Annotated in this window: 110 protein-coding genes and 2 riboswitches (2 of these 112 cut by a window edge); of the genes, 82 read left to right on the top strand and 28 right to left on the bottom strand. The window is 52.8% G+C overall.

The window, feature by feature from the left end:
• From DNH61_RS06275 to DNH61_RS06220, 12 genes are all read left to right on the top strand, one after another.
• Positions 1-906 carry the 3' portion of a quinone oxidoreductase family protein gene (locus DNH61_RS06275; protein WP_111145811.1) on the top strand. It extends 60 nt beyond the left edge of the window, so only the last 906 of its 966 coding nucleotides appear in the window; the start codon falls outside the window, past its left edge; its stop codon occupies positions 904-906.
• 49 nt (positions 907-955) lie between these two features.
• Positions 956-1369, top strand: coding sequence for a GNAT family N-acetyltransferase (locus tag DNH61_RS06270; RefSeq protein ID WP_111145810.1), 414 nt, complete (start codon positions 956-958; stop codon positions 1367-1369).
• Positions 1370-1623: 254 nt separating this feature from the next.
• Positions 1624-3084 carry a citrate/2-methylcitrate synthase gene (locus tag DNH61_RS06265; RefSeq protein WP_111145809.1) on the top strand — a complete coding sequence of 487 codons (1461 nt, stop codon included), beginning with the start codon at positions 1624-1626 and terminating at the stop codon, positions 3082-3084.
• 37 nt (positions 3085-3121) lie between these two features.
• Positions 3122-4777, top strand: coding sequence for an amino acid adenylation domain-containing protein (locus DNH61_RS06260; RefSeq protein WP_111145808.1), 1656 nt, complete (start codon positions 3122-3124; stop codon positions 4775-4777).
• Positions 4774-7518 carry an aconitate hydratase AcnA gene (acnA, locus tag DNH61_RS06255; RefSeq protein WP_111145807.1) on the top strand — a complete coding sequence of 915 codons (2745 nt, stop codon included), beginning with the start codon at positions 4774-4776 and terminating at the stop codon, positions 7516-7518. Before DNH61_RS06260 ends, acnA begins: the two co-directional genes overlap by 4 nt.
• 5 nt (positions 7519-7523) lie before the next feature.
• Complete coding sequence (locus DNH61_RS06250; protein WP_111145806.1) at positions 7524-8963, top strand: DUF6025 family protein; 1440 nt, start codon at positions 7524-7526, stop codon at positions 8961-8963.
• 63 nt (positions 8964-9026) lie between these two features.
• The gene (locus tag DNH61_RS06245; RefSeq protein WP_111145805.1) at positions 9027-10058 is read left to right on the top strand and encodes a mandelate racemase/muconate lactonizing enzyme family protein; all 1032 of its coding nucleotides are present in this window, start codon (positions 9027-9029) and stop codon (positions 10056-10058) included.
• Entirely contained in the window at positions 10051-11403 is a 1353-nt protein-coding gene (locus tag DNH61_RS06240; RefSeq protein ID WP_111145804.1) for an LLM class flavin-dependent oxidoreductase, read from the top strand. The genes DNH61_RS06245 and DNH61_RS06240 overlap by 8 nt, the downstream gene beginning before the upstream one ends.
• A gap of 6 nt (positions 11404-11409) precedes the next feature.
• The gene (locus tag DNH61_RS06235) at positions 11410-12624 is read left to right on the top strand and encodes an ATP-grasp domain-containing protein (RefSeq protein ID WP_111145803.1); all 1215 of its coding nucleotides are present in this window, start codon (positions 11410-11412) and stop codon (positions 12622-12624) included.
• A gap of 1 nt (position 12625) precedes the next feature.
• Complete coding sequence (locus tag DNH61_RS06230; protein WP_111145802.1) at positions 12626-13873, top strand: ATP-grasp domain-containing protein; 1248 nt, start codon at positions 12626-12628, stop codon at positions 13871-13873.
• Positions 13842-15128, top strand: coding sequence for an MFS transporter (locus DNH61_RS06225; protein WP_111145801.1), 1287 nt, complete (start codon positions 13842-13844; stop codon positions 15126-15128). Before DNH61_RS06230 ends, DNH61_RS06225 begins: the two co-directional genes overlap by 32 nt.
• Positions 15129-15194: 66 nt before the next feature.
• Positions 15195-16124 (top strand): quinone oxidoreductase family protein, encoded by a 930-nt coding sequence (locus DNH61_RS06220; protein ID WP_425452223.1) that lies wholly within the window; start codon positions 15195-15197, stop codon positions 16122-16124.
• 76 nt (positions 16125-16200) lie between these two features.
• Here DNH61_RS06220 and DNH61_RS06215 read toward each other — a convergent pair whose 3' ends face one another.
• Positions 16201-18555 carry an MMPL family transporter gene (locus DNH61_RS06215; RefSeq protein ID WP_111145799.1) on the bottom strand — a complete coding sequence of 785 codons (2355 nt, stop codon included), beginning with the start codon at positions 18553-18555 and terminating at the stop codon, positions 16201-16203.
• Positions 18556-18587: 32 nt separating this feature from the next.
• Positions 18588-19202 carry a TetR/AcrR family transcriptional regulator gene (locus DNH61_RS06210; protein WP_111145798.1) on the bottom strand — a complete coding sequence of 205 codons (615 nt, stop codon included), beginning with the start codon at positions 19200-19202 and terminating at the stop codon, positions 18588-18590.
• A 358-nt stretch (positions 19203-19560) separates the two neighbouring features.
• Here DNH61_RS06210 and DNH61_RS06205 point away from each other — a divergent pair, with 358 nt between their 5' ends.
• The gene (locus DNH61_RS06205; protein WP_111145797.1) at positions 19561-20271 is read left to right on the top strand and encodes a C40 family peptidase; all 711 of its coding nucleotides are present in this window, start codon (positions 19561-19563) and stop codon (positions 20269-20271) included.
• A 155-nt stretch (positions 20272-20426) separates the two neighbouring features.
• Here DNH61_RS06205 and DNH61_RS06200 read toward each other — a convergent pair whose 3' ends face one another.
• The 7 genes from DNH61_RS06200 to DNH61_RS06165 form a co-directional block, all read right to left on the bottom strand.
• Positions 20427-21527 carry a metallophosphoesterase gene (locus tag DNH61_RS06200; protein WP_111145796.1) on the bottom strand — a complete coding sequence of 367 codons (1101 nt, stop codon included), beginning with the start codon at positions 21525-21527 and terminating at the stop codon, positions 20427-20429.
• Positions 21528-21682: 155 nt separating this feature from the next.
• Complete coding sequence (locus DNH61_RS06195) at positions 21683-24031, bottom strand: histidine kinase (RefSeq protein ID WP_111145795.1); 2349 nt, start codon at positions 24029-24031, stop codon at positions 21683-21685.
• A 68-nt stretch (positions 24032-24099) separates the two neighbouring features.
• Positions 24100-24672 (bottom strand): potassium-transporting ATPase subunit KdpC, encoded by a 573-nt coding sequence (gene kdpC / locus DNH61_RS06190; protein ID WP_111145794.1) that lies wholly within the window; start codon positions 24670-24672, stop codon positions 24100-24102.
• Between the two features lie 20 nt (positions 24673-24692).
• Entirely contained in the window at positions 24693-26720 is a 2028-nt protein-coding gene (gene kdpB / locus DNH61_RS06185) for a potassium-transporting ATPase subunit KdpB (RefSeq protein WP_111145793.1), read from the bottom strand.
• Between the two features lie 22 nt (positions 26721-26742).
• Entirely contained in the window at positions 26743-28419 is a 1677-nt protein-coding gene (gene kdpA / locus DNH61_RS06180; RefSeq protein WP_111145792.1) for a potassium-transporting ATPase subunit KdpA, read from the bottom strand.
• 24 nt (positions 28420-28443) lie between these two features.
• Positions 28444-28524, bottom strand: coding sequence for a K(+)-transporting ATPase subunit F (kdpF, locus tag DNH61_RS27210; RefSeq protein ID WP_111145791.1), 81 nt, complete (start codon positions 28522-28524; stop codon positions 28444-28446).
• 91 nt (positions 28525-28615) lie between these two features.
• Positions 28616-29056, bottom strand: a complete 441-nt coding sequence (locus DNH61_RS06165) for a hypothetical protein (protein WP_111145789.1) — start codon at positions 29054-29056, stop codon at positions 28616-28618.
• 79 nt (positions 29057-29135) lie between these two features.
• Positions 29136-29302: riboswitch (cyclic di-AMP (ydaO/yuaA leader) on the bottom strand.
• Positions 29303-29354: 52 nt separating this feature from the next.
• Positions 29355-29536, bottom strand: a riboswitch (cyclic di-AMP (ydaO/yuaA leader).
• A gap of 310 nt (positions 29537-29846) precedes the next feature.
• Between DNH61_RS06165 and DNH61_RS06160 the strand changes: the two genes are divergently transcribed.
• The gene (locus DNH61_RS06160; RefSeq protein WP_111145788.1) at positions 29847-31811 is read left to right on the top strand and encodes an ATP-binding protein; all 1965 of its coding nucleotides are present in this window, start codon (positions 29847-29849) and stop codon (positions 31809-31811) included.
• Positions 31812-31814: 3 nt separating this feature from the next.
• Positions 31815-32516 carry a response regulator gene (locus DNH61_RS06155; RefSeq protein WP_111145787.1) on the top strand — a complete coding sequence of 234 codons (702 nt, stop codon included), beginning with the start codon at positions 31815-31817 and terminating at the stop codon, positions 32514-32516.
• Between the two features lie 209 nt (positions 32517-32725).
• Here the strand turns inward: DNH61_RS06155 and DNH61_RS06150 are convergent, their stop codons facing one another.
• Positions 32726-33577 carry a methyl-accepting chemotaxis protein gene (locus DNH61_RS06150; protein WP_111145786.1) on the bottom strand — a complete coding sequence of 284 codons (852 nt, stop codon included), beginning with the start codon at positions 33575-33577 and terminating at the stop codon, positions 32726-32728.
• A 259-nt stretch (positions 33578-33836) separates the two neighbouring features.
• Here DNH61_RS06150 and DNH61_RS06145 point away from each other — a divergent pair, with 259 nt between their 5' ends.
• The 4 genes from DNH61_RS06145 (at position 33837) to DNH61_RS06135 (ending at position 36743) form a co-directional block, all read left to right on the top strand.
• On the top strand, positions 33837-34718 hold the full coding sequence (locus DNH61_RS06145) for a helix-turn-helix transcriptional regulator (RefSeq protein WP_111145785.1): 882 nt from the start codon (positions 33837-33839) through the stop codon (positions 34716-34718).
• Positions 34719-34759: 41 nt separating this feature from the next.
• Positions 34760-34882: a hypothetical protein gene (locus DNH61_RS26960; RefSeq protein WP_281272371.1), complete on the top strand. Its 123-nt coding sequence runs from the start codon at positions 34760-34762 to the stop codon at positions 34880-34882.
• 202 nt (positions 34883-35084) lie between these two features.
• Positions 35085-35996 carry a mechanosensitive ion channel family protein gene (locus DNH61_RS06140; RefSeq protein WP_245947967.1) on the top strand — a complete coding sequence of 304 codons (912 nt, stop codon included), beginning with the start codon at positions 35085-35087 and terminating at the stop codon, positions 35994-35996.
• Between the two features lie 108 nt (positions 35997-36104).
• Complete coding sequence (locus DNH61_RS06135; RefSeq protein ID WP_111145784.1) at positions 36105-36743, top strand: TVP38/TMEM64 family protein; 639 nt, start codon at positions 36105-36107, stop codon at positions 36741-36743.
• A 511-nt stretch (positions 36744-37254) separates the two neighbouring features.
• Here the strand turns inward: DNH61_RS06135 and DNH61_RS06130 are convergent.
• Complete coding sequence (locus tag DNH61_RS06130) at positions 37255-38106, bottom strand: MurR/RpiR family transcriptional regulator (protein WP_111145783.1); 852 nt, start codon at positions 38104-38106, stop codon at positions 37255-37257.
• A 151-nt stretch (positions 38107-38257) separates the two neighbouring features.
• On the opposite strand from DNH61_RS06130, the gene gnd reads away from it, so the two are divergent.
• The 24 genes from gnd to DNH61_RS06010 all read left to right on the top strand — a co-directional run bounded on the left by gnd (position 38258) and on the right by DNH61_RS06010 (position 64092).
• The gene (gene gnd / locus DNH61_RS06125; protein ID WP_111145782.1) at positions 38258-39157 is read left to right on the top strand and encodes a phosphogluconate dehydrogenase (NAD(+)-dependent, decarboxylating); all 900 of its coding nucleotides are present in this window, start codon (positions 38258-38260) and stop codon (positions 39155-39157) included.
• A gap of 35 nt (positions 39158-39192) precedes the next feature.
• A complete protein-coding gene (locus DNH61_RS06120) occupies positions 39193-40536 on the top strand; it encodes a GntP family permease (protein WP_111145781.1) in 1344 nt (447 codons plus the stop codon).
• 109 nt (positions 40537-40645) lie between these two features.
• The gene (gntK, locus tag DNH61_RS06115; RefSeq protein ID WP_111145780.1) at positions 40646-42196 is read left to right on the top strand and encodes a gluconokinase; all 1551 of its coding nucleotides are present in this window, start codon (positions 40646-40648) and stop codon (positions 42194-42196) included.
• A gap of 440 nt (positions 42197-42636) precedes the next feature.
• A complete protein-coding gene (locus DNH61_RS06110) occupies positions 42637-43896 on the top strand; it encodes a peptidase S8 (RefSeq protein WP_111145779.1) in 1260 nt (419 codons plus the stop codon).
• A gap of 231 nt (positions 43897-44127) precedes the next feature.
• Positions 44128-45045, top strand: coding sequence for a branched-chain-amino-acid transaminase (gene ilvE, locus DNH61_RS06105; protein WP_220036924.1), 918 nt, complete (start codon positions 44128-44130; stop codon positions 45043-45045).
• Positions 45038-46963, top strand: coding sequence for a putative PEP-binding protein (locus DNH61_RS06100; protein WP_111145777.1), 1926 nt, complete (start codon positions 45038-45040; stop codon positions 46961-46963). The genes ilvE and DNH61_RS06100 overlap by 8 nt, the downstream gene beginning before the upstream one ends.
• A 77-nt stretch (positions 46964-47040) precedes the next feature.
• Positions 47041-48549, top strand: coding sequence for an L-lactate permease (locus DNH61_RS06095; RefSeq protein ID WP_111145776.1), 1509 nt, complete (start codon positions 47041-47043; stop codon positions 48547-48549).
• Between the two features lie 198 nt (positions 48550-48747).
• On the top strand, positions 48748-50535 hold the full coding sequence (locus tag DNH61_RS06090) for a sensor histidine kinase (RefSeq protein ID WP_342771377.1): 1788 nt from the start codon (positions 48748-48750) through the stop codon (positions 50533-50535).
• Positions 50532-51368, top strand: coding sequence for a response regulator transcription factor (locus DNH61_RS06085; protein ID WP_111145775.1), 837 nt, complete (start codon positions 50532-50534; stop codon positions 51366-51368). The genes DNH61_RS06090 and DNH61_RS06085 overlap by 4 nt, the downstream gene beginning before the upstream one ends.
• Positions 51369-51549: 181 nt before the next feature.
• Complete coding sequence (locus tag DNH61_RS06080) at positions 51550-52899, top strand: extracellular solute-binding protein (RefSeq protein WP_111145774.1); 1350 nt, start codon at positions 51550-51552, stop codon at positions 52897-52899.
• A 100-nt stretch (positions 52900-52999) separates the two neighbouring features.
• Positions 53000-53881, top strand: a complete 882-nt coding sequence (locus DNH61_RS06075; RefSeq protein WP_111145773.1) for a carbohydrate ABC transporter permease — start codon at positions 53000-53002, stop codon at positions 53879-53881.
• A 19-nt stretch (positions 53882-53900) separates the two neighbouring features.
• On the top strand, positions 53901-54785 hold the full coding sequence (locus DNH61_RS06070; RefSeq protein ID WP_111145772.1) for a carbohydrate ABC transporter permease: 885 nt from the start codon (positions 53901-53903) through the stop codon (positions 54783-54785).
• A 362-nt stretch (positions 54786-55147) separates the two neighbouring features.
• The gene (locus DNH61_RS06065; protein WP_111145771.1) at positions 55148-55654 is read left to right on the top strand and encodes a hypothetical protein; all 507 of its coding nucleotides are present in this window, start codon (positions 55148-55150) and stop codon (positions 55652-55654) included.
• A gap of 149 nt (positions 55655-55803) precedes the next feature.
• Positions 55804-56427: a polysaccharide deacetylase family protein gene (locus DNH61_RS06060; protein ID WP_111145770.1), complete on the top strand. Its 624-nt coding sequence runs from the start codon at positions 55804-55806 to the stop codon at positions 56425-56427.
• Between the two features lie 590 nt (positions 56428-57017).
• A complete protein-coding gene (locus tag DNH61_RS06055; RefSeq protein ID WP_146240955.1) occupies positions 57018-57569 on the top strand; it encodes a hypothetical protein in 552 nt (183 codons plus the stop codon).
• 81 nt (positions 57570-57650) lie between these two features.
• The gene (locus DNH61_RS06050) at positions 57651-58667 is read left to right on the top strand and encodes a DUF4303 domain-containing protein (protein ID WP_111145768.1); all 1017 of its coding nucleotides are present in this window, start codon (positions 57651-57653) and stop codon (positions 58665-58667) included.
• A 22-nt stretch (positions 58668-58689) separates the two neighbouring features.
• A complete protein-coding gene (locus DNH61_RS06045) occupies positions 58690-59475 on the top strand; it encodes an imm11 family protein (RefSeq protein WP_111145767.1) in 786 nt (261 codons plus the stop codon).
• A gap of 59 nt (positions 59476-59534) precedes the next feature.
• Positions 59535-59966, top strand: a complete 432-nt coding sequence (locus DNH61_RS06040) for a hypothetical protein (RefSeq protein ID WP_111145766.1) — start codon at positions 59535-59537, stop codon at positions 59964-59966.
• Positions 59967-60043: 77 nt separating this feature from the next.
• Complete coding sequence (locus tag DNH61_RS06035) at positions 60044-60517, top strand: hypothetical protein (protein WP_111145765.1); 474 nt, start codon at positions 60044-60046, stop codon at positions 60515-60517.
• Between the two features lie 88 nt (positions 60518-60605).
• Positions 60606-60839 (top strand): hypothetical protein, encoded by a 234-nt coding sequence (locus tag DNH61_RS06030; protein WP_111145764.1) that lies wholly within the window; start codon positions 60606-60608, stop codon positions 60837-60839.
• A gap of 89 nt (positions 60840-60928) precedes the next feature.
• A complete protein-coding gene (locus DNH61_RS06025) occupies positions 60929-61636 on the top strand; it encodes a response regulator transcription factor (RefSeq protein ID WP_111145763.1) in 708 nt (235 codons plus the stop codon).
• Entirely contained in the window at positions 61626-63002 is a 1377-nt protein-coding gene (locus DNH61_RS06020; RefSeq protein ID WP_111145762.1) for a sensor histidine kinase, read from the top strand. Before DNH61_RS06025 ends, DNH61_RS06020 begins: the two co-directional genes overlap by 11 nt.
• 170 nt (positions 63003-63172) lie before the next feature.
• Entirely contained in the window at positions 63173-63640 is a 468-nt protein-coding gene (locus DNH61_RS06015; RefSeq protein ID WP_111145761.1) for a heme-degrading domain-containing protein, read from the top strand.
• Positions 63641-63672: 32 nt separating this feature from the next.
• Entirely contained in the window at positions 63673-64092 is a 420-nt protein-coding gene (locus DNH61_RS06010; RefSeq protein WP_111145760.1) for a hypothetical protein, read from the top strand.
• 6 nt (positions 64093-64098) lie between these two features.
• On the opposite strand, the gene DNH61_RS06005 is transcribed toward DNH61_RS06010, so the two are convergent.
• On the bottom strand, positions 64099-64695 hold the full coding sequence (locus DNH61_RS06005) for a class I SAM-dependent methyltransferase (RefSeq protein WP_111145759.1): 597 nt from the start codon (positions 64693-64695) through the stop codon (positions 64099-64101).
• A gap of 2 nt (positions 64696-64697) precedes the next feature.
• Positions 64698-65651, bottom strand: a complete 954-nt coding sequence (locus tag DNH61_RS06000; RefSeq protein WP_245947964.1) for a LysR family transcriptional regulator — start codon at positions 65649-65651, stop codon at positions 64698-64700.
• A 62-nt stretch (positions 65652-65713) separates the two neighbouring features.
• Here DNH61_RS06000 and DNH61_RS05995 point away from each other — a divergent pair, with 62 nt between their 5' ends.
• Together DNH61_RS05995 and hisC are read left to right on the top strand one after the other, a co-directional pair.
• Positions 65714-66394 carry an HAD family hydrolase gene (locus DNH61_RS05995; protein WP_181438596.1) on the top strand — a complete coding sequence of 227 codons (681 nt, stop codon included), beginning with the start codon at positions 65714-65716 and terminating at the stop codon, positions 66392-66394.
• 3 nt (positions 66395-66397) lie between these two features.
• Positions 66398-67504, top strand: a complete 1107-nt coding sequence (gene hisC / locus DNH61_RS05990; RefSeq protein WP_111145757.1) for a histidinol-phosphate transaminase — start codon at positions 66398-66400, stop codon at positions 67502-67504.
• A gap of 19 nt (positions 67505-67523) precedes the next feature.
• Here hisC and DNH61_RS05985 read toward each other — a convergent pair whose 3' ends face one another.
• Entirely contained in the window at positions 67524-68042 is a 519-nt protein-coding gene (locus DNH61_RS05985; RefSeq protein ID WP_111145756.1) for a hypothetical protein, read from the bottom strand.
• A gap of 166 nt (positions 68043-68208) precedes the next feature.
• On the opposite strand from DNH61_RS05985, the gene DNH61_RS05980 reads away from it, so the two are divergent.
• The gene (locus tag DNH61_RS05980; RefSeq protein ID WP_111145755.1) at positions 68209-69192 is read left to right on the top strand and encodes a Gfo/Idh/MocA family protein; all 984 of its coding nucleotides are present in this window, start codon (positions 68209-68211) and stop codon (positions 69190-69192) included.
• A gap of 44 nt (positions 69193-69236) precedes the next feature.
• On the opposite strand, the gene DNH61_RS05975 is transcribed toward DNH61_RS05980, so the two are convergent.
• The 5 genes from DNH61_RS05975 to DNH61_RS26250 form a co-directional block, all read right to left on the bottom strand.
• Positions 69237-69629, bottom strand: a complete 393-nt coding sequence (locus tag DNH61_RS05975) for a hypothetical protein (RefSeq protein WP_111145754.1) — start codon at positions 69627-69629, stop codon at positions 69237-69239.
• A gap of 90 nt (positions 69630-69719) precedes the next feature.
• Positions 69720-70637, bottom strand: coding sequence for an ABC transporter ATP-binding protein (locus tag DNH61_RS05970; RefSeq protein ID WP_111145753.1), 918 nt, complete (start codon positions 70635-70637; stop codon positions 69720-69722).
• Positions 70638-70639: 2 nt separating this feature from the next.
• Positions 70640-71326 carry an ABC transporter permease gene (locus DNH61_RS05965; protein WP_111145752.1) on the bottom strand — a complete coding sequence of 229 codons (687 nt, stop codon included), beginning with the start codon at positions 71324-71326 and terminating at the stop codon, positions 70640-70642.
• Positions 71327-71350: 24 nt separating this feature from the next.
• Positions 71351-71584 (bottom strand): response regulator transcription factor, encoded by a 234-nt coding sequence (locus tag DNH61_RS05960; protein ID WP_111145889.1) that lies wholly within the window; start codon positions 71582-71584, stop codon positions 71351-71353.
• Between the two features lie 10 nt (positions 71585-71594).
• Entirely contained in the window at positions 71595-71756 is a 162-nt protein-coding gene (locus DNH61_RS26250; protein WP_181438595.1) for a hypothetical protein, read from the bottom strand.
• 331 nt (positions 71757-72087) lie between these two features.
• On the opposite strand from DNH61_RS26250, the gene DNH61_RS05955 reads away from it, so the two are divergent.
• The 9 genes from DNH61_RS05955 to DNH61_RS05915 all read left to right on the top strand — a co-directional run bounded on the left by DNH61_RS05955 (position 72088) and on the right by DNH61_RS05915 (position 81129).
• Positions 72088-72294, top strand: a complete 207-nt coding sequence (locus DNH61_RS05955) for a hypothetical protein (protein ID WP_111145751.1) — start codon at positions 72088-72090, stop codon at positions 72292-72294.
• Positions 72295-72405: 111 nt separating this feature from the next.
• Positions 72406-73107, top strand: a complete 702-nt coding sequence (locus tag DNH61_RS05950) for an ATP-binding cassette domain-containing protein (protein WP_111145750.1) — start codon at positions 72406-72408, stop codon at positions 73105-73107.
• Positions 73104-74444, top strand: a complete 1341-nt coding sequence (locus DNH61_RS05945; protein ID WP_111145749.1) for a hypothetical protein — start codon at positions 73104-73106, stop codon at positions 74442-74444. The genes DNH61_RS05950 and DNH61_RS05945 overlap by 4 nt, the downstream gene beginning before the upstream one ends.
• Positions 74445-74688: 244 nt before the next feature.
• Positions 74689-75396 (top strand): response regulator transcription factor, encoded by a 708-nt coding sequence (locus DNH61_RS05940; protein WP_111145748.1) that lies wholly within the window; start codon positions 74689-74691, stop codon positions 75394-75396.
• The gene (locus DNH61_RS05935; protein ID WP_111145747.1) at positions 75386-76645 is read left to right on the top strand and encodes a sensor histidine kinase; all 1260 of its coding nucleotides are present in this window, start codon (positions 75386-75388) and stop codon (positions 76643-76645) included. Before DNH61_RS05940 ends, DNH61_RS05935 begins: the two co-directional genes overlap by 11 nt.
• 233 nt (positions 76646-76878) lie before the next feature.
• The gene (locus tag DNH61_RS05930) at positions 76879-78075 is read left to right on the top strand and encodes a polysaccharide deacetylase family protein (protein ID WP_181438594.1); all 1197 of its coding nucleotides are present in this window, start codon (positions 76879-76881) and stop codon (positions 78073-78075) included.
• A 62-nt stretch (positions 78076-78137) separates the two neighbouring features.
• The gene (locus tag DNH61_RS05925) at positions 78138-78830 is read left to right on the top strand and encodes a hypothetical protein (protein WP_111145745.1); all 693 of its coding nucleotides are present in this window, start codon (positions 78138-78140) and stop codon (positions 78828-78830) included.
• On the top strand, positions 78823-80526 hold the full coding sequence (locus tag DNH61_RS05920; protein ID WP_111145744.1) for a GMC family oxidoreductase N-terminal domain-containing protein: 1704 nt from the start codon (positions 78823-78825) through the stop codon (positions 80524-80526). Before DNH61_RS05925 ends, DNH61_RS05920 begins: the two co-directional genes overlap by 8 nt.
• Before the next feature lie 72 nt (positions 80527-80598).
• Complete coding sequence (locus tag DNH61_RS05915; protein ID WP_111145743.1) at positions 80599-81129, top strand: DUF3231 family protein; 531 nt, start codon at positions 80599-80601, stop codon at positions 81127-81129.
• Positions 81130-81209: 80 nt separating this feature from the next.
• On the opposite strand, the gene DNH61_RS05910 is transcribed toward DNH61_RS05915, so the two are convergent.
• Entirely contained in the window at positions 81210-83315 is a 2106-nt protein-coding gene (locus tag DNH61_RS05910) for a glycoside hydrolase family 52 protein (RefSeq protein WP_111145742.1), read from the bottom strand.
• A 92-nt stretch (positions 83316-83407) separates the two neighbouring features.
• Here DNH61_RS05910 and DNH61_RS05905 point away from each other — a divergent pair, with 92 nt between their 5' ends.
• The 8 genes from DNH61_RS05905 (at position 83408) to DNH61_RS05870 (ending at position 91555) form a co-directional block, all read left to right on the top strand.
• Positions 83408-84427 (top strand): AraC family transcriptional regulator, encoded by a 1020-nt coding sequence (locus DNH61_RS05905; protein ID WP_245947963.1) that lies wholly within the window; start codon positions 83408-83410, stop codon positions 84425-84427.
• 64 nt (positions 84428-84491) lie between these two features.
• The gene (locus tag DNH61_RS05900) at positions 84492-85373 is read left to right on the top strand and encodes a TetR/AcrR family transcriptional regulator (protein WP_111145741.1); all 882 of its coding nucleotides are present in this window, start codon (positions 84492-84494) and stop codon (positions 85371-85373) included.
• Between the two features lie 231 nt (positions 85374-85604).
• Positions 85605-86837: a cytochrome P450 gene (locus DNH61_RS05895; RefSeq protein ID WP_111145740.1), complete on the top strand. Its 1233-nt coding sequence runs from the start codon at positions 85605-85607 to the stop codon at positions 86835-86837.
• Positions 86838-86970: 133 nt separating this feature from the next.
• On the top strand, positions 86971-87381 hold the full coding sequence (locus tag DNH61_RS05890; protein ID WP_111145739.1) for a DUF6157 family protein: 411 nt from the start codon (positions 86971-86973) through the stop codon (positions 87379-87381).
• Positions 87382-87436: 55 nt separating this feature from the next.
• Positions 87437-87898 carry a DUF6985 domain-containing protein gene (locus DNH61_RS05885; protein ID WP_111145738.1) on the top strand — a complete coding sequence of 154 codons (462 nt, stop codon included), beginning with the start codon at positions 87437-87439 and terminating at the stop codon, positions 87896-87898.
• Between the two features lie 621 nt (positions 87899-88519).
• Positions 88520-89152, top strand: a complete 633-nt coding sequence (locus DNH61_RS05880) for a LysE family translocator (RefSeq protein ID WP_111145737.1) — start codon at positions 88520-88522, stop codon at positions 89150-89152.
• A 104-nt stretch (positions 89153-89256) separates the two neighbouring features.
• Positions 89257-90162, top strand: a complete 906-nt coding sequence (locus DNH61_RS05875) for a DMT family transporter (protein WP_111145736.1) — start codon at positions 89257-89259, stop codon at positions 90160-90162.
• Between the two features lie 259 nt (positions 90163-90421).
• A complete protein-coding gene (locus DNH61_RS05870; protein WP_111145735.1) occupies positions 90422-91555 on the top strand; it encodes an ArsR/SmtB family transcription factor in 1134 nt (377 codons plus the stop codon).
• Between the two features lie 28 nt (positions 91556-91583).
• On the opposite strand, the gene DNH61_RS05865 is transcribed toward DNH61_RS05870, so the two are convergent.
• From DNH61_RS05865 to DNH61_RS05855, 3 genes are all read right to left on the bottom strand, one after another.
• Positions 91584-92183: a spore coat protein gene (locus DNH61_RS05865; RefSeq protein ID WP_111145734.1), complete on the bottom strand. Its 600-nt coding sequence runs from the start codon at positions 92181-92183 to the stop codon at positions 91584-91586.
• 161 nt (positions 92184-92344) lie between these two features.
• Positions 92345-92449, bottom strand: coding sequence for a MetS family NSS transporter small subunit (locus tag DNH61_RS05860; RefSeq protein WP_111145733.1), 105 nt, complete (start codon positions 92447-92449; stop codon positions 92345-92347).
• 1 nt (position 92450) lies between these two features.
• Positions 92451-93995: a sodium-dependent transporter gene (locus tag DNH61_RS05855; RefSeq protein ID WP_111145732.1), complete on the bottom strand. Its 1545-nt coding sequence runs from the start codon at positions 93993-93995 to the stop codon at positions 92451-92453.
• A gap of 528 nt (positions 93996-94523) precedes the next feature.
• On the opposite strand from DNH61_RS05855, the gene DNH61_RS05845 reads away from it, so the two are divergent.
• From DNH61_RS05845 to DNH61_RS05795, 11 genes are all read left to right on the top strand, one after another.
• A complete protein-coding gene (locus DNH61_RS05845; RefSeq protein ID WP_111145730.1) occupies positions 94524-95120 on the top strand; it encodes an RNA polymerase sigma factor in 597 nt (198 codons plus the stop codon).
• A complete protein-coding gene (locus DNH61_RS05840; RefSeq protein ID WP_111145729.1) occupies positions 95117-95575 on the top strand; it encodes a zf-HC2 domain-containing protein in 459 nt (152 codons plus the stop codon). The genes DNH61_RS05845 and DNH61_RS05840 overlap by 4 nt, the downstream gene beginning before the upstream one ends.
• A gap of 42 nt (positions 95576-95617) precedes the next feature.
• Positions 95618-95899, top strand: coding sequence for a hypothetical protein (locus DNH61_RS05835; RefSeq protein ID WP_111145728.1), 282 nt, complete (start codon positions 95618-95620; stop codon positions 95897-95899).
• The gene (locus tag DNH61_RS05830) at positions 95896-96195 is read left to right on the top strand and encodes a hypothetical protein (RefSeq protein WP_111145727.1); all 300 of its coding nucleotides are present in this window, start codon (positions 95896-95898) and stop codon (positions 96193-96195) included. Before DNH61_RS05835 ends, DNH61_RS05830 begins: the two co-directional genes overlap by 4 nt.
• Positions 96192-96899, top strand: coding sequence for an ATP-binding cassette domain-containing protein (locus DNH61_RS05825; protein ID WP_111145726.1), 708 nt, complete (start codon positions 96192-96194; stop codon positions 96897-96899). Before DNH61_RS05830 ends, DNH61_RS05825 begins: the two co-directional genes overlap by 4 nt.
• Entirely contained in the window at positions 96887-97651 is a 765-nt protein-coding gene (locus DNH61_RS05820) for an ABC transporter permease (protein WP_111145725.1), read from the top strand. The genes DNH61_RS05825 and DNH61_RS05820 overlap by 13 nt, the downstream gene beginning before the upstream one ends.
• An 84-nt stretch (positions 97652-97735) precedes the next feature.
• The gene (locus DNH61_RS05815; RefSeq protein ID WP_111145724.1) at positions 97736-98038 is read left to right on the top strand and encodes an MFS transporter; all 303 of its coding nucleotides are present in this window, start codon (positions 97736-97738) and stop codon (positions 98036-98038) included.
• Positions 98039-98052: 14 nt separating this feature from the next.
• Positions 98053-98283, top strand: coding sequence for an MFS transporter (locus tag DNH61_RS05810; protein WP_146240954.1), 231 nt, complete (start codon positions 98053-98055; stop codon positions 98281-98283).
• A gap of 100 nt (positions 98284-98383) precedes the next feature.
• Complete coding sequence (copZ, locus tag DNH61_RS05805; protein WP_111145722.1) at positions 98384-98584, top strand: copper chaperone CopZ; 201 nt, start codon at positions 98384-98386, stop codon at positions 98582-98584.
• Between the two features lie 41 nt (positions 98585-98625).
• Entirely contained in the window at positions 98626-101082 is a 2457-nt protein-coding gene (locus tag DNH61_RS05800; protein ID WP_281272370.1) for a heavy metal translocating P-type ATPase, read from the top strand.
• A 20-nt stretch (positions 101083-101102) separates the two neighbouring features.
• Complete coding sequence (locus tag DNH61_RS05795) at positions 101103-101702, top strand: short chain dehydrogenase (RefSeq protein ID WP_111145721.1); 600 nt, start codon at positions 101103-101105, stop codon at positions 101700-101702.
• 596 nt (positions 101703-102298) lie between these two features.
• On the opposite strand, the gene DNH61_RS05790 is transcribed toward DNH61_RS05795, so the two are convergent.
• Positions 102299-103834 (bottom strand): alpha/beta hydrolase family protein, encoded by a 1536-nt coding sequence (locus tag DNH61_RS05790; protein WP_111145720.1) that lies wholly within the window; start codon positions 103832-103834, stop codon positions 102299-102301.
• A 192-nt stretch (positions 103835-104026) separates the two neighbouring features.
• On the opposite strand from DNH61_RS05790, the gene DNH61_RS26710 reads away from it, so the two are divergent.
• On the top strand, positions 104027-104821 hold the full coding sequence (locus DNH61_RS26710) for a GNAT family N-acetyltransferase (protein ID WP_245947962.1): 795 nt from the start codon (positions 104027-104029) through the stop codon (positions 104819-104821).
• 24 nt (positions 104822-104845) lie between these two features.
• On the opposite strand, the gene DNH61_RS05780 is transcribed toward DNH61_RS26710, so the two are convergent.
• Together DNH61_RS05780 and DNH61_RS05775 are read right to left on the bottom strand one after the other, a co-directional pair.
• Positions 104846-105727 carry an alpha/beta fold hydrolase gene (locus DNH61_RS05780; protein WP_245947959.1) on the bottom strand — a complete coding sequence of 294 codons (882 nt, stop codon included), beginning with the start codon at positions 105725-105727 and terminating at the stop codon, positions 104846-104848.
• The gene (locus DNH61_RS05775; RefSeq protein WP_111145719.1) at positions 105720-106517 is read right to left on the bottom strand and encodes a MerR family transcriptional regulator; all 798 of its coding nucleotides are present in this window, start codon (positions 106515-106517) and stop codon (positions 105720-105722) included. The genes DNH61_RS05780 and DNH61_RS05775 overlap by 8 nt, the downstream gene beginning before the upstream one ends.
• 243 nt (positions 106518-106760) lie before the next feature.
• Between DNH61_RS05775 and DNH61_RS05770 the strand changes: the two genes are divergently transcribed.
• The 5 genes from DNH61_RS05770 (at position 106761) to DNH61_RS05750 (ending at position 109982) form a co-directional block, all read left to right on the top strand.
• Positions 106761-107552 carry a helix-turn-helix transcriptional regulator gene (locus DNH61_RS05770; RefSeq protein WP_425452221.1) on the top strand — a complete coding sequence of 264 codons (792 nt, stop codon included), beginning with the start codon at positions 106761-106763 and terminating at the stop codon, positions 107550-107552.
• 150 nt (positions 107553-107702) lie between these two features.
• Positions 107703-108749, top strand: a complete 1047-nt coding sequence (locus tag DNH61_RS05765) for a hypothetical protein (protein ID WP_146240953.1) — start codon at positions 107703-107705, stop codon at positions 108747-108749.
• Between the two features lie 196 nt (positions 108750-108945).
• A complete protein-coding gene (locus DNH61_RS05760) occupies positions 108946-109569 on the top strand; it encodes a sigma-70 RNA polymerase sigma factor region 4 domain-containing protein (RefSeq protein ID WP_146240952.1) in 624 nt (207 codons plus the stop codon).
• Positions 109559-109729, top strand: a complete 171-nt coding sequence (locus DNH61_RS05755) for a YvrJ family protein (protein ID WP_111145716.1) — start codon at positions 109559-109561, stop codon at positions 109727-109729. The genes DNH61_RS05760 and DNH61_RS05755 overlap by 11 nt, the downstream gene beginning before the upstream one ends.
• Position 109730: 1 nt before the next feature.
• Entirely contained in the window at positions 109731-109982 is a 252-nt protein-coding gene (locus tag DNH61_RS05750) for a helix-turn-helix domain-containing protein (RefSeq protein ID WP_111145715.1), read from the top strand.
• 126 nt (positions 109983-110108) lie between these two features.
• On the opposite strand, the gene DNH61_RS05745 is transcribed toward DNH61_RS05750, so the two are convergent.
• The gene (locus DNH61_RS05745; RefSeq protein ID WP_111145714.1) at positions 110109-111614 is read right to left on the bottom strand and encodes an ABC transporter substrate-binding protein; all 1506 of its coding nucleotides are present in this window, start codon (positions 111612-111614) and stop codon (positions 110109-110111) included.
• Positions 111615-111875: 261 nt separating this feature from the next.
• Between DNH61_RS05745 and DNH61_RS05740 the strand changes: the two genes are divergently transcribed.
• A complete protein-coding gene (locus DNH61_RS05740) occupies positions 111876-114053 on the top strand; it encodes an anthranilate synthase component I (RefSeq protein ID WP_111145713.1) in 2178 nt (725 codons plus the stop codon).
• Positions 114054-114470: 417 nt separating this feature from the next.
• Here DNH61_RS05740 and DNH61_RS05730 read toward each other — a convergent pair whose 3' ends face one another.
• Positions 114471-114926, bottom strand: coding sequence for a hypothetical protein (locus DNH61_RS05730; protein ID WP_111145711.1), 456 nt, complete (start codon positions 114924-114926; stop codon positions 114471-114473).
• 170 nt (positions 114927-115096) lie between these two features.
• Here DNH61_RS05730 and pabB point away from each other — a divergent pair, with 170 nt between their 5' ends.
• Positions 115097-115343, top strand: partial view of an aminodeoxychorismate synthase component I gene (pabB, locus tag DNH61_RS05725; protein ID WP_111145710.1) — the start only. 2084 nt of this gene lie beyond the right edge of the window; the window shows 247 of its 2331 coding nt (coding positions 1-247); the start codon lies at positions 115097-115099; its stop codon lies off the right edge, out of view.

Genomic DNA, 115343 nt, shown 5'->3' with positions numbered 1-115343 from the left:
CTCAAGCTGAAGAGCATCCCTGTACCTGCTATAGGGCCGCAAGATGTTCTCATGCAAGTGGAGTATGCGGGAGTCGGGGTATGGGATATATTCGAACGCGAGGGCGGCTACGCGGAGATGCTCGGGCTAAAGCCTGAATTCCCATATGTTCTTGGCTCTGAGGGAGCAGGAAAAGTTGTGGCAGCTGGCGATCATGCTGCCGGCCTGCAGGTCGGAGATAAGGTACACGCTGTTGGTTTTCTTAATCCTAAGGGAGGGTTTTATGCCGAATATGCTGCCGTGGACGCAGGACATGTATCTCTAATTCCTGAAGGCGTGCCGCTAAGAGAAGCGAGTGCAATCCTTGGCGTGGGGCTGACAGCGCTGCGCGGTCTTCAGGATATTTTGCAGCTTCGTGAAGGAGAATCTATATTAATTACAGGTGCTAGCGGTGGGGTCGGGCACTTGGCCGCTCAGCTTGCGGAACGCATGGGAGCACGGGTCTTTGCAGTGGTGTCCGGCGAGGATGGGGCTGCGGTGGTCAGGAGACTTATAGATGGAAGGGTCATAGACGGGCGGAGAGAAGGCTGGGCGGCGGCTGCGAAGCGTTTTGCGCCGCAGGGCTTTGATGCGGCACTGCTGACCTTCGGTGGCGGGCTGGCGGAAGCGGCGGTTCAGCTCGTCCGCAAGGGCGGCCGGATTGCTTATCCAAACGGAATACACTCCGAACCCCAGGCTCAGCGGGATAAACGTATAGACGGATACAATGGTGAGCCTGGACCGGATATTATCCGGCAGCTTGAATCCTTTATCCGGGCAGGCGTAACCGTCCACATAGCTCACACTTTTAAGATGGAAGAGGCCGCGGCAGCACATGCTGCACTTGGGCAGCATTATCCGGGCAAGATCTGCCTTAAGACCGTTTAGGCCATAGATGTGCTGCTAGTATAGTCGTATTGAACTGGGAGGATGAAGCATGTTAACAGATATCGAGATATCCCATAGGGCTCCTGAACCTAAGGAATACAATGCCCTAAGAGTCTCCGCTGGTTTGAGTCCGAAAGACTTGGAGGGAGCCAGGACAGGACTGCAGAATTCGATCTTTGCGGTCGTCTTGAGAGATCCCTCTAAACAACTCATTGCTATGGGAAGAATTGTTGGGGACGGCGGGTGTTTTTATCAAGTAGTAGATATCGCCGTTGATCCAGCCTATCAAGGCAAGGGCTATGGCAAATTGATCATGGCTGAATTAATGGGCTACCTGGATAACACTGCGCCGAAGGATTCCTATGTTAGTTTGATAGCTGATGTCCCGGCAGACGGCTTGTATAAACAATATGGATTCGAGTATACCTCTCCTAAATCTGTGGGTATGTTTAAACGTTACTAATCATACGGGGCAGAACTGTTAATACCACTAATTGTGAATAAAGAAATTGTTTGTACTGCGGCTCAAGTACAGGGATGGACCGATTTATTCCCTGTACTTTTTTATTCTCTTTGGGATATGTCAGTCTTGGTAGTAGTGGTTATTGTGGGTTAAAAAGTTAACAATTGACAGTATATAGGCGGCGGTCGTAATATGAGAATTGGAAGCTATTTACTAATCTGAATTAATCCAATGCAGATGGGGGTTGGTCAATAATGGGTAATGAACAGCTTGTGCTTGAGCATGATAGGAGCCTTCAAAAGCACAGCATACCACCGGTAGAAAGCTTCATAGGTGAAGTATTAGGGCTGGATACTGCCGAAATTACTGATGAACTGGAATACAGATCAATTCTCAACTGGGATTCGCTGGGTCATGTCAATCTTATCTTAGCGCTGGAGAAGCTGCTTGGCATCGTTATAGATGATGAAATGCGGACCCAGCTTACATCCGTACCGTCAATTCGCCGGTTTATTCAGCAGCATAGCAGCGGAGTACAAGCATCTGAAGCTGAACTGCCCCATCCAGCTGATGTTCATGAAACGGCAAGAACGGACAAGATCTTCCGCGGACTGGCGGGTGTGACGTTTGACCGAACCCGGACTACACTGATAGATGGGAAAGCAGGCAGGCTGCAGTACAGAGGATATTCAATTCATGACCTGGTAACCTTCTCTTGCTTTGAAGAAACCGCTTATCTACTGGTGTATGGCACCCTGCCTACCCAGCCTCAACTTGAGACTTTCAAGCATCAACTAGCCGCTTCAAGGTCTTTGCCTCCAGAACTGTATCGCATCATAGAGTCGATCCGTGACGCACAACCCGTTGAAGTACTTCGAACTGCTGTATCTGCGTTAGCTTGTTTCGATGAACATCGTCAGGATGGCACTACTGATGCCATGAACATGCGGATCATTCGCTTGATAGCTCAAATACCTACCATTATTGCTGCCCACCATGCCATTCGGAATAGAACACCAATCACGATTCCACATTCGACGCTGCCTCACGCAGCAAACTTCCTCTATATGCTTCAAGGAGAACTACCAACGGAGCAAGCAGCCCGGATTGTCGATAAGGTATTCATTCTTCATGCGGATCACGGGTCTAATGCATCGGCCTTTACAGCCAGGGTTGTGGCCGGTACCAAGTCGGACCTCTACGCAGCCGTGACAGCGGCAGTATCCGCTTTTGCAGGTTCCCTTCACGGAGGTGCAATTGAGAGCGTTATGACGATGGTACTCGAAATCGGCCATCCGGACCGTGCTGAAGAATATATAAGGCGCCTTCAGGAGCAGAAACAGCCGGTAATGGGGTTTGGACACCGCGTTTATCAAACAGAGGACCCGCGCGCCCGTCATCTCAAGCAGGCGGCGTATCAACTTAGCCTTGAACTTCAAAAGCCCGTCTATTATGAAATCCTCGAAGCTGTTGTTAAGGCAATGAAACCCTACATGGCAAAAGGCATGGATGTTAATGTTGATTTTTATGCCAGCGTCATTTACTACTTGTTAGGCTTGCCTAAGGATTTATTCATCCCTGTATTTGCAGCGGGAAGGATGCCTGGCTGGATTGCGCAGATTCAAGAACAGTATGACAACAATATACTGATACGACCGCTGCTTCAATACGTCGGGGAAGAGGACCGGCCTTACATAGCTATAGGTCAGCGCTGATTACGCGACTATAATTACAATAGGAGGTTTGCCGGCGATGCAAACAAAGTTTCCTTCTGCAACTCCCCGCCTTGAAGATGGTTTCGACGGCGGAATAGAACGGCTGCATCATGGTTTTCTTCGAAGTGTTCGTCAGCATCCTGCCAACCTAGCACTTACTGTGCGAGAGCAGGAGTGGACATACCAGATGCTGGATGACACAGCACGGCGCTGGGCTGCTGTTCTATCGCAGCAGACAGGAGGGCAAGATAAGCGGACGGGTATTTTCTCTTATCGAAGTGAAGCTTCCTATGTCGGTGTACTGGCAAGTCTGTATGCGGGTCATACCTTTGTACCGCTAAACCCTACCTTTCCAGCTGCTAGGACCAAGATGATGATTGAACGGGCCGAACTGGATGCCCTTATTGTGGACAAGGCTTCACTGAAACCCCTAAGAGAACTGCTGCGGCTGGGAGCGACTTTGCCTCGCTTGGTACTCTTGACGGATGCGGATTCAGAAGAACTGCTGGAAGTGCCAGCTGACGTTGCCGACAGATCAGCCTTGATGCAGACTGAACCCTTGAATGAACTTCCAGTAGTTCCGGCTGATTCGGCTGCATACCTTCTATTTACTTCAGGGAGCACGGGGGTGCCTAAGGGGGTTCCGATTACACATCGTAACGTCACCCACTTCTTGACAGTAACCCAGGACCGATATCAGATTACCTCTTCAGACCGGTTGACACAAACCTTCGACCAGACGTTTGATCTCTCCGTATTCGACTTGTTTATGGCATGGTCCAACGGAGCGGCCGTATGCTCCATCCAGCCAATCGAATTACTATCTCCTATACAGTTCATTCAGAAACAGGGCATTACGGTATGGTTCTCAGTCCCGTCTGTGGCTGCGCTAATCAGGAAGCAGAATTTACTGCATAAGGGATGCATGCCGGGCCTAAGATTGAGCTTGTTCTGCGGGGAAGCCCTGCCGCAGTCTACCGCACAGTTATGGCAGGAGGCAGCACCCGACTCTGTTGTTGAGAATCTTTATGGACCTACAGAATTGACAATAGCCTGCGCTTCTTACCAATGGGACCCGTCCCGCTCGCCTCTTGAATGTGTTAATGGCGTTGTGCCCATCGGCTCATTATTTAACGGGCTTAAGTTTGGCATCTTGGATGAGAGCGGGGATCTTAAGAGTGACTTAGATAAGGGTGGTGAATTATGTGTATCCGGGCCGCAGATGTTCCCGGGATATTGGCGGGACCCGAAGCAGACTGCATTGAAGCAGCTGGAAGCGGTGGATGACGCCGGCATAGTGGTAACCTATTACCGTACAGGCGACAGGGTGAGAATGCTCTCTAACGGCATATTGGCTTACCTTGGCCGTATGGATGATCAGATACAAGTACAAGGATACCGGGTGGAATTAAGCGAGATTGAAGGCGTACTATCCGGGGAGCCGGGTGTCATCCTCTCAGCAGCTGTCGGCTGGCCGCTTGAAGAAGGATCTGCCAAAGGAATATGCGCCTTTATCGTAGGCCGGGAAGTGGACCTGAATGGGCTCGCTGCTGCAGCTGGGCGCAAGCTTCCCTCTTACATGGTACCACGCCGCTTTTACAGCCTGGAGCAGATGCCGTTGAACGCTAATGGAAAGATAGACCGAAAGGCGCTGCTCGCGATTCTGGCTGCCCAAGAGGTGGGAGAACGATGAGCGGGGTGTCGATCTACGATCCCTTGAACATATGCGACACGCTGCAATCAAGCGGGAGAGATTATCTATTCTGGTCTCTCGAGCGACTGCAAGCGCACAACCAATGCCTTAACCTTGAGCGTCAGCCATATTCTACACGCCTGCTCATAGAGATGCTGCTGCGGAGCTGCAGCCAAGGGGTTCTGCCGGTTGAGGAACTGGGGGGCATCATGGGTACCGTTCTCACCGGAAGCGGTGGTCAGACAGTTCCTTTCTTCCCGGCCCGGGTGCTAATGCAGGACTTTACGGCTGTTCCGGCCATTGTGGACATTGCGGCAATGAGGGAAACTGTGAAGCGGCTGGGAGGAGAGCCGGATATCGTTAACCCGGTCATTCCTGTAGATGTGGTCGTGGATCATTCCATTCAGGTACACAAAGCGGGCTGTGCTGAGGCGCTTGATTATAATACAGACAAGGAATATGAGAGCAATATGGAGCGGTATACACTCCTGCGCTGGGCGGAGCGGGCATTGAAAGGAGTCCGTGTTTTTCCTCCGGGCACAGGGATTGTGCATCAGATCAACCTGGAATATCTTGCTTCGGTTGCCCGGACTGATAAGTGGCAAGACATCAGCATAGTCTATCCTGACAGTGTCTGCGGAACAGACAGCCATACTACGATGGTGAATGCACTTGGCATCATGGGTTGGGGTGTTGGTGGTATTGAGGCCGAAGCGGCTATGCTTGGCAGACCGCTGGCCATGACAGCACCGGAGATCATCGGCGTAAAACTTGTCGGTACACCGGCTGCCGGAGTCACGACTACCGATATCGTACTGATGATTACCGAACGGCTGCGGCAGGAAGAAATCGTGGGCTGTTTTATTGAATTCTGCGGTGAGGGAATGGGTCACTTAAGCCTGCCTGACCGGGCGACAATTGCCAATATGGCACCCGAGTATGGCGCGACCCTGGCGTATTTCCCTGTTGATGATGAAGTGGTGCGCTATCTGCGGTCAACAGGCAGGCAGGAGGAAGCAGTAAGGCTGGCTGCGGACTACTACAGAGCACAGGGGCTGTTCCGGCACAAGAGCGATCCAATCCCTTGTTATGAACGGATGATTGAGATTGACTTAGGCCAATCGGCACCTTGCCTGGCTGGGCCTGCCCGCCCTCAGGACCGCATTCTAATCCGGGATCTTCCGAAGTCGTTGAGAGCAGCAGTATGGGCAAAAGACTGCGGTTCTGTGAGCCGTGAATATGCGGGCGCCAGACCTATCGAGGTGGACCTTGATCATGAGATTGCCACCTTAACGGATGGTTCTATTCTCATAGCGGCTATTACTTCGTGTACCAACACTTCTAACCCCTCGGTTATGATAGCGGCCGGCCTGCTGGCCCGTCGTGCGGTTTCACGAGGGCTTCGTGTGCCGGGGTATGTTAAGACGAGTCTGTCGCCGGGATCACGGGTTGTGTCTGACTACTTGCATGCAGCTGGCCTGACTGCGGATCTGGAAAAGCTAGGCTTCCATGTGAGCGGCTATGGATGTATGACTTGTTCAGGCAGCAGCGGACCGGTGGACGAGAAGATAGCCGATGCAGTCAGCAGGGCAGGTCTGGTGACCTGTGCTGTTCTGAGCGGCAACCGCAATTTTGAAGGGCGTATAAACCCCCTTGTTCAAGCGAACTACCTTGCTTCACCGCCGCTGGTTATTGCTTACGCCATCGCCGGCACGGTGGCTGTAGATCTGGATCAGGAACCGCTTGGTTATGACAGGGAAGGATACCCTGTTTACTTGAATGAAATCTGGCCTGCTCAAGATGAAATTTCACGCATAATGCAGGATTCGTTATGTCCGGATGATTATAGGAAGCGCTATGGCGACGGGCTGATTACGGATGCAAGGTGGGCGAGTATTCAAGCGCCTGAAGGCAACCTCTTCCAGTGGCAGGATGGTTCCACCTATATTGCCCGCCCTCCGTTCATGGACGCAATTGCTGAACCGCTTACGGAGGGTGGACCGACAATTGAAGCAAGGGTGTTGGCACTATTGGGAGACAGCATCACAACGGATCATATATCGCCGGGGGGAGCCATTGCTCCCGCTAATCCTGCCGGTCAGTATTTGTCTGAACAGGGGGTACGTCCGGATGCATTCAATGTATTCGGATCAAGAAGAGGCAACCATGAAGTCATGGTAAGAGGGGCGTTCAGCAACATCCATCTCCGCAACCGGCTTGTCCCTGAGACGGAGGGAGGATATTCCCTCTATCAACCTACCGGGGAAATCCTGACGATCTATGAAGCTGCCATGCGCTATAGAGCGGATGGAACACCTCTGCTCATTATCGCCGGCAGGGAATACGGATCGGGCTCTTCGAGGGACTGGGCCTCCAAAGCGCCAGCGCTGCTTGGTGTTAAGGCGGTTATAGCGGAAGGCTTCGAGCGTATACACCGTGCGAATCTGGTACATATGGGGATTTTGCCGCTGGAGTTTCTTCCTGGGCAAGGCTGGGAATCGCTGGGGCTAAGCGGCACTGAGCGGTATGAGTGGGAAAGTATGGCAGCTGTCTATCCTGGACAGGAAATTCTGGTGAAAGCCAGCACTGAGGATGGAAAGGTATTGGCTGCTTTTGCCGTCAAGGTTCGGATTGATACGGAGTCTGAGCTTGACTCTTACCGCGCTGGCGGTATTCTGCCGCTTGTTGTCCGGCAGTTGTTGACCAGATCTCCTGCCTCTCTGCAGGCCATAGAAGGGTGAAACAGATGAATATGCAGATAGCGAAATCTCCGGTTGAACGGGTTATGGATCTAGGTTTGCTTCCAGCAGCAGATATCCAACAATTTGCATCGCGAGAGCGAGCTTTCGACTGGGTCCATGTGGGGAATACCGATTTACCTATTCATGAGGTGCTAAATGCTATTAAACAGTCGGAGGAACTCTTGCCCCCGCGATCGGGTCATATGGGTAACTGGGAAGAGATCACTCTGGGCAGAGCGGGTGTGATGGATTTTAATCACGCCATATGCGCGGAGGGATACGGATATCCGCTCATCTACTCCTTCAACCAGACCGAAGATAGCGAGCTTACCGGGGGCGACTGGGTTTACATGCCTGGTTCGGTTCTAGAACAGGGGGTTCGCAGTGAGCTCAATCTCTATACATGGGATGGAGCTTCGTTTGTGCAGCGGAACCGGATAAGGCCGCTCTTTGTACCTTTTGTATTGACGGAAGCAGACGGCGTGCTGCAGCCAGTCAGCCAGTTACACTGGAGCAGGATGACGGCTGCCGGTCAATTTTCGTTCCGGCTGGAAGGAGCCGCTATATGGGAGCATGGCAAGCTCGTGAAGGACGTTTTGAGGGAGCTGCTTGAGACGGCTGCCGTCCACCCCAATCCAAGACGGGCTTATCAGGATTTAATCAGCCACCAAGTGAGTCTGGACGGGACAATGGTCCGGGCAGAGCTCGAAAGGGAGGGTGCAGCATATCGTTTGGGTGCAACACGTTATGCCGGTACGGATGAACTGGTTGATGCGGTTATGCTTCCCTTCCAGGCTGTTGCAGAGCCGCAGGCATTCTTTGCTAACATTCGGGAGTTACCTGATACTCTTCCCATACTTTCTAACATAATTGCGGGGGTTCTCTCTGCGGTAGTCCACACCCACTACCCGGGAGCTCAGGTGGTCCGTGACCAGATGACCCGGCCCTTTAATCCGCATTTTCACTGGGGAGCCAGAGATATGGCAGGCTATCCGCCAGTCAGGAAGGGTTACTTTGCTGAGAAGTCAACGATTAAAAGTTACCGGCATATCTGCCAAACGATTATACGTAATTTCCATGAAATCGACCCGCTGTATTTCATTCTGATGCCTGCAGCCGTATTCACCCTGTGGCCGGCCGATTGCCATGAAGCGGATCGTTGGTGTATTGGGCAGCTTATCTCCAGTGTGAAGGAAAAAACCGATCAGCTCTCTGGCCGGCCGGATCAGATGATGCCGTGTATCAGTCAGATCGTAGAAGAATGGTTAAGCGGCGCCGAAAGCCAGTGCTCGCACTATTGGCTCAATCGGTTTGGGACGCGGCGGGGTATTCTGAATGAAGGGGATATCCCGAGAAGCAGTCGCCCGGTTGAACCGGATGGCTTCGGCCATCTGACTTTCAGGCAGGCCTGCATGATTGTTGGCGCGCTCAACCAGCTTAGGTAGATGAGTGATGATAGATGCAGCCGGAAGTTTGTTCCCGTGAGGAGCCGGCGATAGGGGGTAGGCATGAAGCTGTCTTATCAATTAATAAGCATGCGTCTAAAGGAACCGTTCATCAGCAATAAGGGGACCCAGACTTCTGTGACCCAAACGCTGGTAAGCTTGCAGTGTGGGGAGTTAACCGGGCTGGGAACGGCAGTATATGCCAAAGAGTATGGCATGACAGCCGATAAGGTGGCCGAAGCTTTAGACCGCTGCTCGGCCGTGATATCGGGTGCTTCCCCATTCGAAGGGGAACGGATTCTCCGGGATATGGAAGCCGTGGCGGGCGACCAGCCAACTGCTATAGCCGCTGTCGATATTGCTGTTCAGGACCTTGTTGCAAAGCTTGCCGGCGAGCCTCTGCATCGGATGTGGGGGCTCGCCGGGCTGCCTCTTCCTCCAACTGCAGTCTCGCTGGGATCACTGCCGGAGGAACAGCTGTTGGCCCGCGCCGAACAATGGCGTGATTGGCCGATCCTCAAGCTGAAAATGACCCGGGATTTCAAACTTGATACGTTGAAACGCCTAAGGGAAACGTACAACGGAAGAATATGGGTCGATGGGAACGGGCTATGGAGTAAGGATGAGGCCGTGCATGCAGCGGAATATATGGCTATGGCGGACGTTGAACTGCTGGAACAGCCGATCCCTTCAGGGTCATTGGAACAACTGCGATATGTTTCAGAGCGTTCGCCGATACCGGTTATAGCTGATGAAGATTGCCGGAGTCCGAGGGATGTCTTGCAATTAGCCGGCTGTGTACAGGGCATTAATATTAAACTGCTAAAATGCGGCGGTTTAACGAGGGCTATGGAGATGGCCCGCATGGCCAAGCACTATGGTCTACGTGTCATGCTTGGATGCAAGACGGAGAGTGTACTGGGGATAACGGCTGTTGCACAGCTCGGAGGATTGGCTGACTATCTGGATGCTGACGGCCATATGGATCTGTTGGATGATCCGTATAAGGGATTAACTGTGGATCGTGGAATGATAATCTTACCGGAGAACCCGGGTCTTGGCGTTGAAAGGAAAGGGGCGGTTGTGTATGAGTAATAGATCACAGCGGTTTATGAAGCTTGGGGCATTCCTGCCGGCACCGGGACATCATATTGCAGCATGGCGGCATCCCGACTCACAACCGGCAGGGGGACTTGACTTTGATTATTACAGGAGCCTGGCTCTGACAGCAGAACGGGGAAAATTCGATATGATCTTCTTGTCAGACGGTGCAGGTATCCGCACGCATTATAAAGACGAAGACGAGCTGAGCCGCTGGGGAAGAATGGTCCATTTTGAACCATTAACACTCCTCTCGGCATTGGCGGTAGTAACCAAGCATATCGGGTTAACAGCCACCGCCTCCACCACCTATAATGAGCCCTTTCACATAGCACGAAAATTCGCTTCACTTGATTACTTAAGCGGTGGCCGCTCCGGCTGGAATGTAGTGACGTCGGTAACGGACTTGGAAGCGCAGAACTTTAACCTGGAGCGACAGCCGACCCATGCCGTCAGGTATGCCAGAGCACGCGAGTTTATGGTGGTGGCTGCGAAGCTGTGGGACAGCTGGGAGGATGATTGTTTCCTGTATGACAAAGCCGCCGGCCGCTTCTTCGAACCAGATAAACTGCATATTCCTTATCATGATGGCGAATTTTTTAAGGTGCGCGGCCCGCTCAATGTCGCCCGGCCCCCGCAAGGCTACCCGGTGATCGTGCAGGCCGGTTCCTCAGAGGACGGCCAAGACTTTGCGGCGCAGTGGGCGGAGGTTGTCTTTACTGCCCAGCAAACCCTGGAGCAGGCACAAGCCTTTTATAGCGGTATTAAAGCACAGTTATCCCGTTATGGACGTCAACCAGATGAACTTGTCGTGATGCCGGGGGTATTCCCAGTCGTAGGCAGGACGAGTATGGAAGCGGAAGAGAAATATGAGCAGCTGCAGGCGCTGGTTGATCCGGCAGTTGGCATGGGGCTGCTGACAGGCCTGTTAGGCGATGTGGATCTGTCGGACTATCCAGTTGACGGTCCGCTGCCGGAACTGCCGGTGACCGAGGGCAGTACCAGCCGGCAACAGCTAGTATACGATCAGGCAAGGCATCAAGGGCTTACCATTCGTGAGTTGTATCTGTCCGTTTCAGGAGCGAGGGGCCACCGCTTTATCCTCGGATCGCCGGAGGAAATAGCCGACCAGCTGGAGGAGTGGTTCATTCACCGGGGAGCTGATGGCTTTAATATCATGCCGCCTTATCTACCGGGAGGACTGGACGACTTTGTCGACCTCGTCGTGCCAGTGCTGCAGAAGAGGGGACTCTTCCGTAACGAATACGAAGGCGGCACGCTCCGCGAGAATCTGGGTTTGAAGCGGCCGGTTAATCAGCATTTACTAGTTAAAGGGTGAGATCCAATGAGTATCCTGATTTTAAATAGAGGAGCTTCTTACCCCTATGATCAATGGCTGAAGGAGCTTCAGGAGGAGCTGCTCATTCTAACTACGCCTAAGAGGGCGAAGGAATGTACAAGGTACTCCGTAGTGAAAACCTTCGACAACTATGAAATGAACGGAGCTGTAGAGCTGGAAGCTATTGCGCTTTATCGTGAACATCATTTTCATACCCTGCTGGCGACTTCGGAGTTTGATATTTTGAGAGCTGCCAAAATAAGAGATTACCTAGGGATAAGTGGTCAAACGTATGAGAGTGCATTGGCCTTCCGGAACAAGATGGTGATGAAGCGGCTATTGCGCGAGGCTGGCGTAGAGGTTCCAGCTTGTTTAGTTGTAGAAACGGCTACAGACATTCGCAGATTTGTAGATACACATGGATTCCCCATTGTATGCAAGCCAGTGGATGGTTCGGGTTCTGTAGATACTTGTATAATTCGCAGTGATGAGGACCTTGTGAATTATATCCGTAACGGGATAGCACCGAACACCGAAGTGGAATCATTCATAGAAGGCGATATGTATCACGTGGATGGCCTGGTAATTAAAGGGCAGCTGATATTTAGCTGGCCGTCTAAATATATGAACGGGTGCTTGGCTTATCAGGAAGGCAATTATAACGGTAGTTATCTGCTTGCGCCTGATGATCCCATGACACCGCGGCTGAAAGACTTCACCGCTCAAGTCATCGAGGCGCTGCCTACACCGCTGCATACCTCTTTCCACGCCGAAATATTCGTAACGCCTGACGATCGTCTGGTATTTTGCGAGATTGCAAGCCGCACTGGAGGAGGTCTAATCCAGCAAGCGGTCAAGCAAGGCTTCGGAGTGGATTTGACACGACTTAGCATTCAAGCCCAGTGCGGCATGAAGATTGATATGGCCGAAGCTGCTCCGCATTCTGACACCATGGTTCCAAGTGGGTTCGTTCTGATTCCGCCAGGCAAAGGAATAGTGAGATATATACCCGAAGAATGCACACTGGATGGGATAACCCTGTACAAGGTCAGTGCCCGGCCGGGCCAAACGTTTAACGGTACGGAATCTAGCGTCGATACAGTGGTGTCTATGCTCATTAAAGGGGAAACTGTGCAGGAGGTTCAAGCCCGCATCGTACGTGCGGCTGAATGGTTCAAAGCACATGTATCAATGGAAGCAATTGAGATGATGGGGGTTTAGCATGAGAACAGTCATAATTAACAGATCATCTGCCAAGAGGGTTCAATTCCACAAGTGGCTTGAGGGGATTGAAGGAGAATTCATCCTGGTAACGAAGGATGCCTATTCGAACGATTTTGACAGCTTTTTCTCCTCGGTCATCGGATTTAAGGACTTTGCCGACAATGACTATATTTATTCTTACATAATTGATCTGAATAAGACCAAGGAAATCGATTATATCATCGCTTTGAACGAATTTGATTTGCTGAAGGCTGCCTATTTGAGGGAGTATCTCGGTATCGAAGGACAGAACAGCGAGAGCGCGATGGCTTTTCGCGATAAGGTCATGATGAAGGATCGGTTGGCATCGGTCGTCCAAACCCCCACGTATCAGAGGATTAACCATGCTCTTGATCTCATAGACTTTAAGCAAAAGCACGGGTTACCGCTTGTTGTCAAGCCGGTCGACGGGGCTGGTTCAGTCGGCGTGGAAATTATAAGGGATGAGAACGACTACAGGGAATTGCTGGAGAAGGGAATAGGATCCAACCTGGAGGTTGAGACGTTCGTATTAGGGGAGATGTACCATGTGGACGGCCTGTATCGAGACGGCGAGCTGCTGCTTAGCCATCCCTCCAGGTATATACATGGTTGTCTGGCATTCCAGGACAGCAAGTTTCTCGGTTCGGTCATGCTGGAGACAGACAATGAATTGACCGCGCGTTTAAATGAGGCCGTTCATCGGGTTCTGGATGCCATGCCTACTCCCGGGCACACGATCTCCTTCCATGCGGAGTTCTTCCACACTGAGCAGAATGAACTGGTTCTATGTGAAATCGCCAGCCGCGTTGGAGGAGGCATGATTGCTGAAGCCATGTTGGCTGCGACGGGGGTTGATATTCTCGGCGAGTCAGCCAGAGGGCAGTGCGGAGCGCCGCCAAGCTTTCAGAATGCAAGTGTAAACCAGCTGGCCGGCTGGATTCTGATTCCTCCGAAGAATGGAACACTGCGGGCCCTGGACCTGTCTTACCCGTATGACTGGGTAGTTGACTATTACACCAAGGAAGAATATATCGGCAAGACGTTTGACAAGGCGAGCTCCAGCGTGGATGCCTATATATCCTTGTTAGTGACGGGGGAATCCGAACAGCAGATTGAGGAGAGATTCCATATTATTAACAAGTGGTTTGAAGACCATACCAAGTGGGAGTTTGATCAAGACAAGGAGGGATGCGATGGGCTTCTCTCAGCTGCATCCCAACATTAAGCTGCGTGTTGCGACCATTTTCTTCAATACCTTGACCTCCAACATGGTCTTTCCTTTTATGACCATATATTTTGCCAATACGATTGGCTTGACTTATACAAGTCTGGTTGTGTCCATCGCCATTATTGTTAATTTTATCGCAGGAATACTCGGCGGGTACTACGCTGACCGGTTGGGAAGGAAGAAGGTTATGCTGGTCGCCGACGGCGCCAAATTTCTCACATTTCTCCTGATGGCCCTATCTAATTCACCGTGGACATTCCTTCCTGTTCTGACGTTAATCGGCTTTCTTCTTAACAGTGTGTGTACAGGCGTCTACGGTCCCGCCTCAGAGGCGATGCTGTTGGATGATACGAAGCCCGAGCAGCGGAGGTACATGTACAGTCTCATCTACTGGTCGTCTAACCTGTCTATTGCGATAGGTGGAACCGTTGGGGCGCTGATGTTCGAAGACTATCTCTTCACCCTTTTTGTCTGTCTGGTTGCTTCGGCGCTGTTCTCTCTTGGCATAACCTATTACCTGCTGACAGAGACATACGAGCTTAGCGCGGCAGAACAGCAGAACAGCAGGAAGGACGGCTTCAGGAGTTTGCTGCGGAATTACAGGACAGTGGTTCGGGACAGGGTCTTTATGGTATTCGTCATCTCGGGCATGCTGCTGTTCTCGCTTGAGCGGCACCTGACTAATTATATCGGCATCCGGCTTGAAAGTGATATCCAGCAGGCGGTACTGCAGCCTTTCGGCTGGACGGTAAGCGGGATTGAGCTGCTCGGATATTTAAGAACGGAAAATACAATCTGTGTCATCTTGCTTTCAATAGTGGCAACCAAATTCTTAAAGGGAAGCACGCAGAAGAGCGAGCAAAATCTCCTGTTTATCGGGTTCCTTCTGTTCCTGTTCGGGTATGGCATGCTGGCGACCAGCGTGACACCTTGGGTATTATTCACCTTCATGGTCGTTGCAGTGATCGGAGAGGTTATATTTGTGCCTATTCATGAGTCCTATCTGGGGGATCTTGCCCCTAACCATCTGAGAAGCTCCTATCTAGCGCTTAACAAGACGGCTTTTAAAGGATCTGCACTGGTCGGATCGGCGGGGATCTATATTGGCAGTGTCTTCTCAAGTACAGTATTCAGCATCTTTGTCTGGGTAAGTGGTATCATAGGTTTTGGATTATTCTATGCGGTCATGCCTCAAATTTACCAATTAAGAAAAGCAAGCGGCAGTGCAGCCGAAACCCCGATAGCGGGCTGAATACAGCAGAGGAGGAGTTGGCTTGTGAAAGCAGTTGTGGTTAAACAGTTCGGCGGTACGGAGCATATGGAATATCAAGATGTGGAAATACCGGATATTGGACCGAATCAGGTTCTTATCCGGGTAGAAGGAACGAGTGTTAATTTCGCCGATATTAAATCCAGATATGGGAAAAAGGGCGGCAAGCTTCCCTTTATTCCGGGAATTGATGCGGCGGGTGTAGTTGAGCGGGTGGGTGACAATGTCACGAAGATAAGGCCGGGACAGCGGGTGATCGCCTTCCCATCAGGTGGCTCCTATGCCGAGTACGTTGCTGCCAATGAGAATCTAACCTTTGTTATTCCAGATTCACTGGATGTCAGAACGGCAGCCGCTTGTCCGATTGTTTCCTTTACATCACATCGGCTATTAGCTCATGTAGCCAGACTGGAGCCTGGGGAGACAGTTGTCATCCACGCTGCGGCAGGCGGTGTCGGCACGACGGCTATCCAGATTGCCAAGTTGATGGGAGCAGGGAAGGTCATTGGTACAGTGGGCAGTGTGAACAAGAAAGAAGCAGCCCTGGAAGCGGGAGCGGATCATGTTGTCAGCTATGAAGAAGAAGATTTCGCAGCCCGTATCAACGAATGGACCGGCGGCAGAGGGGCGAATGTTATTCTGGACTCGATAGCCGGCAGCGTTTCCGAGCGAAGCTTGGATTGCTTGGCTCCATATGGACGCCTCGCTCACTTCGGGAATTCCAGCGGTCAAGTCGGACATATCCAGACCAAGGATCTTCATTCAAGCTGCCGGTCTGTACTCGGCTTCAGTCTTGGTACGACACGTAAGGAAAGACCCCATGTTCTTCAGGAAACGGCAGAGAAGGTATTTCATTATTTGTCAAGCGGTCAGTTAACGATTAAGATCGGCAGAGAATTTGCGCTGGCTGAAGCGGCGGAAGCCCACGACTGGGTTGAAGGCAGACACAGCACTGGCAAGGTGCTTCTAATGGTTTGATAAAATAAGCGCCGGTAATTCCCTCAGCATGGAGGGGATTACCGGCGCTTCTTAATGTTCGTACGGTCAAAAGAGGCTAGTGCCTGTTCTGCGAGCCTTCCTTGGCATTCAGTTCGGCGATCAGCTTATCGCCTTCGACGTCAAGATTAGGCAGCAGGCGGTCCAGCCATCGCGGCAGCCACCAGGCTTTGTCGCCGAATAGCGCCATTACGGCCGGAACGAGTGCCATGCGGACGAAGAAGGCATCGATCAGGATGCCGAACGCAAGGGCGAAGCCGATCTGCTTGATCATGATGTCATGCGTGAAGATGAAGCCTGCAAATACGGAGACCATAATGATAGCGGCCGCGACGACGACACGGCTGGCCTGGTCGTAGCCATGGATGACGCTGTCTTTGCCGTGATAGCCATGAACATAGGATTCACGCATGGAAGAAACAAGGAAGACCTGATAATCCATCGCCAATCCATACAAGATACCCGTAACCATGATCGGGATGAAGCTGAGCAGCGGGCCGCCGGTGTCGAAGCCGAACAGCTCATTGAACCAGCCCCATTGGAAGACGGCGGTGGTCAATCCGAATGTCGCAAGGATACTGAGCAAAAAGCCAAGCGTTGCCTTGATAGGAACGATAATCGACCGGAACACAAGCAGGAGAATGATCAGCGAGAGCAGTACGATGATCCCGATGTAAATCGGGAACACTTCTGCCAGCTTCGCCGAGATATCGATATTGATGGCGGTGAAGCCGGTAACGCCTAATGTCACGTTATGACTCTGCGCAATATCTGAGTCTGCCGCACGAAGCTGCTGAACCAGATCTCTGGTCTCGGCATCGGTCGGTCCCGTCTTCGGGATCAGGCTCAGAATGGCAATATCTCCCGCCTCGTTTACGCCAAGGGGCGACACGACAGATACATTGTCCACCTTCTGAATATCCTGCATGATGCCTGCCAAAGTCTGGGGTGCAATCTTCCCATCCGTACCTGCCGGTTCAGCGACAATCAGAAGCGGGCCGTTGAACCCTTCCCCGAAGCCATCGGAGATCGCGTCATAGCTCTGCCGCTGGGTTGTGTCCAGATTGGCGGACGCGCCGGAAGGCATGCCAAGCTCCATTTCGGCAACAGGGACTGCAGCTGCGCCAAGAATGGCGATAACCGCAACGATGACAAGCCAGCGAAGCTTGACGATGCCTTTTACCCAGCGGTCTGCAAAGCCGTGCTGCTTATCCGCAGACTTGGTGCGGCTCTTCTCGCGCGCTCTTCGGGAGACGATGCGTTCACCCACCATACCGAGCAGTGCAGGGAGCAGGGTAAGGGCCACGAGCACGTTAAGCAGCACGGTAAATGAGGCTACAAGCGCCATCATGCTCAGGAACGAGATTCCGATGACGAGCAGTCCGCACAGTGCAATGATGACAGTGAGTCCGGCAAAGAACACGGCGCTTCCTGCTGTGCCGACCGCCCGGCTGGCTGCTTCCTTAGCGCTTAGCCCCTGGTCGAAAATAAGTCGGCGCTGGCGATTCACGATAAAGAGCGCGTAATCAATGCCGACAGCCAGTCCGACCATCAGGGCCAGTACAGGCGTTACGGAAGTCATCGTGACAACGCTGGACAGGGCGAAGGCCCCGCCGACACCGATGCCGACGCCGAACAGCGCGACCACAATCGGAAGGCCGGCTGCAATCAGCGAGCCAAGTGTCATAATGAGGACAATTGCCGCGATCACGAGGCCATAGATTTCGTTCGTACCGATCGGAATTCCAGGCTTTTTCAGGGAATCGCTCGGCAGAACAGTAATGCCCGTACCATTCTCCGCCTCCGTAACCGCCTCAATGACCGAATCTGCGACACCATCCGGCAGTGACGTTTGCTGCACGGTGAACTGGAACTGGAACAGCGCCACGCTGCCATCCGTTGCAATTAGAACGCCGGGGACAGGCATGCCGTTCACCACTAGCGGCATGTATGGAGGCAGCTCGGCCGGCACAGTTTGAGTGCCATCTGCTAGAGCTGATTGGCCTTCGCCCGCACCAGCCTGTACGTCCAGTGCGGCTTGGCCGCCCAGCGATGCTCCGCCTGCACCAGCAGCGGCAGCCAGCTCGGCTGGATTGATTACGTAGTCGAGCTCGTAGACTTTGGTGACCGCCTCGGTCATTTTGGCGATCCGTTCAGGGGTATCGAGCCGCTGGCCTTCAGGCACCGTAAATACGACACTGCCCTGCCCGCCGGAAGCTTCAGGGAGTTCCTGCTCGAGTTTGTCCAGCACCTTTTGCGCCTCTGTGCCTTCAATCTTCATCTCAGAGCTGACATTCACTCCGTTGACAGCGAGCAGCGCGATGACAGCGCCGAGAATGACAATCCAGCCGGCAATGAAGAGCCATGGTCTGGAGTAGGCGCTTTTCCCAAGTTTGTACAGAAAGGTCGACATAACAGTGATCGTTCTCCTTTAGTCTGGTTAGTTTAGAAGCCGCTCCGCAAATAGCCGAACGTCATATCCAGGTACTGATCGAATGTAGCGGCGCCTGGCGATTCAACAGGTGAATCGCCAGGAAGCAGGACGTTGAGGCTGCCGTCAATGACCGGCAGGATTGCCCCATATACAGCCCCAATTAGAATGTGGCTGTAGCCTTCGGGATAACGGCTCTGGAACAAGCTGTCCAGTGTCTTGTGGCCCTCAATCTGGAGACGGCGGAACACGCTCAGAACAAAGGGCTCCAGTGTCGGGTAGCGCTTGGACAGCGCCAGCAGATCGCGCATTCTGCGAAACATATCTGCCGTAAACTGCGCCTTCATAAGCTGGTACAGTACGTTAATCGGAGTGGCGTCTTCAGGCAGGTCAGACAGCAGCGATTCCGCTTCTTCATCATGATGATGCGGGTACAAGGCCGTCGCCACTGCTTCCTCCTTGCAGGAGAAGTGATTCGCAAAGGTTCTTCTGGAATATCCCGCCCGCTGCACGACATCCTCGACAATAAAGCCATCCAGGCCCCGTTCCATAGCGAGCTCAAAGGCCGCTTCAGACAGGGCATGACCAGTCGCCTCCCGCTTGAAATCACGCAAGCTTTGTTTATTCATCTTACTCACCTCCGTTTGCCGGGCCGAACAGGATTAAAGTCACGCTTCATCTTAACACTTAACTGCCCAATGTGCAATTATGCTCTAAGTGCAATATTACCTTTTGTGCAAAACAGCAGATGATTAGGCGGGAAAGGGCAGTCCATGTATCAGAAAGGCCTGTAGATAAGCTTTATACAGTTACACTTTGAAGATGAGGCAAGAGATTCCTTTCCAAACATTAAACAACTCTCATGAGATTCTCATATAGCGTTATAAATCCCGTCCCCCCAGGCTTTGCTTTCTCCGTGGAATATATTAGGCTGTTTCAAATCTGCTATAGTGGGCTGGTGAAACGACATACTAGGAGGTAACAACATTGCAACCGGGAAAATTGAAACGGAGAATCATCACTGCCAGCCTATGCGCGGCAATTAGTATAACAGCCTTCGGCTTAGGACAAGCCCCGCAGGCATCGGCCGCCGCCTCCTATGGAACCAAAGTGACTACGGGGGTGAATCTTCGGACAGAACCCAGCCTGAGCGGAGACAGAATACAAATGCTGAAGCAGGGAGAAACTATCCAGGTCATCTCAAAGGTGAATGCCTATTGGCTCAAAGTGAAAACACAGCAGGGCCTAACGGGATATATATCAGCAGACGCCGAATATACGAATTACAGCGGCAGCACAACGTCCGTCAGCAGCTCATCCAAGGCTGACCGGGTCATCGAGCTTGCCATGAGCTACAGAGGCCGGATCAGCTATGATTTCGGCACCCGGAACCAAGACCGTCTCATCTTCGACTGCTCCTCGTTTACCCAGTTTATATACGGCAAAGCCGGCGTGGATTTGAAATGGGGAACGAAAGACCAGAAGCGTCAGGGCTCTGCCGTAAGCAAGAAGAATCTGCGCAAAGGCGATCTCGTATTTTTCGATACCAATAATAACGGCAGCATCAATCACGTCGGCATCTATATGGGCAGCGGGAAATTTATTCATAATGCTCCCTCCGCGGATGGACTCGCTATCAATGAGATTAACACTGGCTGGTGGTCGAAGCATTACGTCAGTGCCCGCAGGGTGCTGTAGCTCCGATACGGACAGAATGATCTGATAGCAGAGGTTTAATCGAATCGAGGCTAAACTAGACAGCGAAAAACCCGGTTTGGAAAAGGGGGCAACCCCCATTTCCAACTCCGGGTTTCTTTTTAATTTGGGGGCTCTAGACGAAACGGATTACTCCGCTACTCAAACTGGATTTGAATATGTGCGATTTCTGAGCGTGTGCCGATCCGGATCGGCGGGCCCCAGAAGCCAAAGCCGGATGTCACGACCGAGTGCATCTGCCCTTTTTGCAGGTAACCCCAGTCATTCTCGTAGATCGCATCGGTAATCAGGCTGCCGGGGAACAGCTGGCCGCGGTGGGTATGGCCGGATACCATCAGATCAATGCCTTCCTGCTCCGCAATATCAAGATCGTAGGGCTGATGATCGAGCAGAATGACAGGCTTGTCAGGGTCAACACCATCCATAAGTGCGTTCAGAGGCAGTCTGTCCGGATCAATCCGGTCCTTGCGCCCGACAAGTGTCAGCTCTCCCTGAATGCTCAGTGCCTCATCATAGAGCACAGTGATTCCACTCTGCTCCAGCGCTTCGATCAGCTCCTGCATGGTGCCGTCATGCTTGTCATGGTTGCCAAGTGTTGCATATATGCCGTACGGGGCACGAAGGCCTGACAGGGTCTCGCCAATATTCTGATCTAGGAATGGCTGAATGTCATCATCGAACAGGTCGCCCGGCAGCAGGATGAGGTCGGGGTTCAGCGCATTCACTTCCTTCACCAGGCGCTCTGCATGACCTTTGCCGGACAGCAGGCCAAAATGCGTATCCGCCGCCATGACAATATTCAGCGTATCAAGGGAAGATGCTCCTTTGTCCATCTTAATGTCGTAAGTTCGGACAACAGGGCTGAACGCGTTGTAGGTGCCGTGCGCCATTAAGGACAGAATTAGGATCAGAGTCAGTGCGCCTGCCCACTTCTGTGTGCCATGCCTCGGGAGCCGGGTGAGCCGCAGCAGAATGACGGTAACATGGGCAAGCGGAACCAGCAGCAGCAGCAAATAAAACAGCGCCATCCAATAAGCGCCGATCATGTTTAGAATGGTGATTCCTGACATGCGGCCGAGAATGAAGGATGTTGCGGCGAATACGACGACGATGGTATAGAGAATCTTGAAACGTCGGGTGGATGAGCTGGGACGAAGCCAGCGGTACCCCCGCCAGCCGATATAATAGACGATCCCGCCATAGATCAGCACAGCGGCCAATAGAACGAAGATAAACATGGTGCATTCTCCTGACTTGAAATCATGATGACGTCCGATTTCATAAGTGCTTACGTTGCATCAGCTGGGGGATAGGCGGTTTGCCTCAGCAAGCACATTCATCAGTCGGACAATCATTATTGTAGTTCATTCAGCAGGAGAATGGTACACCGGTTTCAGTTTCTGCCCCTGGCGCCGGCCGGCTGTATGCTGAATTTTGAGACCACCAGCACATCCATATGGCGGCCAGCTCTCAGAAGCTTCTTGATGAGTGCGCCTTTTGTGAGCTGCTCTAGCAATGAGCGGTCCGGCTGCCCGACTACCATCTGAGTGCTGTGGTGCACGTTCGCTTGTTGAATAATGGCCTCATGCAGCCTTCGGGAAGTTTGGCAGTAAGCCAGTTTGAAATGTCCGCCCAAGCGGACGGTGAGCTTTTCCAGTATTTCCGCCCGTTCCTTCTGTTTAATGGTCATTGCTTCACCCACATGGACATAACAAACATGCCACTGTGCTTTTAAGCGGTGGGCAATCCGAAAGCCGCGGCGGATCAGCCTTTCTGCATGATCGCTTAAGGTGACACTGACAAAAATGGCTTCCTCCCTGCGCCAAGGTCCGCGTAAGGAACTGCTGCGCTGCCAGGACTCGAGCCGTTCGTCCACATCATCCGCAATCTCGCGCAGAGCAAGTTCACGGAGCGCAATCAGATTGCCGGTCTTAAAAAAATGACTTAATGCCTGCTCGACCTTTTCAAGGGCATAAATTTTCCCCTCGCGCATACGCTGCTGAAGGGCTTGGGGTGCGACATCAATCAACGCCACTTCATCAGCCATCCGCAGTATAGAGTCAGGCACCGTTTCACGGACTCTAACGCCCGTCAGCTGTTCTACAGCATCATTCAAGCTTTCCAGGTGCTGCACGTTCATGGTGGAGATCACAGAAATTCCTGCCTGCAGGAGACGGGTGACATCTTCGTATCTTTTGGATAATAAACTGCCCGGTACATTGGTGTGCGCCAGCTCATCAACAAGAACGACTTCCGGGTTGCGGGCCAGGATAGCCTCCGTATCCATTTCCTGCAGCTGTGTACCCTTATAGGGGATGAATGCCAGCGGAACCCGTTCCAAATCTCCGATTTGGGCAGCAGTGTCCTTTCGGCCATGAGTCTCTACATACCCCAGTATCACATCGACTCCCTTTTTGAGCAGAATATTGCCTTCCCGGAGCATGGTATACGTTTTGCCGACACCGGGAGCCGCGCCGATGTACACCCGGAATTTTCCCTGTTTGATTTCCTCGATCTTGCGGCCCACTTGGCGGCTGTTCAAACGATGGTAGGCATTTTCATCATTTAAATCCTGCCTTCCCTTTATTTTTGCCTGAAGTATACGCTCCCCATATGCAGCGGCGCGGTCAGCTACGATAAAGACATCCACATTTCTTGTTTGCTTCAAAATATCATGCACGATGGAGCCCTGCAGCCATTCCTGCCATCTAGTCTGTTTGGAGTGGCCGAGAACGATTCGTGTGATATTGTGTCTCAGGGCAAAATCAACGAGAGTCCCTGGCAGTCTTCTCCGCGAGACGAGCGGGCGCTCATGAAATGCTGCGCCAATCTTCTTTGCGAGCTTCAGCATCGAACGTCTGAATTCCTCATGTTCCTGTGAGAGTCTCTGTTTGGGGTTGGTGAAAGTAACGACAGACAGATCTCCACCCAGTCGCTTGGCAACCTGCTGCCCTCTGCGTATATAGATGGACCCGTTCCAGTGATACTGAACCGATACCAGGATATGCTCGGCAATGCCCGCTGACCCGACTAGGCCTTGTTCCTCCCGGTGCTTCTCGAGGCTGCCGTTGACATCCTCGGCAACCAGACGCAGAGTCAGTTCCCGGAGCACGCTAATATCCCCGGGGTTAAACAACGGCTGTACGTCTTCCGTTAGCAGAAGCCCTTCCTCCAGACGCTGCAGGAGGGTCTCCGGGGTAACGTCGATCAGCTGCACCTCATCGGCCAATGCCAATGTATCGGCAGGAACTGTGTTTGCCGCTTCAATCCCGACTAGCCTCCTGGCCAGTTCAGTTACGCCCTGGAGCTCGTACACGTTGATCGTAGCTATGACGCTAATGCCATGATGGAGCAGAAACCGGATATCCTCCAGCCGGGTGGGGCGGGGGGCGCCTCTTCGGTTTTTGTGCGCGAGCCTGTCTGTCAGCACAACATCGGGATCGCGCTTCAGGATAGCCTCCACGTCAAGGTCTTTCTGTTCTCCGTCTTCATTATGCCAGCGGATGCTTGGGATGCGCTCAAGCCCTGACAGCTGAGCCTTCGTCTCTGGACGCTGCATCGTGGAGACAGCACAGGTTACAACATCGATTCCCAGCCGCTTGAGCTCCTGTCCCTCCTGCAGCATGTGATAGGTCTTGCCGGAGCCGGTCAAGGCTCCGATATATATCTTGAGCCGGCCCATTTGCAGCTTGACGATTGATTGTAACAGTTGTTCCGGGGATCTTTGTTTGAAGTCCTGCATAGACACCACCTTATCCGAACAAGGCGATATCCCTGCCTGAACCAGAGAGGCTCAGGCAGGGTAACCCGCTACTTATTCAGAAGCTGCTGAAGCTCCAGATTTAACATGAGCACATTGACCCGGGGTTCGCCGAAGATGCCAAGCTCGCGTCCGGCGGTATGCTCGGCAACGAGCTTCTCCAGCTCGGCTGCTGCAATTCCGGTTCGTTCGCTAATTCTGGGAATCTGTACAAGAGCCCCTTCTGGACTAATGTGCGGATCAAGCCCAGAGCCGGAATTGGTGACCAGGTCGATGGGAAGCTGGTTCAGCGGACTACCGGGGTTGGCCTGCTTCCAGGCCTCTGCCGCTTCCTTGGTTCTGGTGATCAGCTCTTCGTTTGACGGGGCATAGTTGGGCGACCCGGAGCCAGCCGCATCATATTCGATGCTTGATACCCGGCTGTGGAAATACTGCGGCTCGGTAAACGTCTGCCCTACGAGCGCGGAGCCGATCGGCTCATTGTCCTCATTGTAGAGAATGCTGCCGTCTGCCTCGTAAGGCAGAACGGCTTGTGCAATTCCGGTGACGGTCAGATGATATAAAAGAGTGCAGAGCAGCATTAGGACCAGACTTGTTCTGACGGTTATCCATATTGTTCGCATAGCGGCTATATCCTCCTTTTTTACACCCAGTGATGAACGGCCAAATCAATCAGCTTGATTCCAGCGAACGGCACCAGTATGCCGCCGAGACCATAGATCAGAAGGTTCCGGCTGAGCAGCCGGTTCGAGCTCATCGGCTTGTAAGCAACACCCTTGATGGCCAGCGGAATCAGCAGGGGAATGATTACGGCATTAAAGATAAGAGCCGACAGGATAGCCGACACAGGCGAATCCAGCTTCATGATGTTCAGCGCTCCCATTTCCGGAACGGCAAGCATGAACATGGCCGGAATAATGGCGAAGTATTTGGCGATATCATTAGCTATGCTGAAGGTGGTCAAGGCGCCGCGGGTCATCAGCATCTGCTTCCCGATTGCGACGACTTCAATAATCTTGGACGGATCGGAATCAAGGTCCACCATGTTAGCCGCCTCTTTGGCTGCAACGGTTCCGCTGTTCATCGCAATACCGACGTCGGCCTGCGCAAGGGCAGGCGCATCATTGGTCCCGTCACCGGTCATTGCAACCAGCTTTCCTTCCGCCTGCTCACGGCGTATAACGGCAATTTTGTCTTCAGGCTTGCTTTCCGCGATAAAATCATCGACGCCCGCTTCCCGGGCAATCGTCGCAGCGGTGAGCGGATTGTCTCCTGTACACATTATGGTCTTGATACCCATCCTGCGCATCTGCTCAAATCGCTCCCGCATGCCGGGTTTTACGGTGTCCTTTAAATAAATGAGTCCGTAAATGGTATCGTCCACGGCAACGGCAAGCGGGGTTCCGCCTGCGGATGCGATTGCATCGCTATTGGACTCCAGATCCTTGGGGACACTGCCGCCCTGGGACAGTACCCATTTCTTCACCGCATCTACTGCGCCCTTGCGAACTTGTCGCCCATCCTTCAGATTAATCCCGCTCATCCGGGTCTCCGCCCGGAATTCGATGAATTCTCCGCCGTCCGCCAGCTTCTCGTCATAGGAATGGCCAAGCTTCTTGATCAGCTCGAGAACAGAGCGCCCTTCAGGCGTCTCATCCTTCAGGGAAGAGATCGCCGCCCAGCAGGCGGTATCCGAATTTTTATGCCCGGCTGCAGAAATGAATTCACTGGCCATGCGGTTGCCAAAAGTAATGGTGCCCGTCTTATCCAGGATGATTGTGTTAATATCACCGGATGCTTCAACCGCTTTGCCCGACATAGCCAGCACATTGAATTGTGTGACCCGGTCCATGCCGGCAATCCCGATAGCCGATAAAAGCCCGCCAATCGTGGTCGGAATGAGGCAGACCAGCAGGGCGATCAGAATGGGGACCTCCATCTGAATCTGCAGGAAATCCGAATAGAACGGAAGGGTAACGACAACAACCAGGAAAATGATTGTTAAGCTGACCAGCACGGTATTCAATGCAATTTCATTTGGTGTTTTTTGCCGCTCGGCGCCCTCGACCAGAACGATCATCCGGTCAAGGAAGGACTCGCCCTGGTCAGCAGTAATGCGAACCTTGATTTGGTCGCTGACTACCTTGGTGCCCCCGGTTACCGAGCTGAAGTCTCCGCCCGCTTCCTTGATCACGGGAGCCGATTCACCCGTGATGGCCGATTCATCCACGGACGCCAGCCCCTCGATTACCTCCCCGTCTCCGGGAATCATTTCCCCGGCTGGAACGATAACGACATCGCCTTTCTTCAAGTCGCTTGAGGAAACCTGCTTTACACTTCCGTTCACCCATTTTCTCGCGGTAATGTCTTGTTTCGTCTTCTTCAGGGAGTCGGCCTGTGCTTTTCCCCGCCCTTCAGCGAGTGCTTCCGCGAAATTGGCGAACAGCACGGTAAACAGCAGGATCACTGTCGTGGTTATGTTAAACCAGCGGGGAACAGTTCCTCCGAACGCGTCCGGGAATATGCACAGCAGCAAAGTAATCACAAACCCGATCTCCACCACGAACATCACCGGATTCCGGAACATGATTCTAGGGTCCAATTTCACTATGGCTTGCTTTGCTGCTTGGCGGATGGTGTCTCCGCCCAGCATTGTTTTTTTCGTATTCATCGCTAACTCCTCCGTGTACAGCCTAAGGCTTTAAGGTTAGATGCTCGGCGATTGGACCCATTACCAGCGCAGGGAAGAAGGTCAGAGCGCCAACGATAAGGACCACGCCTATGAAGACACCGGCAAATAGACGGTTGTCTGTCCGGAACGTCCCCGCCGATACGGGCACCGCATTCTTCGCAGCCAGAGAAGCAGCCACTGCCAGCAGGGCAACCATTGCAAAATACCGGCCGATATACATGACAATTCCTGTCGAGAGGTTCCAGAACGGTGTATTATCCCCTAAGCCCTCGAAGCCGGAACCGTTATTAGCGGCGGACGATGTGTATTCGTACAACACCTGGGTCAGCCCGTGAAAGCCGGGATTAGAGATGGAATCAGGCTGCAGTGCAAGAGCGATGGCGGAAGGCACGAGAATAAGGACAGGATGGACCAAAAGCGTTGCAGCGATCAGCTTCATCTCTTTTCCTTCGATCTTCTTCCCAAGAAACTCGGGTGTACGGCCGACCATTAAGCCGGATAGGAAGACAGCGATCATCGCGTACATCAGCACATTCAAGAACCCTGCGCCAATGCCGCCGAACACGGTATTCAGCATCATGTTGGCGATCGTCACCATTCCCCCGATGGGGGTCAGCGTATCGTGCATGGTGTTAACTGCACCGGTCTCCGAAGCGGTTGTTACAACCGAGTATAAGGAGGATTGGGCCAAGCCAAACCGAACCTCTTTACCTTCCATAGAGCCTTGGCTGTCTTCGATTCCCAGGCTGTTCAGCAGCGGATTGCCGGCCTGCTCGGCGGAGATGGATACGCCCAGCATCAGCAGGAACAGCATCATCATCGAGACGAACAGCACACGGCCCTGCTTGGGGCTGCCGACCATTTTGCCATAAGCAAACGGAGTCGCCGTTGTAATCAGCATCATGAGCAAAATCTGGATGAGGTTACTGAGCGCATTGGGATTTTCCAGCGGATGGGCGGAATTGACACCGAAGAATCCCCCGCCGTTATTGCCTAGCTCCTTAATGGAGAGGAACGAGGCGACCGGCCCGCGGGCAATCTGCTGCTCCGCTCCCTCGAGCGTGGTGACGACTGCCGCCGGTTCCAGTGTCTGTGGTACTCCGAGACATACAAATGCCAGCGCAGCAATAAACGCTATTGGCAGCAAGGCCCGCGTAATGGAGCGAATCAGATCGACAAAGAAGTTCCCCAGCGGCTTGCCCGCCAGACCCCGTATAAAGGCCATGATTACGGACAATGCGCTTGCAGGCGCTGTGAACATAAGAAACACAATCGCGACCATTTGGGACAGGTAAGAAAGGCCGCTCTCTCCGCTGTAGTGCTGGAGATTGGTGTTGGTCATGAAGCTGATCGCCGTATTGAGGGCCAGAGTGGGCTCCATATTTCCTATATTGCCTGGGTTAAGAGGCAGGAAGGACTGGAACCGGAAGATCAGATAGGTGATCACGATCATGACGGAATTGCTTAATACAAGGGTGAAAGCATACTGCTTCCATGTCTGGTTGTCCCCGCGAATCCCGCCGAGCCGGCAGATTAGCTTCTCAGCGGGAAGAAAGATACGGTCAAGCCCGGTGCGCTCATAATCAAAAGCACGGGCCAGATAATGTCCTGCCGGCCTTGCCAATAACAGGATCAGCAGCAATGTAACGGCTATGGAAATGAAACCTGCTGTTGTCAATGATATTCCCTCCGTGAACCAGAGCTAAAACTTCTCCGGATTTATGAGTGCATAGCATAAATAAACAAACACCAACACAACGACGGCTGCCAGTATCCAGGTCATCGGCGCTCACTGCCTTCCTGAATGACGCTCTCTGACCACAGAGCCAAGCCGAGCATGGCCAGCGTCAATACCGCTATTAGTAAAAGCATGGTTATATCGAGCATATACCATCATCCTTTTCATACGGGTTAGATTGATTGTCGAGCAGGAATGAAACATCATCCGAGCAGGTAAAGAGCACGTGGCTTGCTCCCAGAACTCTGTAAATGGAACGTGGGTTCACCATGCTGGTGATGACAACAATAGGCTTTGAGGTCCAATGCCTGATAACCTGCAGATACCGGCAGGTCAAAGGAAGCGATTCTTCGAATATATAGACGGCTCCGACTGGAATATCCGGGATTTGGAGCTGCCCCGGTTTATTCGTGTCCAGTTCTACAAAGCGGGGAATGCTGAGCCACTCGATCTCCTTCCGCTTGCGTCCGCTGTTTACCAGAACTGCGTAAGGAATGTTCCGCTCCCTCAGTGCCCCCGCAAACTTTTCGGCCAGAAGATTAGGATGAGTAATGAGTACATAGTGACCGTGATCCATCGTTTGTCCTCCTTATAAATCAGGAGGCAACAACAAAGAAGCCTGCAGAAGAGCAACTCTTCAGGCTTCGCCATGAACTGTTGCCTCTCAAGACGCTTACGAGGTTAGCTGTCGGATTCGGGCATGAGAGCCGCCCTACGCCGAAAGGGCACGGATTATGCCCATCGGCGATTCACCCCGGGAACGTATCATGAACGTTCGAGTGGTTCCCCCGTTCCTTGTTTAAGGACTCAGCGTAATTAAACATTCGGATGTCTTGCTTTACTACCGCTTGCATGCGGCTTGACCTGCAGTGCCACTCCTCTCTCCTCTTTGCTTACGGGTACCGCTGCCGGATGGGGACGGTGAGAGTCGCCCTGCCTCCTGGCGGCTGCGGCCGAGGAGGCTTCATCTGTCATACAGAAGCAGTGCTTGCTCTCACACAAGCTGCTCTGTCTGCGATTCCCCGTTTCCCCTTCGGGAATTCAGCGAACAAGTATGAATCTGGGAATTCATTTACGGGATGTATCTTACTCCTGCCAGCCTCCGCATGTAAAATCGCGTATTTCAGATTACAAATCAAAAGAGCCGCTCCCCTGTAATGGCGGCTGACTTGTTCAGTGATATCTCGAGATATCTCTTCAATTCTCTTTATTACTCGGGTTTTTAAGGATTTTTACGGTATTTTTACGCCTGGAAAGCTTTCTTTTATCTCCTTTTTACGGGAAAATATCTTATACAGCCGGCGCTTGCTTTATAATAAATGGGAGCATAAACCGGGTATATCCGCAGGAGCAGGAAGTGATTCACTTTGGCACAAGACAAGGTTATGGTGTGTGTTAGCCCCAGCCCCTATTCCAGAAAGCTGCTTCGGCATGGACACGAGATGGCCGCGGGTTTGAGAAGCGAGTGGATTGCCGTATATGTCGATTCTTCTCATAAAGCCATGAAGTATGGGAAAGAGAAGCAGAAAGAACTGGAACGTAATCTGCGGCTGGCTGAGGAGCTCGGTGCAGAAGTCATATCGGTGACGGGCGAGAGGATTGCCGAGGAGCTCCTGGCTGCTGCACGCGAGCGAAATGTCAAGCATCTCGTGATCGGAAAGCCGAGCCGGTCACGATTAAGTGAATGGCTGCCCAGGACAATTGTAGAGCAGGTCATTCGCAGCAGTGACGGTATCAATGTGTATGTCATTCCCGGGATTGCGGAGAAAACATCACCCAAACGGGAGGGTAAACCGTACCGCACTCCAGGAAATTGGAGACCTTATGCGGCCATAACGGCGCTTATTGCAATTTTAACAATGGTTCTCCGGCCTTTCGGGTTAACGTTTGAACCGGTTAATATAGCCTTAATCTATCTGTTCCCTGTGCTGTTGAGTGCAGTCTATTGGGGAATCAGGCCGGCCTTTTATGCAGCTGGACTCGGCGTACTGGCTTTCGATTTCTTCTTTATTCCGCCATTTCTGAGCTTTACGGTGGCGGATCTGCGGTACCTTGTCTCGTTCGGTGTTTATTTGTCCGTCGCCGGACTGACGGCCAGCCTGGCTGCCCGTCTAAAGCAGCAGCTGGAGTATTCCAAGCAGAGAGAGGCTCATACGGCCTCGCTGTATGCGCTCAGTCGGCAGATCAGCGCCATTACGGATATTCACTCCCTGTTGGATAATGTGTCCTGCCAGATCTCACAGACGGTTGGTGCCCCCATTGCGATGTACTTGCCTGATGAGAAGAACAGACTGGTGCTTACACACGCTTCTACAAAACTCACGGAATGGGAGCAAAGCAGGGAAGAAATCGTTATGGCGGATATGGCCTATGAACAAGGCGAGACGGTCGGGAGAAGTACGGATACCTTAAGAGAGTTCCCTGGCTGCTTCATGCCGCTGAAGACAGAGGAGCGGATCTATGGCGTGCTGGCCGTGAAGCTTGCGCATGGAACGGAGGCTTTTTCCGCGGAGCAGCAGAGGCTTCTGGAAGCGTTGAGCGGACTGGCAGCCAGCGCCATGGCCAGGGTAAAGCTGGCGGAGGAAGCGAAGCTTGCTCATCTGACGGCTGAGTCTGAGAGACTACGTTCTGCGATACTTGATTCGGTATCGCATGAGCTGCGCACACCACTGGCAACCATCATCGGTTCCGTAACAGGACTTATCGAGGGAGAGCGGCTCTTCTCTTCGGAGGATCGGATGGAGCTGCTTGCCACGATCCGGGACGGCGCTCTGCGAATGAATCGGCTCGTCATGAACCTGCTCGGCATGGTGCAGCTTGAGAGCGGCATGCTGCGGCTTCAGAAGAGATGGTGCGATGTGGAAGATATAATTGGCGTTACCTTGTCGCAGGTAAAAGACTACCAGCAGCATAGAGAGCTGTCGGTACATCTGACCGGTCCTCTGCCTCTTATACTGGGGGATGAAATACTGCTGGAGCAGGTGCTGGTGAATGTCGTCAGCAATTCGATTAAATATAGTCCGGATCACAGTAAAATTGTCCTGTCAGCCAACCCCAAGCAAGATGTGCTCGTTATTTCGGTCTCCGATCAAGGGATTGGCATAGCAGAAAGCGAGCAGGACCGGGTTTTTTCCAAGTTTTACCGCTCTGAGACGTCCATGCATGTTCCGGGAACCGGTCTGGGGCTTGCGATATGCAAGGGGATTGTGGAGCTTCACGGCGGGACCATATCGGCTAAACCTAATGGGACCCAGGGAACGGTTATCTCGATTACGCTTCCGCTCCCCGAACAGGCGAGCTTGCATACTATGCCGCAGGAAAAGGAGATGTAACACATGGCTGCACAAGAGAGCGGAGCCCGAATATTAATTGTGGATGATGAACCGCAGATTCGTAAGCTTCTCAAGGTGACCCTTCAGGCTCACCAGTATGAAATTTATGAGGCGGCAAGCGGGGAAGAAGGGGTGCTGCAGGCCTCTTTGGTTCATCCTGACTTAATTGTGCTTGATCTTGGACTGCCAGGTATACCGGGCATGGAGGTGCTCAGCCGTATTCGGGACTGGTCCGCAACACCAGTTATTGTGTTAACGGCCAAAGATCGGGAGGAAGACAAAATTGCTGCTCTGGACAGCGGAGCTGACGATTATGTCACAAAGCCGTTCAGTATGGGGGAGCTGGTAGCCCGAATACGGGTTGCGCTTCGGCATGCGGCCAAGTCGGTGAACGAGCCGGTACTTTTGTTTGGCGAGCTGTCCATTGATCTGGCCCAGCGAATCGTAGAGCTTCGCGGAGAGAGAATCAAGCTGACTCCAACGGAATATGAGCTGCTGAAAATCCTTGCTTCCCATGCCGGGAAGGTCGTAACACAGCGCCAGCTCCTTCAGCAGGTCTGGGGCAGTCATCATAGTGAGACGGACAGTCACTATCTGAGGGTTTACATCGGGCATTTGAGGAAGAAGCTGGGCGAGGACTCGACCAGACCAAAATATCTGGTCACGGAGCCGGGAATCGGCTACCGCTTTCAGGCACGGGATTGACAGTGTGCCGGACAGACAGAATACGAGCGGGTTGGCTTAATCCTGAAGCGGCCAGCTGCAAAAGCTGGTCTCTTCCGTTCTTTATGCGGGAGAGAGGGAGGCGCAGCCGGATCGGCCGCCCCTTCGCTCGAAGAGCTGATCTCCCAAAAAGAACGGCTTGAGGACATGATTGCAGAACGAAAGGTTATGGCCTGATCGATTAGTTCTAGTTATATGGAGGAGGCCAGTTCTTGTGTGGTGACGGTAATTTGTTGATAGGCTTTTTTGAGTTCACTGATCGCTTGCGAGTTAAGCGACAGCTGCTTGGTGACAGTATCCAATTGATTCGTCATCGCCACAATGGAATGAATGACCTCCGCCAGCTGGATGGATATGTTGTCGGAGGATTCCTTACTGGAGCCGGCCATCTTCCTAATCTCGTTCGCAACGACCTCAAAGCTCCGGCCGGTCTCTCCTGCTCTGGCGGCTTCGATGGCCGCATTAAGTCCCAGCAAGTGCGATTGATCGGCAATTTCTCTTACAACAGAAGTGATGGACTGGATGCTGCTGATGCTGTCTCTGACTTTCCCCGATTCTGTGTTTAATGACATCATATTGGATACGAGATGATTGGAGGAAGCCAGGACTTCATCCGTGCTCGCGGTCATTTCCTGAGCCATCGTCATGAGGTCTGTGGTGCTTTGCTGAATCAGTCGTTCACGTTCCGTTATATCCGTAGCTACCTTGACGATGGCTTCTACATGGTCCTGCTGGTATACCGGCATATAACTTGCCTCTAAGGTTACGACTTTCCCGTCCTTGGTTACCCGTACGATCTTATCCTGATAAGCCTTCCCTTGACGCAAACCCGCCCACATGTCTAAGTATGCCTGGCTTGCGGCAAATTCCGGCAAACAAAACTTGCGGTGATGCATGCCGGTCAGTTCCTCAGTCTGATAACCCATCGCTGAAGCGAAATTTTCATTAACCCAGATGACATGTCCCTCGGTATCAAACATAATAATGGCGAGATGATTTTGTATAGCTGTCAGAATTGCCGGTGCATCGATGTTGATGTTCATTGATAGGTATGCGCCCTTTCTGTTCCGATGATTTCTTACCAAGATAGCCGGGTTGCCGTCATGAGTGACTCATCTGCTCAGTTTATAAATTTTACAAAATTATATTTAATATCATTTATCGTCATTGCGGCAGTCTTTTTTTACTGTCCGAACAAAATTAATTTTTACCAGATGGTGAAAAGGGAGTTCAAACAAAGCAAGATTGGTCAAAACTGCCGGCGCTGATTCTGATATTGTTAAGGCAAGGAGGTGAACGGGCATGAGCTGCAGCCCCATTATCCAGCGATCAATTGAGTACATAGAGAAGAATCTGCATGAGGAGTTAACGCTGGAAAGCGTAGCTCAGTTCGCGGGCTTCTCCAAGTTTCACTATCACCGTGTCTTCCACAAGGAGGTTGGCGTTACCGCTTCGGAATATATCCGGTACCGGCGGATCGCTAATGCCGCGAACATGCTGCTGTACACGGATGAGAAGATCCTGGACATCGCGTTCTACTACCGGTTCGAGTCACAGGAATCGTTCACTCGCTCGTTCAAGAAGTACTACCGGCTGCCGCCCGGACAGTACCGCAGAATTATCGGCAAACTAACGATGCAAAGGGAGGAAACAGGAATGAATCAGGAACAGGTATTAAAGGGTTGGAATATGAGCGGGAGCCATCCGGCTAATTACAAGATGGGTGTGGACAGAGAGGTATTTCATAAGGGAAATGCATCCGGCTTCCTGAAGTCGGTAACGGTGCAGTCCGAGGGCGAATTTGCCACGATGATGCAGCAGTTCAAGGCGGACAAATACGCGGGCAAGCGGCTGAAGCTGTCGGGCTTCCTGAAAGCGAAAGCGGTCAACGGCTTTTGCGGCTTCTGGATGCGGGTGGACGACTCGCTCGGCGATGTCCTGCAGTTCGATAATATGAGCGACCGCCCGGTGACCGGGGATCAAGAGTGGAATCAGTATTCCATCGTACTCGACGTCCCGGCAAGCAGCGCGGCTATTTCCTTTGGGGTGCTGCTGTCAGGCAGCGGAACCGTCTGGATTGATGAGCTCAAGTTCGAAGAGGTCGGCAAGGATGTTCCCACCACGAACATCGATTACAAGGGCGAGCTGAGGGAAGAGCCTGTGAATCTGTCTTTTGAGGACTAGCATTGAATAGATAATGGCCTGCTTATAAGGGAGGAGTGGCTATGAATAAGTCCCGTAAACGGGGTCTGATACTGGGCATCGGCGCAGCAGTTATCGCTTCGGTAATGGCAGCCAAGTTTTATATTGTAAATAAGGTGATCAGCATGATCCTGTGGTTTTATTAGGCACTGTGTCTAAGCTGATCTGTGTTTCTTCTACCCGCCAAGCCGGACGGCTTCAGGTTATGATGACCTGGAGCCGTCTTTTGTGCCGTTTCCGCCAAGAATTTCTTTGAGGAGTACAAGACCCTTGTGTTACCTTTATAAGATAAACTTATTGACGGTTGTGCAGGACTGTTGAATTGGATTCCTGGAAGGAAGTGAGCGGGTGTTTTCATGGTTGAACGAAGGTACATGGGATTTTCTACAGAAGCATGTTATTGCGGTAGGGGATAAGCTGCTGGTCATGACCTTGATTGTTGTGCTGACGTGGCTGGCTCTTAAGGTGAGGAAAATCGTGATATCGCGGATATTCATTATTACCCGTCTGGAAGTAAAACAGCGCAATACACTGGAATCCCTGCTGCTGTCGCTGACCAGATATGTATTCGTGATTGTTGCTTTCCTGATGTGTCTGAGTAATATGGGAGTGGAAGTGGGGCCGATTATCGCTGGGGCAGGCGTCATCGGGCTTGCAGTGGGCTTCGGGGCGCAGACGCTGGTGAAGGACTTGATCACAGGCTTCTTCATAATTTTTGAGGATCAGTTCTCGGTCGGGGATTACGTCACGATCAACAACGGGGAGATTAACGGCACGGTTGTGTCTGTCGGACTGCGGGCAACCAAAATCAGAACCTGGGCGCAGCACGTAGTCGTCATTCAGAATTCAGAGATTCGAATCAGCCAGAACTATAACCGTGACAAGATGAGAGCGATCGTGAATGTGTCGGTTCCTTATGAGACAGACCCGGCAGATGTGGAGAAGGCCGTCTATTCAGTCGCCAACCAGATGGTGCTTGCCATGAGACACCTCTTCTTGCTGGATGACAAGGGGGAAGTGATCGAGCCTCCGCAGCTCTACGGTGTAACCGATGTTGAGAATAATGCACTCGGTGTCAAATATACGGTGGTCGCACTTGTGAAGGATGTCCACTACTTTACGGCCTGCAAGGTCATCCGTCAGATGCTGGTCGAGGAGCTGAAGAGCAACGGTGTGCATATCTCCTACCCGCGCAGAGTGGAAATCCGGGATACAGAGGGTGTTCTGTATCCGAAGCCGACCGCCGAATTTACCGCCTGACAGGCAGCACGTTCATGATTTCTCCCTCCTACGGGTTGAAGCGTCTGTGATATGCTGTAATGGGGCAGCCGATGAAGGCAGGCCCGAAGGACGGAGGAGAGCGGAAGCATGATTTTGTCAGGCATAATGTCTTATTTTACAGAGGAACAGCTTAAGGAACTGCTCGAGCAGTTTAGGTCACTTGGGCCGCTGCCCGGCATCCTTCTGACCTTCATGAAATCATTCGTGCCGCCGCTGCCGACCATTGTGATCGTGGGCGTGAATGCCGCTGTGTACGGACTGTGGCTGGGATTCCTGTACTCCTGGATCGGCATGGTCAGCGGCTGTGTTGTAACTTACTATATCGTGCGCAGATTCAGCAGCCACCCTTATCTGGTACGCTGGTCTCGCAAGCCGAAGGTACAGAAGGGTATGGAATGGGTCCGCCGCAACGGATTCAATTACGTCTTCCTGTTCAGCATCTTTCCCGTTGGGCCGTTCGTCATCATTAACGTCGTGGCGGGGCTTGCGCGCATGCGTGCGCGTTCCTATATCATTGCGCTGCTGTTCGGCAAGGGCATTATGGTGTTCTCGGTATCCTTCGTCGGCCATGATGTCGGCGCTTATGTGGAGAATCCGTTCCGGCTGCTGTATGTGGCGCTCTTCATCGCGGCATCGTTCGTCCTGAGCAGAAAAGCGGAGACCTGGTTTGCCCGGAGAAGCGGGGCGGCAGACACGGACACAGGCGGAACTAGAGAAGCGGGCTGAAGCGGCTCCCCTGGGGGCAGCAAAGACCGGGCATATGCTCAAAGACGTTGAAGCGCTTGAGGAGCTGTACAGCATAGATTTGGGTAGTGAACCGGTGAGCAAGTACATGCTGTATCATAGACTGAGAGCGAAATAAGCGCGGATCGAAAAAAAAGCGTCTGAAAAGGAGCAGGAGCTGCTCTTCAGATGCTTTTTGCTTCGTTTGGTCGTATTACGCAACAATAAATTCCTGCGAATCTGCAGGCTTTGCATAGCTAGAGAGCTGCTAATAGTAAAAGCCTGCGAATCTGCATCTATTTCCTCTGACAGTTTGTCTGAAGGACTCCGAACCATCGAAATTCCTGCACTATCGCCGGTATTTAACCCAACTTGAATAATTGCACCGCAAAAGCCTGCACAATCGCAGGTTTTAACGCCTCATGCCCGGTCCTCTTGGCACGAAACCGACTTCCTGAACGCTCGAGCCCGATCCTCGCCTCACCAAACCAAGCAGCCGCTCTTCATATTCCTGTCATATCCGCTTCACCGTAATCGCTTCGCGCATCTTCTTCAAGGACTTCTGCCCTTCGGGTCCCAGCTTGATCAGAATGTTGACGTAGAGCACATCAATAATGGACAGCTGGGCAATCCGCGAGGACAATGCCTCCGACCGGTACTCAGTCTCGCTGGAGACGGTGTAGAGTGGGGTGTCCACGGCCGCGCTGAGCGGCGATTTGGCATGATTGGTGATGGCAATCGTCTTCACGCCGCTGGATTTAACAATATTCAGAATGTGCAGAATATCCTTGGAGGACCCGGAATGCGAAATAAGCACAGCGCAGTCCGCTTCTGTCAGCTGGGATGCGGCCATGAGCTGGAAGTGCGTGTCCGTTACGGCGGATACATTCAGCCCGGTACGGATCAGCTTGTGATAAGCATCCAGCGCAATCACGCTGGAGCCGCCGCTGCCGAAGAAATGCACCGATCTTGAACCGGTGATCATATCGACGGCTTGCTGCAGCCGGGCTTCGTCGAAGACGGTCAGCGTATCTTCGATCGTCTTCATGTTGGCGCGGAACACCTTGGAAGCGATTGTATCCAGGCTGTCGTCTTCCTCCACCGCTTCATGGATATCCTTGACGGGAGCTACAACCTCTGAAGCGAGTGCAATCTTCATGGCCTGGTAGCCTTTATAGCCAATCCGCTGACAGAAGCGGAAGACGGTAGAATCCGCCACCTTCAGATCCTCGGCCAGCTGATTAATAGAGGAATGTATGATCTTGGTCGGATTCTGCAGAATATAATCGGCGATTTTCCGTTCCGTTACACTGAACTTCGGATAATTCGTCCGGACGCTGAGCAAGCATGGCTTGGGATTGTTCATGAGACTGACCTCCTCAGTCAAGGGTTCGTACTTATTATTATACGCTTTTTTCATCAGGGGAAAAATATTTTTTTGTAACCGATTGCAAAAAGAAAATTTTTTCGTATAATGAACCTAGCAAGAAAATTTATTCGAAAGTGAGAATAATCCTATGGAGATCGGTGTAATTGGCTTAGGGAAAATGGGCTATCAGCTTACGCTGAACCTGATGGACCATGAATATGAAGTGACGGCTTATGATGTAAACAGTGAAGCTGTGGAAAAAATTTCGACGGAAGGAGCCCGTCCGGCTGCTTCCCTGGCAGATTTGGTCAGCCAGCTTGACCGTCCGAGAACGGTATGGTTGATGGTTCCGGCAGGCGAAATAATCGAGGCGGTGTTTCGGGAGCTGCTACCGTTGCTGGAGGAAGGCGACCGAGTGATCGATGGAGGCAACTCGCATTACAAGCAGTCCATTGCCCGCAGCGAACAGTGCCGCGAGAAGGGTGTTTACTTCTTTGACTGCGGAACAAGCGGCGGCGTGGATGGCGCCCGCAATGGTGCCTGTGTAATGGTCGGTGGCGATATGGAAGCGTTCAAATCCATCGAACGTGTCTTCAAGGACCTGACGGTCGAGGATGGCTATCTCTATGCCGGCGAGGCAGGCAGCGGCCATTTTCTGAAGATGGTGCACAACGGCATCGAGTACGGCATGATGCAGGCGATCGCCGAAGGCTTCGAGATCCTGGAGAAGAGTCCGTTTGCATATGACTACGAGAAAGTGGCGAAAGTATGGAACAATGGCTCGGTCATCCGTTCCTGGCTGATGGAGCTAACGGAGAATGCCTTTTCCAAGGACGCCAAGCTTGAACAAATCAAGGGTGTTATGCACTCCTCGGGTGAGGGCAAATGGACGGTGGAGACGGCGCTTGACCTGCAGACAGCGGCGCCTGTAATCACGATGTCCCTCTTGATGCGGTACCGCTCCCTGCAGGAGGATACATTCACCGGCAAGGTTGTTGCGGCTCTGCGCAATGAGTTCGGCGGCCATGCGGTTGAGAAGAGTGAGTAAAGGTTTAATACAATAAGGAAAGGGTGGGAACCCGAATGTCTGATCAAATGTTGATATTAATTGCTATGGCGGGTATTTTCCTGCTGTTATTCCTAGTCATCCGCACCAAGCTGCATGCTTTCGTGGCGCTGCTGCTGGTCAGCCTGATCGTCGGCATCGCAGCGGGCATGCCGCTGAATGAGGTGGTCAAATCCATGCAGAGCGGGATGGGCGGCACACTGGGCTTCGTCGCGGTTGTTGTCGGTCTTGGTGCTATGTTCGGCCAGATGCTGGAGGTCTCGGGTGGTGCTGAGCGGCTGGCCCAGACGATGATCAAGAAATTCGGACAGGATAAGGCGCAGTGGTCGCTCGGGGTAACCGGTTTCCTGGTTGCCATTCCGGTATTCTTTGATGTAGGCTTCATTATTCTTGTTCCGATTGTCTATGGATTGGCTAAGAAGACCGGCAAGTCGCTGCTGTATTACGGTATTCCGCTGCTTGCGGGCCTTGCCGTCACTCACAGCTTCATTCCGCCGACACCGGGACCCATTGCGGTAGCTGAGTTAATTGGAGTTGACCTCGGCTGGGTCATTCTTTTCGGTGCAATTGCCGGTATCCCGGCGATGATCATAGCAGGTCCGCTGTTTGCCCGTTATATCTCGAAGAAGCTCCATGTCGTGGTTCCGGCTTACATGAACCTGGAAGATGTGGAGTACGACAAGGAACTGCCGAGCTTCAAGATGGTAACCAGCATCATCATGATTCCGCTGGTGCTTATTTTGCTCAATACGGTATCGGGTGTGCTTCTTGAAGAGGATAACCTGACAAGACAGATTCTGACCTTCCTGGGTCATCCATTTGTTGCACTGACGATCGCTACGATTCTGACCTTTATCTTCCTCGGGACAAGAAGGGGTTATTCTCGTCAAGAGGTTCAAGATATTGCGAACAAGGGCCTTGAGCCAGCGGGTATCATTATCCTGGTAACGGGAGCGGGCGGTGTGTTCAAGCAGATTCTGATTGATTCGGGCGTGGGCGATGTGATCGGGAACATGATGGCGGGTTCGTCTCTTCCGCCGATCCTGCTGGCCTTTCTGATTGCGGCCGCCGTAAGGGTGGCACAAGGTTCAGCCACGGTATCCATGGTCACAGCAGCCGGCCTGATTTCACCGCTGGTCGGCATTCTGGGGCTGGAAGGCCCGGTTCTTGGTTTGATTGTTATTGCGATTGCATCCGGCGCAACTGTATTGTCACATGTCAATGACTCGGGTTTCTGGCTCGTCGGCCGTTATTTCGGCATGAACGTCAAAGACACGCTCAAGTCATGGACCGTCATGGAAACGCTTATCGGTCTTGTCGGCCTTGGCGTTGCGCTCGTATTGGGCATATTCATCACATAACTAAGATTCAGAGGGTGCGTAAGAGGCAAGTCCTTGCCTTTCCCGCATCCTCTTCATGTACAATAATATAGAGGCAGGAGTTTAGAACGTTAGAAGCAGGAGGCTCTACATGACCCATTATATGATAGGTGTTGATATTGGAACGACGAGCACCAAGGCCGTACTCTTCAGCAGAGACGGACAGGCGGTCAGCCGATTTGGTGTGGAATATCCGCTATATACGCCAATGCCGGGAGCGGCGGAGCAGGACCCTGATGAAATCTTCGAGGCTGTGCTTATGGCAATCAGGCAGTGTATGGTAAAGGCCGATATACCAGGCGAGCAGGTAAGCTTCGTCTCCTTCAGTTCTGCGATGCACAGCTTAATCGTGGTGGACGGCGAGGGCACACCGCTTACTCAGTCGATTACGTGGGCGGATAACCGGAGTGCCGAATATACGGAGAAAATCAAGCATGAGCTGGACGGTCATGGGATTTACCAGCGCACAGGCACGCCGATTCATCCGATGTCGCCGCTGTCCAAGCTGGTATGGCTCAAGGCGGAGCAGGCGGAGCTCTTCCAGCCGGGTGTGAAATGCATATCGATTAAGGAATATGTTTTCTTCCGCCTGTTTAATCAATATGTCATTGATTATTCAATTGCCTCGGCAACAGGGCTGTTCAATCTCAGCAGGCTGGACTGGGACCAGGACGTGCTGGATCTGATCGGCATCAGCCGGGATCAGCTGTCTGAGCCCGTTCCGACAACACATAGTGTGAGCGGGTTAAACGAGGAATACGCGAAGGTGACAGGATTGCCGGCGGATACCCCGTTTATCGTGGGCGCAAGCGACGGAGTGCTGTCTAACCTGGGGGTTAACGCGATTGAGCCGGGAACAGTGGCGGTAACAATCGGGACGAGCGGAGCAATTCGTGCTGTGACTAATAAACCGGTAACGGACCCGAAGGGCCGGATTTTCTGCTATGCCCTAACGGACAAACACTGGGTCATCGGCGGGCCGGTTAATAACGGGGGTATGATCTTCCGCTGGCTGCGGGACGAATTGGCTGGTGCAGAGGTAGAGACGGCAAGGCGGCTCGGTCGCGACCCTTATGATATGCTGACCGATATTGCCGCACAGGTGCCGCCTGGGGCAAGCGGTCTTCTGTTCCATCCTTATCTGGCCGGGGAGCGGGCCCCGCTGTGGGATCCGAATGCCAGGGGGTCCTTCTTCGGCCTTGGCATGCATCACAAGAAGGAGCATATGATCCGTTCTGTATTGGAGGGGGTTATTATGAACCTGTACAGTGTGCTGCTCGCGCTGGAAGAACTGATCGGCAGGCCAAACCGGATCCAGGCGACAGGCGGCTTTGCGCGCTCGGTATTCTGGAGACAGATGCTGGCGGACATCTTCGATCAGGAAGTGACGATTCCGGAGAGCTTCGAAAGCTCCTGCCTTGGTGCAGTGGTGCTCGGCTTGTACGGCAGAGGCGAGATCGGCTCGCTGGAGGATGTGAAGCACATGGTTGGCTCGATTCACACCCACCGTCCCGATGAGGCAGCCACAAGTATTTACCGGGAGCTGCTGCCGAGCTTTATCCGTCTTCCCCGCCTGCTGGCTGAGGAATACGAGAAGATCGCCCAGTTTCAGGAGAGGCATAACAGCGTTCGTGCAGACTAATCCTGCCCATATAGTTGACTAATGAAGGGCTGCATAATTATCACCAGTGCAGATTTCGGACCGGCCGGGGAGGGGACCCTGTTCCGGTCCTTTTATTTGCGCTGCTTGGCAGCTGGACTATACGGTATTATGATTATATTTCTAATGAAGAAGAGGCAGTAATTGACAGGAGTCGACGTATAAGTCACTTGCTGTGTAATGGACATGTTATATAAGAATGAGACTAAAGTTATAAATTAGATGATTTACTAAAAAATGCTAGCCAACTATTCAGTTGTGTGCTAGAATTTACTCAACAACATGACAGGTATTATTACGTGATAAGGAAGATATTGAAGGTGGGGGTGGTTGCTAAGTAGAGAGCATGAGACGAGCCTGAACAGTATCTATGGTGTGTCGGCCCTGTCCCTAACAATGAATATGAGAAGGAGTGGGAGTTAATGAAGAAGAAGTCCATGGGAATGCTGCTGTCCGGTATGATGGTATGGTTGTCGGTGTTTTCAGTTCAAGCCTCGGCTGCGGATGAGGCAAGCAGGGCTGCAGCGAAGCAGAAGTTCACCATGCCATATGAAGCAGGCGGCATCATCGTGAAGATGAAGAGCAAATCGCTTAAGGCCGAAGCTCTGATGAGCACGATGGAGGTTGCCAAGACGGAAACCGAAGCACAGCTTGGCCTTACCTACATGAAGCTTAAGAATGCCGCTCAGATGGAGAAGGCACTCGCGCGGCTGAATGCTAACCCGAACGTTGAGTATGCTGAACCAAACTATATCTATACGCTGGAAGAGACGGAGATGGAGGCTGCTGAACCAGCTGATCTGCCAGCTCAAATTGCGGTATCCTACAACGATCCGTATGTCTCCAGCCAATGGGGGTTAAGTGCGATTAAGGCACCGCTGGCTATGGATCTTGTCAGCCCTTCCGCACTTTCGGGTGTTACGATTGCGGTAGTCGATACTGGCGTAGCCAGAACCCACTCTGACCTTGCAGGCAGCATTGTTGCTGGCTATGATTTCGTTAACAGAGACTCAGATGCGAATGATGACCAAGGACACGGAACACATGTCGCAGGTATTGCCGCTGGTATCGGCAACAACCGGATCGGCATCGCAGGCGTGGCATCCGGCGCGAAGATCATGCCTATCAAGGTACTGAATGCCAGCGGCAGCGGCACATCAATGAACATTGTATCGGGTATGCGTTATGCGGCTGACCGCGGTGCGGACGTGCTGAACCTGAGCCTTGGCAGTGCTTCTTCCTGCTCCAGTGCTTACCAGGACGCCATTAACTATGTCCGCGGGAAGGGCGCAGTCGTTGTCGTCGCATCCGGCAATTCCAATACAGCCGTCGGTTCGCCTGCTAACTGCGCAGGTACGATTTCGGTTGGTTCTATCGACAGCAGTCTGACGCGCAGCAGCTTCTCGAACTACGGTTCAACGCTTGATGTAACAGCCCCAGGCGGAGCTATCTACAGCACTTATCTGTCCAACTCCTACAGATCGCTCTCCGGCACGTCGATGGCTGCCCCTCATGTGGCAGGTGTTGCGGCCCTGATGCTCGCGGCTAACTCGTCGTTGACACCTGACCGGGTGGAAGCACTGCTTAGACAATCGGCCACGGATGCTGGAGCATCCGGCTATGATTCCTATTACGGCGCTGGTATTGTCAACGCTCAGCGTGCGGTGCAGCTCGCGGGATAACAGGCTTAACAGACCATGGATTTACAGAGGTACGAGGAAGGGCGCAAACCTGATCTGATCAGGTTTGTGCTCTTTTTTTTGCCATAAAGGCAGAGAATGGAATGGGGTAGGGATAATCCTTTTATGACATAAAATTGTAATTATATTCTTGACTATGTAAAAATATTCAAATACTATGAAGGCAAATCCACTCTAGTGGATTTTCATAGATAAGGGATAGGAGGGAAAGTAGTGAGTACAGTAATCTTTGTCGATGGTGAGTTCAAGAGCAGGGAGGAAGCGGTGGTCAACGTATATGATCACGGTCTGCTGTATGGTGACGGAATCTATGAAGGACTACGATGCTATTCGGGTTATGTCTTCCAGCTGGAAGAGCACCTGGACCGCCTGCTGCGTTCCGCGAAGAGCCTCCGGATCGAGCTGCCTTACACGAAAGAGCAGATCGGCGGGTTCGTAACCGAAACACTTGCGAGGAATGAGCTGATGGATGCGTACATCCGTCTGATCGTGACAAGAGGAGTGGGGCCGATTGGACCTGATCCAAGAGGCTGCAAGAAGCCGGGTCTGATCATTATCGTGGAGAATTTGCCGAATGTGCATGGGTCCGGCAGGAAGGAGGGCGGTATCTCTGCAGCGATTGTACCGACCCGCAGGGATCCCGTCGATGCAACCACGCATGAGATTAAGTCGCTGAATTATATGAACAGCATTATGGCCAAAATCGAAGCGGCTGATTATCAGGCTGACGATGCCATCATGCTGGATGCCCGGGGTTTTATTTCGGAATCGACGATTTGCAACGTGTTTATCTGGACCAGGGGCAAGCTGTTGACCCCCGGAGCCTCGAACGCCATCTTATCAGGGATAACGAGGCAGAATGTATTGGAAATTGCACGCGAGATGAACGTGGAGGTGGAAGAGAGGGATATTACACCGTACGAGCTCATTCATGCGGATGAAGTGTTTCTGACAGGTACGCATGCAGAGATTGTTGGTGTCGTGCGGATTAACAACATGCCTGTATCTAACGGAAAAGTGGGGGATTTTACGAGAGCGGTTATGGAAGCATTCAGCAAGCGCACGGGCTGCCCGGAATACGGGACAGCGGTATATGGACATTCCAAACAAGGAGAGATGACGCATGCTTAAGTTGAATGAGAAGACCCCTTTCTTGACTGAGCTTGACCAATTGGCCCGGCGGACCAAGTCTCCCGAGGATGTATTAATGCACATGAAGGAAGAAGATTTGACGAATCTGCTGTCCGCAAGCTTTGTTCATGTTGATCAGGAGAAGGCTGTTGGCACCGGGGAAAGCATTTTGCCGGGCGATGTTTCTGGCCAGCTGGTCCTCGATAGAGATCTAGGCGAGCTGCTGCTGGCGGAAGCGGACAGACGCGGCACCTCAGTCCCGATTATCTATTCCCGGGAGAATGGGAATCTTGAAGACTTCCATGTGCTGAAAGCTTCCCGAGGCTTCTTCACCAGCCAGAAGGGCCGGACAACCTTCTGCCCGGTTCAGGCGAGCTGTGAAGGCGTACCGACCCTGATTGCAGTAGGCTGTGAATACCGCCGGTCAGATGTTCTGCAACCACGCACCTTCCGGTTTGAAGACGGCAGTGAATTAACGGTAGAGCGTCCTATGCATTCACTTGTTTTTCCGGGCGCAGAGCTTCAAGAAGGCGACCGGGTTTCCATGAGCGGAAGCAGCGGGTTGATCTTCAAGGGAGAATTGGAAGCGAGGCCGTCGGATATTTTCAGCCTGTATGACCTGCTGGCCGAGTGTTACCTGGAGTCGTTAGATACACATGGCCCGGCGGCGGCGAAGCATCAGCTGACGTCCACTGCAATTTATCAGAATAATAGGGGATTTCTGACGACTGTGGCGTCATCTCATGAGTTTCAAGGCTTTCAGCTGCTGAAGAATAAAGCGAGGGAGATAGCTGCTTTAAAGGTATTCTCGACAGCGCACGCAGCTAAGACAATGGCGCTGACCAAGCTGTTTGCCAGTGATATTGCGGTAGTGGATGGTCATATCCATATTGACTTCAAAGAGAGCGAGTACGGGCTTGGTTTGCTGCGGGATGAGCGGATGTGGAACCAGGCGGACGACATTGATTTGATGCGTATTGTGTTTCTTGGAGAGGGTGTAATCGGACCGGGTTATGCCGGGTACAAGGACAGCTATCTTGCAAGGTTTACAGATATGGTCTATGACGTGTTTAAGGTAGGGACTGGCGCGGTTGCTGTAGTGAGACTGCTGTGCATGCCTTATAATATGATTTTCCACAAGACGTTCGATAGTGCGAAATTCTCTGCCAAGTATGGCCTGAATGACAAAGCTGTCGCTGACCGCGTTCAGGTTCTGGCCGGCGAATCCGAAACGTATCATGGCTGCAGAGGCGTGCGCGTGACGGTGCAGCGGGAGGACATATGCGAGCTGTGGTGTGAGGGTGTCATTCAGGCGGCCATGAGGGCATATAATGAAGGTGTTCCTGTGCAGGTTCAGGTTCTGCTGTCGATGGTCACATTCCCTCAGGAAGTAGACATGTTTATAACGACCTTCGAAAAAGTAGTGGCCCGGTATGACGCTCAGGCGGTGGCGCGTGGGATTTCGGTGATGATCGAGACCTCGGGCTCCTACCATCTGGCAGAGGATATTCTGGATCTTTCGGGTGACAGGGTGCAGGTAAGCGGCGTGCTGTTCGGTGGTAACGACTTCACAGCAGCCTGTCTGAACATGAATCGGGCAGACTCGGCCGCCTCCATTATTCCGGAATATATCAAGCTGAATATTATGAGCGCGAGCCCCTTCCAGCACCTCAATGAACAGATCGTCGGCAAAGCCATTGTCCAGACACTGAAACGGACGGTCATTCTGCAGCGCGGGAATAAGCGTGATTATCTGATGGGCCTCGGCGGGGAAGTGGCCGGCTCCTGGGAGTCGGTACAGTGGCTGTCCAGACATGCCGCTCCCCATGGCTTGCACTATGTCTCGACGCCGCCTGACCGGATGTTCTTCTCGTTGATGGCGAGCGCCCAGGCTGCCCTGCACACGGTTTACTGCTGAATGTAAGTGTGAAAAATAGCGCCTTCACCCTGCTGCCGGGGTGAGGGCGCACCATGATTGTAAACAGGAGAGCGATTATGTCAGTTGTTATAGCTTTGCTTCCCATCATCCTGATCTTTATCCTGCTGTTCTTCTTCAAGCTGTCGTCTCTGCGGGTTGGTGTGCTGTCGCTGCTCGCGGCGGTTGCGATTACAGCCTTGTATCCGTACTACCATATTAGGCCTGACCGGCTGGTACATGCCTCCGTGCAAGGCTCCTTAACCGCCTTCGTGGCGGCCTATGTGCTGTTCTTCGGCATCCTGCTGTTTCACCTGATGAACAGTGTGGGCGGTATTCAGACTATAGCCTCCTACATTTCGCAGGTGACCAGGGATCACAGCAATCAAGCGCTGCTCATTACGGCGGGTCTCTCACCGCTTATCGAATCCACAAGCGGGTTCGGCATTGCCTTCATGATGGTGGCGCCGATCTTCCTGTCACTCGGCTTCAGTCCCATGAGGTCAGCGCTGCTGGGGCTTGTCAGTCTGCTTGCGGTTCCGTGGGGAGCACTTGCGACGGGAACGGTTATCGGGGCGGGGCTGGGGGGCATCTCGCTTCATAAGCTTGGCGCCGGAACGGCCCTGCTAAGCATTCCAGTCTTCTTGTACTTCATGGCTGCAGCCGTTGGAATTGCGGGGGGACGCGCAGCATTGAAGAGAAGGTGGAAGGAAGTGCTTCTGTATGCGGCTGTCTTTGCGGCATCCATGCTGCTGCTTAACCAATATGTCAGCGTGGAGCTTGCAGGGGTGCTTAGTTCCCTCCTGACGCTTGCCATCGGCATATCAGTCATGATGGTGCCTGGAGTAGGAGCGAAAACCGGGAAAGCCGCAGCCGAAATGTCCGCAGCTGGTGAGGGTCAGGGGGCGGCCATGGGCGTGCTGAAGGCGGTCAGCCCCTATGTGGCATTGACCGTGCTGATTTTCATATCGCGGCTGTGGACGCCGTTCAAGGAATTCCTTGAGTCGCACGCGGTGATCAGACTGCCGGCGTATTCCTTCTCGATGGCGCTCCTGTATTCTCCGGGCTTCTGGCTGCTTGTCACCTGCTTGTTCACCGTGCTAGTCTTCCGTATTAACGGCGGTGTCTTCCTGAACTGTCTGAGGAAAACACTGAAGCAGTGGGTGCCGTTCACGATATCGACAGCCGCCTTTGTCAGCATGTCGGAGGTCATGGCGGAGGCGGGGATGACGGCACTGCTGGCAGGCGCGGCGGGCGCGCTGTTCGGGAGCAGCTTCCTGCTTGTTTCACCGCTTATTGGCGGGATTGGCGGTTTCCTGACCGGCAGCAACACCGGCTCCAATGCGATGTTCATCAAGCTGCAGATCCAGACCGCGGGACAGGCGGGACTGCCTGCAGACCTTATTGCCTACTCTCAAAATGCAAGCTCATCCCATTCTACTATGGCATGCCCGTCCAGGGTCATGCTCGGCGCATCCTTATGCGGCATCCAGTCAGAGGAGAACCAGCTGCTGAAGACCATCACTTTAATCGCGGCAGGAGCTATTGCGCTTATTGCGTTCATGGTGCTGGCGATATCCCTGATGTAAGCCAGCAGAAGATACGTGCGGGTTAGGCAGATTGGCTTGTCCGATGACATATCCCGCAAAGAGCCCCGGCGAGGCAGAACTCGCCGGGGCTCTTGTTATGGGGCGGCATGAGAATAGGCAGATAGAAATACTTTCTTGCACACACCGCCGCAAAATGTGATTTAATAAAACCACTGATTCTGTTATCAGAGGGGCGAGGTGGGCAAGTTGCGGTACAAGCTTACGAGATTGAATACGCTGCGTAATCAGATGCTGTTCGGATTCCTTGCTGTGATGCTGGTCATTCTGTGCATTGTCGGCCTAATTACCTATGACTCGGTATCGAGGCTGCTCACCAATAACGCGGAGAAGCATATTCAGCAGACTGCCGTTCAGGCGAACGGCCGGCTGGAGGCGATTTTGCAGCAGGTGGATATGCTGACCACTCAGGTTGCAACAGATGTGTTCGTCCAGCAGGTGATGGAGAAGGAAAAGGCTGGCAGCAGGGCGACCTTCGCCGAGCGCCAGGCGCTGCTGCCAAGCGTCAACATTGCGGAAGTCTATGCCAACGGGGTGCATTCCGTTGAGCTGTTCACGACCGATTACGGGCGGCTGTACCCGCTTGACGGCAACAGCCTGGACAGCAAGATAAGCTACCGCTGGATCAATGAAGCGCTGGAGAACAGGGGCAGGCTGGTCTGGATTGGCATTGATCCCTATGATCCCGAGTCGGTGCTGGCCATCCGCAGCGTCCGCCTGATGAACCAATGGTTCTCGCCGGGTGGTTACCTGCTTGTGCGGATGAACCGCGCCGCCTTCGATATCAGTGATTCACCGCGGGAACAGCAGGGACGCGAGACCATGATTGTTGCCGGTTCGGACGGCAAGCTGATTGCCTCGAATGAGAAGGGGCTGACGGGCGAGGCCATTCAGCCCCTGATGGAGGCAGAGGGGCCAGAGGTCGAGCTGTCCAGCAGGCGTTACATGATGGTCAAGCAGGAGTCGTCGGTCACTGGATGGACACTGCTCATTCTGACTCCGATGGGTGAGATTACGATGGGAGTCTCGGTGCTTCAGACGGCGATCCTCGTCTCTGCCGGTATAGGGACCATCCTGTTCATTCTGTTCTCCTTCGCCTTGTCGACGATTATAACCCGGCCTGTCCTGAAGCTGATCAAGACGATGCGAAGCATGCGGTTTGGCGTACTGCAGCAGGCGGCGGAGGTGTCCTCGACGAATGAGATCAACGAGCTGAACCGGACATACAATCAGATGGTGGATAACATGAACGATCTGATCCGCCTTGTGTACCAGAAGGAAATTATGCAGAGCCAGACGGAGCTGAAGGCACTCCAGGCTCAAATTAATCCGCATTTTCTCTTCAATACGCTGGAAGCGCTTTATTGGTCCCTGCTGGAGAAGGATGAAGATGAGCTCGCCGAGTATGTGGTCACGATGTCGGATTTGTTCCGGTATACGATAACAGGCGCAGGCCGGGATGAGTGGGTGACAGTAGGCGATGAGCTGGAGCATATCGAGCGCTATCTGCTCATTATGAAGATGCGGTTTGGCGACCGTCTGACCTGGAGCATCTCATCGGACCCGGAGCTGGCGGGCTTCCGTCTGCCCAAGCTGCTTATTCAGCCAGTTGTGGAGAATGCCATTCTGCATGGGGTAGAGGGTAAAATCAGCCCGGGTACAGTCTCGCTCACCGTCAGCCGGACAGATGAAGGTCTGATGTTCACGGTAGAGGACGACGGGGCGGGCATGGATGAGGATGCGGTCCGCCGCCTGGAGCATTCCCTTGCCAGAGGGGAAAGATATTCCTCGAAGGGTTCGGGTGTAGGCCTTCACAATGTAGCCAACCGGATACGGCTGTATTTTGGCGGGAAGACTGGGGGACCGGGGGCGGCCAGTCATACGAATGGCATTCAGATCAGCAGCCGCCGGGGTGAGGGGACGAGAATTCAGATTACAATACCGGCATTAACGGAGGTGCCCAAGTGAGGTTGAACAGAACGATTCTGATCGTGGATGATGAACCGCGGACCCGGTCGGGACTCAAGAAGCTGCTGGAGTCCTGGGGAGCGGGGCAGTACGAGATCAAGACCGCGGATAACGGCCGGGATGCCCGCCAGCTCATGGAGCAGGAGCCGGTGCACCTGCTGATCACCGATATCCGCATGCCCGAGGTGAGCGGGCTGAATCTGGTAGAAGCGATTAAACAGATGCCGCTCCGGTATAAGCCGGCCGTCATTCTGATCTCCGGCCATGCGGAATTCAGCTATGCCCAGCAGGGCATTCAGCTTGGCGTTGTGAATTATCTCCTGAAACCGATCAGCAGACAAAAGCTGATTGCGGCGGTGGAAGAAGCGTTGGAGCTGGCGGGGCAGCGCAGCCGGATGGACCGGATGGAGAAGCTGGTCGACCCGAAGCTGATGGAGCTGGATAACGGGACCAAGCCGCTCAGTGAGCCGGTGAAGGAAACGATGGCATACATTGAAGCTCATCTTCATCTCTCCTTCGGCCTGCGGGAAGCCGCCGAGCATATCCATCTGAACCCGAGTTATCTCAGCGTGCTGTTCAAGGAACAGACAGGTATGACCTTCAGCGAATATGTAGCCCGGCGCAAGCTGCTGAAGGCGAAGGAGCTGCTGCTGCAGACGAAGCTGCCAGTAGCGGAAATATCAGAGAGGCTTGGCTATCAGACCCCCAAATATTTCAACAAGCTGTTCAAAGACTACGAGGGCCGAAGCCCGGGGCAGTACCGTACCGAGATGGCGGCGCCGGAAGCGGCGGGCAAGACGGAGCGGCAGGACTCGGATTCGGATTTGGATTAAAATTCGGATTTGGATTCGCACACCTAAGAGACGAGATATCCTAAAAATAGTGGAAGTTTACCTAATGGCACCGCCCTTATCCTCTGGGGACAGCGGTGATAGACTTAAGTCAAGAAGGGAACGAAAGCGCATACATCACTAACTTAAGTCCTTCATACATGAATTCAAGGGGGAAAATGGAATGACAAGGAAAGCGCTAACAACATTTACGCTTCTGGCTGTACTGCTTGCAAGTCTGGCGGCCTGCAGCAGCGGCGGCAATGGCGGCAATAATGGCTCATCCAGCCCGGCGGACAACAAGGGTTCCGGCAGCGGCGGCTCCTCGGATGCGGAGAAGGTTACGATCAAGATGATGCACCTGTGGCCGGACGGCAGCAATTCCTCGCAGAACAAGCTGGTGAAGCAGATCATCAAGGAATACGAGGAAGCGAATCCAGGCGTCACGATCAAGACCGAGGTGCTGGAGAATGAGCAGTACAAGAACAAGCTGAAGGTGCTGTCGGCCTCCAACAGTCTTCCGGATGTAGGCTTCACCTGGGCGGCAGGCTTCCTGGAGCCTTATGTGAAGGGCAACCTGTTCGCTCCGCTGGATGACCTGCTGGAAGGGGATCTGAACGGTCAGTTCGTGGCCGGCACAACAGAAGCCTACGCGATTGAAGAAAAGACTTACGCGCTTCCGGTAGAGCTGAACATCGTGCCGGTGTTTTACAACAAGGCGATCTTCGAGAAGCATAACCTCGAGGCGCCGAAGACCTACGAAGAGTTCAAGCATGTAATCAAGACGCTCAGGGAAAACAGCGTAACGCCTGTCGCACTTGGCGCCAAGGATGCCTGGACCGGCTCGTTCTGGTACATGTACCTGGCTGACCGGCTGGGCGGACCGGATCTGCTGGATGAGTCCATTGCGAGCCAGACCTTCCAGGATCCGAAGCTGATCGAAGCGGCGAAGCTGGCGCAGGAGCTTGTGGACTTGGGTGCATTCGTGAAGGGCTTCAACGGCTTGTCCAATGAGGAAGCAAAGTCCGAATTCATGAACGAGCAGGCGGCCATGTATGCAATGGGGACATGGGAGGTGCCGAACTATACGACTGCAGAGGATGTTGACCAGGCTTTCAAGGATAAGATCGGCTTCTTCAAGTTCCCGGTCATGGAAGGCGGCGGAGGGTCGCTGAACAACTGGGTAGGCGGGCCGGGCGTCGGCTTGTTCGTCGCTGAGAATTCGCCGGTGAAGGAGCAAGCGAAGGATTTTGTATCCTTCTTCGTACAGAAGTGGGGGGAGAAGTCTGTGACGGAAGCGGGCATATTCCCGGCTACTAAGGTGGATACCTCCACGATTGACCTGCCTCCAATGTTCATTGATCTGCTGAATGAGCTGAACAACGCAGACAAGGTCACACTATATGTCGATGTCCAGATGAAGCCCGTGGCATCCGAAGAGCACCATAACCAGATTCAGGCCTTGTTCGGCAAGGCGGTTACGCCGGAGGAATTCGCGAAGAAGCACGAAGAAGTGCTGAAGGCCGGCAAATAACAGAATGTTCGACCGGTTCCGGAGGGGGGGGCGTAGCGTCTGCTATGTCCCCTTCCCGGTACACCGGATAGACGGATATGGAGATGGAGGTTAGACCACAATGGACAAGGTGATGTCGAACAAATGGGTGATTGCCCTGTACGTCCTGCCGTCCTTGCTGTTAATCATAGGCATTATATATATTCCGATTGTCCTGACCGGCTACTACGGCATGATGGAATGGGACGGCGTCAGTGCGATGACGTTCATCGGACTTGAGAATTATACAACACTCTTCAACGACGGTGCGTTCTGGAGCAGTGTATCCCACTCGTTCCTGTTCGCTGTTTTGTCGACGCTCAGCCTGGGTGTATATCTGCTGGTCGCGCTTGTGCTGTCAGGCAATATCAAGGGCGCGAACCTGCTGCGGAAAATCTACCTGATCCCGATGCTGCTCTCGTCGGTGGCGATTGCCCAGCTGTGGCTGAAAATTTATCACCCGACTAACGGGATTCTGAACAGTGCGCTTGAGTCGCTCGGCATCCAGGACCCGCCTGCCTGGCTGGCGGAGCCGTCGCTTGTGCTGTACGCCCTGTTCGTTCCGATCCTGTGGCAGTTTGCGGGCTTCTACATTCTGATCTACTACGCGGCGCTCAAGAACATTCCAACGACACTGATCGAGGCGGCCCGGATCGATGGAGCCACGCCTTGGCAGATCGCCTTCAAGATCAAGCTTCCGCTTATTGCCGAGGTGTTCAAGGTGACCATCGTGCTGGCTGTGGTCGGCTCGCTGAAATATTTTGACCTGATCTATGTGATGACAGACGGCGGCCCGAACGGGGCAAGTGAAGTGATGGCCTCCTATATGTACCATAAGGCATTCCGCGGCTTCGACTTTGGCTACGGCAGCGCCATCGGGTTCTTCCTGCTGGTCATCTGTCTGGTGGCGACATGGATTATCCGCAGGATGACGGCATCGAAGGATAATATCCAATATTCGTAGAGGAAAGGAGGAGTTCCATATGAGTACCTTGAACCCGGTGACAACGGTGAAGCAGCCGGCTGTCGGCCGTTCAGCAGCAGGTACCCGCATCGGCTATGGACTGCTGTATCTCGTCCTGCTGATTGCTGCGGTAGCCCAGATTTTGCCGCTGGTCTGGCTGTTCCTGTTCTCGCTGAAGAATAACCAGGAGGTCTTCAATCTGCCTCCATTCTCGCTCCCTGCAAGTCCCAAGTGGGAAAATTACGCGACCGTCTGGCAGCAGGGCAGCATCGGCCGGTATTTCATGAACAGCATCTCGATTACCCTCATCTCGGTCGTATTGACGATTCTGCTGGCGAGTTTCGTCACCTTCGCCATTACCCGGATGCGGTGGAAGCTGTCTGCAGTGGTGCTGGGCCTGTTCATGATCGGGCTGATGATCCCGGTGCACTCGACCCTGATCCCGCTGTTCAGCCTGTTTCAGAAACTCGGGATGACCGATTCCCATTCGAGTATTATTTTATCCTATACCGCCTTCAACCTGCCGATAACGATCATGATCCTGCTGGGCTTCTACTACACGCTGCCCCGCGAGGTGGAGGAGGCGGCCGTAATGGACGGCTGCTCGGTGAACCGCATCTTTTTCCAGATCATCCTGCCGATGACCTCCTCGGTGCTCGTGACCGCGGCGATCATCAACATGATCTACAACTGGAATGAGTTCATCTTCGTGAACACCTTCATCAGCACGGACACGCTGAAGACGCTGACCGTCGGGGTCCAGAACTTCGTCGGCCAGTACACGACAGACTGGGGCGCAATCGGTGCCACGTTGATGATCAGCATCCTGCCGATTCTCATCATGTTCATGGTGCTGAGCAACCGGATCGTAGAAGGAATTGCGGCGGGTTCTGTCAAAGGTTAAGGAGGCAGTACAGCATACAGACCCGCATAGAAACCGTCCTGAAGGCTATTGATGCCCGAAGGGCGGTTTTGTCTGCTGGACTAGCAGATGCAGCTATCCAACCAGGGGTTTGGTAAATTTTTATGGTATTTGACTAAATTCGCTAAATTTCGACACAAAAAGCCTCTATCTCTACATCTTAATTCGATCAATAATTTAATGGTGTAGTTAATATTTCATAGGTAGGGCCACTTCTAAAAAGGATTATCTTATGTTTAATTGGGATGCGGGCAACGTTTCCAAAATGTACATCGAGGGCCGGATGAACAATGGACTTCCGCTAGTATTAAGCAGGGTTTATCAATATGTAACGGGGTGACGGAATGCAACAGAAGCTGGCTATGGGGTCAGTGATTGCAGCTTGCTTGATTCTTTGCTCGGGAATGCTCGGAATGGGTGTCTTATACTGGGCCATGTTCTCGACTATTAATCTCTTTGTTAACCCTATCGGTGCTGTTCTTATTGTGACACTGCTTATCATAGGTATCCGGTATATCAAGCGGGCAGAGGAGGGCAGGGAGGTCTATCTGCTTGGTCTGCAATATTATCTTATTGTCGCGCTCATGTCCATCTCGAATGATATCTATCGGGGGATGATTGCGGCCCTGCGTGACAAACCGCTGTTTCTCGGCTTCTCGGATATGCCGATTATGCCGGATGAATTATATGACTACGTTTCGGTATATTTAATATTTCCGTTCCCGGTGCCCCATGTGCAATGGAAGCTGCTGTTCCTGCTGTCTGTGGCTGCCTTACTGGCGGCAGGCGGCTGGTTCGTTAAGACGATATTAAGAATAAGACGCTCTACGTATGGTTGTTCCAGTCAATAAGCTATGAAACCTCCTTGCAGAGAACCCTCTTGCTACGAAGCACGGGTGTTCTTTGTAAGGGGATTTACCTTGCCTGAGACGATTCTCAGAAGGAATTTCGGCGGGTTCTGTCAAAAGTTAAGAAAACACAGTAGTAGAGGAGTGGAAGGATGAGCAGTGCCGATATCATTCACCAGGTGAATACGGAGCATAAGGCGGTCGCCTTTACGTTCGATGACGGGCCGAATCCGGTCTATACGCCGCAGATTCTGGATATTTTCCGCGAGGTGTCCGGGCAGGCGACGTTCTATATGATCGGGGAGCAGATGCTGAAGCATCCAGAGATTGTGGAGGCTGTAGTGACGGAGCAGCATGAGATCGGCAACCATACGTACTCCCATCCTGCGCTAACACAGCTGAAGCCGGAGGAATATACGGACGAGATCAGCCGGACGGACTTCATCATCAACGAGATGACGGGCAGCAGCCCGGCTACCTTCCGCCCGCCTTACCTGGACTATAATGAAGATATTGGTGCGGTATGCACCCGCTTCGGCTATTCCGTAATAGGGGCATTGAACGGAGAGGCGCGCGATTGGGAAATGCCCGGCGTCAGCCACATTGTGGAGAGCACGCGTCCCCACGCCCGCAGCGGCAGCATGCTGCTGTTCCATGACGGCTTCGACGACCGTTCTCAGACAGTTGAGGCAGTGCGGATATTAGTTGCAGAGCTGGCAGCAGCGGGTTTCCGGTTTGTCACGGTTAGCGAGCTGCTGCGGCTGGGTCAGAGGTAAGAGCAGAATTGTTTGGAGAACGGCAGATAAAGAATTATGACCGTCCCGGCTGACATGGGTGTCAGCTGGGGCGGTTTTATTTTACATATAGGGAATTATCATGGTGGGTTGCGCTCCACTGTTAAGACGAGGGTTCGGAAGAAACAAGCTATAGCTTCCTTCCACTGCAATGGGGAAGCGGGCTTGTCGAACAGAGTAATATGCTAGAGCAATCCACGCACAGACTTCCTCCAGTTTGGCACAGCTCAAATCTAACAGAACTCAGCGACCTTATTTCAACGCATACGGGTCACTTCAGCGGGTAACGGAAGTCAGCGCTGTTATTCGTACCATTTCAAGGGGGTTTTTGCTAATAGGGGGACATTAAAGCCTCTGAGTTCCGTTACAATTAATTAATGACTCTAATCCACTGAATAACGCTCCTCAGTTCCGTTACAACCTGCCTTACAACCTGCCTGTATTAATCTGGCATGCACAATATCTCTTATTTTCTCCCGCCGCCCCCAATTGCGGCCCCTCCACCAAGGTCGGTGCCTGCTGGAACAAAATGGGAGATTTTTGCGTCTGAAGGATTGAAGGGTGGGATTCTAATGGTAAGGAAGAAATCACTTAGGTGGATGGCTGGGCTTCTAATTGTTCTGGTACTGACTGCATGCGGAAGTCCTGAAAAGGAGACGGAGAAGAAGCTTGGCCCGGAGCCTCCTTTACCTGACATTCAGACTGCAGATGGGGTGAACATCAAAGTTCATCAAAGCTCTTACTGCTGGACTAATGGATGCGCGGACTATATAGGACCGTATCACATGCTGAAGGACAGTGAGAAGCAGACGGTTGCGGCGGGAGCTGAACTCAGGGTTTCGTTTGAAGGGAGGCAGCCTGATCAAGTCAGTGTATCCCTGTTCAGTGACGATGAGATTGTAGATGTGAGCATCCAGGACCAAGTCTTCCATGCGCCGGAAGAAGCCGGTGTGTATTACTACTTGCTATCGGCAAGCTGGGTGAATAAACAGAACAGTCAAGTTTCGGACGGCAGCTCCGCTTATGCATTTGCGGTTGAGGTGACGGGGGAGATTCCTAAGCAGGTATCATTTCGCCTGACTTTGCTCGGCAATTGGCCGAGATATACCCCTGCTATTCATTAGTTGGTTTGAACTGTCGATAACCATTATATACCAGAACCCCGCAGTAGGGGTAACCATATTTTGAACTGAAGAGGGGAAGCTATGGGTACGTTGTACGATGTGCATATCGGTCGGCTATTGAATGGAAAGCGGAAGCTTGAAGGGGAAGGCGCCTATCTGGTTTGTGTGCCGGGTCAACAGAGTTATAAGGTAGAGTCCCTGGAAGGTATAACAGGCAAGTACATAAGCGCGAAGGATATCGAAGATTTGCTCTACCAGTATTGCCGGGAATCAATCGAGGAGTTTGTAGAAACCGAACATAATGATGATGTATATACGTTCTCACTTTATACGGACTCTTCAAATGGCAGTTACTTGGTTTGTATTAATAATCTAGAGACGTTGAGGCGTAATGTTGGTGAAACATTCGAAAGCTACCAGCAGCAGTATAAGGAGTCAGGTGATGATTATTACAACCGAACGGAGGAGCAAGTTTACCGTGAGTACAAGTATGCTGAAGGAGATCATGTATTCTGTTATGAGGAATTACCGGGTGAACTGGAGCGAGTTTTACAGGTGTACAGCCGTGTAAGCTATGAACAAACCATTGACGAGGACCTTGGCCAGACGTATGTGTTGGATGCTTCGTTAATTGACAGCCAAGTGTATTTAATTGCGCTTAAAGTATTAGAGAGGCTGCAGACCGACTGGGGGAAATTAAACCGGACGGAAGATTTCATAGCTTATGTCTCTTCTTCGGACGGTGATGGCGGGGATTATTTGACCTTGAGTACATTGATGAGAAAGAGTGTGGTGCAGGATCGTTTGTACCAGGCTGTACCGGAGCTGAGGGAGAAGGATGAAGCGTTCCATAATTTTGTCCATTCCGTTCAAGAGAAGCCATTAGTGGATCAGGTTAAGACATGGCTCGCCGTAATTGAAGGGGGCGAGTTCGGCGATAACAGTATGAGAAGCTTCTCGCGTACTGACTATGATGCATACGAGCAGTTGCTGCTTCTCGGAAAGGCAGCTGTGCCCGCTCTTGAGGCTGGACTTGATCATAGCGAAAGTGAAGATTCACAGGAGCTGATCCGCCAAGTGCTTGAAGATCTTAAATAGACTGTGAAGGCAGGAGAGGCATGTGAGAATATGGAGATTGGACAGTCATGAAAAAAACCGGATGTTAACATTTAGCGATTCTATTCCAGATGAGCATTTGATCTATGGTAACTTCGAAGGAGTAAGTATTAAGAATAGCTGGTCACTGGTGGAGTTAGTTACTTATAAAAAAGGGAAGTATTTAGATTTTCCCTATTTCGGTTCAGGTATACCTGTATTTACTCCCAAATCTTATGAAATACTAGCTAAGTTTGTTGAACATGAGGTTGAATTCCTGCCTTTTAAATATGAGGAACAAGTTTATTACTTGGTTAATGTATTGAATGTAATTGACTGTAAAGATAAGACTCAGTCAGATAGCAAGGGGGCGGTATTTAAGGGGAATCTAGTTCCAAAAGACACCCACATTTTTAAAACGCCCATTGATATGAATTCAAAAGTTTACGCAACAGACCATTTTGTTGAAATAGTTCGCAAGAACAAGTTAAAGGGATTTGATTTCATCGAAGTGTGGAATTCGGATAACAATGAAAATATGGAATCAGTGAGAAAAAGAAGGTACGAAGAAGCTTTGGAGGCAATCAATAGTATGCCTGGTGAACGCTTCTCGTATGAAGAAGCGAGAGATAGAGTGGAGCAGGGCAAAGCTGTGGCAAGCGATAAATGGAAGATGCAGCTTGATAAGGATGGATCGTTGTTATTGGGACAACTGAAAGAGGATGATGGGGAGTATCTCTGGATGGTGCCGCATTTCATTCCTCCGATATTATTAGGCTACCAGTGGCATGAGGTAGATAAGCATAAATAAAAATTATCAGAAACCTGCTGTCCCCCCGATCCGTCTAATATGGAAAGGGGGGATTTTCCATGAGACGCAGCATCTGGGTTATAGCAGTGGTGTTGATTCTACTGCTCACATCCTGCGGCAAGCCGCCGCTGCCGGAAGTGCATACAGCAGACGGCACTAGCATTGACGTCCACTTGGGATCTTACTGCTGGGGGAATACATGTGCAGATTCGGTAGGTCCCGAGGAGATGCTTAAGGACAAGAACAAGCAGACCGCCCCCGCCGGAACAGTAATCACGTTTGCTTTTGGTGGCAAGCAGCCTACCGAAACCGGTATGTCTATGATGCACGATGGTGAGTTAACGAATGTTGCCCTGGTGGACCAGGCGTTTAAGGTGCCAGCTGAACCCGGAGTATACTATTATAGTCTTTTCGCCAAATGGCGAAAGGACTCTGACGGCAAAATCTCGGATGATGCCAGCTACGTCTTCGCAATCGAAGTAAAGGAGTAGCTTGGCTGCTAAACGATTGCCGGATTCGTCTTATTATAGATCGAGAGAAACCGGCAAGAATTACAAGAGGTGACGTCATGAAAAAATGGTGGATACCGATAACCATGATAGCCATTTTCGCTCTATATATGATATTCAGCAGTTCAATCGCGACATCTCCGGCTGAACTGGTGAAGTCGTATGAGGATGAATGGGGGATCAAGCTTCCTGTACCTGATAAGGTAGAAGAGCTGTACAGTTCAGGAGCTAGCTTTCATGGAGATGGAGAATGGATTCATGCGTTGTCGTATGAAGAGCTCGATCTGGAGCAAACAAATTTATATGAATGTACCGATGCCATAATCGGTGAGGTGGAGGGACGAGTGGAGCGGTTTCTCTCCCCCATCATCAGTCGTGAAGGTGAATCAGAAGCGGCGGCGATTGCGGAAAAGGTCAGTCCTGAGACAGGAGATTATTACTACCGGAACTCGAAGAATAGCGACAATGATTATCTGATGGCTCTGTACAAACCGGCTCAGCGAATCGTATATATCTTTGAATGGAATCAGTAACCTGAACAGTCTTCATAACTTCTTCATAACTCCCACATTAGATCTACATGTCACCCGGGTAAGATGTAGATCAAGGAGGTGAGGGACAATGAAGAAGAAAGCATGGATCATTGCGGGTGCCGTGATTATGGTAATGGCTTTCGGCACTGGTGTATATGCGGCAGCAGACGGGGGTGCGGCTTTCAAGGAAATGCTGCCCTTCATGCAGAAGATGCATCCAGATATGACCGAGCAGCAGCTCGAAGAGATGCATAACAAGTGTCACGACAGCGGCATGATGAAGAATATGGGGCAGATGATGAACGGGAATGGCGGTATCTGAATGCAACAGCTGTCGATAAGCAGGCTCTCTTGACAAGGGTGCCTGCTTCCTTTATTCTAGCGCTTAATATACGGACCGGTGGTGGAAGGATGCGGCATTACAAGGTACTGGTAGTCGATGATGAAGAGAATATTCTAAGTGTAGTCCGTGCCTATCTGGAGAAGAGCGGCTATCAGGTGTATGTAGCGGAGACAGGCCAGTCCGCGCTGCAGCTGTTTACCCATATTGAGCCGGACCTTGTTATTCTTGACCTTATGCTGCCCGACACCTCGGGCGAGGATGTGTGCCGGGCGATCCGCAGGGAGTCGAATGTGCCCATTATCATGCTGACAGCCAAGATTCAGGAAGATGATAAGATTAACGGCTTAATGATTGGGGCCGATGATTATATCGCGAAGCCGTTCAGCCCCCGGGAGCTGGTCGCGCGGGTGTTTACTCTCCTGAGAAGATCTAAGGGTGAGGCGGAGCGCAAGGAAGCCGTTATCAAGTTCTCGGGATCTCAGCTGATGATTTATCCGGATACGCATAACGTAACGTTACAGGGCGAGCCGGTCGCCCTAACCCCGATTGAGTTCAAGCTGCTGGTTGCGCTGGCCAGTTACCCGAAGAAGGTGTTCAGCAGACTGGAGCTTGTTAACCAAATCCAGGGGTATTCCTATGAAGGCTATGAACGGACGGTAGATGTGCATATCAAGAACCTCAGACACAAGCTGGGCGATGACCCGAAACAGCCTGTCTATATTGCGACAGTGTTCGGTGTTGGATACCGGATGGCGGTGATGCCGGATGAAGACTAGCGGGATCAGGAAGGAGCTGTTCCGTTCTCATATAGCCGTTGCGCTGGTGTCCCTGGTGATCATTACGATTCTGGTTCATGCAGCGGTATATGTATCCTTCGGCGGATATGTGCGAAGCCAGCAGCAGGCCGAGCTTAGGGTGATTGTAGAGGAGCTGTCAGCGGCCTATACAACCGGGGAAGGATGGTCTTATTCTGTGCTGATGACGGTTGCACACCGGGCCATGCTGCGTAATATGACCGTTCGCATTACAGATACGGATGGACGGATCGTATGGGATACTTCCACCATGGGCGGCCATATGCCGATGATGGATATGCCGGTATCCGAAGAGCAGTCTAGCCCGCTTGGCCAGACAGAACAGGCTGCCATTCTCAAGGACGGCGCGCGGATTGGGACGGTGCAGGTCGGGGAGACAGGCGGGATTTTTCATGAGCAGGAGAGAGCCTTCCTGGTACGGATCAACAGCTGGATATGGATGGCGTTCGCGGTCGTGATGCTGGGGGTGTATGTGTACAGCAAGATGATATCCTCCCGGATCAGCCGTCCGCTGCTGAGGATGAAGGAGACCGCCAACCAGATGACAGCGGGGGATTTGAAGTCGCGTGTGCAGCTGGACGAAGGGCAGTCAGAAATTCGGGAGCTTGGCGATGCTCTGAACGATCTGGCTGATAAGCTTCATAGACAGGAGCAGCTGAGGAAAAATATGACCGCCGATGTGGCCCATGAGCTCCGCACGCCGGTTGCGACGATTCGCAGCCATATCGAGGCGTTCCAGGATGGAATATGGGAGCCATCAGCGGAAAAGCTAGAGGTCTGCCATCAGCAGGCGATGCAGCTGGCCGTATTGATTCAGGATCTGGAGCAGCTGTCCGAGGCGGAAAATCCGGTGCTGAAGCTTCAGAGGGAAGCGCTGAACCTGATTCCGGTCATTCAGGAAGCCCAGCTTGCAGTTCAGAATCTGGCAGACGGAAAGGACATAACCTATACCCCTCCTGAGCAGAGTGTGGTGCATATTGCGGGAGACAGACGGAGGCTGCTGCAGATTTTCGTGAATCTTATAGGAAATGCCTACAAATATACACCTGCTGGAGGGCGCGTAACCATTCACGTTGAGAGCAGGGAAGGATATGTGGAGGTCCATGTCCAGGATACCGGACTTGGGATTCAGGCTGATGAGCTGCCTTATATTTTCGAACGGTTCTACCGGGGAGAGAAGTCCCGAAACCGGAAGCTCGGCGGTGCAGGAATCGGATTAGCGGTGGTTAAGGCGCTGGTGGAGGCACATGAAGGAACCATTGAAGCGGCAAGTGAAATATCCAGCGGTACAATCGTAACCGTAAGGCTGCCAAACCGGGTGACGTGAGCGTCATTCGGGATTTTTTTTAGAATAGAGAATATAGCAAGGTCTGCTCAACTATCGTATAGTAAAAGGAGACAGAATAGGGATGCGAATCCTATAGATTCCAGTTCAGGACACACATTCGATAGTATGCGAATACCCATTTTTCTTAGGAGGAAAGGAAGTGCGGCCAGGTGACGGAGCATCAACTGCTGGAGCAGCTTCAGAGGGAAGAAGAGGAGCTGCGGTTTGAAGATTTTACGAATGAGACGGCCTATCAGACGGGGACGGCTATTATCGATAAGGCGCTGCGTGAGAACAAGTCCATTGTCGTGGATATCCGTAAAGATGGCGAGCTGCTGTTCTACAGCCGGTTGAACGGCACTTCTTCGGGCAATGACGACTGGATTGGCTGGAAGAATAATGTCACGCATCATTTCGGGCGCAGCTCCTATCATACGCATGTTCTGCTCAAGTCGCAGGGATCTACGGTTGAAGCCAGCGGACTTGACCCTGCCACTCATAAGGCGGAAGGCGGCTCTTTTCCTCTTAGATTGAAGGGAAACGATGCGATCCTGGGTACGATTACCGTGTCAGGGCTGCCTGGAGATGAGGATAACGGCATGGTGGTGTCGGTATTACGAGAGCTGCTTGGGAAGTAAGATAAGCAAGGATAGGAAGGAGGAGGGCCCGAATGTTTAAAATCTTGTCGTCCATACTGGCTGCTCTTGTCTTCTCGGGTTATGCTGTATATCTGAATGACGCGGGCGGTGAACCGGGGACCGCTGGTTACTCCGCTTTCTATGAATTCGGCATGGGCTTCGTCCTTTTGTTCTTCTCTTATCTATGTGTAGGAATTCCATTGTCGGTACTGGCAGATCAGTATGTAAGGGGGGCCAGACGGTACCTGAAGACGATCGCTGCTTATTTTGTAGGCGGCATTGTTATAGGGCTCTTGTTTGTAATCGTTAGAGGGTTTCCCGGCGAACCGTCCAGCAGAATGATTCTGATCCTGCAGTTTGGAGCAGCAGGTCTACTGTTTGGTGTTTGCCAGACGGCTCTGAAGATGGTCTTCACTACGTTAGGGAAGAGGATTGCGCAGCGATACAACTAGTCAGGGCTATTTCATTCCTTTAATACAAAGCCAGCCTTTGGATGTGTTCTCATGGAATTGGACAGCCGCAAACCCTATACCGGAAAATAACTGCTCCATCTCTTCCTTGGTTTTGTGCGAGTGCATATGGTAGTTAATCTTGTATACCTCGGCAATAATCATCAAGCAGCCGCCTTTCTGCAAGATCCTATAAGCTTCCTTAACCCCGCCTTCCAGGTCGTCCCAGAAGTAATGGGTCTGGAAGGCCGTTATCGTATCGAAATAGTCGTCAGCAAATGGGGTATCGGTAACGGATGCCTGAAGAATCTTCACTTTCCCTGACTCAACATCTTTTCGGTTCGCTTGGATCGACTCTTTAACGGCTTGCCCGGAATAATCGATCCCGTATATTTTCCCGTGACGGTTCAAGGCAGATAAAGTCCGGATTGCTTTTCCCCCGCCGCACCCGATGTCCAAGATATTCGAATGATCTCCGATATCCAGCTTCTCTAGAGCCCACTTGTTCATACCGCTGTGTGCCGAATTCATAATACTTAACATCAGCGAACCTATGAATCCTTTAGGGTTTTTGGCTTGTTCAATCAACCTGTCCAACATGCTCATTATTATCCCTCTCCTAACTGTGTATGGATTCCCTCCTGCAGCAGTCCGATCAGCTTCCGCGCGGCGGTTGGCAGCGGTTTGCCCTTGACGGTAGCGATGCCGATTGTCCGGGATGGGATGGGCTCGGCGGTTCTCACTTCATACAGTGTGCCTTCACGCAGCTGGGGTTCGATGAACTCCCGGGACAGGAAGGACACACCGAGTCCGATCCTCGCGAATTCGATCAGCAGCTCCACGCTGCCAAGCTCAATCTCCGGCTTAAGCTGAAGTCCATGCTCCTCTGCAATCGCTTCTATGAAATCCCGCGTATTGCTGTTCTGCGACAGCACAATCAATGGATGACCGAATACCTCACGCAGCGGCACAACCTCCTGAGCCAGATGCTTATAACGCTCCCCCACCACAAAACAGTCCTGGATCTCTGCAAGCTTGATCACATCAAACCATTCGGTGTCTACAGGCAGGTGAACGATCCCGCAGTCGGCCTGTCCATCCCGCAGCCAGCGGACAATATCAGGCGTCTTCCCGTGGGACAGCTGGATATGAATCTCCGGATATTCCCGCAGGTAATGCTCCAGATAAGGCAGCAGGAAGAATTTGCAGAGCGTGTCGCTCGTCCCGATCCGTACCTCTCCCCGCTGCATCAGCTTGAACTGCTCGACTGCCTGTTCCCCGGTGGCCATGGCCTCCATTCCTTCGGCTACATGCCGGTACAGCACGTTTCCTTCCGCTGTCAGCTCCACACCCTTGGGCTTACGTATGAACAGTGCGATTCCCAACTGCTCTTCCAGCTGCTTAATGGCATAACTTACACTTGGCTGTGTAATGAACAGCAGCTCTGCCGCCCGGGTCACACTGCCGGTGAGCGCCACCATATAGAATGTCCGGTACAGCTCCAGATTGCCGATCTTCACATAGACCACCTCTATGGATTTCATACATAAGATTGATTTCATTTATCTTGATGATCCTATTATAGTGAATTGCAAGAGCGATGAATAGGAGAGGGGCACAGAGCATGAAGAAACCTAAAGCGGTACTGTTTGATCTTGATGATACCATTATTGACCGCCGGCTAACACTAGGAAAGTATACGCTGCAGCTGGCAGCCGACTATGCTTATGCTCTGACGAGCCTATCTGCCGAACAGCTTGGTGCACGGATCGTTCAGCAGGATGCCAAGGGTTACAAGCCGCGCGACCAATTCATTAACGACCTGATGCGGACAATACCGTGGAGCGCTCCTGTAACCTGCGATGAGCTTCGCAGTCATTGGTTTCAGCATTATCCGATATCCAGTGTCGTGGCAGAAGGCGCGCGAGAGGTAATGGAGCAGTTGGCTTCTGAGCATCTGATGCTCGGGATTGTGACCAATGGAGTGACTGTAATCCAGCACACCAAGATAGACTGGCTCGGTATCCGGTCCATGATGAAGACCGTCATCGTGTCCGAGGAAGCAGGACTGAGGAAGCCTGATCGGGGCATTTTCGCCATAGCCCTTCGGGAGATGAATGTTCAGCCTGAGGAGGTATGGTTTGTCGGTGACCATCCGGTCAATGACATGATCGGGGCGCGGGAAGCGGGGCTGACTCCCGTATGGCTTAGGGGCAAGCATCAATGGCCTGAGGATGTGACCGAACCATCCATACAGATTGATCACTGGCTGGAGCTTCTAAACTTGCTGAGAGGAGAGGGATGAAACATGCAAAAATCTGTCGTTTCGCCGCGCGGGGCGCTGTCGCAGTTAACCCCGTATACACCAGGCAAGCCGATATGGGAGGTACAGCAGGAGCTTGGCCTGGAGCGGGTCATTAAGCTGGCTTCCAATGAAAATCCGCTTGGCCCGTCGCCCAAGGCGCTGGAAGCTGTACAGGCATGGATTGCGGACAGCCACCGCTATCCGGATGCGCATGCGGCTGTGTTGAAGAACACGATTGCCGGGGCGCACAGCTTGCAGCCGGAGAATGTGGCGGCCGGCAACGGTGCCGACGAGCTGATCAAGCTGGTTTCAGAAGCCTATCTGGATGCAGGGGATGAGATTGTTATCCCAAGTCCGACCTTCTCGGAATATGAGTTTGGCGCCAGGCTTATGGGGGCTGGCGTTGTAAGCGTGCCGCTGGGTGAAGGGTTTGAGTACAACGTGCAGAATATCCTGCAGGCCCTCACTCCCCGTACCAAGCTCATCTATCTCTGTTCGCCCAATAACCCGACTGGCACCTGTCTCAGGCGGGATCAACTGGTACAGCTGCTGGAGGCTGTTCCGCCGGGCATACTGATCATCCTCGATGCGGCTTACTCGCATTATGCCGATGAGCCGGACTATACGGATGGGATTGAATTTGTGCAAAAAGGCTGTCCGCTTCTCGTGCTGCAAACCTGCTCCAAGATCTATGGCCTGGCCGGCCTGCGTGTCGGCTATGCGCTTGCGCCCGCAGCCATTGTTGCGGCTGTTGAGCAGGTACGCGAGCCGTTCAACGTGAATGCGCTGGCACAAGCGGCGGCGGCAGCGGCCTTAACCGACAGCGAGCATATCCAGGCATCCCGGGCCTGCGTCGCAAGGGGGCGTGAGCAGCTGTACGGAATCTTCGACCGCTTAGGGCTCAGCTATACCCGAAGCTCAGGCAATTTTATACTGGTCCATGTGGGAGAGCGAGCGGGAGAGGTGTATGAGCGGCTGCTGCATGCGGGCATTATCGTCCGGAGCGGAGTTGGCTGGGGCCTACCGGACTACCTGCGGATTTCGATTGGAACAGAAGAGGAGAACCGGCTGCTCGGCGAGGAGTTGAATACTATTTTGCAGCAGCATTAAAGGTATATTCGTGACACGGTTACTTATACAGCTGTTTCTGGAAGATAACCTGCCCGGACTGGTTTTCAGCGGTAATCTCTGCCGATGTGAAAGGCTGGCTGGAGATGTAATACCACAGCGTATCCAGTTCACCCGGAACGAGTGCGGCCTTCTCTCCGGATACGTCTACACGGGAGATTTGCGGATTCGTGATCAGGCCGTACATGACGTATTGATCCAGCTGCTGTGATTCGCCAGTGCCGTAACTGAAGCCGTTGCTGGATTGATGGGTTGGAATGCTGCCAAATACATGTATTTCATCATCGTTTTTCACATGAAGAAGGGCAAGTCCTGCCGATTGCTTTTGATTTCTATAGAAGGCATAAGTATACGGCTCATTCGTTTCAACGTGAATAAGCTTGACAAAGGAATCATCTCTGCTGCTGATTGCCTGCTCGATCTTCTCCTCAGGTGTACTTGCATCCGGCAAGAGTATGAGGGCTGCAATGATCAGTAAACCAATTACCGCGAGTGCGTAAATCCGGCGTTTACGATTCATGTTCTCCCCCTCCTTGTATACAGTTAATATTACGCTTATAGTCAACACTGCCCAAACTCTTCCATCACCAATTCCCAAATGAATATTGTAAAGATACTTCCCTTATTTTACCCACGCCTACTCTGATATGATAGAGACAGACGCTAGGATAAGAGAGAGGAGCTTGATGATGGAGAAAACAATCAAGTGGGGCATTATGGGACCGGGCGGTATTGCGCGAAGCTTTGCTGCGGACCTGCTGGAGACACCGGGTGCGGAATTGGCAGCGGTTGCATCGAGATCAAAGGAGCGGGCGGATGCCTTCGCGCAGGAATTCGGTGCCGCACGCAGCTATGACAGTTATGAGGCATTCGTGCAGGATGAAGAGGTGGACATCGTTTACATCGGCACCCTGCATCCGGCCCACAAGGAAGGCATGCTGCTCTGCCTGCGCGCAGGCAAGGCGGTGCTGTGCGAGAAGCCCTTTACCATGAATGCGCAGGAGGCGGAGGAAGTGGTACAGGCTGCCCGGGAACATAACACCTTCATCATGGAAGCCATGTGGACGCGCTATCTGCCGGCAATCGTCCAGACCAGGGCCTGGATTGAGGAAGGACGGATCGGAGAGGTGAAGATGGTAACGGCTGAATTCGGTTTCGATATCGGCTGGGCACCGGAGAACAGGCTGCTTAACAAGAAGCTCGGCGGCGGAGCGCTGCTGGACGCAGGCATCTACCCGATCTCCTTCGCTTCCATGATCTTCGGCCAGCAGCCTAGCCGCATAATGAGCAGTGCACACATCGGAGAGACGGGCGTGGATGAACGCTTCACCGCCTTGTTCGAATACGAGGGCGGGCAGACTGCACAGCTTAGCGCCAGCGTAAGACTGCGTACGGCCAATAATGCCTTCATCTACGGAACGGCAGGCTACATCCATGTGCCGAACTTTCTCTTCGCATCCTCTGCTTCGCTTCATACAGATGCGGAAGAGCCGCTCGTATTTACAGATAACCGCAAGCTAAATGGATACATATTCGAAGCTCAGGAAGCCATGCGCTGCCTGCGTGAAGGCCGCAAGGAAAGTGCTGTCATGCCGGCTGCGGAAACCTGCGATATCATGCGGACACTCGACCGGCTGCGTGAGCAGTGGGGACTGGAGTATACCGATTAAGAGCAGGGTGCGGACCGGTGCCAGCCTCGTATTCGATAAGGGAACTATATCTGTCTGTAACGCAAGACACTAAGCGCCAGAATGATGGCTGAGGTTAACCAGCCAGCCGCCTCCATATAAGCTACAATGGCATTGGATTCTAATAAAGTAAGCAGCCCTGCTGCGAACATAGTCCAGCCAACAAGCAGCAGCGCGGAGGCCGCTGTCATGACCGCCAGCAGATCTTTGCTGCGCAGTCTCAGCAGTGTGAACACGGATAGTGCCAGTGTCCCTGCCGAGAAGCCCATGTAGAAGATGAATTCATCATCCTCAACATGAATGGGTATATCTGAAGTAAGCAGCAGACAGAGCAGCAGTTGTGCGGCAAGACTGGCGGCAGCCAGACAACACAAGAGCAGGCGGCCAAGCTGGCTTCTGCGTTCCGGGTTGAGTTGCATAGAGGCCTCCTTATGTCTGATAGCAAGCCGAAAAACATCAAGCTCTCATGTCGCTGGACATGAGAGCTTAGCGGTTCTATTAACAGTAATCTAACGCTGGGCCTGCTCCAGGAAGATATTCTCGAGTGAGGGCTGCTCGATCTCCAGCCCGTATATCTTGACCTGCTGCTCTACCGCAGCGTCCACAATCCGGGGGATATCGTCCTCGCTTTCCACGACCAGCTCTAGGAAAGGCTCTTCACGCTTTACTTCATCCGCGACCTGCTGGATGTGCTCCATCCAGACACTTTCCCTGTTCTTATCGCTGCTCTTATACTTCACCTTTACCTTGAACCGGTTGTTATGGGCTTCGCGGAGCTCCGCAATCGTGCCGAGCTTCTCAATTCGGCCCTGGTGAAGAATGGCGATACGGTCACAGATGCGCTCCACCTCATCGAGGTTATGAGAAGTCATGAACACCGTTGTCCCCTTGGCGGCCAGAGAGCCAATCAGCTCACGGATCTGCAGGGCAGACTCGATATCCAGCGTAGAGGTCGGTTCATCCAGAAACACGAGCTCTGGAGAGCCGATCAGCGCCTGGGCAATGCCCAGCTTCTTCTTCATGCCAAGGGAGAACTGTCCAGCCTTCCGGTCCATATCTTCGCCGAGGCCGACGGCCTCCAGAAGCTCGGACAGCGAATTCTTATGGACAGGTATCCCTTTTACCTGCGAGAAGAACACCATATGCTGCATCGCTGTCATATCATTGTAGTAATTGCTGTTATCCGGCAGCACGCCGATCCGCCGCTTAATGGAATTGATCTGATGATAGGGCGTACCGAGGATTTCAATCTTGCCTGAGGTAGGCGGCAGAATGCCGGTCAGCATATTGATGGTCGTGCTCTTGCCCGCGCCATTGCGCCCCAGGAACCCGAATATTTCCCCGGTCTGCAGACTGAAGCTGATCTGCTTTACGACCTCCTTCGACTTGTACGTCTTCGTCAGCTGATGAACGGCCAGGGCTTCCATCCTCACAGCTCCTTCCTATGGAACAGCATCATCGCGGCAGCAAGTGCCAGCCCGGCTTCCGCAGCCGTAATGAGCAGCAGCACCGGCTGTTCAGCCATGGGGTAGTAGGGAAGCACATAGCGTGCGGCAGCTACCGGAGAAGAGGGGCTGAATGCGCTCCACAGCCCGATAACCGGCATTGCGATTCCCGCCAGAACACTCAGGATGACCGAGTATGTACGATGAGTGACTAGGGTTGAGAGCAGCACGCACAGACTGGCAAGGAAGGCCAGATAAACCCACAGATACAGCAGTTCATGAATGACGAACGTCCGGGTGATGGCGGATACGATAAGGAATGAGATGAATGTTACCGCTGCCCAGAACAGCCAGATCGCCGCGAATTTGCCGATAATGACGGATGTCCGTGACGTCTTCGTAATCAGCAGGCGGATGCGCTGCAGCTCAATATCCCGGTTGACGGCATCATGGGATAAAGTGAAGACGAACAGTGCCCCGAACAGGATAAGCACGAAAGACAGTCCGGCAAGGGCCGTAGACTCCGGATTGTTTGCCTCTTCGGCAAACAGGGTGCTGTTGGACATATACCGCGCGGATAACACTGAAATTCCGGTAATAAACAAGATGATCAGAATGGATTTGATCCCTTTCATGAGTCCGAAGAATTCTCTGATGACAATTCCTTTCATGCCGATTCCCCTTATCCTGCTAAGTTATCGGTCTGTCAATATCTCCTCCATGTCAATCTCTTTATGATAAATCGCTCTAACTACCGCGCCAACGCGCGTGGATACGTTGAACTTATGTGTGATCGAAGCAATGTAATACTCGACCATTCGCCTAGAAATGTTAAGGGTGTCTGCAATTTCCTTGTTTGCCTTCTCCTGTGACACTAATAACAAGATCTCCCGTTCCCTCGAATTCAGGCTATAAGTTTCTCTATCCATCATACAGCACCTATCTGTTCTTCATAGGCTTGAGGACCAGCCTGCCGATGAGACCAACGATTGCCAATCCTGCAAAACTAAACATTAGGGTCTTGTACTCGTAGAAGAAGAAACGGGTTACGAGATAGCCAATGACGCCTATCATACCAATCAGTTCGAACCATTTCCGCATACCATTATCTCCCCTGTCGCCTAGTTTGATCGTTCATGGCCTTAACTATCTCTTTACGTTATCACACCTCCGATTTCACTACCTGAAATGTCTAACCACGTAAGCAATTATTATACTAAAATACATAAATTTCCTTGTCAAGCCGGATCCGGCCTTGTAAAACCGCGTTAAAACGAGCATTCATAAGGGGATTGGGAGGTTTTTTTCTACCATCTCTCTATAGGCTGAACTGCTAGACTTCGTATTTCCGAAATTGACGAGAGTGCTTGGGAATATTTATCATGTGAGTAAGGTAAAGCCAGGGACGCGAATATAAGGGAGGATTATCATAATGAGTGTTATTGCTAAGATTCTCGGTTATATCGCGAAACATGGTTCGAAGGCTTGGAACGTAATCAAGGGTGCACTGGGCTCCGCATGGTCCAGCTTCAAGGCTGCATGGGATCAAGGCTACTGGGCTGCTACGAAATGGCTGCTTGAGAAGTCGGCTTACGTGGACATCATCTATCAAGCTCTGAAGGCTGCATTCGGAGAATAAAAAAAACTTAGCGCAACGTACGCTAAGCACAAAAATGGGCAAGCAGTAAAATCAAAAACGCAGTCCCTGACTTTACCGACTTAATACTAATGATAAGGATTGAAGGATACGATGTCAACTACCGCGCAAGCTGTGCAGCCACTACTGGTCTCCGTCCAGCGGCTGTCCAAGAGCTACGGCAAGAAGCTGGTGCTCGATGCGATTGACTTCGAGATGCCGCAGGCTTCGATCTATGTTCTGACCGGTGCCAATGGAGCGGGTAAGAGCGTATTCCTGCAGTGCTTGCTTCATTATGAGACGATTGATTCAGGCCGGATCGAGATCGATGGGAGGCCCTTATCCGATCGATTGTATCTCCGCCGGAACACGTCATTGATATCCTCGGATCAGCAGCAGTTTATCGACCTGCTTACACCGGGCGAGTATTTTGCTTTCATCACTGATATCTATAATATACCCAGCTCTGCCACCCAGCGAATCAGGGATTGGGCGGAAGATCTCAATGTAAGCAAGGAGCTGGATACCTTAATTGCCAATCTGTCCTTCGGGACGAAGAAGAAAATCCAGGTGCTGGCCTCCATGCTTATTGCTCCCAAGCTGCTCGTATGCGATGAGATCTATGAAGGGCTGGATACCGATGCGGTTGCTTATATGCAGCGGCTGTTCCTGCAGCGCAAGGAGCAGGGGCTCGGAACGCTGCTGACGACGCATATTGCGGGCTACGGTCAGGATATTGCGGAGCGGACCTTCCGGCTGGCCAACCACCAAATTCACCCGGCTGATGAGCCGGAGTTAAGCAGAGGCTGCTTATGAACCTGTCGCTGTTTCGGCGTCTTCTACAGATAGCCTATGATGACCCGCAGGGAAGTATTCTCAAGCAGGCGGTCATTCATTTCATTATTTTTGCCATCACCTTCTCCCTGGTTGTGGCGGGATTCCGCAGCATGGGGATCGAACGGGTGATGGAAATCTACGTGTGGGTGCATTTTGTCATACACCTGATCTTCATTTTCTTCACGGCCGCAATTCTTCACAGCATGGATAAAATGATCGGCTTTATGAGCCATACGCCAGTCACGGCACCGGAAGTGTTTTACAAGGTATATGCAGCCGCGAGCTTTACACTATCTAACGGCGTAGAGTATGCGCTGATTCTGATCATTTTCTTCTCATTTGGAGCTGGACTGTGGGATGTTCTGACCTTCATATTTATATTGGAGGCTATGAGGTTTACAAGGGTATTCCTTGAATTTGTGCTGGCCTGGTTTAAGACGCTTACCAATGTGCGGCTGTATCTGTCAGCGGCTTTCTTCTTCGGCTTGCTGGCCTTCTTGATCTCCGTCAAACAGGGCAGATTTTCCTGGGAGATGCTAGACATGAATATGCTTCTGCAGTACAGCGTGCTGTGCTTGTTCGCAATCGGCATGATAACGGGACCCTATCTGGTCAACCGTCTGCTGATCATTCAGAAGAGAAGCCCCGAGCTGTATCTGTCCCTGACCAGACGGATCGGCAGAGCTTCCGGTGCATCGGCAGCCGCCTGGGGACTGCAGGCGCTCTACAGCATGCAGCTGATGAGAATGCTGCGGGACTCCGCCTATATTGGGCGATATGTACGGCTGTGCATTATCGTTGTGATTTTAACACTCGTAAATGTGATGTTCCTGCAGCAGTACGAGGAGACACCGGCCAGAACGCTGGTGGATCTGTCCTACATGGTGTGTATGGTATCTTATATCACCTACCAACTGGATTATGGGCTGGTCAAGCATTCGCATCTGGCGCAGTTTCCAATCAGAATGCGGCATGTCCAGGGGGCCATCGACTCGCTGCACGGCATGCTCCTGCTGATGTTTGCTCTCTTGATGGGCCTCGTAGAGATTCTGAGCAACCCGGCGACCTCTAGCCAGTGGATGGACGGATTGTCCGCCTTCGGCATCTTCTATTTGCTCAGCATCGGGATTCCCGTACCGGATTCGAAAATAAGCAGTTATCAAAAGCTGGGGCTCTACTTTCAATTCTTCTTCCTGTCTCTCCCCGTTAAGATAGCTTTCCAATATAATGTCTTGAACGATTGGTATATTCAGCTTGCCGTACTGCTGGCTGCGGGGCTGCTGCTCTATGTGCGCAAATACCGCAGGCTCAAGTAGCAGCTGACCATAGTGAAGGGGTGTCCTGTAAGTCATTATGACTTAGGGGTATCCCTTCTTTGCTGTGTGAACAGCAAGAAACCGCTGCTTTAAGCATTTCATAAGAATTTGTATAGACGGCTGTTAAGATTGCTGCGGTATAATCCCTGACGGAGGAAGCCAAAATTATGATTGCTTTATGGCCGGAATCGCTGCATAATGTTTCCATCCTTTATTTGACATAAGCAGGGGAGAAGCAACGTTTATGGCGGAAACAACAATTCTAATGGTAGATGATGAAGCGGAGATTATCCGGCTCATGGAGATTTATTTTAAGAATGAGGGATACAGGCTGCTCCAGGCAGGAGATGGGGTTGAGGCGCTGGAGCTGCTGCAGACGAACAGGGTGGACCTGATCGTGCTGGATGTGATGATGCCGAGAATGGACGGGCTGCAGGCCTGTATGCGGATCAGGGAGAACAATCACATTCCGATTATCATGCTGTCGGCGAAGAGTCAGGATATTGATAAAATATCGGGTCTCAGCATCGGAGCTGACGATTATGTGACGAAGCCGTTCAGTCCGCTGGAGTTAATTGCCCGGATCAAATCGCAGCTTCGCAGGTTCAATCATTTCAGCGGTGGCTCACAGGCGAATGCGAATGAAATTCAGATTGAAGATGTGGCCATTAATATCGCTTCGCACCGGGTGACGGTCGGTGAAGAGGAGATTAAGCTGACGCCCCGCGAGTTCGCGCTGCTCAAGATGCTTGCGGTCAACCGCGGAGTGGTGCTCAGTATGGACCGCATCTATGAAGAGGTCTGGAACGAGCCGTTCATGGATTCGAAGAACAGCGTCATGGTCCATATCCGGAAGCTGCGTGAGAAGCTGGAGAAGAATCCGCAGCAGCCGCGAATAATCAAGACCGTATGGGGCGTTGGCTACAAGGTTGAGGCCGATCATGCGAAATAAGGACTGGCTGTACACGATCAGGTGGCGGATGCTGCTGGTGTTCCTCGGCAGTCTCTCGATCACGGCGGTCGCCGTATACACCGGATACACGCTCAGCGAGCTGATTCTCAGTATGAAGGGACTGAACAAGCCGCTTGCCTGGATCATTAACTCGATTGGCTCCCTACCGGTCATGATTGCCGGAGGAATCGTCTTGTTCCTCGTAAGCTTCTTCTTGCTAAGCCGCCGGCTGGTCCAGGATTTGCGGAAGATTGAGCAGGGCTTGAAGGAGCTGTCGAACGGCAGGTTCGGGTATCAGGTGCCGGTCAAGTCGTATGATGAACTGGGGGCAGTGGCCGACAGCGTCAACCGCATGAGCGGACGGCTCGACCGTTATCTGCAAGGAATCACGCACGGTCTGCAGGAGATCGCAAGCGGCAACTTTGACTATGAGATACCGGTGCGCGACGGCAGCAAGCTGGGTGAGGTAGCGGACAGCATTAACAAGATGAGCAGGCAGCTTCACCGGTCCATCGAAGAGGAGCGCAATGCCGAGCGGACGAAGAATGACCTGATTACCGGTGTCTCGCATGACCTGCGGACGCCGCTCACCTCCATTCTGGGGTTCCTGGAGGTCATTGAAGAGGACCGCTATCAGGATGAGGTGGAGCTGCGGTATTTTATCTCTATTGCCTATGAGAAGTCGCTTGCCCTGAAGAAGCTGATTGACGACTTATTCGAATATACAAGAATTACGAACGGGCTGCCCCTGGAGCTTGGCGAGCTGGATATGGCGGGCTTCCTGCGCCAGCTGGCCGAGGAGTTCGTTCCAAGCCTGGAGAAGGCAGGCATGGTCTGCCGCGTGAATATCCTCGAGGAATATGAATCGGTGAAAATACTGGCCGACGGCGATCTGCTGGTCAGAGCCTACGAGAATCTGATGACCAATGCCATCCGCTATGGGCAGGCCGGCGGGGCTGTGGATATCGGGCTGTATCATGATAGCGGGGAGCTGGTCGTGACGGTGACCAATTACGGGGAACCCATCCCCGAGAAGGATCTGCCGTTCATATTCGACCGGTTCTACCGGGTGGAGCGTTCCAGATCGAAGGAGACGGGGGGCACCGGACTGGGACTTGCCATTACGAAGAGTATTATCGAGGTGCATGGCGGCCGTATTTCGGTTAGAAGCAGCAGAAAGGCGACCACCTTCGAAACCCGGTTTGCGGCGGTTCAAGGGGCTGTCATGACCAAAGAAGAGATTGCCTAGCGGCTGTTCCGTTCTTCGGGCTCCGGGTTTCTCTTGGTTTCAAAAGGATAACGGCACACTGGCAGTTCAAGCCGGTGTGTCTTTTGCGTGTTGATAAGCGCCATAAGGAGCTAGGGGCTAGCTGCCCGTAGTAATTATTCAGCAGTATTTAAGCGGTTGTTAAGGATTAGAGCCTCCGCCTGTTAAGATGCGGCTTCTATAATGGCTGCATGAGGGAAGGGGAGGAAATGACAATGCGCAATCGTTCCTATTGGAATAACTATCAGTGGGCCAGACTGCTTGTCCTGACGGTATTTCTTGCATCGGCCTGCGGAAGGGGAGAAGAGAAGCCGCTGACCATAACGGTGAACGGGAAGGAAGTGTCCCGGGCAGCTGCAGAGGTGGTGAACAACCAGGTGATGGTCCCGCTGGGTTTTCTGGAGGAGCATTTTCAAGTGAAGGCGGGTTGGTCGGAGAGCAGGCAGGAAGCTCCTGTTTACTATTCGGGGAAGGTGGCCGTGCTGATGTATCATCATGTTATGGATAAGCCGAATAAAGATGAGATTATCTCGACCGCTCAGTTCGAGAAGCAGATGGAGCTGCTGAAGACCAATGGATTTCACGTAATTGGGCTCAAGGAATACGCGGCCTTCAAGGTTGAAGGTGCCCCCGTGCCGGATAATGCGGTGCTAATCACCTTTGATGACGGCTATGAGTCCTTCTATAAGAAGGCATTCCCGATCTTGCAAAAATACGGCTACCCGGCCGTCAACTTCATTATCGTTGCAACCGCAGACCATCTGGATATTACCGGTGTCCCCAAGCTGACCTGGGACCAGATGCGCGAGTTGAAGGCTTCAGGGGTGGACTTCATGAGTCACACGTATGCCCTTCATGCTTATGGTTTCGTCAATGAGAAGGGCAAGAAGAAGCCGCTGACGACCGGGCATCTGTATCTGCCGGGCTACGGCCGCCAGGAGACGGATGAGGAGTATGCGGAGCGTGTAACAGAAGATCTTATGCTGGCTGAGAAGCGGCTTCGCGAGGAACTGGGCAACACCATCAGCGCGCTGTCCTTCCCTTATGGTGCTCATCATGAGGAGCTTCTGGCGGTTACTCGTAAGCTCGGCATCCGGCTGTTGTTCACCATACAATCCGGCCTGACCCTCCGTGATGAGCCGGCAGCGATGCGGATCAATGCAGGACGCTCGGTTGTATCGCCGGATGAGGTGATTGAGCGGTTGAAGCGGGCAGGCGGACTGCCGCTGACCATTACCATTGACGGCGTGCAGGAGGAATACTCGGTCGTCAGGATGGGAGCAGGGGATTCCGGTCCGCTCATTCCGCTAAGGGAGTTCTGCCGCAGGCACCAGGTGGAGATCCATTGGAACAAGCAGGCCAAGAAGGTGGAGCTCTTCACTCGGCAGATGGTTACAGAATCCCGAACATAGCTGCAGCTGTCCCTTCATATAATGAATGGATAAGAGGAGACGTATGTGCCCGGGGGGATGTTATGTTCGGGGAAAATCGCAGCATTACGGGGTCAGTACGTTCACAGCGGGGAGCTCTTGCGGACTCTTATACGCGGGCCGTCTTTCGAGCAGCTGCGGACGCTATCCTGCCTCCCGTATGGTACTGCCATCCGCTGTACGGATGGGTACGGATACCGGGGGCAGCGGAATGTACGGCTGATTTATATGTCATCAGCAATCTTGATTTCTCGCAATATATACCGATCGATGCCGAACGTCCGGTTTTGCGCTTATCAACTGCGACAGCCCTGCTTCTGGACCAGGGGACAGAGAAGCTTCTGGCGGTGCACCCGGCACTGGCGGGGCAATCTGGCTTGAGTTTGCAGGGAACCGGGCTCTTCTCTCAGCTTTCCAGGTCGGGCAGGCTGGCTGTGATTGAGCTTCTGGACCGGCTTGAAGTAGATCTTGGCAGCGCTCCACCGCCATTTACGGATAATCCCGGACTAGTCCGAACAATTATGAATTCGCTGAACCAGCTGACCATGTTCGGCTATTACTCGGAATGGCTGGCCTATGGCTGGACCAGGCTTCTGCCGCCGAATGACAGACAGCTGTCCGGATGGCCGCTCAGCTGGCATCTGATCGGGTACCCGGGCCCTGCTTACGGCTACCGGGGTTTGCGCGGCTATATGCTGCCGCCCCAGCTTGCCAGTGCGGAGAATGCCTATGCGTGATCCTGATGTCATTGTCATTGGCGCGGGTGGCGGAGGAGCGGTAATGGCCAAAGAGCTCGGCGAAGCGGGCCTGCAGGTGCTCGTGGTTGAGGCGGGTCCCTGGTACGGCAACAGCAGGTGGCCCGAACCGAATGGGGAGCGCGGCGGGAGCAGCAGTGGTGATCCGGCCGATCTGGATATTAGTCTGCTGAGGAGCCAATACGTTAAGCTGGAAAATGAGATGAACGATCTCATTACAGGCCGCTTCCGGTGGGGACCGGCAGACAGAGGGCGAGCCCCCTGGTTCCGCAACGTGGTGCAGAGGGGTTATATTTGGCAGGCTGCCGGGGTCGGCGGCACAACCCAGACTTATCTGTCCAACTCGCCCCGCGCTTACCCTGCCGCGATCGGGAAGGACTGGCCCATATCTTACCGGGAACTGATTCCCTATTATGAACGGGTGGAAGCAACGCTTCCGGTAGCATTCGCTCCGACTACAGCGAAGGAGGAGCTGTTCTATTACGGGGCAAGCCGGGCTGGTTGGGAGCTGATTCCCACCTTGAATGTGACCCGGCCGGGATTCCGGCCGCAGCCGAATGCAATTTTACCTCCGAACCCGAAGCTCATGGACCCGCGTTATACGCTGGAAGAGCTCTCCCGGATGGAGGGCTGTACGCTTGCCGGACACTGCCTCAACGGCTGTCCGCATGGCCCCTCCGTTGACAAGGCAGCCAAACGGTCGACTCTGGTCAGTTATATTCCGCTGGCTTTGAAGACCGGGAATGTACAGATTATGCCGAATTCGTATGTAATGAAAGTTATAACAGAGAGAACAGGCGGATTGAGGACGGCGGGTGTCATCGTGAGAAATACCTGGAGCGGTGAGCTTCAGGAGATTCGTTCGCGCGTGGTTGTCATGGCAGCCGGTTGTGTGGAATCCCCGCGATTGTGGCTGAACTCAGGACTGCCGGCCAATTCATGGGTGGGCAAAGGGCTGACCAATCACTGTATGGATTGGGTGACGGGAATATTCGACGAGCACGTTCTTGCGCGCATATTGGGAAGTGGAGAGATTAATCCGTTCATCGGGCATACCTCCGGCTGCCGGTTCGATTACCCGGGGCTGGGAACGGTTCAGGTATCCGGCCAAAGTCCGGGCCTGACCTCGTCCATGAGCTACGGCATCAGCCAATCCGGTTATAATCCCTTCCTCCTTGATACGGCACACGGGCTGCCTGGAGTTTCACAGGGACGGATAGCGGGAGCGGCACTGCAGCAGCTGATGATCAGCTACCGTCGGTCGCTCAGCCTAGTTATCTTCACGGATGATGAAGTAGACCCGCGTAACGGGATCGCCGCAGATCCTGTAAACAGGGATGAACATGGGCCAGTCCCTCGGGTAAGCTATGTCCCGACAGCGAGGACTATGCAGAAGAGGGAGCAGCTGATCCGCATAGCTATCGATATTCTAAGGCAGGCCGGCGCGAGGGAAATTATCCGCATTAATTGGCCGGATGCACTGATGATCCATATGCAGAGCACCATGCGGATGGGCCATGTGGTGGACATGAACGGGGAGGCTTATCAGGTGAAGCGTCTGTTTATCGCGGACAACAGCATGCTCTGCAATGGGCTGGGGGGGGCGAATCCGACTCTGACGACACAGGCGCTGGCTGTAAGGACGGCAGAGAAGATACAGGCTGGCTATTTTTCCTGAAGATGGCTTGGTAAAGGAATAATGAGGGAATTAGTAAGCCATAGTAAAGGGAAAAACAGGAGCTGGTAATCAATGAATCTGCTGGAAACCATTAAGGATGCGTTTAAGCCTCTGATGAACGGTGAGAAGCCGCCGCTGCAAGTTGGGGAAGTCATGAACTTGTGGTTCTATCTAACGGCCACTGACCAGACCATGAGGGGTGAAGAGGTTTCGTATAACACGGCGCAGGATCCGGAGCTGAAAGAAGCGGTTAAGGACGTGCTGGATAATGTGCATGGGCCAATCCATAAGGAGCTGCATGATTTTTTGCGGGATGAGGGGGTTGAGCTGCCCGTTACAACGTCCCCCAAGCCGCTGGAGCCATACAAGCTAATCCCTGAAGGGGCCAAGATGACGGATGACGAGATTGCGAATCTGCTTGTATTTAATCTGACGCTTGGCATTCAGTCAGCCTGTCAGGGTCTCGTTCAATCCACCAGGGCAGATGTAGGCATGATGTTCTCCCGTTACCAGATGATGAAGATTACCATGTCCATCAAGATGAAGGATTTAATGGGGCGCAAGGGCTGGCTGCGTGTTCCGCCTCCATACAACAAGCATTAGCGGCCGGAAGTTACACCAGGTTGTTCAAGCAGAACAGAAGTCCCTCCGCAATTAGCGAAGGGACTTCTGGACTTGCAAGGCTATTCCTTCAGCCACAATATGCTGGTGACACCGCGCGGGTAGTACTTGCTCGCCGTAATAACGCCCGCCACAATCTGATCGCTCCAGCTCCAGTAGGAGTGCTCGGGATGGGTGAGCCAGCCGACATGCGCTGCATCCGCCGCGCGACCGGTCTCATCCCACTCGAAGCCGAGAAGCTTCCGGGCGATGAACTGGCAGAGATAGATCTTGCTGAGCCACGAATTATCGCTTGTCGAAGACAGCTTCCAGCCGCCGTCCTGGAACAGGCATACATCCGGCACGACGACGGTCTCATAATGTCTGCGAAGCGCACGGATATATTCGCCGTACGGCCCGTCTTCCTGTAACGCTTCCGGACAACCGGTAACATGAGGGAAAATAAGCCCTTCGATTGCCGGAATGATCTTCGAATCGTTGCCGTTCTCCAGAACGGCCGGAATGTACCCTCCCTCTGTGACATGGGCTGTCAGGGTCGCCGCACATCTGGCAGCCTGTTCAGCAGCCTGTACAGCCAGCTCTTCACGACCATTCTCCCGGAAAATTTTCTCCATCGCCACATAGGATGCCCAGCACTTGCCCGCAAGATAAATATTGTTGCGCGCCTGACCGAGAGAGATATCCAGACTGTCGTAGGTCGTGATCTCCGCTCCGCCCATCGTGCGGCTGCTGTCCAGGCTCATAATGCCAGTGCGCTTCTCAGGGTCCGGATGGTCCCGGTTCAGCATGCTCTCGAAGCACGCTTCGAAGATGCCCAGATTTCGGTTCAGCCATTCGTTATCCTTCGTGTGTTCAACATAAGTGGCTGCTGTTAGCAGCCAATTGACCAGCTGCTCGTGAGTCATATGCGAGAAGCAGTCATCAATGCCGTAGCATTCGTAAGAGGAATGCTGCGGCCGCGAGAACGTGTTGGCGACGCCCATGTCATGCGTGAAGCTGATTCCGCCCGGGTACTCGGTATCATCGCCAGGGAACCGGACCGTGTCGCGGTAGCTGTAGCGGCTGGTGAACAGATCAAGCTCATTCTTGACTGTCCACGGGTTCATCTCCAGCTCGAAGAACAGCTGATCGACCGTCAGATCGAACGTGTTCATCATCCGGTACTCGCCCTCGTTAACCACCCATACTGCTTCGCCGTCGCGCTCCAGCATCTGCGTGCAGCCATAATAGCTGCGGATCGCATGAGCCAGCATGAATTGCTGGTCTTCGCTGAGCTTGGAGCTGCCGATCCATTCATCCGCCTTGCGTGCGGCAGCGGCAATCTCATCGTAATGCTCCCACGCATAGGCGGCAGCGGCTTCGATATCTTTGAAGTAGCGGGCATAGTAATAGGAGGTATCCATCCCGGCTGTTACGAGGCCTGCCCGGTGGAAGCAGATGACGAAGCGGAAGGTCTGGATTTCGCCCGCCGGCACATCCATCATCAGTGCGGCTGTACCGCCAAGGCCGAAGGTCCAGTTTTCCTTAAATTCCGTCTTGAGAATGTTCTCCATGCTGAAGCCCTGTGCCGATACGACTCGATCATCCTTGGTGGCAATCGCCGTGTTTCGCCCCTGGCCGACACCATTCATCATGCCGCCTGTTGTATCCCGCAGATGCCGCATGGAGCTGTATGGATCGTTGCCCTCATAGCCGAAGAAAGCCCGCTTAGCCTTACTGCCTTTGCGGTTGTCAATCGTCAGCTCAGCCAGCACAGCCGGGACAAGCGCGAGCTTAAGCTCCTCGTCAGAAGCTGTGGCCGGGTCCGGAACGGAACGAACCTGTGAGTAGAGGGTGAAGGTCATGCAGCCCGAGCGAAGCGTGTCCGTACCTACCGCAAATTCGCGGGTGATGTCCTTCAAGGGAATAGGCAAAATCAGGTCATTCTTCGCCTGCTCCTTCTCCTGGGTTGCGGTATAGCGCAGGCTTTCGTCTGTGCCGCCGGAGAAGAAGGGGAATGCCTCATAGCCGGTGCCGTCTTCCCGTTCTGCCCCGATATAGACCTTCTGGTTAGGAGGGGCTCCCCGCTCCAGATCAAACCCGCCGCTTGCGCCGGGGAATCCTAATGTAAAACTGGCGAAGGCGCCAATCGGACTGTGATGTGCGTTAAAGAACATATTCTTAGCCATTTGCAGCCATCCTTTCATATCGGAAGTTTGGGATATCGACTAGTTATGTATACATCGTAGCTGATTTGACCTGGTGGTGACATGGGGGATTCGTGAAGGAATTTACCCATATCGTGCATTCCGGTCTCACAGCCGTTATACTAATGGTAAATGTTCAGTTTACGGCTAATGTAACCGATTACCTGATAACGGGGGAGGAAGTCAACTTGAATCAATCTGAACTGCCTGACGGCAAGCTTAATACCTTGGTGCATACCGAGCTTCCTTCCCTGGAATCAACGGTGAAGCTGTTCGCTTCCCACTATCGCCTGGTAGCTCCCGACTGGAGCTATCCGGAGCATACGCATCCGCTGTTCGAGATCAATCTGGTGACCGAAGGGGCCCAGCTGATGCGGGTGAATGGGGCAGAGCACCTTATGGAGGCCGGGGACCTGCTCATTATTCCGCCGAATCAGGCTCATGAGAGCAGGGTGGCCGCCGGTGAGCCGATGGGGTACTTCTGCCTGCACTTTGACAGTGATGACAAGCCGTTCCGGCAGATGCTGATGCGCACGAGGCTTGTGTTTCCGGCGGATTCCAGGCTGAACGGCATGATCCGCCCGGCGCTGGACAAGCTGATGGAATTGTCGAAGCATAACGGTCCGTTCCTGTTAAGCCAGAGGATGCAGGCACTCTCGTCGATGTTTGAGCTGTTTGCTGCCCTTGGCGACATGCTGTCGGAGGAGGGGGAGGGCGGGGCGAACCTGTCCGGCCAAGCGATGGAGATGGCGGGAGCCATGGCCGGCATGATTGAACGGGCGGTTCAGGAGGCGGAAGGGGATTCCGCGTCAGCCGAGCAGCTGCTTATTGCCGATATTGCAAGTGAGCTGGGCTACAGCTCCTCGTACTGCAACCGGATTTTCCACCTTGTGTACGGGATGTCACCGCGGCAGTACCTGTCCTCCCTGAAGCTGAAGCAGGCCCGGCTTCTGCTGCTGGATCACAGGCTGTCCATTGAGCAGATCGCCTTCAAGCTCGGCTACCGGGACATCTCGCATTTCAGCAGGCAGTTCAAGAGGTGGACAGGCGTGCCGCCCAGCCGCTACAGGCAGTATTATTCCAGCGGCGGATAGCGACGGGCTTATGCTGTTTTTCATTCTGGGGATTTAAGCTAAAGGTCAGACGAGGGGGCTGTGCATGAGCAAACGCAGGCAATTATTATTGGATACCGCCCTTGCGCTGTTTATCGAGCATGGATATGCGAATACAACGGTTCAGATGATACTGGATAAGTCAGGGGTATCGAAGGGGACATTTTATAAGTTCTTCCATTCCAGGGATGACTGCTTCACTGCGATACTGGAGGATCAGCTGCAGGAGGAGATTGCGATCAGGCAGCAGCTCGAAAGCCGCAGCTACGCATCTGATTATGAACGGCTGGTGGACCAAATCGCCATTCCGATGTCGCTGCCTGATAAGGAGCGGATATGGGGATTGTACTGGACAGGCTTCCATTCGGGGGAGATTGATTCGGTGAAACTGGCGCGCGTACAGCTGAAATGGCTGTCTGAACGGTTCGTTCAGCTGTATGGTGAAGCAATTAGGCCCTATGCTTATGAAGGCGTGATCCTGTTCTACGGGATGCTGTACCAGATTGGCAATACGTGGAGAAGCTTTAAAGGCGAGGGGCCCGACTGGAAAGAAGCTGCGGCCAAAGTGCTAAATTACGTCGAAGTGCTGCTTAACACAATGCGGGAGAGGAAAGAGCATCTGTTTGACTACAGCACTCTGTCCCAAATCAGCTCGCGCGAGGATGTGAAGGCAGCGGACAAGGGGGCGCTGATTGCAGGGGTTCAAGAGTTCAATCAAACCGTTCAAAAATCTTCGGTATCTTCAGCAGCCAAGGATATATCCAAGGGGCTTCTGGCACTGCTGGAGGAAAATGAGCTGAATGTCACACTTGCAGGTGTAGCCGTAAACGCGTTCCAGGAAGCCTTCGAACCCAGCCCGTTTCGTTCCGATGCAGGGAGAGTAGCCAGAGCGTGCTGGTGGTATTTGGAGCAAGTTAAGCACGATTAGATAAGAATCTGCATATATCCGGGACGGCCGACAGCAATGTCGGCTTTTTTTTGCAGGAATCTAATTGCATTGAACTAGTTGTATAGTAATGGATTCTGTGTAATGCAAGTTTTTATTAATGATGATTAAGTCCAATGTCAATAAATATACGACTAGTATAAAATAGTAAATGCAAATGGCGTTTATACTCGGCAGCGCGAAATATCGATCAATTGGGAGGAGCCTTACGTTATGAATCAGGGACTTATATCCATCCAAGACATCACACAATTCAGATCTAGAGCTGAAGAGTTTTTCCCGCTGGAATGGTACAAGAGAATGCTGCATGATAACCCTGTCTCCTATCATCAAGAGACGGATACCTGGAATGTGTTCAGATATGATGATGTGAAGCAGGTGCTGAGCAACCATGAATTTTTCTCGGCAGAAGGCTCAAGAACGACGATTTCTGTAGGTGCGAGCAACAGCGAAGGCACAATCCCGGAGAAGATCAGTATCACGACCATGGACCCGCCCCGGCATCAAAAATACCGCTCCCTGATGTCGTCGGCTTTTACGCCCCGCAGCCTGAAAAGCTGGGAGCCGCGCATCGCTCAGGTCGCTGGCAGACTTGTCGATGAGATGGAGGCAAATACCGCCGTTGATATTGTCCAGTCGCTGGCCGGTCCGCTTCCCGCCATGGTTATGGCTGACCTGTTAGGTGTTCCCGGAGATGAAAGTCATCTGTTCAAGGGCTGGGTGGATGTCCTGTTCCAGCCGTACGGCAAGGAGGACGGGCAGGAGCTGGACATTAAGAAACAAGAGGCAGCCAAAGCGTATTTTCAGTACCTGTATCCCATTGTTGTTCAGAAACGGTCAAACCCGGAAGAAGATATTATCTCGGATTTACTGGAAGTGGAGCTGGAGGGGGAGCGCTTTACCGATGATGAGGTCGTGAAGACTACCATGCTCTTGTTAGGGGCGGGCATCGAAACAACGAGTCACATGCTCTCCAGCACCTTCTACTCCTTGCTGCATGATGATAAGTCCCTCTATGAACAGCTGCGGCACGAACTGGAGCTTGTCCCCAAGGCCGTAGAAGAGATGCTGCGCTACCGGTTCCATGTCTCCAAACGGCATCGTACCGTCAAGCAGGATAACGATTTGTTGGGAGTGCCGCTCAAGAAGGGTGATGTGGTGATTGTTTGGATGAGTGCTGCCAACATGGATGAGAGCATGTTTGAACGCCCATTTGAGCTCGACATTCACCGGCCGAACAACAAGAAGCATCTATCCTTTGGGACCGGGGCGCATTTTTGTCTAGGTGCCCCTCTGGCACGGCTGGAGATGAACATTGCGCTGACGGCATTCCTGCAGCGGTTCTCCCGTATTGAACCGGCCGAGCCCTTCGACTTGGAGGCCAATCTGGCGGCCTCTGCCCCCGGGCAGTCCCTGACCCATCTGCCAATGAGAGTTATAGAGTAAACAGTTTATACCGACACTAGTCCATTTGGGGCTGGTGTCTCTTTGTTTTGTTTATCGAGTCTAACTATAATAGGTGTGTTGGCTCTCTCTACCTATGGTATTGTGGAGACTTGTCCGATCTAGGAGGCACGGTATGACAGACAACAATTACTATGGCACCTTTATTCAAGTTGCCGACGATTGCCCTGTAACGGCAGCCGAAGTCCCGAAGACAAAAGGCAGCGCACGAACGGTAGCTGTGATGCAGTATGATATGATTGTAAACTACCCCTATCAATACACTCAGGAAGACATACTGTTTGAAATATTTGCGGCCCGTACGGGCATAGCGGAAGGGAACCAATCGTCTGAGCGCGAGAAGTTCTTTTCCAAAGGCCAGCCCTGTCTGCGCACCTCACCATTAGCCAAACGTTACGGGTGGGGCATTCACTTTGATGATCAGGGAAAAGCGGCGCTGTATGCAGTCGAATCAGCAGATTATGAACGGCTTAAACACACCCCAGGCATCAAACAGGTTAAAGCGATGAGGTCGAGCCGCGGCTAGATCGTAGAAATTAGTAGCTAACTGTATAACCTTGTTGACAAGGAGGCATCTGAAAATGTTGAAAAATGTGCAGCACATAGACGGCGAGCTTGAGGGTGAATTTTACTGCAAACTGTTCGCGAGAGAAGTGCGGTTTATGGCAGAGCAAGGGGCAGGGACTGATTATATTGAGCAATGTGTGTCCTATCTGAATTCACTGCGGGAGGACGTCGTGGAGGCTTTGTGTGAGGCGTCCATCCGATACTGCAATGAGTTTCTTGATGATATCGGTGAAGAGATGATTCAATTTACGAAGCCTGCAGACGTACTGAAGCTTGTAGATCCTAACATTCTTATTGTCCCTGATCCAGAAGGCAGGACAGAGCCTGTTGTCCATATGGAACTGGACTGCGAGTGGGAGATCGAGCATGGTATGGAGTGGGTGGTCCGGGGTGACCAGGTACTGTATGTAGGATCGTTCAACAGCGAGAACCCGTGGGGTGATTATGCGGAGAAGGACAGCTGGAACTACGCCTAGCGGAGTCCAAGCAGATTGAGATAGACTATACTATATACATAAGTGAATATGCCCGCGGCTTCAGTCAGACTAGCTGAATTCCGAGTGTGTGGGGCGGTGTCGGAAGCTGAATGCGTATGTGGGGTACCGGACGCTTGGTGCGGATGCTAGGGATCAAAAGCCTGCAAATGTGCATGAATTTATCCAGGGTTTGAGTGGGTACCCGAAATACCTGCGATAATGCAGGTTTTTTCCTCCTCTAAGCCCAAGTTGGGCTGCGATGGAAGAAATACCTGCACATATGCAGGTATTTACCTTCAGCAGGTCTGAATGTCCGGAAATTCCTGCACTATAGCAGGTTTTTTGTCCAATTGGGATGCGTCTGTGAGCGCACGAATGGGTATAAGCCGCACAACTGGCTATAGAGACGCAGCCGGACACAGCCGTGCAGCCGGACACAACCGTGCACAACAAATATAGCCGCGCAACTGCACAGTCGGCCTTAGCTAGCCATAGCCGGGCAATCGGCCACAGCCGGGCAATCGGCATCAGCTGGCACAATCGGCACAGCCGGCCACAGCCGCACAGTCGACACAGTCGGCCACAGCCGCACAGCCAGATTTATAAGAAAGGAGCTGCAGCATGCTCGACGCAGCGTCGTTGTTATTTTTTATCGGTACATCCATTCTGCTGATTATCATTCCGGGCCCTGACCTGATCTTCACGGTTACGCAGGGGATGACGAATGGGCGGAGGGCCGGGGTCATGACTGCCCTCGGACTCAGCCTGGGCAACATCATCCACACCTTGGCGGCCGTTCTCGGCTTGTCGCTGATCATTCAGACGTCTGCCGTAGCTTTTACCATCTTCAAAACACTGGGAGCCCTGTATCTGTTCTATATGGCCTTCCAAGCAATCAGACACCGGAAGGAGCAGCTGCAGCCGGACAGCCGCCCGGAGCAGAGCAGACAGACGAAAGGCCTCTTCCTGCGCGGCGTATTGATGAACATACTTAACCCGAAGGTGGCGGTCTTCTTCCTGACCTTCCTGCCGCAGTTCATTGACTACCAGACGGGCTATGTTCCGCTGCAGATGTTTTTGCTGGGTCTTGTTTTTATCGTGCTTACGGCTGTTATTTTTGGGCTGCTGGGATACTTCGCTGGAAGCTTCCGTGACCGGCTGTTCGGGAGGCCGCGGTTTAGCGAGTTTATGAACATAGCCGCTGCAAGCATATTCCTCGGTCTGGGCATCAAGCTGCTGACCACCAAGCCTTAAACCGTAAGGCGGCCTTCTGGCATAGAAAGAGTTCTTGTCCCCACAAGCAGCCAATCTTGCGAAGAGGTTTGCCCGTATCTTGTTCAACATGGAAAGGACTAGTCATGCGAGGCGCTAATCAAAATCTTCCCGTTCATCCCTATCTTCTCCTCACGATCAGTATTCTGGCGGTTGCTGCATCGTCGATCATGATCAAGTCTTCCGCCACGCCCCCGTCGGTTGCAGGGATGTACAGACTGTTCATAACGGTGTGCATCCTGCTGCCTTTCGTCCCCTGGACAAGCATCAGGACCCTGTCCCTCAGCCTGAAGGAATGGATCGTTGTCCTGTCAGCGGGAGCAGCGCTCGGGCTGCATTTTCTATTCTGGATGGAATCGCTGTCGTACACCTCCGTGGCAAGCTCGCTTGTCATTCTGACGCTGCAGCCGTTCTTCGTGATGGTTGGGGCTTATTTTCTCTTCAAGGAGCGCATCACCGTCCGCATCACCCTATGTATGCTGACCGCTATTGCAGGCTCCATTGTAATTGCCTGGGGCGACATTGGCGTATCGCGGGAGGCCTTGATTGGGGATGGCTTATCCCTGTTGGGCACGATCGCCATATCCCTGTACCTCCTGGCAGGGCAGCGGGTAAGCCGCAGAATCCCTGCGAACTTATACAGTGTCATCGTGTTTGCCGTCGGCGGTACAGTTATGCTGATCTATAGTGCTGCAAAAGATTATCCGCTCATCAGCTATGCTCCCTCTGACTGGGTGTATTTCGCTATGCTCGCTGTGATACCGACTGTGTTCGGACATTTCATATTCAACCTGCTGCTGCGTTCGATTGGCGCGACTGCTGTGTCCGTGGGGGTTATCGGTGAACCTGTACTGGCGACGATTCTGGCATACTTCATCCTCGGCGAGGCGCTTGGAGGCTCACAGCTTGCAGGCGGGGCGCTGACCTTGCTTGGGATGGGGACTTACTTCTGGCTGAAGGCCAGCCGCAAGTCGTCTTCGCTTCGTGCTTGACAATTCATTCACCTGTTCCTATAATAATGAACACTTTTGGCCAAAGGTGATTTTGATTAACCGGCTGGTTAATCATCTCGTCAGGAGCGATTGGCATGGGAACGGAACACGACTATGTATTTGACAAAATTTATAAGCAGTGGATCGAAGACAATCTGGCGGCAAGCCAGAACAGCACTAAGAGGCAGCGGGTTAGCACGAGCAAACGGCTGAGTGCTTGGATCCATTTATTGTTACTATTAATAGGGAGAGACAAATAATGGCGGCAGCAGAGGAAAAGCTATTGCTCGTTAACGAACCGGAGCAAGTTGTAACCGGAGGGAGCTGGCGGGACAAGGTACAGCTTGTCATCAGCCCCTTTCACGAAATGCTGTGCAGTCTTCATGTGCTCTGCCGGCCGGAGCATCATACGGCAAGACAGGCATGGGCGGAGCGGCTAAAACAGCAAGCCCCTTTATTATGGCAGCGTGCATGGGACATAGGGGCAGTAACGGAGGAATGGATCGGAATAATTAACCTGCCGGGCGGATGCAGTGAGCCGATGAGCGTCCAGAAGGGGATTCGCCGGCTAAAGACTCTCCCGGATGCGGAGCTGCTGGAGCTGACTTTTAACTACCGGTACTCGCTCGAACAGGTTCTGCGGTGGATGGCGGGAGAAGACCGGGGACTTGCGGATAGCAGTCTTAGTGAACGGCAGCGAATGCTGCTGATGAAGCCTTCCTGTTACCGGGAAGAGCTCCTTGCCATACTGCAGGAGTATGCGGATTATTTTAAGCAGGAGTGGCGCCTGGTGCTGCCCCGCATGCAAGCGGAGGCGGAGCGTTTCCGGATGGCGTGTGAGCGTAATGATCTTAAGGCGCTTAACAGCCTGCATCCCAGGTTGTCTGTGACGGGCGGAGAGATAACAGCATACAAAGCGGAGACTTACCGTTTTGCTGCGGGGAACCTGCGGAAGGTGCTGATTTTCCCATCTGCCTTCATTGCTCCGCATCTGCTGATAGGCTGTGGCAAGGATATGGTGTCGCTGCCGCTTGCAGTAGAGAATGCACCGGCTGATGATACTGATGCTTCGCTTGCTGAGGAGCTGTCACCGCCGGTTGATCTGCTGGTACTGCTGAAAGGGCTGGCGGACGGCACCCGGCTCAAGATCGTCAAATTACTCTGGTGGGAGCCCCGGTGTACCCGTCAGCTTGCGGAATTGTTTGGCATATCGGAGGCGGCTGTCTCCAAGCACTTGAAGATCATGCAGCAGTCAGGCCTGGTATACAGTGAGCGGAGAGGGAACTACCAATTCTACAGCCTGAAACGAAGCGAGATCGACCGGTTATCCCTGAATCTGCTGCAATTTCTGGAGCAGCCGGTCGCCGAAGACAAAAGAAAAGCAGCCTTGTGAGAGGCTGCGTTTCTTCTATTTTTCATTCCTACATCAAGTGGCCGCCAGTGTGGTGTACAGGGGAGGGTGCTGTCCCATACGCATGCAGGAAGGTGTCTGCCGTTGTATCCTTCAGCGTCGGTATCTGATAGTAACCCCGCTGGTTCGCATACTGGAAGCCCTCATACGCCATATCAGCAGAGTTGTTCGCTGCGGTTTGGATCATTTGGCGAAGTGCCGGGTTAGCCATTTCAAGTGCTGCTTTCATCTTGAGAGCGGCTGTTTGCTTATGGCAATTGATCAGGCATACCGCAACATCCGCATCGTCAATCTCTTCGTTCGTGGAAGCAGGAGACTGTGTTTGAGGATTGCGCAGGCCATAAGTTGGTGCATAGCCCTGGTTTATGTTCATCATACCGGCGAGCTTGGCACGGCGGTTAGGTACAGCCTGCCCGGCGCCTTGGTGATGGGCCATTTGAACAAGGCTGTTATACTCTACCGTCAGCATATGCATATGTCTGTCCATCATGGATTGAAGCTGATGGTCTTGGGCATAGGGACGGTACAGCTTCATGGTGTTCAGACCATGGATCGCGTCATTCATAATCTCGTGCAGCTCAAGAACTTCATGTGCGCCAAGCGTATTCATTCGTGTTCATTGACCTCCAGTGAAGTGGGTGTGTGCGAAGGCACCGTTACAAATGATCTCCCAGTTGGAGGAAATTATTCTCGCAAGACCTGTCAGCCATCCCCAAAAAAAGCTGCCCCCATCCAACATTGGAGGGAACAGCTTGGTTTCATAGGTGCAGCTTAAGACTTCCTGCTCTTCTTGATTGCAATTGTAATGGTAAGCGCAAGGCCGCCCCACAGCAGCACCGCCCCGAAGGTGAACATTGCTATTGCCGCTCCGCTCATATCAGCGCCCCCCCTGCTTCGGTTTCATCGGTTCTTTCCATCTGAATGCGTAGGCCAGCACGAATGCCAGTACGATGGTCAGTGCGACCATGATCCAGCCGAAGGTCAGCTGTGCATGCAGCGGATAGCCCTCATAAGGGGTATTAAGCCACTGCTCAAAGTTCTTGTAAGACATGTAGATCAGAATCAGCGGGGTGACAACCTTGATCATCACGTCCCACCATCTGCCGATCCGGAAATCAGACACGAGGTTGTTTTCCTCCCGGATCGTGGCTAGTCTTGTGAACCAGCCGATCAGAATAACCTCGAACAAGCCGGCAATAACGATACCGAAGTTGTTGATGTAATGGTCCACAATATCCAGCAGGACAACGCCTGCACCGGTCGTATAAGCGAGGCTCACGACAGCGCAGATGCCGACAACCCAGTTAACCGATGCTTGGCGGGAAATATTGAACTTATCCCGGACTGCCGCAATCAGCACCTCAATAATTGAGATGAGAGAAGTAAAGCCGGCAATGACCAGCGACAGGAAGAACAGTGCGCCGAATGTGCCGTTCAGAATCGGGAACGAGTTGATGATCTGCGGGAATACGACAAACGCTAGTCCCAGACCAGCTTTTGCCACCTCACTGACATCCATGCCCGACGTCGTGGCCATAAAGCCGATAGCCGCGAATACGCCGATGGCTGCAAGGAACTCGAAGCCGCTGTTGCTGAACGCCATGATGAAGCCGCTGTTGTTCACATCCTGCTTCTTATCAATATAGCTGCTGTACGTGATCATGATCGCGAAGGCGATGGACAGCGAGAAGAAGATTTGGCCGTAAGCGGCCATCCATACTGTGTACCACTCCGGGTTCGTTCCGCCAAGGAAGCCTGGCAGTATTTTACCGAAATCCGGTGTGAACAGATGATCAAGACCAACTGCGGCACCAGGCAGCGTGACGGCGCGGATGACGAACAGCACCATAATGATGAACAGAATCGGCATGAAAATCTTGCTGACCCGCTCGATACCCCGCTGTACGCCCTTGGACAAGACATAATACACGCCTGCCCACACGGCTACCAGAGGCAGTAGAATATGCCACTGAATACCGCCGAAGTTCCATCCGTTCTCAGTAACCACACCCTCTGGCACACCCAGATAAGTGCCGAACAGGAAGCCTTCCGTGTCCGATCCCCAATTCAGATTGAATGAGTAGAAGAAATAACTTACTGCCCATGCGACAATTGCCACATAGTAGGTGGTAATGACAAAACAGATAAGCGCCTGCCACCAGCCCAGCCACTCAAACTTGCGCGACAACCTGCTTAGCGAGTAAGGTGCAGACCCGCCGCCCTTGCGTCCAATTCCGAATTCCAGCAGCAGAATGGGAATACCGGCTGTAAGCAAGGCGAAGAAATACGGAATCAGGAAGGCACCTCCTCCGTTGCCATAGACGACATACGGGAACCTCCATATGTTGCCAAGGCCAATTGCGGAACCGGCTGCTGCCAGAATAAAGCCGGTCCTTGAAGCCCATTGATCGCGCTGCTTCATAAGCAACTCCTCCTTCAATAATGTTAGAACGTTGTATCTGAGTTTACAGGAAGCCTAATAATCTGACTATTCAGAAAGTTTATATACAATTTATGTAGCTGCCTGCCAGGTATGCTTCCCGTAAACGTTAACAACTAAACTTTTTCGCTGAAGCGGCTGCTCCAGCCAGGCTAGACTGGATCTCAACCAATTAACCAAGCTAAATGAACATGAATCCTAAACGTAATCATGTATATTGTATACAGTCTATCTAAGGATGGTTGCCGCTTAGCGAGGAACCGGATGAATAATGCATCACATACCATGTAACTTTATGTACAAGTCCGTTATTGCAAGAATAGCACAGGCCTTATTTTTAAGGAAGTATAAATTATTTGATCATTCATTCAATATTTTTATAGTTCTTATAAAGGTGCCTTCTCAAAAAAAAATGAACCACACTGGTATTATAAACGACTATATAAGTGTAACCGCGCGGTGCAAGCAAGATCTGACTGCAGGGCAGTGGGTGGGAGAGAGGTATCAGGCATGACCTATGAGCAGAATACGGCGGATTCCGACCGTGGCCGGGAAGAGCAGAGGCTGAGGCTGCTGCTGCTGCAGACTGCAGAGGGGAACAAGGAGAGCTTCGAAGCCTTCTACAGCTCCTTTGTCAATCCTGTGTATAGTTTCCTGAAGAAGCGGTTCAGAGATGAGCAGCTGATTCAAGAACTTATTCAAGATGTGTTTGTAGCTGTGTGGCAAGGTGCAGGAAGGTTTCAGGGCCAGTCAAGTGCAGCTTCCTGGCTGTTCGCCATTGTTCGCAATAAGATGCTGGATGTTTTACGCCGTAGGTATAAAACAGCAGATGAGCGGATGCCGCTTGCTCTGGATGAGATCGCGGAGCATGGTGCTGCCCAGCCGGACTTCAGCGGGAGTTTACTTACAGGGCTTACCGTTCGGGAGGCGGTGAAGCGCCTGGAGCCTGAGGCGAGGCAGCTGGTTGAGCTGGTGTTTGTTCTGGGGTTGTCTTACAGCGAAGTCGCCAGGGTGCTGAGCATACCGGAAGGTACCGTGAAGAGCCGGGTCTACCATCTGAAGAATGCATTGCGCAAAATAATGCCAGGTGAAGGAGGAGACCAATGAGCGAACGATGCGAGCGTGTATCTGTACTGATCCCCTGGCTGGTGAATGATACACTTCAAGCCTCCGAAAAACGTGAGGTATACGGGCATCTCACCGGGTGTCCGGGATGCCGCAGTGACTTGGTGATGTTCATGACGATGAAAGAGCAGGTATCAGGAGAGGTTGACCGGCTGGAGGATCATAAAGTGGAGTCTTTATTCACTTCAATATGCGGCGTGATCGAAGGTCTGGCTCCCGCGGAAGGAAAGTTGTTAGCAGCAGCGGAGGCCGTCCTGCTGGCAGGCACAGCTCGGGCAGGGAGCGGGCAGACCGGAATCGAAGAATACTTGGTTGAGTGGGGTGCAGTGCGGAATGAATACAGGAAGATGAGACAATCGCTATCTTCTGTCCTCTCCGTGCTCAGATGGTATAACCATGCAGCGAAGTCTGCATTACAGAACGGAATGCGTATTTAACCGGTTTCCATACCTGATAATGTATAGAGGAGAGGTTCGAAGATGGAGAAGGAATATAACAACCACTATAACTACAATATGAGTGCGAAAGAGATCGCCGAACTGCTCGATGTTACAGCGGAGAAGCTGCCGCTGCTAATCACGCGCGTATTGGAATCGTTCTATTCCCCGGAAGCCGGCAGCAAAATTGGTCAGTCGGTGGGATCGCTGTATAAGGAACTTGTTCAGGCCGGACTGCCGCAGGATGTGGCTGTCAAGATGGCGGGTGATTACATGTTCTCCCTTCGCGACTTTATGAAGATCATGGATTCGACGGAACAATGAGCGAAAGAATGAATCTGGTGCACATAGGCTGGAATGTTCTCAAGGCAGGGAGAATCCCGTTTAAGCTGACAGCCGTTCTGCTGAATGGAAGACGAGTCAGGAGACAGGCAGTGGGGCAATTCAGCCGATCACTCGAAGAACAAGGTCTGCCTCGCGAGGCAGTAAGGATGCTGTCTGACCGTTACGCGGACATGGTGCCGCTGCGTGTGATGGATTATATCAAGTTAACGGGCCGGTTTGACAAGTCTAGGTCAAGGGGATCATCCGTTGCGATAGAGAAGGGAGTAAGGACATGATAGAAGAGGCGGTTGCTGTGGCTGAGCTTGAGGTTACACTGGGCGGACGGCAGGTGTTGGACCGAGTTCGTATACGGGCAGGCAGTGGGGAGTTGGTTTTCATTGCCGGACGCAATGGTTCTGGGAAATCGACCGTGTTCCGCGCTATCATGGGACGGCTGCTTTCGTCAGGCGGGGAGGTGGCTGTACGCGGACAGGTCGGTTATCATGAGCAAACGCCGGTTTACATGCCGGATATGACGGTGGTGGAAAATCTGCGGAGCTTTAATAAGCTGTTCCGCACCCAATGGAGTCCAGCTAGAATGGACCAATTTATAGAGGAGCTTGGCCTAAGCCATGCGGAACGGTCTAATGCAAGCAGCCTTTCAGGCGGAGAGAAGCAGCGGCTTGCTCTTGGGATCACGCTGATGCGCGACAAGGATATTTATCTCTTCGATGAAGCGGAATCAGCTATGGATCCTGCGGGCCGCCGGTTTTATTTTGACATGCTGAAGCGGCTTAGCCAGGAGGGGAAGACGGTTCTATGGATCAGCCATCACATCCGGGACAGCTTGGCGGTTGCAGACCGCGGGTACTTCATGCATGGCGGAAAAGCATATTCCTTCGACGTTTCCCAGGTACGGTCATCTGTTCAGGATTACAGCGAAGATGCGTTCGCCGATTACTGCGAGGAACAGGTGGTGAATAGCCAGTGGGAGTGTTAATTGTGAACCTGATCAAGTCGGCTTTCCGGGATAAATATTTGCGTTTCTGGGAATGGATCTTTCCGCCGCTGCTTATGACTGCCTTCGCGTTGTTTATCCGCGGGGAGTTGTTTGCTACCTTCATTCTTCCGGGACTGGCGGCGTTCCTTCTGTTTCAAGGCCTGATTTATGCCATACCTTACCGGCTTGCGCTGTTACGGGAGAATAGTCTGCTCCGGATCGCCGTGGAAGAGGGAAGCATCGGTATGCTCTCATCCGCCTTTGTGCTGTCCCGGGTGCTTATTAGCTGCATTCAGGCGGGATTGTTTATCCCAATTGGCATCTGGATTCTTCAGCCGGAGATAGACATCAGGGCCGGATGGCTGATTGCGGCGTTTGCGGCAAGTCTATTCGGTCTTGGCGGCTTTTCCCTGCTCGTAGCATCCTTGTCCAAGACGGTGGGCAGTGCGCTGGGATTCGCCCAGCTGTTCTATATTCTGCTTACGGCTGTATCGGGCATCTTCTTCCCGCTTGAACGCAGTCCGGAATTTCTGCAGCTGACCTCGTCCCTGTCACCGTTGACGTACACTAGCGAGATGCTCTCATACGGCCTGACAGGAGGTGGAGGGAAGCCGCCAGTTGAGGCCCTGCTGTTCCTGCTTCTCTTCGGGGGAGCTGCCGCGGCAGTTGGGCTGCTTATCCTAAAGCGGGACCTGGCGGCGGGAAGGAACTGGAACCGTACGGTAGCGGGTCCAGCTTCGGCGAGGGGATGATTAGGGAGTCAGGTCAGCAGCGCAGTTGGTTCCGTGACATCTCTATCAAGTGTATACGCCAGCTGGAAGTAGTTTCTTATATGCATGTTTACCATAATAATGGGCACCAAGATCCTGGACCAGCTTCATGGCGAAGCTGGTCTTCTTGTGCTTCGTTCAGTAAGCGAGCAGCTTGGTGTGGAGAGTAGAATGAGACCAGCGGCACGTATTTCCCCGATCGCAGGCGCACAAATCGCGATGTCCTATCCGCCTGAGCAGCGCGGCAAGATGCTGGGTCTGATCGGTATGGTCTTCGGACTGGGCACGATCCTTGGGCCAATTGCTGGAGGACTCATCATTGCACACATGGATTGGCGCTCATGGGCTTCGGAATCGGCATTATTATAGGAGCTCCGCTTAACATGCTGATCCTGCAGGCTGTTGATCCGGGCGAGACAGGTACGGCGGTGGGGTATATCAGTTTGTTTCGTTCGCTTGGCTCTACGCTGGGACCAACCGCAGCCGGACTGCTTCTGTCCATCGGAAGCAATGGCTTCAGCATGCTGTTTCTGTTAAGCAGTCTTGTATCTGCGCTCAGCATCATCCTGCTGCTGTTGTTCCTAAAGCCGCGTAAACCAGCCGCAATCGGTTAAAATAATAAAAAGTTCCAAAATCCCCTTGACTAATATAGGGTAGGGGGGTATAGTATTAAGCATCGGCAACACTACTTTATATTAAAAGGAGACGATATCCATGATGAACCAAACATTGAACGTACAAGGCATGAGCTGCCAGCACTGTGTGAACTCCGTTGAGAATGCACTGAAGGAGATCGGGGCAGAAGGCAAAGTTAACCTGAGCGCCGGCACGGTGGAAGTTGCTTATGACGAAAGCAAGCTTAGTCTGGATCAAATTAAAGAAGCGATTGAGGAGCAGGGCTACGATATCGTGTAAGGGAGATATCGTGTAAGGGATGGTAAAGGAGAGGGATAGCGATGCAAGCAGCGGAAATGAAGACAAGCAAGCAGACGACCTTGCAGGTGACCGGGATGACCTGCGCCGCCTGTGCGAACCGGATTGAGAAGGGTCTGAACAAGCTGGAGGGCGTATCGGCCGCCAATGTGAACTTCGCGCTGGAGCAAGCCAGCGTCACGTATGATCCGGGCAAGGTGGATGTTCAGCGTCTGGAGGAGAGCATCCGCAAGCTCGGCTACGATACGGTGAAGGAATCGGTTGATTTTCAGCTGGAAGGCATGACCTGTGCGGCCTGTGCGGCCCGGATTGAGAAAGGCCTGAACAAGCTTCCCGGCGTTCAACATGCGACTGTGAATTTTGCAATGGAGACTGCTCATGTGGCGTATGCTCCGGGTGAGGTTGCGGTATCCGATATGCAGCAGAAAGTGGAGAAGCTGGGCTACAAGGCGGTCCTCAAGCAGGAATCCGGCGAACCCGCCGACCGCAGGGCACAGGAAATCCGCAAGCACAAGCTGAAGCTGCTCATTTCCACGATCTTGTCGCTGCCTCTTCTATGGACGATGGTCAGCCACTTCTCCTTCACGTCCTGGATTTATACACCGGAGATTCTGATGAATCCATGGGTTCAGATGGTTCTGGCTGCACCTGTCCAGTTCTATGTAGGCTGGCCCTTCTACTCGGGCGCTTACAAGGCGCTGCGCAATGGCAGTGCCAATATGGATGTCCTGGTTGCGCTTGGAACCTCAGCCGCATACTTCTTCAGTGTATATCAGACGATTCTGTGGGCTTCTGAAGGAGGTTCCCTGCATCATGGCGGGCCGGCGCTGTATTTTGAGACAAGTGCTGTTCTGATTACATTAGTCATCTTGGGCAAATTCTTCGAGGCATTGGCCAAGGGGCGTACTTCCGAGGCGATCAAATCGCTGATGGGCCTGCAGGCGAAGACCGCACGTGTAGAGCGTGATGGACAGGAGCTGACTATCCCGGTAGAAGACGTGCTTGCGGGCGATATCGTGCTGGTACGTCCCGGTGACAAGGTGCCTGTCGATGGAGTCGTAGCGGATGGACTGTCCTCTGTTGATGAGTCGATGCTGACAGGTGAGAGTTTGCCCGTTGAGAAGCAGGCGGGAGATGCAGTGTACGGCGCGACGATGAACAAGAACGGCTCCCTGAAGATAAGGGCGACGAAGGTCGGCAAGGACACGGCATTGGCACAGATTATTAAAGTCGTTGAGGAGGCGCAGGGCTCCAAGGCGCCGATTCAGCGGGTAGCGGATGCCATCTCGGGTATATTCGTTCCGATTGTCGTAGCAGTTGCGATTGTATCGTTCCTCGTATGGTACTTCCTGATCATACCGGGTGACTTCCCGAATGCACTCGAAATTGCGATATCCATTCTTGTTATCGCTTGCCCTTGCGCGCTTGGTCTGGCGACGCCGACTTCGATTATGGCCGGTTCCGGCCGTGCAGCCGAGCTTGGCATTCTGTTCAAGGGCGGCGAGCATCTGGAGCAGACCCACAAGATTGATGCCATTATTCTCGATAAGACGGGTACAGTAACCAAAGGTAAGCCGGAGCTTACAGATGTAGTTACGGATGAGGATACGGATGAGGATACGGATGCTTTCCTAGCCATTGTCGGCTCCGCTGAGAAGAATTCCGAGCATCCGCTTGCCGAAGCCATCGTGGCTGGCATTGAGGGAAGGGGAATCGCCATCCCCGCTTCCGAAGCGTTCGAAGCCATCCCGGGTTACGGCATTAAGGCGGTTGTTCAGGGGCGAAGCGTCGTGATCGGTACGCGCCGCCTCATGGAGCGGGAAGGTATTGCGGATGCGGAGTCTGCCTATAACGCAATGACAGAGCTGGAGATGGCAGGCAAGACGGCTATGCTCGCAGCTGTAGACGGGAAGTACGCCGGTATGGTAGCGGTGGCGGACACCGTTAAGGAGACGTCAGCTGCAGCGGTGAAGCGGCTGAAGGCAATGGGGATTCAAGTGATTATGATTACAGGCGATAACGAACGTACAGCACAGGCCATCGCTGCTCAGGTTGGCATTGAGCATGTGCTAGCCGAAGTGCTGCCGGAGGGCAAGGCAGCGGAAGTGAAGAAGCTGCAGGAGCAGGGCAAGCATGTCGCGATGGTAGGAGATGGCATCAATGACGCTCCAGCCCTGGCAACCGCTAATGTTGGCATGGCAATCGGCACCGGTACGGATGTGGCGATGGAAGCGGCGGATGTTACGCTGATGCGCGGCGAACTGTCGAGCATACCGGATGCGATCTACATGAGCCGCAAGACCATGAGCAACATCAGGCAGAATCTGTTCTGGGCGCTCGGCTACAACACGCTGGGTATTCCGGTTGCAGCAATCGGCCTGCTTGCTCCTTGGGTAGCGGGAGCGGCAATGGCGCTCAGCTCGGTTTCAGTAGTGCTTAATGCGCTTAGGCTGCAGAGAGTGAAGGTTAAGAGCAGCTAAGCTCTGAAGGAGATTGCAAGATGAAGGTTTTGTTAATTGGAGCGACCGGTACGATCGGATCAGCGGTTTACCGGCTCATCTCGCCAAGGCATGAAGTAATGACGGCGGGCCGCAGCGAAGGGGATGTGAGGGTGGACATCACTTCTACGGACAGTATAACGGCCATGTATGAATCAGTCGGGAAGGTAGATGCTGTGATCAGCACGCCGGGAGCTTCCTTCTTCGGTCCGCTTGCAGAGCTGACGCCGGAGCGCAATGAGATTGCCATTGAGAGCAAGCTGAAGGGGCAGATAAATATTGTTCTGCTGGGAATACCGTACATGCGGGAGCGGGGCAGCTTTACCCTGACAACCGGCATCACGATGGATGATCCTGTGAAAGGCGGCGCTTCCGCCGCCATGGCCTGCGGCGCGGTCAGCGCGTTTGTTAAGGCAGCTTCCCTGGATATGCCTGACGGTATCCGGATCAATCATGTCAGTCCGGGGCTTCTGGAAGAGTCCAAGGATAAATACAGTGCCTTCTTCCCGGGCTTCGAGCCAGTCCCGGGGACGAGGGTGGCCCAGGCTTACTTGAAGAGCCTGGAAGGGGCACAGACTGGCCAGACATACCGCGTCTATTAACGCCAGAGGGTCAAACTTTGAGAAGGCGGTTATTATCCTTCCATAAACAAGGGAATGTCCAACAAGCAAGTCCGCTTGCCAGGCGGGAGAGCTCGACACTACACGGCTAACGAATTTCACACACGTTAAACCAGCAAATTCTAAGCTTGCTGGGCTGTAATGAATCTGAGAAACGCTATTAGGCTATTTTTCGTCCAATTATATGGATTATTCGTGCATTAACAACGCTCAGATTCGTTACAGATTAGAAACTGCCTTTTGGTGGCTAATAGCGTGTGTGAGGTTCGTTAGCGTTTTTCCGGTCGATCGTCCATTTCCAGAGGTAATGGTCGCAGTTGACCAGAACAGGAATGGCGCCACTGGGATCAGACCCTGCGGCGCCATTCTTACTGTTAAACAGATGATGGGGCTCAAAACACCCATTTAATCAGTCTTTTGAGACAGCCCCTTGTGCTTGCGCATCAGATCTTCCAACGCGTCCAGTATACGCAGCAACCTGGCGAAGCCGATAGGGGAGAGCTTCCCATGAACGGCTGCCGGTACAGCAAGGGTGAGCAGCGCTTGGGATAAGCCTCTTCTTAGGGGCAGCTGCCCAGTTATTCTTTCGGCTTTTTCGTAGTCTCCTGCAGCCCTTCGGCAAATTCGCTGGTTCCGTCCCGGAGCTCCGGATAGGCGCTGCCCGGATTCTCCAGCAGGCCGCCATCCTGTCCAAGCAGGTGCTTGTTGAAGAAGTCGAGCACGACTTGATTGACAATAGCTGTGCTCCGCTCGCCATCAATGGGACCTGTGAAGCCAAGCTGCGGCAGCAGGGGTGAAGCCAGCTGGAGGTCGGTGAAGTTATAATGCGAGGAACCGTCCATATACAGCAGCTGGTTGTTCGACTTCAGCGTCTCGCTGATCTGCTGGATCTCCAGTCCGGCGATCTTCAGCTGCTCGGCCATTTCTTCACGAGTTGTACCCATCTTCTCAAGCTCCGCATTGGTGTAGGACTTCCCTTGCCTGATCTCGTTATAGGCATTGAACGTATCCTCCGCATAGAAGAACAGGAAGGGCTTCGTTACCGCAGGATCTCCCCGGAAGCCGTACAAGGTGCCATCCATGTCAATTCCCGCATCCACCCGGTCATCCGGCATCATATCATAGCTGGCGGCGCCGCCGTACGAATGGCCCATGACGCCGACCCGGCTCATGTCTATTTTGCCGGTGAAGCCGCTCTCTGCCTGGCCGATATTCATCTTCTCAAGCTGGCCCAGCGCAAAGCGCACATCCTCGGTCCAGACGCTTCCAACCTCTTCACGATAGTCAACAGACTTCACCATGCGGGCTGAATCTGTCTCGTTATGGGTCACTCTGCCATCCGGGAAGACGGATGCGAGAGTGCTGTACGGGTGCTCGACAGAAGCCACAATATAGCCATGGCTCGCGAGATTCTCGGCCTGCGCCGTCTGCAGGAAGCGCGCTGTGCCCATACCGTGATTCAATAGAATCAGGGGATAGGAGGGCTGTTCACCGGAAAGCTCCGCATTCATGGCGGAGTGGGTTAGGGTATACTGCCAATGGCTGATGAGCTGCCCGGACAGCCGCATTTCTGCGGCAAGAGCATTGAGGATCTCCATGCCCTCTGGCACCAGCGGAGCAGTCTCCAGCTCCCTGTCCGGTTTGGCGGGATACCAGAGCTGCACCATGATTTCCCGCTTGCCGCCGGCTGCGCCAATGGTTTCTTCCCTGCTTTCATCGACCCAGTGAATGATGCGTGTCCCGGTTGGATAGGGGCCTGTCGGCTCGGGCAGGCTGAAGACCGGCAGTAGGACAGCCAGGCTGGCGGAGGCCAGGATCGCGAGGGTGAGAAGTGATTTTAGCGGCAGTGTAATCCAGGCGGACACCCGGCGCTGCGGGCTAGACGCTCTGCGTTGTAGCCTGTAGATGGAGACTGCGAGGAAAACAAGTGTCATTACATACGGGACCAGCAGCTGCCAGCGGCCCCCTTCCGCAAGGAAATGAACCAGCAGCACAGCAGCAGCAATCCCGCTGACCGGCAGCAGTGTCTGGCGTCTGAAGGCTGTGTTAGGCATGAACAACAGGACAAGCAGCAAAACATTTGAAGCCAGCAGCATGATTTCGAATAAGCGCATACGTTTTTCCTCCTAAGCTCTCTTGTAAAACATAGCCTCCCAAGTGAAAAAGCAGCTTCACCATGTGCATAGGCGAGACCTGTCTCCACCAGGATGGTATATAATACCTCTAAGACGAGTGAGTCCTAAATTTGGCATCTTTCAGTACTATGAATTCATCTTAGCTGGGGGATATGGGGAGGTTATGGAGTTATGTCAAAAGAACTGGTTCAGCATATTGCAGCGCAGCTGAAGCGTCTGCCGGGCAAGAACCGTGATCAGGCTCATCGCAGCATTGAGAGTTTTGCAGGAATACGTCTGCCGGACCTATCGGAGGAATCATTAAGCAGAATCGCTGCGGACAAGCTGGAAGTGATGAAGGGGATGGTTGATGGTATGATTCTGACGGTTGAACAGGTACCCGATATGATCAGTGCTTATAACCGCTTCCGGGAAGGAGACCTGCCGCAGCGGATTTCATTTGGTCAGCCAATGACTAAGGATGTCCTGACAGCGTCGGACCGGATTACCCTCCGCCGCACCGAGCCGGATGATCTGTTCCAGGTTCTCTACATCGAGCGGGACCCGGCTCATACGCCGTTCATAAGCCAGTGGACCAGGGAGCAGCATATTGAAGCATTGTCTGACCCGGATGCGCTTCATCTGATCATTGAAGATGCAGATGGAAGCCTGGCCGGGTACCTTATTGTAAACGGGCTTCATGATCCTAACCGGTCGGCGTGTCTGACAAGGATTGCGCTGAAGGCTCAGGGCAAGGGCTATGGCAAAGAAGCCATCCGGCTTATTGTCGAATGGCTGTTTGCAAATACGAGCGTTCACCGTATATGGCTGGATGTTAAGGATTTTAACCTGAGGGCTCGAAACGTATACCGCTCATCGGGCTTCACCGTGGAAGGAACGCTGCGTGATTCGGTTCTCCGGGATGATAAATATGAGTCCCTGATTATTATGTCCATTCTCAGGACGGAATTTCGGGGGTTAAGCTGAATAGGTTCTGTCTGTGAACTGTTCCTAGTGTCGCAGAGCCGACAGGATCGCTTCCCAGGTCTGTTGGTCTTCGGTCAGGAAGTGTCCGGCCCCAGGCACCACTGTTACCCGGCAATCGGGTATCTGTCTGGCTGCTTCCAGCATCTCTGCGCAGGGCGCCATGCGGTCTTCCGCTCCGTGATAGACCCACACGGGTACCTTCAGCTCGGACAGCTCGAAGCCCCAATGCCGGGACAGGAGGACAGGCTCGCTAATCCCTTCATATGGCCCCTGCCGGTAGGCCTCGCGCAGATGCCGCAGGATACCTTCAAGCTGCTCCTCTGTCTGAAGATGAGCGCGGTCCCAATCAGACAGATGCTTGTTGCCGGTCTTAAGCAGCTGCTTGAACTTCTCGGGCTGCCCATCCATCAGTTTAATCTGTGCGTTCAACGACCATTTCATCAGCCAGGGGGTATACCTGCTCAGTATGAATGCGAGCTGGTTGGCCTTCTCCATGCTGGCCGGGGGCCTGCCCCTGCGGAAGGGGGCGACGCTCGCGGCCATGGCGGCAGACCGGAGGCCGGGGAGAGCCTTGTATGCGCACGCGGCGGCGTACGCGCCTCCGCCTGAGACGCCGAGCACGGAGTACTCGCCAAGCCCAAGCTGTGCTGCAGCCTCTGCCGTATCATCCGCCCAATCCAGCACGGTCCGTCCCGGCTTGGGGTCTGAGCGTCCATAGCCAGGACGGTCAAAGGCGATCAGGCGGCATCCAAGACGGAGGGCAGTATCGTCCGCTTCCGTAAACCAGACCCGGCTGCCGGGAGTGCCGTGGAACAGGAGAATAGGATAGCCGTCAGGGGTCCCGTTCTCCGTGTAAGCCAGGCTTCGTCCATCGCGCAGCCTGAGCATAAGGCAGCTGTCATTCAACCGGGCCGCCTCCTTCGCCTGGAGTCAGACCGTGTTCTGCCGCATAATGGGCAATTGCCCCCTGCATCCATGCTGTTTCCTCGTCGGAATAGGGGGTGTGAAACATGCCCTCCAGCTTGTCAATCTCATCCTGAGGAACCTCTGTCAAGGCAAGTGTTCCTTCCCTGCCCACAAGCTCATGAATCAGCTGCATATAATCTTTCACCAGCTTGGCGGTTTCGGGATCTTCGTACGGCCTGCCGGTTAACCGCCTAATCTCCTTCACGAGCTGGACAAACTGCTTGTCGAGCTGCTCCTGTGTAGTGCTGTTCAGCTTACTGCCGGGCGGCAGGCTGATCTGCTGCTCCAGCCATTCGCGCTGCTGCTTCTCCAGCTGAATGTTGCGGATCAGACTGAACAGCAGTGTGCTGTCTGCTTCGCCTTCCTCATCCAGAACCTTCAGAGTCCGGTTTACAGCCTGGAGAGAAGCTTCGATTTCAGCCTTCCGTGCTTCCAGCGCCTGTCTGTGCAGGCGGAGGGTTTCGCTCAGGCTTACCGTGCGTCCCGAGTGATACAAGGTCTGCCGGATTTGCTCCAGGCTGAAGCCGAGAAACTTGAGGCTCAGCACCTGCTGAAGGGCCGAGATGTCTTGGGTTGTATAAATCCGATGTCCGGAGCCCGGCCGCTTCGCAGGCCTGAAAACTCCCGTCTCGTCATAATAATGCAGCGTACGTATGGGCACCCCCGTCTTGGAAGCAAACTCACCAATGGAATAGGTTTCATTCTTCATTTCCTTTGTCGTATTGTTCATCCTCGCACCTCCCTTATGCAGTTAATCATAAAACCTACAGCTGCTGTAGGTGCAAGTTATTTTTTGCGCATTAGCGGGAGGTAAGGTTACCTCGTTAAAATCGGCGTTAAACAGTGGAGGTTGTGGTTCCCAAGAAAGCTTAGATATGGTAGTATAAATGGGTACATATGTTCGTATAACTAGACTTGCGACAGGGTCTTGTAAGCTGCCTAAGAGGCAGCAATATTCAAGCTGCAGGGAGGCGTGGCGGTAGTGAAAGCTGCGGAAATGGAAGCTGTTATCTCCTACATCCAAGAGCATCTGTGCGACCCGCTGAGTCTAGGTCAGCTGGCTGCTTATGCCGCATACAGTCCCTATCACTTTACACGTATCTTCAAGGCTTATACGGGTTTAACACCCCAGTATTACGTTTCATCTCTGCGCCTGCAGAGGGCGAAGGATCTGCTGCTGCAGACGAACCTGACCATCCGCGACATCAGTCTGGAGATCGGCCAGCAGAGTCTGGGAACCTTCACAACCCGGTTCACCCAGCGTGTTGGCATGACGCCCTCGGAGTTCAGGAATTCGCCGCAGCAGGCAGACACTAATATTGCACTCCTTAAGCAATCAACCCACTGGGCTTCTGCTTTACTGACGCGAACCGATGAAGGTGCCGTTAAGGGCACCGTATCCACAGCGGTTCCCTGTGAGGGAGGCGTTACACTAATAGGCTTGTTTGATAAGCCTATCCCAGAGGGCATCCCCCGCCGGGGAACGCTTATTGCCGGTACAGGAGAGTTTCAGTTAAACCATGTCCAGCCCGGAACCTATTATCTAATGGCCACTTGCATCTCCTGGGGGATGGGGGCAGTGGATGCGCTTCTCCCTTATTCAACACTGCGAACCCGTTCCAGACAGCCGGTGATTGTCCGGCCGGGAGAGCCTGTTCCCGATCAGCATGTGGTGCTGTATCCGCCGCAGATTGATGATCCGCCCATACTGATCTCACTGCCGCTGCTGATGGAGCGTTTTATTGCCCGGATGAGGCTGCAATAATCATCTTGCATGGAGTGAGATAATTCATATAGAAGGTTGTTTTTCGGGTACGCTCCGCCACTTTATATAGTAGAAGCAGCACAAGAGGCAGACAGCAAGGTCAAGAACCGCCGGCTGCTTCACATTACGAAGGCCAAAGGAGTGGTAGCAATGGCAACCTTGATTCAGAACGGGACAAGAGCGTCCAGAAATCCGTCTTTTGCAGGAAGAACGGCAGGCACAACCGTGTACAAGGGAGGCGGGTATGTATTCTACTCGGATAACCCCGAGGATGTTGGACTCCAGGATCTCGCAGATGCGGGCAAGTTCCTGAACCGTGATACGGTTACCGGGGCAGGGCTTGTCTACCTGTGGCATCATAACGTAACGGGAGTCACCATTAATCATGCGCTGCTGATTCACAATCCGAACAGCTATCCCATTACGGTTACATCCACGAATTACGGACTGACTAACTATAAGGGAAGCCCGGATACTGAGGCGTGGAAGAGATATTTTGCCACCACAAGCCCCAAGTCAATTACAATCAATCCTCTGGGTTACGGAACGTTGTTCCAGCAGAGTGTGCCGGCTGATAACAACTTTGGTATGGTGGCACGAACCAATGTCACCAACAGCAGTACCGGGGCGGCGGCCTCTGCCCTGTTCTTCGACCTGACCTGGAGAACGAACTCTGGCGGCGGGACAGCTTATGCTGACACCAGAAGCCCTTCAATGAGAAGGGGCAAGGGCGCGACTTACTACAACACGATGACCTTTGACACGATTGCACCAACTACCACGGACGGAATAGCTTTCAAAATTCTAGGCTCAGCCCAGTACCCCGGCATATTTGGCACCGATGATCTTCCGCTCATTGTAGACCCGGCACCGGCGACCAGTACGAATAAGAATGTGACAGGGCTGCTTGACGGCGGCTACGGGCAGCAGCATGCCGTCACCATGCGGATCAAGAACAGCTTCTCTACAGCACGCAGCTTTAACATTTACATGGGAAGGGAAGCAGGCTTCCATACGTTCCCTTTCGTTAATATGGCCGGCGTTTCACTGGCACACAACTGGGTTCCAGGCGGCACCTATGTAGATATGATCTCTACAGGGGTAATTAATCCGGGCCAGACAGCGGAGGTTTTCTTCTTTGTTGTAGTGCCGGCTATGTCCACTACACCGCTGGTTATCGGCGCCCGGCCGGTGTAGCAGACCGAGGACGCGGCCTTTGGGCAGGGCTGCGTTCCTTTAGGAAAGCTGATCAACTGGCGAAGACTTGTGAGATAATAGGAAGACGGGTATCAACGGTCTCTTGCGGGAGATCGTTTTTTACCCCCAAAAACAGGAACACATGTTCCTAAATTGGTTGTATTTTCAGCGATAATAAGCAGATAAGGAGGGATACATGATGATTACTGACGTTCAGCAGCAGAGATTCCGGCGTTACTGCGAGGCACACCCAGCCCTTCTGGCGAACCGGATTGTGGCAGGCTTCTTTCAGGATGAGTCGAGGGTGGGTCTTCTCTTGAGAGCGATGGATGGAGATGCAGAGAGCAGACGAGAGCTGGAGCAGTCGTTCCGCCGGCACTTCTTTCGTATAAGGTTCTTGAAGTACATGGTTTCGACTGTTAAGTATGCGACGATTGACCAGCAGCGAAGCTGCCGCCGCCGTGATACGGTTCAGCCCCTCCTGTATGACTGTCCATCTGCCAAAGAGGAAGGAGCCCCGCCGATAGGCGAGCTGTTCCAGAACAGCCAGGCACCATCTTCAGCTGAAGCAAGCCAAGCGGTCTACGATCCAGAAGCCTTTCACAACAGCTTGACGAATGAACGCCTGGCCGATGCCTTTGCTTCGCTTACCAATAAGCAGAAGCTAATTACAACGCTGTGCTATGCCTTAAGTTATCGGGATATCGAAGCAGCGCAAATGCTGGGTGTCTCGCCTCAATCAATATCCAAAACGAGAAGGCTTGCGCTGAGTAAATTGCGGCAGGCAATGACAGGAAGGAGAGAGAGGAATGGACACTGAACAGCCAATCGCCTACTTGCTTGCTGCAATCAGCCAGGTGGGCTTTCCGATAGCTGTAACCAGCTATCTGCTGATTCGCTTCGAGAAGAAGCTGGATATTTTGTCGGCAACGATTGCCCGGTTATCGGAAGCGATGAAGAACCAAGCGGGAGAGGAGTAATATGGAGAAGGAACTTTATGAACTGGTAAAGCTGGCACAGGCCGGTGATGAAGAGGCAATGCAGGACATCATAACGATGCTGCTGCCCGCAATCCGGGCGGCGAGGAAGTCTATGAAGCCTGACCACCAGGACGATCTGGAACAGAATCTTATCGAGCTGATTATCCGCAAGGTACAGGATTACGACCTGTCGGGCATACCGGACTACACGGCATTCAGCCGCAATTTTATGGACACGCAGGAGGGGAAATAGATAAATGGAAGATCTGGCATCAGTCAATAGCAACGCTGCCTTGGGGCAGCAAACGCACAAAGGACGGGCCGAAGCGGCCCGCCCTTTTTTTTCTTGCTTTTTATCTAAATCTGCTTAATTGGTATTCTATTCTGCCGCTTCTGCTGGGGTTCCCTCTTGGGCAGCAGCATCCGTGCTTCCGGCTTCAGCTCCGTCGCCCGCGCCGGCTCCGTCGCCCGCGCCGGCTTCGCCGCCTGCTTCCTTATCCGCATCCACGGCACCGGCTTCTTCCTTCTGCTTGGCCTCAAGCATCAATTTATCGAGCTTGGTCTGGAGAGTCTCCAGCGCTTCGCTTACGGTCTTGCTGCCATCCTCGGCGGCTTTCATCTCATCGTTGGACAGCTGATAGAACTGACTCATAAACATCTCAGGCAGTTTTTGGTAGTCCCGGTACATCTGTGGCTGAGCCGGCTTCAAGGCATAGAAGGCAGCGAGATTCCGGCCCTCATCATCCTTGATATATTTCGTGCGGATCGGGAAATTGCCGGAATTGGCCTTGGAAGCGACATGAGCATATTCATCGCTGTGAATGTACTTGATGAAATCCCATGCTGCATCCCGGTTTTCAGCGCTTGCATGAATAGCGAAGATATTGTGGAAGTTTACATACGTCGATGTATCAGGTGATTGCGGGTTAACAGGCACCGTGACAAGATCCCAGTTGGCTACCGCCTTGTCCTTCAGGTTGTCGGACGCCTGCTTAAGCTCGTTAAGCATGTAAGTGCCCTCCAGCATCATGGCGACCCGGCCGCTGATGAATGGATCCCTCATGAGATAATCTTCATAGGTATTGAAGCTGCCATTCATGTCATTCGGATCCTCGCTATACAGAGTGCCCGATTTGATTGCCATTAGCGCAGTCTCAAAGATCGACTTCCAGGAGTCCGTGTTGATCGTCACTTGGAGGCTGTTGGTATCAACGAAATTTAGATCGCTGGCCATGCCTATTGTGCTTCCAAGCTCATACAGGCTGGTCTGATAGCCTGCCTTAAGGCCGTAAATCCGGTCTTTCCCAGAACCGTCTGAAGGGAAGAGGGAAGCCAGATGAAGCAGCTCCTCCCAAGTCATCTTGTCCTTGGGGTATTCAATGTTATAACGGTCGAACAAGTCCTTATTGTAGTAGATCGCCTGGCTGTAGAATTCAGGGGTCAAGCCGTACAAGCTTCCGTTCCCCTTCTCCTTCAAATACTCAATGACACCTGGCAGAATGCCTTCCACATCAAATTTATCCTTCTCAATGTATGGATCGAGTTCGACCAGCTTCCCGTCCGCCGCCATCTTCTCGTATTGGTTGACATCCAGCATGACGACATCCGGCTTCTGTTCCTCGATGTAATCCAACATCATTTTCTCATAGTCCTGGCCTTCTTCCGGGCGGACACTTTGCGTGGAGATGACTTCAATATCGACATTAGGATGAAGGGCGGTGAACAGCATGCCGTACTGCTGGTAGAAGGAACGCTCGTCGTAGTGCATGACTTTGAGTGACGAGGCTTCCTCGGCCTTATTGCTGTCGGCGTTGCTGGCACAGCCGGCCAGAATGCCAGTTGTTAAGACAAGGGGTAAGAATAGCTTGCGAAATCGTTGAATCAAAAGAATTTCCTCCTTAGAGACTTTATAGGTATGTAGTTTAGACGACAATGGTTGGAAAAAAGATGCAGCGTTTCTTGAAAATATTCCTTCACATGATTGAGAAGACTGATCTATGTGTGGTTGAATATGGTAAAATCACCTCCTGTTAGAAGTATAATAACATAAATGGATGGGGCATGCCGCTGCTTGTCAAGATTGAAGGGGGCAGGTTACAATCGTGAGGAAGGTCGATTACGCTAATGAAAGTGAGAGTGAGCTGAGATGAGCAGAGACGGGAATGAAGTGAAATACCAGACGAGCGGAGCGTTGTGGATAACGAGAAGTGTGACGGAGCTGAAGGGCGGAGAGGTTCAGGAGCTGCTGATCCCACAGCTGGATAACCAGCTCGGAGCGGTGTTTACGAGCAGCTATGAATATCCGGGCCGCTATACACGATGGGAGTTTGGATTCGTGAATCCGCCGCTGCGCTTGTCATCACGCGGGATGTCGTTCCGCATGGAGGCGCTGAACAGCAGAGGTGAGGTTCTTCTTGCCGCTGTCAGAGGCATGCTAAGCGAGCTTCCGGCGGTAACAGACCTGGCGTGCACAGAGGGAGTAATAACCGGGAATCTTGTGCCTTCAGTAGAGTTCTTCGCGGAAGAGGACCGCAGCAAGCAGAACTCGGTGTTCACGATTATCCGGGCGGTGAAGAATTACTTCTACCATCCCGAGGATGAGGTGCTCGGATTATACGGCGCATTCAGCTATGACCTGGTGTTTCAGTTCGAGAAGGTGGAGCTGCAGCATGACAGGCCTGATAACTACGAGGATTTAGTGTTGTATCTGCCTGATGAGATCTATGTAACGGATCACCAGCTGCAGAAGACACTTCGATATGAATATGAGTTTCAGCATGATACAGGGAATACAGCGGGGCTGCCGCGGACCGGGCGGAAGTCGGCGCCGACATCCGGCAGGGAAGTGACTGCGCCAAGCGATCATGAGCCGGGGGCTTATGCAGAGCTTGTGCGGAAGGCGATTCAGGAATTTGCGGTCGGCAATATGTTCGAGGTGGTGCCCGGACAGACCTTCTACGAGCCGTGCAGCGAGCTGCCATCCGTCCTGTTTAAGAGGCTGAGCCGCCGAAACCCCAGCCCCTATGGTTTTCTCATTAATCTGGGCCAAGGCGAGTATCTGATTGGAGCTTCTCCGGAGATGTATGTCCGGGTCGAGGGGCGGCGCATCGAAACCTGCCCGATCTCAGGCACGATCCCGAGAGGCCGGACGGCTATTGAGGATGCCGAGCAGATCAAGCTTCTGATGAATTCCGAGAAAGACGAATCCGAGCTGACGATGTGTACGGATGTGGACCGCAATGACAAGTCCCGGATCTGTGTGCCGGGCTCGGTAAGGGTTATCGGACGCAGGCAGATCGAGCTGTATTCCCGGTTAATTCACACGGTCGACCATGTCGAGGGTCAGCTCCGGGAAGGATACGATGCGCTGGATGCATTCCTGACCCATATGTGGGCGGTCACGGTTACCGGCGCTCCGAAGCGTGCGGCGATTACCTTCATCGAGCACAATGAACGGTCGCCCCGCAAATGGTATGGAGGAGCCGTGGGTTTCTACGGTTTTAACGGCAGCTTGAATACCGGCCTAACGCTGCGGACAATCCGCCTCGAGGGCGGGGTTGCCGAGGTGCGGGCGGGTGCAACGCTGCTCTATGACTCTGACCCGGATGCCGAGGAGCGGGAAACACAGCTGAAGGCCTCTGCCATGCGTGATGCCATCCTGAAGCCGGATACGGCGGTGGGGGAAATTCAGCATGCCAAGGAAGAGAGTGGACGCATACGGGTGCTGCTCGTCGACCACGAGGATTCGTTCGTCCACACACTTGCTAATTATTTCCGTCAGGCAGGCGCTGAGGTGGTGACCCACCGCGCAGGCTTCCCGCAGTCCCTGATGGATACGATGAAGCCCGATCTTGTGGTTCTGTCACCGGGGCCGGGCAGACCAGCTGACTTTCAGCTTCAGATGACCATTGACGGCTGTCTGAGCCGGCAGCTTCCGGTATTTGGCGTCTGCCTGGGTCTGCAGGGAATCGTCGAATATTTCGGCGGGGAGCTGGAGGTGCTGGATTATCCGATGCACGGCAAGCGCTCAGTCATTCACCAGACGGCAGAGAACCGGGTATTCAAGGGCATCTCGCCGACCTTCGGGGTGGCGCGCTATCATTCGCTGTACGCGGCCAAGGAAGCCGTTCCCGAATGCCTTCAGGTAACCGGGGTTTCGGAGGATGGCGTCGTGATGGCTGTGGAGCACAAGGAGCTGCCGGTCTATGCCGTACAGTTCCATCCCGAGTCCATCCTGACGCTGGAGGAAGACCGCGGCCTGCAGATGATCCGCAACGTAGTGGAGCTCGTGGCTGAACGGAAGCAGAGAGCTTCGGCTGTGTAGATTCTTATAGAATGGAAACAGAACTGTCTCATTAAGGGTAATCCATCGTGGGACAGAAGGATATGGCGACGGTCGGCCGGTGGAATGTATTCCCGGTCCGGCCGTTTGCGCTTTCCGGGTTGGGTACGCAGGGCAAATGTGAGCAGCCCCCGCACCAACATAACGGAACATGTGCCACCAGGGCACTGACGCTGGAACTGTGGAACTGTGGAGCTGTGGAAGCTAAACGCAATAATTCGAAGCCTTCTGAATTGTAACGAATCTCAGCAGCGTTACTAGGGGATTTTCGGTGAAATTACTGGATTATTGGAGCAATAACGCTGCACAGTTTCGTTAGAGAATGAAATTGGCCGAAAATCGGCAAATAGCGATCATGAGATTCGTTAGAATATCATCGTAGACATTTCCCCTGGTCTGCTAAATGAATTCTGCCTTGGCATCTTCGTAAACAGGCGATTCATAGAGGACCAGATTTCCGAATTCCATTGGGGCCGGACTGTTTAATTGTGCTGCATAACTTGCTGAATATTGGGCGGCACGGGAGGCATCCATACTTCTCTGTCCTTCCGCAGCTACGCTATCTGCTCCCTGGCCGGCTTCAGACTGGCATTCATTGCCTCCCCTTTGATCCGTTACTGCTCCATCTTTTTTACTTAAGTAGATCAATTGCACCTCACATTCGCTCTCGTAAGATTGCAGTCTCACGACCCACTGACCTTCTTCGCTCCGAGTCGATGAGAGGTACCAATTGGTATCGCGACCCGGTAGTAATGACAAGGCTTTAGCTTCAGCTTGCTGTTCATCAAACTGATATTGGCAGGCACTTAGAATCGTGACCATGGCGAGAAGGATAAAGTATAACATCTTCTTCATGGCTCATTCCCCCTGTAAATAGTCAGACGGTAAGTAAGCACAATTAGTTACAGGAAAATTAGTTGGGAGGCTGTGGCGGGATCGCGACTGCGGCCTGCTTTTTCTGCTATAATCCGATTAATGCACCATCCTAAGACCAGAGTAGACAACAAAGGCGGTAGAAGGCAAGCGTGAAGACACTGCTTATCGACAACTATGATTCCTATACATTCAATCTGTATCAAATGCTGGCGGCCATTAACGGCAGGGAGCCGGTAGTCGTTCGCAACGACGCGCTCAGCTGGGAGCAGCTGCGCGAGTATGATTTTGATAACATCGTCATCTCTCCAGGGCCGGGAAGGCCGGAACGGGAGGATGATTTTGGCATATGCAGGCAGGCGATTCTGGAAGCGGAGGTTCCCGTGCTGGGCGTGTGTC

Origin of the sequence: Paenibacillus sambharensis (assembly GCF_003233845.1) — a bacterium.
GTDB classification, from domain to species: Bacteria; Bacillota; Bacilli; order Paenibacillales; family Paenibacillaceae; genus Paenibacillus_I; species Paenibacillus_I sambharensis.
This window is presented reverse-complemented; position numbering and strand designations above follow the sequence as displayed.

Bases quoted from the DNA above. Each gene is read 5' to 3' on its own strand.
- DNH61_RS05740 (WP_111145713.1), top strand. From the start codon at position 111,876: ATGAGCAGAGACGGGAATGAAGTGAAATACCAGACGAGCGGAGCGTTG.
- kdpB (WP_111145793.1), bottom strand. From the start codon at position 26,720: ATGAATACGAAAAAAACAATGCTGGGCGGAGACACCATCCGCCAAGCA.
- DNH61_RS06025 (WP_111145763.1), top strand. From the start codon at position 60,929: ATGCGGCATTACAAGGTACTGGTAGTCGATGATGAAGAGAATATTCTA.
- DNH61_RS05855 (WP_111145732.1), bottom strand. From the start codon at position 93,995: ATGAAGCAGCGCGATCAATGGGCTTCAAGGACCGGCTTTATTCTGGCA.
- DNH61_RS05925 (WP_111145745.1), top strand. From the start codon at position 78,138: ATGTTCGGGGAAAATCGCAGCATTACGGGGTCAGTACGTTCACAGCGG.
- DNH61_RS06130 (WP_111145783.1), bottom strand. From the start codon at position 38,106: ATGAACAATCCCAAGCCATGCTTGCTCAGCGTCCGGACGAATTATCCG.
- DNH61_RS05910 (WP_111145742.1), bottom strand. From the start codon at position 83,315: ATGGCTAAGAATATGTTCTTTAACGCACATCACAGTCCGATTGGCGCC.
- DNH61_RS06120 (WP_111145781.1), top strand. From the start codon at position 39,193: ATGTCTGATCAAATGTTGATATTAATTGCTATGGCGGGTATTTTCCTG.
- DNH61_RS06070 (WP_111145772.1), top strand. From the start codon at position 53,901: ATGAGTACCTTGAACCCGGTGACAACGGTGAAGCAGCCGGCTGTCGGC.
- gntK (WP_111145780.1), top strand. From the start codon at position 40,646: ATGACCCATTATATGATAGGTGTTGATATTGGAACGACGAGCACCAAG.
- DNH61_RS06110 (WP_111145779.1), top strand. From the start codon at position 42,637: ATGAAGAAGAAGTCCATGGGAATGCTGCTGTCCGGTATGATGGTATGG.
- DNH61_RS26960 (WP_281272371.1), top strand. From the start codon at position 34,760: ATGAATAAGTCCCGTAAACGGGGTCTGATACTGGGCATCGGCGCAGCA.
- DNH61_RS05965 (WP_111145752.1), bottom strand. From the start codon at position 71,326: ATGAAAGGAATTGTCATCAGAGAATTCTTCGGACTCATGAAAGGGATC.
- DNH61_RS06260 (WP_111145808.1), top strand. From the start codon at position 3,122: ATGCAAACAAAGTTTCCTTCTGCAACTCCCCGCCTTGAAGATGGTTTC.
- DNH61_RS05810 (WP_146240954.1), top strand. From the start codon at position 98,053: ATGCTGATCCTGCAGGCTGTTGATCCGGGCGAGACAGGTACGGCGGTG.
- DNH61_RS05970 (WP_111145753.1), bottom strand. From the start codon at position 70,637: ATGGAAGCCCTGGCCGTTCATCAGCTGACGAAGACGTACAAGTCGAAG.
- DNH61_RS06215 (WP_111145799.1), bottom strand. From the start codon at position 18,555: ATGTCGACCTTTCTGTACAAACTTGGGAAAAGCGCCTACTCCAGACCA.
- gnd (WP_111145782.1), top strand. From the start codon at position 38,258: ATGGAGATCGGTGTAATTGGCTTAGGGAAAATGGGCTATCAGCTTACG.
- DNH61_RS06075 (WP_111145773.1), top strand. From the start codon at position 53,000: ATGGACAAGGTGATGTCGAACAAATGGGTGATTGCCCTGTACGTCCTG.
- DNH61_RS06165 (WP_111145789.1), bottom strand. From the start codon at position 29,056: ATGGATCACGGTCACTATGTACTCATTACTCATCCTAATCTTCTGGCC.
- DNH61_RS05730 (WP_111145711.1), bottom strand. From the start codon at position 114,926: ATGAAGAAGATGTTATACTTTATCCTTCTCGCCATGGTCACGATTCTA.
- DNH61_RS06230 (WP_111145802.1), top strand. From the start codon at position 12,626: ATGAGAACAGTCATAATTAACAGATCATCTGCCAAGAGGGTTCAATTC.
- DNH61_RS05960 (WP_111145889.1), bottom strand. From the start codon at position 71,584: ATGGATAGAGAAACTTATAGCCTGAATTCGAGGGAACGGGAGATCTTG.
- DNH61_RS05800 (WP_281272370.1), top strand. From the start codon at position 98,626: ATGCAAGCAGCGGAAATGAAGACAAGCAAGCAGACGACCTTGCAGGTG.
- DNH61_RS06010 (WP_111145760.1), top strand. From the start codon at position 63,673: ATGTTTAAAATCTTGTCGTCCATACTGGCTGCTCTTGTCTTCTCGGGT.
- DNH61_RS05815 (WP_111145724.1), top strand. From the start codon at position 97,736: ATGTTTACCATAATAATGGGCACCAAGATCCTGGACCAGCTTCATGGC.
- DNH61_RS05755 (WP_111145716.1), top strand. From the start codon at position 109,559: ATGGACACTGAACAGCCAATCGCCTACTTGCTTGCTGCAATCAGCCAG.
- DNH61_RS06155 (WP_111145787.1), top strand. From the start codon at position 31,815: ATGGCTGCACAAGAGAGCGGAGCCCGAATATTAATTGTGGATGATGAA.
- DNH61_RS05985 (WP_111145756.1), bottom strand. From the start codon at position 68,042: ATGAATCGTAAACGCCGGATTTACGCACTCGCGGTAATTGGTTTACTG.
- DNH61_RS05840 (WP_111145729.1), top strand. From the start codon at position 95,117: ATGAGCGAACGATGCGAGCGTGTATCTGTACTGATCCCCTGGCTGGTG.
- DNH61_RS05880 (WP_111145737.1), top strand. From the start codon at position 88,520: ATGCTCGACGCAGCGTCGTTGTTATTTTTTATCGGTACATCCATTCTG.
- DNH61_RS06265 (WP_111145809.1), top strand. From the start codon at position 1,624: ATGGGTAATGAACAGCTTGTGCTTGAGCATGATAGGAGCCTTCAAAAG.
- DNH61_RS06145 (WP_111145785.1), top strand. From the start codon at position 33,837: ATGAGCTGCAGCCCCATTATCCAGCGATCAATTGAGTACATAGAGAAG.
- DNH61_RS06020 (WP_111145762.1), top strand. From the start codon at position 61,626: ATGAAGACTAGCGGGATCAGGAAGGAGCTGTTCCGTTCTCATATAGCC.
- DNH61_RS05775 (WP_111145719.1), bottom strand. From the start codon at position 106,517: ATGAACAATACGACAAAGGAAATGAAGAATGAAACCTATTCCATTGGT.
- DNH61_RS06220 (WP_425452223.1), top strand. From the start codon at position 15,195: ATGGAATATCAAGATGTGGAAATACCGGATATTGGACCGAATCAGGTT.
- DNH61_RS05920 (WP_111145744.1), top strand. From the start codon at position 78,823: ATGCGTGATCCTGATGTCATTGTCATTGGCGCGGGTGGCGGAGGAGCG.
- DNH61_RS06005 (WP_111145759.1), bottom strand. From the start codon at position 64,695: ATGAGCATGTTGGACAGGTTGATTGAACAAGCCAAAAACCCTAAAGGA.
- DNH61_RS06245 (WP_111145805.1), top strand. From the start codon at position 9,027: ATGAAGCTGTCTTATCAATTAATAAGCATGCGTCTAAAGGAACCGTTC.
- DNH61_RS05885 (WP_111145738.1), top strand. From the start codon at position 87,437: ATGTTGAAAAATGTGCAGCACATAGACGGCGAGCTTGAGGGTGAATTT.
- DNH61_RS06095 (WP_111145776.1), top strand. From the start codon at position 47,041: ATGTCAGTTGTTATAGCTTTGCTTCCCATCATCCTGATCTTTATCCTG.
- DNH61_RS05940 (WP_111145748.1), top strand. From the start codon at position 74,689: ATGGCGGAAACAACAATTCTAATGGTAGATGATGAAGCGGAGATTATC.
- DNH61_RS06055 (WP_146240955.1), top strand. From the start codon at position 57,018: ATGGTAAGGAAGAAATCACTTAGGTGGATGGCTGGGCTTCTAATTGTT.
- DNH61_RS06235 (WP_111145803.1), top strand. From the start codon at position 11,410: ATGAGTATCCTGATTTTAAATAGAGGAGCTTCTTACCCCTATGATCAA.
- DNH61_RS06000 (WP_245947964.1), bottom strand. From the start codon at position 65,651: ATGAAATCAATCTTATGTATGAAATCCATAGAGGTGGTCTATGTGAAG.
- kdpC (WP_111145794.1), bottom strand. From the start codon at position 24,672: ATGCGAACAATATGGATAACCGTCAGAACAAGTCTGGTCCTAATGCTG.
- DNH61_RS06200 (WP_111145796.1), bottom strand. From the start codon at position 21,527: ATGTTTATCTTCGTTCTATTGGCCGCTGTGCTGATCTATGGCGGGATC.
- DNH61_RS05935 (WP_111145747.1), top strand. From the start codon at position 75,386: ATGCGAAATAAGGACTGGCTGTACACGATCAGGTGGCGGATGCTGCTG.
- DNH61_RS06135 (WP_111145784.1), top strand. From the start codon at position 36,105: ATGATTTTGTCAGGCATAATGTCTTATTTTACAGAGGAACAGCTTAAG.
- DNH61_RS06040 (WP_111145766.1), top strand. From the start codon at position 59,535: ATGAGACGCAGCATCTGGGTTATAGCAGTGGTGTTGATTCTACTGCTC.
- DNH61_RS06150 (WP_111145786.1), bottom strand. From the start codon at position 33,577: ATGAACATCAACATCGATGCACCGGCAATTCTGACAGCTATACAAAAT.
- DNH61_RS06050 (WP_111145768.1), top strand. From the start codon at position 57,651: ATGGGTACGTTGTACGATGTGCATATCGGTCGGCTATTGAATGGAAAG.
- acnA (WP_111145807.1), top strand. From the start codon at position 4,774: ATGAGCGGGGTGTCGATCTACGATCCCTTGAACATATGCGACACGCTG.
- DNH61_RS05765 (WP_146240953.1), top strand. From the start codon at position 107,703: ATGGCAACCTTGATTCAGAACGGGACAAGAGCGTCCAGAAATCCGTCT.
- DNH61_RS05900 (WP_111145741.1), top strand. From the start codon at position 84,492: ATGAGCAAACGCAGGCAATTATTATTGGATACCGCCCTTGCGCTGTTT.
- DNH61_RS06240 (WP_111145804.1), top strand. From the start codon at position 10,051: ATGAGTAATAGATCACAGCGGTTTATGAAGCTTGGGGCATTCCTGCCG.
- DNH61_RS06225 (WP_111145801.1), top strand. From the start codon at position 13,842: ATGGGCTTCTCTCAGCTGCATCCCAACATTAAGCTGCGTGTTGCGACC.
- DNH61_RS05835 (WP_111145728.1), top strand. From the start codon at position 95,618: ATGGAGAAGGAATATAACAACCACTATAACTACAATATGAGTGCGAAA.
- DNH61_RS05870 (WP_111145735.1), top strand. From the start codon at position 90,422: ATGGCGGCAGCAGAGGAAAAGCTATTGCTCGTTAACGAACCGGAGCAA.
- DNH61_RS05915 (WP_111145743.1), top strand. From the start codon at position 80,599: ATGAATCTGCTGGAAACCATTAAGGATGCGTTTAAGCCTCTGATGAAC.
- DNH61_RS26710 (WP_245947962.1), top strand. From the start codon at position 104,027: ATGTCAAAAGAACTGGTTCAGCATATTGCAGCGCAGCTGAAGCGTCTG.
- DNH61_RS05975 (WP_111145754.1), bottom strand. From the start codon at position 69,629: ATGCAACTCAACCCGGAACGCAGAAGCCAGCTTGGCCGCCTGCTCTTG.
- DNH61_RS06100 (WP_111145777.1), top strand. From the start codon at position 45,038: ATGCTTAAGTTGAATGAGAAGACCCCTTTCTTGACTGAGCTTGACCAA.
- DNH61_RS05945 (WP_111145749.1), top strand. From the start codon at position 73,104: ATGAACCTGTCGCTGTTTCGGCGTCTTCTACAGATAGCCTATGATGAC.
- DNH61_RS26250 (WP_181438595.1), bottom strand. From the start codon at position 71,756: ATGCGGAAATGGTTCGAACTGATTGGTATGATAGGCGTCATTGGCTAT.
- DNH61_RS06250 (WP_111145806.1), top strand. From the start codon at position 7,524: ATGAATATGCAGATAGCGAAATCTCCGGTTGAACGGGTTATGGATCTA.
- DNH61_RS05750 (WP_111145715.1), top strand. From the start codon at position 109,731: ATGGAGAAGGAACTTTATGAACTGGTAAAGCTGGCACAGGCCGGTGAT.
- DNH61_RS05980 (WP_111145755.1), top strand. From the start codon at position 68,209: ATGATGGAGAAAACAATCAAGTGGGGCATTATGGGACCGGGCGGTATT.
- DNH61_RS06060 (WP_111145770.1), top strand. From the start codon at position 55,804: ATGAGCAGTGCCGATATCATTCACCAGGTGAATACGGAGCATAAGGCG.
- DNH61_RS06210 (WP_111145798.1), bottom strand. From the start codon at position 19,202: ATGAATAAACAAAGCTTGCGTGATTTCAAGCGGGAGGCGACTGGTCAT.
- DNH61_RS05890 (WP_111145739.1), top strand. From the start codon at position 86,971: ATGACAGACAACAATTACTATGGCACCTTTATTCAAGTTGCCGACGAT.
- DNH61_RS05825 (WP_111145726.1), top strand. From the start codon at position 96,192: ATGATAGAAGAGGCGGTTGCTGTGGCTGAGCTTGAGGTTACACTGGGC.
- DNH61_RS05950 (WP_111145750.1), top strand. From the start codon at position 72,406: ATGTCAACTACCGCGCAAGCTGTGCAGCCACTACTGGTCTCCGTCCAG.
- DNH61_RS06030 (WP_111145764.1), top strand. From the start codon at position 60,606: ATGAAGAAGAAAGCATGGATCATTGCGGGTGCCGTGATTATGGTAATG.
- DNH61_RS05790 (WP_111145720.1), bottom strand. From the start codon at position 103,834: ATGCGCTTATTCGAAATCATGCTGCTGGCTTCAAATGTTTTGCTGCTT.
- DNH61_RS06195 (WP_111145795.1), bottom strand. From the start codon at position 24,031: ATGCAGGACTTCAAACAAAGATCCCCGGAACAACTGTTACAATCAATC.
- kdpF (WP_111145791.1), bottom strand. From the start codon at position 28,524: ATGACCTGGATACTGGCAGCCGTCGTTGTGTTGGTGTTTGTTTATTTA.
- DNH61_RS06065 (WP_111145771.1), top strand. From the start codon at position 55,148: ATGCAACAGAAGCTGGCTATGGGGTCAGTGATTGCAGCTTGCTTGATT.
- DNH61_RS05830 (WP_111145727.1), top strand. From the start codon at position 95,896: ATGAGCGAAAGAATGAATCTGGTGCACATAGGCTGGAATGTTCTCAAG.
- DNH61_RS06270 (WP_111145810.1), top strand. From the start codon at position 956: ATGTTAACAGATATCGAGATATCCCATAGGGCTCCTGAACCTAAGGAA.
- DNH61_RS05845 (WP_111145730.1), top strand. From the start codon at position 94,524: ATGACCTATGAGCAGAATACGGCGGATTCCGACCGTGGCCGGGAAGAG.
- DNH61_RS05955 (WP_111145751.1), top strand. From the start codon at position 72,088: ATGAGTGTTATTGCTAAGATTCTCGGTTATATCGCGAAACATGGTTCG.
- DNH61_RS05795 (WP_111145721.1), top strand. From the start codon at position 101,103: ATGAAGGTTTTGTTAATTGGAGCGACCGGTACGATCGGATCAGCGGTT.
- DNH61_RS06080 (WP_111145774.1), top strand. From the start codon at position 51,550: ATGACAAGGAAAGCGCTAACAACATTTACGCTTCTGGCTGTACTGCTT.
- DNH61_RS05995 (WP_181438596.1), top strand. From the start codon at position 65,714: ATGAAGAAACCTAAAGCGGTACTGTTTGATCTTGATGATACCATTATT.
- DNH61_RS05865 (WP_111145734.1), bottom strand. From the start codon at position 92,183: ATGAATACGCTTGGCGCACATGAAGTTCTTGAGCTGCACGAGATTATG.
- DNH61_RS05860 (WP_111145733.1), bottom strand. From the start codon at position 92,449: ATGAGCGGAGCGGCAATAGCAATGTTCACCTTCGGGGCGGTGCTGCTG.
- DNH61_RS05760 (WP_146240952.1), top strand. From the start codon at position 108,946: ATGATGATTACTGACGTTCAGCAGCAGAGATTCCGGCGTTACTGCGAG.
- hisC (WP_111145757.1), top strand. From the start codon at position 66,398: ATGCAAAAATCTGTCGTTTCGCCGCGCGGGGCGCTGTCGCAGTTAACC.
- DNH61_RS05875 (WP_111145736.1), top strand. From the start codon at position 89,257: ATGCGAGGCGCTAATCAAAATCTTCCCGTTCATCCCTATCTTCTCCTC.
- DNH61_RS05895 (WP_111145740.1), top strand. From the start codon at position 85,605: ATGAATCAGGGACTTATATCCATCCAAGACATCACACAATTCAGATCT.
- copZ (WP_111145722.1), top strand. From the start codon at position 98,384: ATGATGAACCAAACATTGAACGTACAAGGCATGAGCTGCCAGCACTGT.
- DNH61_RS06035 (WP_111145765.1), top strand. From the start codon at position 60,044: ATGAAAAAATGGTGGATACCGATAACCATGATAGCCATTTTCGCTCTA.
- DNH61_RS05930 (WP_181438594.1), top strand. From the start codon at position 76,879: ATGCGCAATCGTTCCTATTGGAATAACTATCAGTGGGCCAGACTGCTT.